Below are 111,479 nucleotides of genomic sequence, written 5' to 3'. Positions count from 1 at the left end.
CGGGCAAAAAATGCGCCGTTTGACACCTGACCCTGCCGGGATTTGTGGCGTAGAAGCGGGGCAGGAAACATCGCGACAAGGGGGCGGCCATGGCGCTCGACAACGGCAAAGGGGTCTGGAAATCGGGACGGGGCAAGGGTCGTGCCCTGCCGAAGGGCCGCCCGCTTCTGGATGATGCCGCAGCCGAAATCGCGACCCTTCTGGGCACCGCACCCCGCCGACGGGATCTCTTGATCGAGCATCTGCACCTGATCCAGGACCAGTACGGGCATATCTCCGCCGCGCATGTCCGTGCGCTGGCCGACGAGATGCGGCTGAGCCAGGTCGAGGTCTACGAGGTCGCGAGCTTCTATGCCCATTTCGACGTGGTTCGCGAAGACGAAGTGCCGCCGCCCGCGCTGACCATCCGGGTCTGCGATTCGCTCTCCTGCGAGCTTGCGGGGGCCGACGCTCTGCGCACGGCCCTCGAAGACGGGCTCGATCCTGCCGAGGTCCGCGTCCTGCGCGCGCCCTGCATGGGGCGCTGCGACACGGCCCCCGTTCTGGAATTGGGCCATAACCACATCGACAACGCCACGCCCGAGAAGGTCCGCGCGGCCATCGCGGCCGGCGAGACCCACGCGCATATCCCCGACTACGAAAACCTCGCCGCCTATCGCGACGCGGGCGGCTACGCCACGCTCGCCCAATTGCGCGAGAGCGGCAATTGGGAAGCGGTGCAGGACAAGGTCCTGTCCTCGGGTCTGCGCGGTCTGGGCGGGGCAGGCTTCCCCTCGGGCAAGAAATGGGGTTTCGTGCGCGGCAATCCCGGGCCCCGCTACCTGGCCGTGAATGGCGATGAGGGCGAGCCCGGCACCTTCAAGGACCGCTATTATCTCGAACGCGTGCCGCATCTCTTCCTCGAGGGTATGCTGATCGCCGCCTGGGCCGTGGAGGCCGAGCGCGTCTATCTCTACATGCGCGACGAATACCCCGCCGTGCTCGAGATTCTGCGCCGCGAGATCGCGGCACTCGAGGATGCCGGGATCGTCGAACCGGGATATATCGATCTGCGGCGGGGTGCCGGCGCCTATATCTGCGGCGAGGAAAGCGCGATGATCGAATCGATTGAGGGCAAGCGCGGCCTGCCCCGCCACCGCCCGCCCTATGTCGCGCAGGTGGGCATCTTTGGGCGACCCACCTTGGTGCATAACGTCGAGACGCTCTACTGGGTCGCTAAGGTCTGCCGCGAAGGGCCGGAGGTGCTGTCGGCGCATGAAAAGAACGGCCGCGCGGGCCTGCGCTCCTATTCGGTCTCGGGCCGGGTGGCGAAACCGGGCGTCTACCTTCTGCCTGCGGGCTCGACGATCACCGATATCATCGACGCAGCGGGGGGCATGGCCGAGGGGCATGTCTTCAAGGCCTATCAGCCGGGCGGTCCGTCCTCGGGGCTGCTGCCTGCATCGATGAACGACATCCCGCTCGACTTCGACACGCTGCAACCGCATGGCTCCTTCATCGGCTCCGCGGCGGTGGTGGTGCTGTCGGATCAGGACAGCGCCCGCGACGCGGCCCTCAACATGCTGCGGTTTTTCGAGGATGAAAGCTGCGGGCAATGCACGCCGTGTCGCGTGGGTTGCGAGAAGGCTGTGAAGCTAATGCAGGCCGAACGCTGGGATCAGGGCCTTCTGGAAGAGCTGAGCCAGGCCATGGTCGATGCCTCGATCTGCGGGCTGGGACAGGCGGCGCCCAACCCCATTCGGCTGGTGATGCAGCACTTCCCGGAGGAGGTGTCTTAAGCGCCGCGGCAAATGAGCTGCGCCAGCGCCGGTCCGGCGGAGTGGCGCAGCGTCGACTGAGTTGCGCGCTTTATCTCGCCACTCCATCGCACCGGTAGAGCCGCGCGCCCACGTCACCAAAGCGCCAGTCCGCCGGACCGGCGCTGGCCCTGCACGGAAGGCGGCGCGGCTTTGCTCCGCGTGAGGATAGTCCGGCATCGCTGCAGCCGCCGAGGTATATCCGCAAGAGATCACGACGGAGGTAGACCAGCTGCGACATCGAGCGGGCTCGTGATGATGCTTTTGCCAGTTGGGTTTTCAGGGTGGCTGTGGGTTTTCACCCACCCTACGAAAGGTCCCGCGGGTGACGGGCTAGAGACCCACCAAAGCCGGATACGCCCTGTAGGGTGGGTGAAAACCCACAGCCAACGTCCGAAATTACCCGTATTTCGACACCGGCGTGCCCGCCAGCGCCGCCATGTTCAAAAGCCCTCGCGCGGTGATGGACGGCGTCACGATATGCGCCCGGTTGCCCATCCCCATCAGGATCGGCCCCACTTCCAGCCCCTGCGCCTTCATCTTCAGGATGTTCCGCACGCCCGAGGCGGCATCCGCATGGGCGAAGACCAGCACGTTCGCCTTGCCCTGCATCCGGTTCGACGGCAGCAGCCGCGTGCGCAGCTCGGGATCGAGGGCCGCCTCCACGCTCATCTCGCCCTCATAGCAGAAATCCCGCGCCTCGGCGTCGAGAAGCCCGAGCGCCGCGCGCATGCGTTCGGCCGCATTGTTCGACTGGTTGCCAAACTGCGATTGTGAACACAGCGCGATGTTGGGCTCGTGCCCGAAGCGGCGCACATGCCGCGCCGCGCTGATCACCGTCTCGGCGATCTGATCGGGGGACGGCGTTGTGTGAACATGCGTGTCGGCGATGAAGAGCGGCCCGTCCTCGAGGATCATCAGCGAGAGTGCTGCCTGGCTATGCAGCCCCCCGGTCTCCAGCACCTGGTTGATGTAGTTCAGATGCCAGCGATATTCGCCGAACGTGCCGCAGATCATGCTGTCGGCCTCTCCGCGATGCACCATGACGGCGGCGATGGCGGTGGTGTTGGTGCGCATGATCGCGCGGGCGAGATCGGGCGTCACACCGCGCCGGGCCATGACCTCGTGATAGGTGGTCCAGTAATCGCGGTAGCGCGGGTCGTTCTCGGGGTTCACGATGTTGAAATCCCGCTCGGGTCGGATCTCGAGGCCCAGCCGTTCGCAACGCGCATTGATGACCTCGGGACGGCCGATCAGGATCGGCTGCTCGGGGGTTTCCTCGAGGATGGCCTGGGCCGCACGCAGGACGCGCTCGTCCTCGCCCTCGGCGAAGACGATCCGGCGCTCCGCCGTGGCCGCCGCCTCGAAGACGGGCCGCATCATCAGCGAGGAACGGAAGACCGAGGCGCGCAGCTTGGCCTTGTAGGCCTCCATGTCCTCGATGGGCCGGGTGGCCACGCCCGATTCCATCGCGGCCTGCGCCACGGCGACGGATACGGTGGCAGACAGGCGCGGATCGAAGGGTTTCGGGATCAGGTAATCGCGCCCGAAGGTCAGGCTTTCGCCCTTGTAGGCCGCGGCTGCTTCGGCGCTCGTCGTGGCACGCGCCATGGCCGCGATCCCCTCCACGCAGGCGATCTTCATCTCGTCATTGATCGTGGTCGCCCCCACATCGAGCGCGCCACGGAAGATGAACGGGAAGCACAGCACGTTGTTCACCTGGTTCGGGAAATCGCTCCGCCCCGTGGCGATGATGGCATCCGGGGCCACTTCGCGGGCGAGATCCGGCATGATCTCGGGATTGGGATTGGCCAGCGCGAAGATGATCGGCTGATCGGCCATCTTCTTCACCATCTCGGGCTTCAGCACGTTGGGGCCCGACAGGCCGAGGAACATGTCCGCGCCCTCGATCACATCGTCCAGCGTCTTGGGTTCGGTGCCTTGCGCATAGGCTGCCTTCTGCGGGCTCATATCCGCCTCGCGGCCCTCATAGACGAGCCCCTCGATATCGCAGAGCCAGACATTCTCGCGCTTCAGCCCCAGCTTGAGCAGCATGTTCAAACAGGCGATGCCCGCCGCCCCGCCGCCCGTCGAAACGATCTTGATATCCTCGATGTTCTTGCCCGCAATGCGCAGCGCGTTGACCGCCGCGGCCCCCACCACGATGGCGGTGCCGTGCTGGTCGTCATGGAAGACGGGGATGTTCATCCGCTCGCGGCAATATTCCTCGACGATGAAGCAATCGGGCGCCTTGATGTCTTCGAGGTTGATCGCACCGAAGGAGGGCTCCAGCGCGCAGACGATCTTGGCCAGCGCCTCTGGGTCGCTTTCGTTCACCTCGATATCGAAGCAGTCGATGCCCGCGAATTTCTTGAACAGAACCGCCTTGCCCTCCATCACGGGCTTGGAGGCCAGCGCACCTATATTGCCGAGGCCCAGCACGGCCGTGCCATTCGTGACCACCGCCACGAGGTTGCCGCGCGCAGTGTAGCGCGATGCCTCTGCCGGGTTCTCCTTGATCTCGAGACAGGCCTCGGCCACGCCGGGGCTGTAGGCGCGCGCCAGATCGCGACCATTGGCGAGGGGCTTCGTCGCGCGAATCTCGAGCTTACCGGGCTTCGGGAATTCGTGATAATCGAGCGCGAGCTGACGCTGCGTCTCCGTGGCCTGATCGGACATGAGCCCCTCCCATCTTTTGCGTTGATCCAGAGCTATCGCGTTTTCACTGCGACAGGAAGCCGCGCAACCGCGCTTGATGTCCGGGGCTGCATGTCCTGCGGACAACCGCCGCCTTCCGGGTTGCGCGCGCCCCAGCCAGAGGACACTCTGTGATCTCCGCGTCGCTTTGCCCCGGCGCGCAGAGACCAAGATCACCACCGCCAGGAGCCCCCATGTCCCTTCGCCAAGCCGCGCTCGATGTTCGCGCCAATGCCTATGCGCCCTATTCCGGTTTCCAGGTCGGCGCGGCGCTGTCGACGCCCTCGGGCGCGGTGCATGCGGGCTGCAATGTCGAGAACGTGGCCTATCCCGAAGGCACCTGCGCCGAGGCGGGCGCGATCGCCGCCATGATCGCGGCGGGCGAGACCGAGATCGCGTCGCTTTACGTCGTGGCCGACAGCCCGGCCCCGGTCCCGCCCTGCGGCGGCTGCCGCCAGAAGATCGCCGAATTCGCACGCCCCGATGTGATGGTGACACTCGCCACCCTTGCAGGCGAGGAGGTCACGCTGAGCGTCGGCGACTTGCTGCCCGGTGCGTTCGGGGCCGGGCATATGGACAAGTCCTGATGCAGCCTGCGCAGCTTCTGAACACCATGCGCGCGGGCAAGCAGCCCGATCCCGCAGCGCTCGCATCCTTCGCCAGAGGCCTCGCCGATGGCTCTGTCTCCGATGCGCAGGCCGGGGCCTTCGCCATGGCGGTCTGTCTCAGCGGGCTTGGGGATGCGGGCCGGACGGCGCTGACACTGGCGATGCGCGACTCGGGCCGCCTTCTGCGCTGGGATCTGCCGGGGCCGGTCCTCGACAAGCATTCCACGGGCGGGGTCGGCGATTGCGTCAGCCTCGTTCTGGCCCCGGCGCTGGCCGCGCTCGGGGTCTATGTTCCCATGATCTCGGGGCGCGGCCTTGGGCATACGGGCGGCACGCTCGACAAGCTCGATGCGATCCCGGGCTTCCGCACTGCCCTCACGGAAGATGCGTTCCGGCGCGTGGTGTCCGAGGCGGGCTGCGCCATCGTCGGCGCCTCCGCCGCCATCGCGCCCGCCGATGCGCGGCTTTACGCGGTCCGCGATGTGACCGGCACGGTCGCCTCGACCGATCTGATCACCGCGTCGATCCTGTCCAAAAAGCTCGCGGCCGGCCTTGAGGGCCTCGTTCTCGACGTGAAGGTGGGCTCCGGCGCGTTCATGAAAACCCAGGAGGATGCCCGCGCGCTGGCCCGGTCGCTGGTGACCACCGCTAATGATGCAGGCTGCCCGACTGTGGCCTGCCTGACGGATATGAACTCTCCCGTGGCCCCCGCGCTCGGCAATGCGGTCGAGGTGGCCGAGGCGATGCTGGTGCTACGCGGTGCGGCCCCTGAGGGCAATCGCCTGGCCGTCCTGACAACGGATCTGGGTGCGGCGCTTCTCGTGCGCGCAGGAATGGCGGACGATCTGAGTGCAGGGCGCGCCAAGATCGCGGGCGTTCTGGCCGATGGCCGTGCGACCGAGGCCATGGGCCGTATGATCTACGCGCAAGGCGGCCCCCTGGGCTTTGTGGAAAATCCGGGGCGCTTCCTGCCCGAAGCCACCGTGATCCGCGAAGTGACCGCGCCTGCCAATGGGCATATCTCCGCCATCGACGGGGAGGCGCTGGGACGCGCCGTGGTCGATCTCGGAGGTGGGCGTCGCGTCGAAAGTGATCCCGTCGATCCCGCCGTGGGCCTATCGGACGTTCTGGGCGTCGGTGCCGCGGTCGCGCGCGGCCAGCCGCTCCTGCGCATTCATGCGGCCCGGATCGAGGATGCGGACCGGGCGGCCAAGGCCTGCCTCGCCGCGATCACCATCACCGAGGACGGCCCCTCTCCCGCGCCCTCCGCTGTCCTGCTGGAGACACTCGGCCTCGACTAAACAGGCACACCTTCGGCGCTTGCCCAAGCGCGCCGCGCGCGATACCCCGCACGGGACGCAATTCGCAAAGCAGGATGTCATGCCGCGTGCCTTTCTTGTCGTGATGGATTCCGTCGGCATCGGCGGCGCGCCCGATGCGGACCGGTTCTTCAATGACGGCACGCCCGATACCGGCGCGAACACGCTTCTGCACATCGCCGAGGCCTGCGCGGCAGGCCACGCCGAGGACGGGCGCTCCGGCCCCCTGCACCTGCCCAATCTCGACCGGCTGGGGCTTGGCCGCGCGGTGACGCTGGCCTCCGGCAAGGCCGCACCCGGACTGGAAGCCGCGCCCGAAGGGTATTGGGGCGCTGCGACCGAGGTCTCCGCGGGCAAGGACACGCCCTCGGGCCATTGGGAACTCGCCGGGCTGCCGGTGCCTTGGGACTGGCACTATTTCCCGGTTCAGACACCCGCCTTCCCCGAGGAGGTCACCCGCGCGATCTGCGACTTGGCAGGCACGGAGGGCATTCTGGGCAATTGCCACGGCTCCGGCACGGTGATGCTGGATCGCTTCGGCGCGGAGCATCTGAAGACCGGCTGGCCTATCTGCTACACCTCCGCCGACAGCGTCTTCCAGATCGCGGCGCACGAGGAAGTCTTCGGCCTCGACCCGCTTCTGGCGCTGTGCGAAGGCATCGCCCCCATACTGCACGAGATGCGGGTGGGCCGCGTGATCGCCCGGCCGTTCCTGGGCGAACCCGGCGCCTTCAAGCGCACCGGCAACCGACGCGATTATGCCATTGCCCCGCCCGAGCCGATCCTGACCAACTGGGCGCAGGAGGCCGGACGCCACGTTCTGGCCATCGGCAAGATCGGTGACATCCTGTCGATGGCAGGCATCGACGCGGTTCGCAAAGGCGATGATGCGACACTGATGGGCCATCTGTCGGACGCCATCGACAGCCAGCCCGATGGCAGCCTGACCTTCGCCAATTTCGTCGAGTTCGACAGCCTTTGGGGCCATCGCCGGGACGTGTCGGGCTATGCCCGCGCGCTCGAATGGTTCGATGCGGAGATCGGGCGCCTGCTGCCGCGCCTGCGTCCGGGCGACCTTCTCTGCCTGACCGCCGATCACGGCAACGATCCGACCTGGACCGGCACGGATCACACCCGCGAACGGGTGCCCGTTCTGATGGCGGGCCTCGGCGCGGGCGAGATGGGCCAGATCGCCTTCACCGATGTCGCCGCGAGCATCGCCGACCACCTCGATATCCCCTCCTCCGGCCCCGGAAAGTCCCGCCTGTGATGCATGACGACGCGCCCCATACCGAAGAAAGCCTCGCGGCCATTGCGGACCTGCCCAAGGTCGAGCTGCATCTGCACCACGAAGGCGCGGCCCCGCCCGCCTTCATCCGTGGCCTCGCGCAGGAAAAGTCGATCAACCTGACCGGCGTCTTCGACGAACGCGGCGGCTATGCGTTTTCGGGGTTCGAGCGGTTTTTGCGCACCTACGAGGCCGCGACCTCCGTCCTGAAAAGCCCCGAGGATTACGCGCGGCTGACCACGGCCCTTCTTGAGGAATGCGCCAGGAACGGCGTTGTCTATGTCGAGAGCTTCCTGTCGCCCGATTTCTGCGGCGGCGGCGATCTCGGCGCATGGCGCGAATATTTGCACGCGATCCGGGATGCCGCCGAACAGGCGGATCGCGACATGGGGATCACCCTGCGCGGCATCGTCACCTGCGTGCGCCATTTCGGCCCCGACAAGGCGAAACGCGCAAGCCTCTGTGCGGCCGAGACGGCGGGCGACTTCATCACCGGCTACGGTATGGGCGGGGACGAGAATGCGGGCGATCTGAAGGACTTCGCATACAGTTTCGACATGGCGCGTGAGGCCGGGCTGCGGCTGACCGTGCATGCAGGTGAATGGCGCGGGCCCTCCGAGGTCAAATCCGCGCTCGACGATCTGCGCGTCGAACGGATCGGCCACGGCGTGCGCGCCATCGAGGATCCGGCGCTCGTCGACCGGCTGGCCGAGGCGGGCATCTGCCTAGAGGTCTGCCCCGGATCGAACGTGGCGCTTGGCGTGCATGACAGCCTCAAGGCGCATCCCATCGCGCGACTTCACCGCGCAGGCGTGCCCGTGACCGTCTCGACCGACGATCCGCCCTTCTTCCACACCACGATGCGCGACGAGTACCGCAACCTCGCGCGGACCTTTCACTGGGATGCGGAGATGTTTCGCGCCCTCAACCGCACCGCGATGGCCCATGCCTTCTGCGATGCCGCCACCGCCAAGATCATCGCAGACCGACTGGAGGCCACATGACCGAGACGCCCGACACGCTCCGTATCGTCAATCACCCGCTGGTGCAGCACAAGCTCACGCTGATGCGCGAGAAGGACACCTCCACCGCCGTGTTCCGCCAGCTTCTCCGCGAAATCTCGCAGCTTCTGGCCTATGAGATCACCTCCGATCTGCCGATGACCACGAAGCGGATCGAAACCCCGATCCAGGAGATGGACGCGCCGGTTCTCGACGGCAAGAAACTCGCGCTGATCTCGATCCTGCGGGCGGGCAACGGGCTTCTCGACGGCGTGCTGGAACTGGTGCCCTCGGCCCGCGTGGGCTTTGTCGGTCTCTACCGCGACGAGGAGACGCTCGAGCCCGTGGAGTATTACTTCAAGGTCCCCGAGGGGCTCGCCGACCGCGTAACAATCGCGGTCGATCCGATGCTCGCCACCGGCAACAGCTCCGCAGCGGCGGTCGACATGCTGAAGAAGGCAGGGGCCACGAATATCCGTTTCCTCTGTCTGCTGGCCGCCCCCGAGGGCGTCGCGCGCATGGCCGAGACGCATCCGGATGTGCCCGTGGTGACCGCCGCTCTGGACGAGCGGCTGAACGAGAAGGGCTACATCGTGCCCGGCTTGGGCGATGCCGGAGACCGCATGTTCGGAACTAAATAAGCCATAACACAGCTTTACAGGGACTAATTGTTGCGGCATCGTGGACCAAACGCCGTGGGGGCTTTGGTATGAAGATAACTCGTTTCGTGGCGCTGCTTTATGTGGCCGCCGCTTTTGGTTTCGCAGGACATGTGCAGGCGCAGCAGCGCTCCACCGACGTGCCGCAGGAATTTCCACCATCGTCCTTCGAAGGGCGGCAATATGTCGACAGCCGCGGCTGCGTCTATATTCGCGCGGGCATCGACGGGGCCACGAACTGGGTGCCCCGCGTGAACCGGGCGCGGCAGCATGTCTGCGGGCAGACCCCGACCTTCGGGGCCAGCAATACGCGCACCGCGGCGCGCATTCCCCAAAGCGCCGAACAGATCACGATCGAGCCCGCGCAAGCGGCCCCCGTGCGCAGCGCACCGCCGCCCCCCGCACCCGCGCCGCAACGGGTCGCCCGTCCGGCCCCCGCACCGGCCCCGGCAGTGGTCAAGCCCGCACCGCGCGTGGTGCGGACGGCCCCTGCCCCGGCACCGCAACGCGTGGTGCGCAAGGCTCCGGCCCCAGCCCCGGTTGTCCGGCAAGCGCCTGCGGCCACGGCCCAGAAGCCCGGCGGCTGCCCCGGCGCCTCCGCCGTCTCGCGGCAATATATCGGCAACAACCAGGGCCTGACCGTGCGCTGCGGCCCGCAGCAATCGAACCACGTCACCGTGATCCGACGCGGCGAGAAGCCGACCGAGGGCAAGAACGTCTATATCCGGCGCGGCTATGACGACAGTAACCTGCGTCTCACGCCCGAGCGGGGCGAACGCTACATGGTGCCCGACCAGGTCTACGCGACCCTTTCGGTGGAGCAGGAAACCGTCATCCCGCAAGGCTATGAGCGCGCCTGGGACGACGACCGCCTGAACCCCTACAGGGCCTTCCAAACGATGAGCGGCTTCTTCGCAACGCAGGAGGTGTGGACCAACACCGTGCCGCGGAGATTGGTGGTCAACGCGCCGCGTCACCGGATCAAGCCTGCAATCGTGACCCTGAAAACCACGAATTGAGGAGGGCGGCAGCCGCGCTCCGGCGCGCTGCCATCCAAGATCACGCACATCGCTGGCGCACGCGCGGCCGTCGCTCAGCGGGTGCAGATGCCCTGCAGGCGCACCCATTCCGCATCGGTCAGGACCAGACGACTGCCCTCTGCCGCGCGGGGGTCGGCCTCGATGAGGTTGAGGGTGGACTCGCCCGTCAGGTCAAGCGCGTAGGCATAGGGCGAGGACCGTAGCTCGGCCGCTTCAAAGGCAGGCAGCAGCACGGCCGGATCGACGGGCGCCCGCGCCGTCGACAGCAGATCCTCCGCATAGGCATCAAGCGCGGCTGGCGGCACTTCCCCGGTCGTCAGCAGCTTCAGCGTCGCAAAGAGCCCGACGCTTTCCAGAAGATCGACCAGCGGGTCCGACCCTTTCGCGCGCACAGCCTCGGCCAGGATGTAGCCTGCGGTCACGTCGGGATCATCGGGATCCTCGACCAGCGTGTGATTGAGCAGAATGCGCCCGCCCGGAAGATGTGCCGTCTGGGCGATGCCGCCCCGCAGGACGACCAGGTCGCCGCCGCGCTCCGGGCCGAGAACCCGGCGACCGAGCGCGCGCAGCGCCTCTTCTGCCTCGGGCGCGGTGCAGGGTTGGCCCGCAACCCGCGTGATCCGGTCGAGCAAGGCCGTGCCAATCTCGTTCCGTTTGACCGGCGGCACCACGTCCGAGGAATAATCAAGCAGCGCGCCCGGCAACCAGATCACGGCTGTGAGCACCGCGAGCCCCGCGATGCCGCCACTGATCCAAAGCCGCAATTTTCCGGGGCGCGGGCGGCTGCGTTCGATGGCGCGCAGCACCTTGTCGATGGCCGCGATCATGTCCGACGCGGTTGCGTCCAGCTCCAGCGTCTCGCCGCGATCCCCGTCCGGATGATAGATCGCCGGCAGATCGCCCTTCGACGTGGCCCGCCGGACAGCTGCCAGCGACCAATGCGCGACAGGTTGATCCTTCATGTCGGTGATCGTGAGGCTCGCATCCCCCATGGAGACGACGACCTCGCGGCGCTGCGCCTCGGCATCGGCGCGCCAGAGGCCCGACGCTTCAAGGCGTTGATATTGCGTAAGCGCTGTCATCTTCTGCCGGGGCTGCTCTGCCTCATGTGGTCGCGGGACGCTATCACGCGGGGCGGAGGCTCGGCAATGTCACCGAGGGCTCAGGCGAGAAGATCCTCGTAGAGCCATTGATGGCGGCGATGTTCGGACTGATCGCGCTTGGTCGTGGTCTGTCCGCGCAGATCGGCGACCTGCTCTGCGCTTTCGGAACTGGGCTTGCGCGTGTCGGCTTGCGGGGACTGGCTGTCCTTGATCATGGCAAACTCCTTTGGCTGACGCCTGTTAGGGGACCGTGATCGCGAAGTAACGCGCCGCCGCGTTCCGACCAGTGCGACATCATCACAAAGGCTTGGCCCGGCGCGCCTGCCCCGGTCGCGGTCTGCACCTTGCGCCTGTGAGTACCGTGCCTATCCTGCGCCGCATGATCATCTCGCCCGGCCGCGGCTATATCTTCGTGCATATTCCCAAGACCGGAGGCACCTCGCTGGCCCTGGCGCTGGAGGCGCGGGCGCATCGCGACGATATCCTCATCGGCGACACACCGAAGGCGAAGGCCCGGCGCGGTCGGCTGAAGTCGCTCGAGCCACGCGGACGGCTCTGGAAGCACTCCACCCTGGCGGATATCGAAGGCGCGCTGCCGCAAGACGTACTGCGCGATCTGCAGGTGGTCACGTTGATCCGCAATCCCTGGGCGCGGATGGTCAGCTACTACCACTGGGCGCGCGCGCAGGATTTCGACCACCCCGCCATCGCATTGGCCAGGCGCACCGATTTTCCGGGGTTTCTCGACGATCCGGCCAATGCCGCTGCCATCGCGCGGTCGCCCTATGCTTCCTATGTGACGTGGTCCGATCGCAGCGAGGCCCGCGCGCTGTTCCTGCGGCTCGAACATCTGCACGAGGACGTGGCCGGTTTCGAGGCGCACTTGGGCTTCAAACTGGACATACCGCATGCGAACCGGTCCGACCGGGCCCCGGATTGGCGCGGCTATTACGATGACCGGACCCGCGCGCGCGTCGCGGCCCTCTGCGCGCAGGATATCGACCGCTTCGATTACCGCTTCGAGGCCGAGTGATTCCAAGGCTGCAAAGCCGTGATTTGCAAAGTCTGCAGAACTTTACTCTCTGACCGCACCATCACCCCGTATTTGCAAAAATTTGCAGGCGCTAACATCGCCAATCTGCAAATTCCGACAGTCGATCCGGCATCGGTCTCGTCTCCGCGCTTGCCAGACCAGCCCGCCGACGCCTAACACAAGTGTCGAGGACAGGAGTGAGGAGGAATGGGCATGTCGTATGCCGAGGTTTACCAGACGTGGAAGGACGATCCCGAAGGCTTCTGGCTGGAACAGGCCCGCGCCATCGATTGGGTCGAGGCCCCGAAACAGGCGCTCTTCGATCGCGGCGACCATATCTACGAATGGTTTGCCGAGGCGCAGGTGAACACCTGCTACAATGCCGTCGATCGGCATGTGGAGGCGGGCCGTGGCGATCAGGCCGCCATCATCTACGACAGCCCCGTCACCAACACCAAGCGCCATATCAGCTACGCCGAGTTGCAGGAGCAGGTCGCGCGCTTCGCAGGCGCGCTGGCCGCCCGTGGCGTCGAAAAGGGCGACCGTGTCATCATCTACATGCCGATGATCCCCGAAACCGCCGTGGCGATGCTCGCCTGCGCGCGTCTGGGCGCGATCCATTCGGTGGTCTTCGGCGGCTTTGCCTCGAACGAGCTCGCCGTGCGGATCGACGACGCCCAGCCCAAGGCGGTGATCGCCGCCTCCTGCGGGATCGAGCCGGGCCGCACCGTGGCCTACAAGCCGCTTCTCGATGGCGCCATCGAGATGGCAAAGCACAAGCCCGATTTCACGGTGGTCTTCCAGCGTCCCGAGCTGGCCGCCGAGCTGACCGAAGGCCGCGATCACGACTGGACCGCCTTCGCCCGCGGGGCCGAGCCCGCCCCCTGCACCCCCGTTTCAGGCGACCACCCGGCCTACATCCTCTACACCTCCGGCACGACCGGCGCGCCCAAGGGCGTGGTCCGGCCCACGGCGGGGCACCTCGTCGCGCTGAACTGGACGATGAAGAACATCTACAACGTGAACCCCGGAGAGGTCTTCTGGGCCGCCTCCGATGTGGGCTGGGTCGTGGGCCATTCCTACATCGTCTACGCCCCGCTCATTGCCGGGAACACCACCGTGCTTTTTGAGGGCAAGCCCGTGGGCACGCCCGACGCCTCCACCTTCTGGCGGGTGATCGCCGAACATGACGTGAAAAGCTTCTTCACCGCCCCCACCGCCTTCCGCGCCGTGAAACGCGAGGATCCCAAGGCGGAGATGATGAAGGGCCACGACATTTCGGGCCTGCGGGCGATCTACCTTGCGGGCGAACGCGCCGATCCCGACACGATCGAATGGGCGCAGGGCGTGACCGGCAAGCCCATCTACGACCATTGGTGGCAGACCGAGACCGGCTGGACCATCGCGGGCATGCCCGCCGGGATCGAGGAGATGCCCGTCAAGATCGGCTCTCCTTCGGTGCCGATGCCGGGCTACGACGTGCAGGTTCTGGACGAAGGCGGCCATCCCGTCGCCCCGGGTGAACTGGGCGCCATCGCGATCAAGCTGCCCCTGCCGCCGGGCACGCTGCCCACGCTCTGGAACGCGCCCGAGCGGTTCCGCAAAAGCTACCTGTCGCATTTCCCCGGCTATTATGAGACCGGCGATGCGGGCCGCGTGGACGAGGACGGCTATCTCTACATCATGGCGCGCACCGATGACGTCATCAATGTCGCGGGGCACCGTCTGTCCACGGGAGCCATGGAAGAGGTGCTTGCGGGCCATCCGGATGTGGCCGAATGCGCGGTGATCGGCGTGGCGGATGATTTCAAGGGCCAGCTGCCCATGGGTTTTGTCTGCCTGACCAAGGGCGTGAACCGCCCCGAGGCCGAGATCGAGGCCGAATGCGTCAAGCGGGTGCGCGACCAGATCGGCCCCGTGGCGGCCTTCAAGCTCTGCCGCGTGGTGGACCGTCTGCCCAAGACCCGCTCGGGCAAGATCCTGCGCCGGACCATGGCCAATATCGCCGATGGCGAGGAGTTCCGCATGCCTGCCACGATCGACGATCCGGCCATCGTGGACGAAATGCGCGAGGCGCTGAAGACGCTGGGGTATCCCAAGGGCTAAGCCGGGCTGGCAAAGTCGGACAGGGTCGGGAGCGGTCAGGCGCCGCTCCCGGCCTCACCCATCCGCACATCCGCCAGAAGATAGTCGTCGATCTCGTCCTCCGGTCCGCCATGCATCACGCTGACGACCCCGGTGCTTTCGACGACAACGGCGCGGACTTGGCTCAGATCGTGCACGTTGGACTGGCGCAGCTTCGCCAGAAGGTCGTCATGGGTCATGTGGGCGCGCTTCATGTTGGCCCAGAGGATCGTGCCGTTCCGCATCACCAAGACCGGGGTGCTGTCCACCAGGCGCCGCACCCAGTCGAAATGCGTGCGCAGCGGGGCCAGCGCCATCTTCCAGACATAGAGGGCCGCGATGGCGCCGATCCCGCTCCAGACATTCGCGTCGGGCGTGCTGACGATCCCCGCGAGCACCGAGCCGATCGCGACCGTCACCGCGAAGTCGAAGGCCGACATCTTGGAGAAGGATCGCAGCCCCAAGACCCGTGTCAGCGCGATGATCGTGACCATGATAGCCACCGTCTTCAGAAGCATATCCAGAAATTCAGCCATGTCCGCGTCCCTCCGCTTTGAGAACGAACCATCGCCCGGGCGCGGCTGTTCCCTCGCCCGGGCAATCGGCTGACCTCAAGGTCTGGATCAGGGGGCAGCCCCCTCCACTTCGAATCCGATCCCGTCGGCCTTCAGACCCGCAAGGCGGATGATCGAGGCCAGCGTCCAGTTCGCATCATCCACGTTGTCCACGCCGTCGCGCAGAAGCGGATCGGATTTCGGCGTCCAGCACGGATCGAGCGTGAACCAGGAGCACGGATCGCCCTTCAGCAATCCGGCAAAAACCGCCGCCACGATGATGGAGCCCACACGCCCCAGCCCGTTGCCGCCATTGGCCTCCGCCTCGCGCAGGATGTAATACCACAGCGCGTCCGGCTCGCCCTCCTTCAGCGTCACGGGTTTCACGCAGAACTTCTTCGCCACATCCGTGCCCGAGGGCAGGCCGAAGGCGATGCCCCGCTTGAGGTTGCGGAAGGCCAGCACGTTCAGCGCATCGCCCGCCGGGCCTTCATGCAGGAAGGCCAGCGCATTCGCGAGCTTGGTGTCGATCTTGCGCGCCAGTTGCGGGAACGGCCCCGTGGAGCTTTGCATCGGCAGGAACCAGTCCCACTGGATCGAGTTTTCCGGCGATATGGGCCGGAAGCCGCGCAGATCGTCCGGGTTCGCCGGGCCGGTATTGTCGAAGATCGCCGCGAAATTGCCGAAGCCGCGCACCGGGTTGTTGGTCTGATAGCCGTTGCGCACCATCGAATGGCCGAAACGGTAGGCGGCAACGGAAAACTCGACCGGCATGAAGGGCTGGTTCTTCCAAGAATAAAGATCGTCGAGCCCACATTTCCAGACCTGCCGTCCGCCGCAGACCTTCTCTCGGGTCAGGGCGCATTTGACGATGTCGTCGATCAGCACGCGCGGCAGGAAATCGAACCAGACGATATGCTGGTAGAGCCAGCGCAACGTGCGGCGCGCACGCTCGAACACGGTGTGCATATCGGCGGCGGGATCTTCGGCCCGGGCCCGGTCCACCAGCGTGTTATGCGCCAGCAGGAACGCCAGTTGCAGCTGGCTGACCATCGCGTTCTCGTCGTTGCGCATGTCGCCGATCAGGGCGCGGTCGTGAAAGCGCGGCAGATCGGGCAATCCCGGCGACCCGGCCACCTCGCCGATGGCCATCTTCGCCTTGTCCGTCGGGTCGTAGAGATAGGGCTGATCGTCCGGCCCCGCCCCGTAGAGGTTGTCGAGATCGAGCCGCGGCGTGCGGAAGTTCAAAAGCCCGTTCGGGTCATTCGCCCGCATCAGCGAGGAGGCTGGATCGAAGGTGATGTCGTGATCGACGAATTGGCCGAAATAGGTGTAGCCCGCCGGGATCTCGGAATTGAACTCGGCCTCAAGATCCGCGATCGCGCCGGGATCGGCGGCAAGATCGCCCGGTTTCTTGCCGGGCCGCTCGACCATCTTGTCATTGGCGATGTCGAAAAGCTCGTCATCGGAAAACGGGCTCTCCCAGGCGGGCAGATCCCCGCAGATGCGCCCAAAGGGGCCTTGGTAGAACTTCGATTTCGGGGCGAGAATATCAAAATGCGTTGAGCCGTGCGCCATGGCAAAGCCTCCCTTGATGAAATGGATCGTTCAAAAAATCTGCAGCCTGAAACAGGGCGGCCACTCGTTCAAAAAAAGCACCGACTGAAGAGAACCGTTTGAAAAAAGAACGGCCCCTCGTTCGAAAAAACATACCGTCGGAAAGCGACGGTCACTGGTTCAAAAGCCTCTCCACCCTACACCAAAACGCGGATTCGCCCTATTCGGGATTTCCTGACCTCGCCTCGCGCATGGGGCCTTGGGCGTGTTCACGCCGACAGATGCGCCGCCGCGTGCCTGCAGTGATCGCTCGTCTCCGCCATGCGCTGCCGGGCTTGCCCGGCCCGCGCGATGATCCGGCACGGATCAGCGGGCCAGAGATGCGCAAGCTGCGCCCCGCAACTTGCTCCACCCGATCAAGCGCACCGGATCACGTCCTTCGGCTCAGACGAATTGCTCGCGGATCAGCCGCTCCTCGAGGCCATGACCCGGATCGAACAGCACCTGATGCGCGATCTCCGGCGCGGAGCGGATATCGACCTGCACCACGTCGCGCACCGATCGGCTGTCGGCCTCGGCCATGACGGGCCGCTTGTCGGGATCGAGCACTTCGATGCTGACATGCGCGGTCTTGGGCAGGAGCGCGCCGCGCCAGCGCCGGGGCCGGAACGCCGCCATCGCCGTCAGCGCCAGCACGTCCGAGCCGATGGGCAGGATCGGCCCGTGCGCGGAGTAGTTATAGGCGGTCGAGCCCGCGGGCGTCGCCACCAGCGCGCCGTCGCAGACGAGCTCGGCCATGCGCAGCTTGCCATCGACAGAGATGCGCAGACGGGCGGCTTGCGGGCCCTCGCGCAGCAGCGACACCTCGTTGATGGCCAGCGCGTCCTGCACGCTGCCATCCTTGCGCGTCGCATGCATCGACAGCGGATTGATCACCGCTTCCTCCGCCGCCTCCAGCCGTTCGGGCAGACCGTGTTCGGAATATTCGTTCATCAGGAACCCGACCGTGCCGCGGTTCATGCCGTAGACCGGCGCGGCCAGATCCTGCGTGCGATGCAGCGTCTGCAGCATGAAGCCATCGCCGCCCAGCGCCACGATGACGTCCGCCTGCGCCTCGGCATGATCGCCGTATCGCCGCGACAAAGCGGCCTTGGCCGATTGCGCGATGGGCGCGTTCGATGCCGCGAAAGCGATCCTGAGCCCCATTCCGCGCCGTCCTGTCCTACCGTTTCTTGATCCGAACCAACCACATGCGGGCCGCGAGCGCCAGCGCGCGACGTCATGACGACGGCATAATGTCTCAAACTGCCGCATCCGGGCTTTGAGTGGCGCGCGTTTGCCTATACATGGGCGGGGAATGCAGGTCTGCAGCCTGTTGCGGCCCTCACGCGAAAGGACATGCCCCATGAACGCGCCCCATCGTGACTCCGGTTTCTTCACCGAAAGCCTCACCTCCCGCGACCCCGAGATTGCCGCCGCCATGAAGGGCGAGCTTGGCCGCCAGCGCGACGAGATCGAACTCATTGCCTCGGAGAACATCGTCTCCCGCGCCGTGATGGAGGCGCAGGGCTCGGTGATGACCAACAAATACGCCGAGGGCTATCCGGGCCGCCGCTACTATGGCGGCTGCGACTGGGTCGACGTGGCCGAAGAACTGGCCATCAAGCGGGCCTGCGAGCTTTTCGGCTGCGGCTTTGCCAACGTGCAGCCCAATTCCGGCTCCCAGGCGAACCAGGGTGTCTTCACGGCCCTTCTGCAGCCCGGCGACACGATCCTCGGCATGAGCCTCGATGCGGGCGGCCACCTCACGCACGGCGCAAAGCCCAACCAGTCGGGCAAGTGGTTCAACGCCGTGCAATACGGCGTGCGCAAGCAGGACAACCAGATCGACTACGATCAGATCGCCGAACTGACCGCCGAGCATAAGCCGAAGATGATCATCGCAGGCGGCTCGGCCATCCCGCGCCAGATCGACTTCGCCAAGATGCGCGAGATCGCCGATACCGTCGGCGCCTACCTTCTGGTGGACATGGCGCACTTTGCCGGGCTCGTGGCGACAGGGCTCTACCCCTCGCCCTTCCCGCATGCCCATGCGGCGACCACGACGACGCACAAGACCCTGCGCGGCCCGCGCGGCGGCATGATCCTCACCGATGACGAGGCGCTGGCGAAGAAGTTCAACTCCGCGATCTTCCCCGGCATCCAGGGCGGCCCCCTGATGCATGTGATCGCCGCCAAGGCCGTGGCGTTTGGCGAGGCGCTGGCGCCCGGCTTCAAGACCTACCAGGAGCAGGTAATCAAGAACGCCCAGGCGCTTTCGGACCAGCTCATCAAGGGCGGGCTCGACACGGTGACCCACGGCACCGACACCCATGTCGTGCTCGTGGACCTGCGCCCCAAGGGCGTGAAGGGCAACGCGACCGAGAAGGCTCTGGGCCGCGCGCATATCACCTGCAACAAGAACGGCGTGCCCTTCGATCCGGAAAAGCCGATGGTGACCTCCGGTATCCGCCTGGGCAGCCCCGCTGGCACGACCCGCGGCTTCGGCGAAGGTGAATTCCGCCAGATCGCCGACTGGATCATCGAGGTGGTGGACGGTCTTGCCGCCAATGGCGAGGAAGGCAATGCCGAGGTCGAGGCCAAGGTCCGCGCCGAAGTGGAAGCGCTTTGCGCGCGCTTCCCGATCTATCCCGACCTTTAAGACCTCCCGCAGGTGACATCAGCAAGGGGCGGCCTTTCCGGGGCCGCCCCTTTTTTCGTGCAAGGCTCATCAAGCGCCAGGCGCCCTTCCGTCCAAGGCACGGCCCGCCCGGGCACCGTCGCGGACCCATAGCTGTCGCACCTCTTTACCAATGCTCACGATCTGCCATCCTGCCGCCAACCACAGGAAGGACAGACCATGGACATCACCCGCGCAGGAACCCGCCCCAGCAAGATCGCCCCGGCCGAGAATTTCACCGGCAATGTCCGCATGGACATCATCGCCGCCCCGGAGGCGCCCGCGCGCCATCGCGGCTACATCGTCACCTTCGAGCCCGGCGCGCGCACAAACTGGCACACGCATCCCTTCGGCCAGTCGCTCTTCGTGATGGAGGGGCTATGCCTCGCGCAATCCGAGGGCGGCAAGGTGCAGGAACTGCGCCCCGGCGACACCGCCTATTTCAAGGCGGGCGAACGGCATTGGCACGGGGCGGCGCCCGATGTGGCGATGACGCATCTGGCGTTGGGCGAGGCGCAGGACGGCAAGACCGCCGATTGGGCGGAGCCTGTCTCGGACGCCGATTACAACGGCCCCCGCGACTGACCTGATCCGCAAGCGTTGATGCACGGCCACCGGACCGCGCGAGGGCCGTGCGGCTGTCTGGTCAGATGAAGCCGCGCCAGCGCAGCACGACCATCAGCAGCACCACGAGACAGATCAGGTTGAAGGAGAGGCTGCCGAGCAGGTCGAGCACCCGACCCTTCCGCCGGTCGGCCACATCCACCGCGCCCAGCCAGTCGCGCAGTCTTTCCGCCGCGCGTTCCGTCTTGCGGGTGTCGATCATGCGCGACAGCTTGGGATGTCCCGCCATGCTCTGCGCGCGGGCCAGGAGCCCCAGATCCCGGCGCTGCGCGCGGGGCAATCTGCGCCCGACCTTGATCGCACGGCGATTCAGACGCCCGGAAGACGCGCCGAACTTCTGTGCAAGCAGCGTCTCGATCTCGGTGAAGTGACGGGCAAGGGTCGGGTCGTTGGCCATGGCAGGCCCATACCCTGCCCCGCTGCCGGAGAAAAGCCACTGGTCCGCGGTGCTGTGCGGCGTTATCCCTGAGCCCATGCTGAACACCATCCGCCACGGCGATCCCGCCCTGCCCCCGCTCGTCATCGTGCACGGCCTTTACGGCCAGGCGAAGAACTGGACCCGCATCGCGCGGGGCCTGTCGGATATCCGCCACGTGGTGGCAGTGGATCAGCGAAATCACGGCGCCTCGCCCTGGGGCGACAGCCACGGCTATGACGACATGGCTGCCGACCTTGCCAAGGTGATCGAGGAGATCGATCGCCCCGTCGATGTGGTGGGTCATTCCATGGGCGGCAAGGCGTCGATGATGCTGGCGCTGACCCGGCCCGAGCTGGTGCAGAGGCTCGTCTCGGCCGATATGGCGCCCGTGGCTTACGATCACGATCATCAATCGGGCTATATCGACGCGATGAAATCGGTGGATCTCGGTGCGGTGGCGAAACGCTCCGACGCGGCGAAACTGCTGGCGGCCTCCGTGGACGATCCGGTGCTGCAGAGCTTTTTCACCCAATCGCTCGACATGAAGGAGAAGCGCTGGCTTCTGAACCTCGACGTGCTCGGCCGGGAAATGCCGAAGATCCTGGGCTGGCCCGACCCCAAGGGGCAGTTCGAGGGGCCGACGCTCTTCCTGTCCGGTGCGAAAAGCGACTACGTCACGCCCGAGATGCGCAAGCCCATCCGGGAGCTGTTTCCCCGCGCGCGCTTCGCCAAGATCGCGGATGCGGGGCATTGGCTTCACGCCGAAAAGCCCGACGCGTTCGAGGCGACCCTGCGCGCCTTCCTGACCGCCGAGGCGTGAGGCGCCCTTAGAGGCCCCGGCAATACCGTTCGGAGCGGTCGACGAGGTTCTCGTAGCGGTCCCAGAAAGCGTCATCGCGCGGCGTCTGCGAGTATTTCACGTCATGGGCTTCCTGCGGGTCCCGGAAGAACCGCGATGCGCGCCGCTGATCGCCACCCGATAGCGTGGCATCGGCCGAGGCCTGCACGCAGCCGCAGAGCGCGCGATTGCGGGCCTTGCGATCGGACGCCATGCAGGCCGAATAGATCGGCCCCGTGGCAAAGCGCGTGACATTCGCCGATGACGATGAATAGGACCCGCCGCCGCATCCGGCGAGGGTCAGGCCGACCACGAGGGCGCAGCCGATGGATTTTGTGCTGCCGATCATGTCTCTGCTCGTTCTGCTGCCGGACTTTCCCGACCTTTTGATTTTGGCCGATCATGCCCGATGCGGGCGCGACTGTCCATTCACCGATCAGTCAGATCTTGCGGGCGTGGGCCGGATCTCGACTCCCACGGGCAGCGCCTCCTCCGCGGGCTCGGCGGTCACGCGTGTGACGCGCGCGAGACGCGGCCCCTGCCGCAGCGCGTCCTGCATCCCGTCGACCGCGTCCTCGGCCCCGCCCAGCACCGCCTCGACCGTGCCGTCGGGGCGGTTGCGGACCCAACCCGCGAGGCCCCGCGCTTCCGCCTCCCCTTGGGTCCAGGCCCGGAACCCCACGCCCTGCACGCGGCCTTCGATCCTGAACCGTCGCGTTTTCCCGGTCATCGCGCCTCTCACCCCGAATATGCCTTGAAAAGATAGCCGCACGCGACACCCTGCGCCACCGCCGCATCTTGACCGGACCCGCCGCGCGCGTCATATCGCGAAGCCATGAGCACACCCCTGTCCCGCATCCGCAATTTCTCCATCGTCGCCCATATCGACCACGGGAAATCCACCCTGGCCGACCGGCTCATTCAGCTTACCGGAACGGTGGCCGAGCGGGACATGAAGGAGCAATTGCTCGACGCGATGGATATCGAGCGCGAGCGCGGCATCACCATCAAGGCCAACACCGTCCGCATCGAATATCCCGCGAAAGACGGCGAGACCTACGTTCTGAACCTGATCGACACGCCCGGCCATGTCGATTTCGGCTACGAGGTCGCCCGCTCGATGCAGGCGGTCGAAGGCTCGCTTCTGGTGGTGGACGCGACGCAGGGCGTCGAGGCGCAGACGCTCGCCAATGTCTACACCGCCATCGAGGCCGACCACGAAATCGTGCCCGTGCTGAACAAGGTCGACCTTCCGGCGGCAGAGCCCGACCGCGTGCGCGAGCAGATCGAGGACGTGATCGGCATCGACGCCTCAGAGGCCTGCCTCATTTCGGCCAAGACGGGCGTCGGCATTCCGGACGTTCTGGAAGCCATCGTGCAGAAGCTGCCGCCGCCCGATGCGGGCGATCCGAACAAGCCGCTGAAGGCGATGCTGGTCGATTCGAAATACGACCAATATCTCGGCGTCATCTGTATCGTGCGGATCATCGACGGCACCCTGAAGAAGGGCGACCGCATCCGCATGATGAAGACGGGCGGCACCTATGACGTGGACGATGTGGGCGTCTACCGCCCAGCCATGACCAACGTGAAAAGCCTCGGTCCCGGCGAGATCGGCTATCTCAACGCCTCGATCAAGCAGGTCCGCGACACCCGCGTGGGCGACACGATCACGCATGAGAAAAAGCCCTGCGAAACGCCGCTGCCGGGCTTCAAACCCTCGGTGCCGGTGGTGTTCTGCGGGCTCTTCCCGGTCGATGCGAACGATTTCGAGGATATGCGCGACGCGATCGAGAAGCTCGCGCTGAACGACGCCTCCTTCACCTACGAGATGGAGACCTCCGCGGCACTCGGCTTCGGCTTCCGTTGCGGCTTCCTCGGGCTGCTGCACCTCGAGGTGATCCGCGACCGGCTCGAGCGGGAATACAATATCGAGCTCATCACGACCGCCCCTTCGGTGATCTATCACCTCTACAAGAAGGACGGCGAGCGGATGGACCTGCACAATCCCGCCGACATGCCCGACATGACCTATGTCGACCATATCGAGGAGCCGCGGATCAAGGCGACCGTCATGGTGCCCGACGAATATCTGGGCGACGTGCTGAAGCTCTGCCAGGAGCGGCGCGGCATCCAGCTCGACCTGACCTACGTGGGCGGGCGCGCGATGACGGTCTATGACCTGCCGCTCAACGAGGTGGTGTTCGACTTCTACGACCGGCTGAAATCGGTGACGAAGGGCTATGCCTCCTTCGATTACGAGATGATCGGCTACCGCGAGGACAACCTCGTGAAGATGTCGATCCTGGTGAATGACGAGCCGGTGGATGCTTTGGCCATGATGGTCCACCGCGACCGCGCCGAGATGCGGGGCCGGGCCATGTGCGAGAAGCTGAAAGAGCTGATCCCGCGCCACATGTTCAAGATCCCGATCCAGGCGGCCATCGGAGGCAAGGTCATCGCGCGCGAGACGCTGTCTGCGATGCGCAAGGACGTGACCGCGAAGTGCTATGGCGGCGACGCGACCCGGAAGAAGAAGCTTCTGGAGAAGCAGAAGGCGGGTAAGAAGAAGATGCGCCAGTTCGGCAAGGTCGAGATCCCGCAGGAAGCGTTTATTTCCGCTTTGAAAATGGACTCTTAAGTCCATTTTCAAAGCGCGTGGGCGACAGCGTGTTTTCAACGAAAACGCGCGTGCCCACCCCGGTTGAATGAAGCGCATGCGGCGCGCTTCCCGGTAGTTATCCAGATATCGAACAGTCGAAAGCGCCTGCCCGGGGGATGGCGCACTGCCGCTCGAACGCAAGCGCTTTATCCACGCAAAACCGGCGCGCAGTTCGAACGCAGGTGCAAGCCTTGACGAAGCGCCAGCCCGTCCGGGGCAGGCAGGCGCTGGAGCGCGGCGGTCGCAAGCGACCTTGATTCCGCGCTCAGGGTGCGTTGTTCGGCTGGCAAGATGCTTGCGCTCCGCATTGCATCAATCTGCGGCTCGCCAATCAGAAATCCGTGCTAAAGGCGCAGGGCCATGTTTCCAAAAGGTGCTATGTTTTTCATGTTCAGATACCTAGGTCTGTCAGCGCTCTCTCTCCTTGTCACCGCCTGCACGACCCAGCCCAACCACCTCGGCAACCCACTCCTCCTGCCAGTCTCAGCGCTCACCACCGGCGCAGAAAATGCGGTCTACGGCGCCCGCCGCGCACGGGTGAAGGACGCGGTGATCGCAGCGGGTCCCGCGCTTTTGACGGATACGGAGGTCCAAGAAGCTCTCTGGCGGGCAGCCCCCGTCCCGACCGCTGATCGCGCCACCGTGCTGCGCGACATCGCGGACCTGCCGGACCCCGGCAGCGCGGAATGGGCCGAGGCGGCCACCGTCGCGATCATGGTGCGGCTCTAGGCGCCGAAGCCCTCACCCGCCGCGATCCGGTCGAGAAGCCCGTCGGCTGCGCGCTCCACCAGATCGAGCGCGCCATCGAAATCGCGCGTGAAATACGGGTCCGGCACGTGCCCCGGATGATCCCCCGCGACCACATCCGTGAAGCCGATCAGGGCCGCCCCTCCCGAGCCGGGGCGCAGAGCGCGCAGGTCGGACAGGTTCTCGTCATCCATGGCGACGATCAGATCGAACCGGTCGAAATCGGCCCGGCTCACCTGCCGGGCGCGCAGATCCGTGAGGTCATAGCCGCGCGAAGCAGCCGCCGCGATCATCGGCGGATAGGGTGGCTTGCCCACATGCCAGTCGCCGGTGCCCGCCGAATCGAGCCGCAGATCCATCCCCCGCGCCGAAGCCTTCGCGCGCACCACCCCTTCCGCCGAGGGCGAGCGGCAGATATTGCCAAGACAGACGAATAGGATGGAAGTGGTCATGGGCGCCTCACGTGCATTGCGCGGCAAGGGTAGCCAGACCCGGCACGGAGGCAAGCATGCGCCCGGAGAAAATCGTGATCCTGACCGGGGCGGGCATTTCCGCCGAAAGCGGGCTCGGGACGTTCCGTGACAAGGACGGCCTCTGGACCAAGCACCGGATCGAGGACGTGGCCACGCCCGAGGCCTTCGCGCGCGATCCCGCCCGCGTGCACGCCTTTTACAACGCCCGTCGCGCGCAGGCGGCCGATGCCGCGCCCAACGCGGCGCATTTTGCACTGACAAGGCTGCAAGCTAAATGCGCAGGCGAGGTGGTGATCGTCACCCAGAATGTCGACGGGCTGCACGAGGCCGCGGGCGCGGACGTGATCCACATGCATGGGGAGCTGTCCCGCGCGCTCTGTGCGGCCTGCGGGCATCGCTGGGACGCCCCGCGCGCGATGGAGGTGGGCGCGTCCTGCCCCGCCTGCAACAGGCCCACAGCACGGCCCGATATCGTCTGGTTCGGCGAGATGCCCCATCACATGGACGCCATCGCAGCACATCTCGGAATGGCGGATCTCTTCGTGGCCATCGGAACTTCCGGCAACGTCTATCCCGCGGCGGGCTTTGTCGAAGAAGCGCGCATGGCGGGGATCCCGACGCTCGAGATCAATCTCGAGGAAACCTCCGCATCGGCGCTCTTCGACGAGACCCTGACCGGACCGGCCAGCACGGCCGTCCCCGCATGGGTGGACGGCCTGCTGTCCGACTGAGCCTGCGATCAGTACGACATCTTCTTGCCGTCATGCGATTTCATGTCGCCATGGCCCTGCATGTTGCCGTGGCCCTGCATCCCGCCGCCATGCGCAGGGCTGCGTTCGCGGTCCACCTCGATCTCGAGCGGCAGTTCCGTTCCATCTGCGAAACCGAGCGTCAGCGGCACGGTCTCGCCCTGAACGAGCTCCATGTTGAGGCCCATGATCATGACGTGATCGCCCCCGCGCTTCAGCAGGTGCGTTTCGCCGGGCGCGATCTCGATCCCGCCTTCGATCTCGCGCATCATCATCATGCCGTTCTCATCCTCGCGATGCTCGTGCAGTTCCACCTTGGCCGCGATATCGGTGCTGGCAGAGACCAGCCGCATGGGGCTGTCGCCTGTATTCTCGAGTTCCATGAAGGCCGCCCCGGTGGGCGCGGTCGGTGCGGCGCTACGGATATAGGCGTCACGCACGATGATTTCGGCATTGGCGGCGCTCGCCATGAGGCCAAGAGCCAGCAGGCTGGCGGAGACAGTTTTGGTAAACATGTTGGGGTCCTTTCCCGATTTTCGATCTGTGGTTTGAGGTCAGATCGAAACCGGTGGCGCCCTTGCCTGCGCGCGCGGCAGCTCCGCCTGCGCGCGGGATGTCATGGCCGTGTCGACATGCAGCTTCGAATAGCGCAGCGCCACCGCCACGACGCCGGTGGCTGCGACGGGCGCTGCGAAAAACGCGGTCGCGGCATCGGGGCAAAGCTGGCTGTGCCGAACCGGATCGCCATTCACATCGAGCGTGATGACTTCCCGCTCCAACCCACCGCAAAGCACGACCTGCCCGGCAATGGCCGGCGCGCCGCGCGCAATGGCAAGCTCAACGCTCACCAGGGCGAGAATGGCGGCCAGCAGGGCCGCGATATGCGCACGATAGGTCACGGTCAGAGGGTTTACCGGTTGTGGCAGGACAGGCAAGGCGGCAAATGCGCCGCGCTCTTCGGAATGCGCCACACCAAAGCACACACCTGCGACGCAGTGTTTGATCCACCGCAAAGCCGCGGCATGATGCATGCGACATCTTGGACCCGTGACCGCGCGAAAGGAATGCTCCGTGACCGACAGCTCCGACCTGGTGGCGACCCCCACGCCGCGCATTGCCCGGCTCTCGCCCGGTGATCTGCTCGGCGTGTTGCGGTGTGGCTGGCACGATTTCCGCCGCGCGCCGCTCTACGGGCTGTTTTTCGCGGGCGTCTACGTGGTGGCGGGCCTCGTCCTCGCGCAGCTGGGCGCGGATCTCTTCACCTGGACACTGACCTTATCCCTGGGGTTTCCGCTGATCGCGCCCTTCCTCGCGGTCGGCCTCTACGAGGTCAGCCGCCGTCTCGAGCAAGGCGAAGCACTCAGCTTCCCGAGCGTTCTGGGCGTGATCTGGAACGAACGCACCCGGCAGATCCCCTGGGCGGGCGCGGTGATCGTGATCTACTTCCTGTTCTGGTCCTTCTTCGCGCATATGCTGTTTGCGCTGATCATGGGCCCTTCGGCGTTGATGGGCCCGCCCGACGATCTGGCCACCTATCTCAACGGCACGGGTCTGACGATGATCCTGGTGGAGCTTGGCTTCGGCGCGGCCTTCGCCTTCCTGCTGTTTTCGCTGACAGCGATCAGCCTGCCCCTGCTTCTGGACCAGGAGGTCGATTTCGTGACCGCGATGCGCCTCAGCGTGGGCGCGGTGCGGGCCAATCCCGGGGTGATGCTGGGCTGGGCGGTGATCATCGCGACGCTCACCTTCCTGGCGCTCATCCCCTACTTCCTGGGGCTCCTCGTGATCCTGCCGATACTCGGCCATGCAAGCTGGCACCTCTACCGGCGCGTGGTGCAGCCCGCCTGATCCCGGAACCCGCCTGCCCCCTGAACCCGCCTGCCCCCGGAACCCGCCTGCCCCCAGAACGCAAAACAGCCCCGGCCAGAGGCACGGGGCTGTCTCGATCAGCTGCGTGGACGCGAATCAGGCCTCGGCCGTCTGCGCCTTCGCGATCTCTTTCTTGACCTTCAGCGCGGCGGCGGACAGCTCGGTGTCCTTGGCCTTCGCGAGGAACTTGTCGAGGCCACCGCGGTGGTCGACCGTGCGCAGCGCCGCCGCCGAGATGCGCAGCTTGATGCCGCGGCCCAGCGTTTCGGACTGAAGCGTCACGTTGTTCAGGTTCGGCAGGTAACGCCGCTTGGTCTTGTTGTTGGCGTGGCTGACATTGTTGCCAACCATCGGGCCCTTACCGGTCAGTTCGCACACGCGCGACATGGGTTCATCCTCGTCAATGTCAGGGCGATGATCCGTTGAGGTCGGGTCCATCGCCAAAATGGGGAAAGGGCGCCGCTTTTGGCCACGCCCGGAATCTCGTCGCGCCTCTCTAGGCAAGTGCCGCCATGGCGTCAAGTCCCGCCCGTGCCCGCCTGCGGCGTTCGCTGCAGATAGGTGGTCAAAAGCTCCTCGGCCGCGGCCGCCGCGGTCAGATCCCCCGCCTCGACCTGCCCCGCGAGCTGCGCCATGGCCCCCTTGACCGGCTCGCGCTTCAGCGTTGAAAGCAGTGCCTCGCGCACCTCCGCTTCGAACCAGTAGCGGGCCTGATGCGCCCGGCGCCCCGCCCAGTGACCCGAATCGCGCCGCCAGGCCGCGAGCGCCTGCATCTCGTCCCAGGCGCGCACCAGCCCCTCTTCGGCAACAGCCGAGACGGTCAGCGCCTTGGGGAAGCCCTCGGGATCCTGCGGCCGCTTGCGCAAGAGCCTGAGCGCGCCCGCGTAATCCGCGCAGGTCCGGGTGGCTGCGGATTTCAGCTCGCCATCGGCCTTGTTGATGAGGATGATATCCGCCATCTCCATGATCCCGCGCTTGACGCCCTGCAGTTCGTCCCCGCCCGCAGGTGCCAGCAGCAGGACGAACAAGTCCGACAATTCCGAAACCACCGTCTCCGATTGCCCGACCCCCACGGTCTCGATCAGGATGACGTCGAAATCCGCCGCCTCGCAGAGCTCGATCGCCTCACGCGTACGCCGCGCGACGCCGCCCAGATGCGACTGGCTGGGCGAGGGCCGGATGAAGGCGCCCGGCGCCCGCGTCAGCCGCTCCATCCGCGTCTTGTCGCCCAGGATCGAGCCGCCCGACCGCGCCGAGGACGGATCGACCGCCAGCACCGCCACCTTCAGCCCGAGATCCGTGAGCATCATCCCGAACGCCTCGATGAACGTGGACTTGCCCACGCCCGGCGTGCCCGACAGGCCGATCCGCATCGCCTCGCGGCCATGATCTGCATCCTTCAGCCCCTGCAGGAGCGCGATCGCGTCGCCGCGATGATCCGCCCGGCCGCTTTCCACGAGCGTGATCGCCCGCGCCAGCGCCCGCCGCTCGCCCTTCAGGATGCCCGCCTGCAATGCCTCGATATCCATGCCGCCTCGCTCGTCCCGGTCTTGCCACGTTCTGACCCGGCCCCGCCCCGCTGTCCACCCGCCGCGTCCCACCTCCGCACGAGGGCGCGCCGCCCCTGTCACGACCGGACCATAAATACCTCCGGAGAGCGCGAGAGGCAGCGCCTCTCGCACGGCGCGGGCACCGCGCCGTTCAGCTCCGCCGCTTGGCCCGGAGCGTCGGGTCGGCCTCGCGCGGATCCTCGGGCCAGGGATGTTTCGGATAACGCCCGCGCATGTCCTTGCGCACATCCGCATAGGAGCTTTCCCAGAAGCCCGGCAGGTCCATCGTGGTCTGCACCGGGCGGCCCGCAGGCGACAGAAGCGTGACCCGCAAGGGCTGGCCTCCGACCTGCGGATGCGTGGTCTGCCCGAACATTTCCTGCAGACGCAGCGATATCTCGGGCGCCTCGCCGGAATAATCGATGGGGATGCGCCGCCCAAGCGGGGTGGTGAACGCGCCCGGCACGGCGCGGTCGAGCGCCTGACGCTGCCCGTAATCGAGCATCGCCTCAAGTGCCGGCAAGGGATCGAACCGCTTCCAATCCTCCGCACTGCTCACGCCGCCAAGAAACGGCAGGAGCCATTCCTCCAGCCCTGCGAGAAGCGCCGCTTCATCCATCGCGGGCAGATCGAGTCCGCCCGCACGGGCCAGTTCCACCCGCGCCACGAAGCGCTGTGCCTTGGCAGGCAGGCGCAGCCCCAGCATGCGCACGCCCTCCAGCATGGCGCGCGCCAAAGCCTCCTCGGGCGCATCGCTCCAGACCCGGTCGTCGAGCGCGATGGCCCCCAGCCTCTCCTGCCGCCGCGCGACGACGCGGCCCTCGCGCTTCGACCAATGGCAGGTCTCGACCCAGGCAATCTCTCCCTCGAACACCGCGCGCAATTCGGCCTCCTCGATCCGGATCGCCTGCCGGATGCGCGCCTCGCGCGGATTGCCGTCAAGATCCGTCGCCACGATCAGCCGCGCACCGGCCAACGGGTCGTCATCGGCCATGAAGGCGCCCTTGCCGCCCGAGAGCGCGAAGCGTGCGGCATCGCCCGTGCGGCGCAGACCCACCCGGTCGGGATAGGCCAGCGCCGCCATCTGCGCGGGGCTCAAGCCCTGATCATCGGGGGCCAGCCGCGCAAGCCGCTTGGCCTCCACGCGCACGCGCTCGATTGTTCCGCGATGCACCTCCCCGCCGCGCCGCACGGCAAAGCCCTTGGGATCGCGCAGCGCCTCGAGCCGCAGCACCAGATCCACCTGCGCGCCGCGCAAGGGGTCGCGCTCCGCGAGAAGCGCCGCAAGGGGCGCCGAGCCCGCCCCCGCCCGCGCCAACATATGCGCAAGCCGCGGATGCAGCGGCATCGCCGCCATCTCGCGTCCATGGGCCGTGACCCGGCCTTCCGTATCAAGCGCGCCCAAATCCCTGAGCAGGGCCTGCGCCTCCGCATAGGCGCCGGGACCCGGCGGCGTCAGGAAGGGCAGATCCTCCACACCCGCGCCCCAGACCGCCAGTTCCAGTGCCAGCCCTGCAAGATCCGCGACCTCGATCTCGGCAGGCGGGAAAGCCGGAAGCGCCCCTTCCTCCCCCTTCGTCCAGAGCCGGAACGCAACCCCCGGCGCGACCCGGCCCGCGCGGCCTGCGCGCTGCGCCGCCTCCGCCTTGGAGACAGGCTCGGTGACAAGGCGCGACATGCCCGAGCCCGGATCGAACCGCGCCCGCCGCGCCCGACCCGCATCCACGACAACGCGCACATCCTCGATGGTCAGCGATGTCTCCGCGATCGCGGTCGCGAGCACGATCTTGCGCCCCGATGCCTCGGGCCGGATCGCCGCGCGCTGTGCGGCAAAGGCCATCGCACCGAAAAGCGGACGGATCACGAAATCGCCCGGCAGCCGCCCCTTCAGGCGCGCCTCCACGCGCCGGATTTCCCCCTCCCCCGGCAGGAAGACCAACATGCCGCCCGTCGTCTCGTCCAGCACGGACAGCACCGTTTCGACCACCGCATCCTCCAGCCGCTGGCCCTTCGGCACGGGGGCGCTGCGCCAGCGCGTCTCGACCGGATAGCTGCGCCCTTCCGAGGTCACCACGGGCGCCTCCATCAGCGCCGCCACCGGCCCCGCATCGAGCGTCGCGGACATCGGCAACAGGATCAGGTCGTCGCGCAGCGCGTCGGCCACTTCGAGGCACAGGGCCAATCCCAGATCGGAATTGAGCGAGCGTTCATGGAATTCGTCGAAAAGCACCGCGCCAACTCCCACGAGTTCCGGGTCCGATTGCAACCGGCGGGTCAGGATCCCCTCGGTCACGACCTCGATCCGCGTCGCGCGCCCCACTTTCGCCTCGCCGCGAATGCGGTAGCCCACCGTCTGCCCGACCGGCTCGCCCAGCGTCTCGGCCATGCGTTCGGCCGCCGCGCGTGCCGCCAACCTGCGCGGCTCGAGCATCAGGATCGTGCCATCCGTCAGCCCCGCCTCCAGCATTGCCAGCGGCACGCGGGTGGTCTTGCCCGCCCCCGGCGGGGCTTGCAACACGGCACGACTGCGCGCGCGGAGGGCCGCGATCAGATCCGGGATCGCCTCTTCGATGGGCAGGCGCGTCACGACCGCCACGCGCGCAGGATTTTATCTAAAATCCTGCCCTTGCTCACGCCCCGAGGCACCACCGCATGATGGCCTTCTGCGCGTGCAACCGGTTTTCCGCCTCGTCCCAGATGACCGAATTCGGCCCATCCATGACCTCCGAGGTCACCTCTTCCTCGCGATGGGCGGGCAGGCAATGCATGAACAGCGCATCGGACTTCGCCCCCGCCATCAGGTCGCGATTGACCTGGTAGGGCCGCAGCATGTTGTGCCGCCGCTCGCGCGCCGATTGCGCATCATGCATCGATACCCAGGTGTCCGTGATCACGAGATCCGCGCCCTCCACCGCCTTGTGAGGATCGCGCTCGATCGTGACGTTGACGCCCTTGTTCCGCGCAAGCCCCACGAATTCCATCTCCGGATCAAGCTGCACAGGCCCGGTGAAGGTGAAGTCGAACCCGAACTGCGCCGCCGCATGCAGCCACGAGGCGCAGACATTGTTGCCGTCGCCCGACCAGACCACTTTCTTGCCTGCGATGGGACCGCGATGCTCCTCGAAGGTCAGGATGTCGGCCATGATCTGGCAGGGATGGGTGCGGTCGGTCAGCCCGTTGATGACGGGCACGCTGGCGAATTCCGCCATCTCGGTCAGCACGCTTTCATCGAAGGTCCGGATCATGATCAGATCGACGAAGCGCGACAGCACGCGCGCCGTGTCGGCGATGGTCTCGCCGTGACCCAGCTGCAGATCGCCGCCAGACAGCACCATGGTCTCGCCGCCCATCTGGCGCACGCCCACGTCGAAGGAGACCCGCGTCCGCGTCGACGGCTTCTCGAAGATCAGCGCAACCATGTGACCCGCAAGCGGCTGCTCCGCATCGGGCGTGGCCTTGGGCGCGCCGTTCCGCGCGGTCTTGATGCTGCGTGCGGCGTCGATCATGCCCCGCAGATCGGCGGGGTCGGTTTTGTGGATGTCGAGGAAATGGTTCATGAACTTGGCTTTTCGCAATGGGCCGGGCGCCGTCGCAGGCGCGGCCGGGACTAACAGGGTCAGGCGGTTTCGGTCTCGAGCGACAGGGCCGCACGATCGAGGCGCTGCACCGCCTCCGCGATCTCGTCTTCGCTGAGCGTGAGCGGCGGCAACAGGCGCACCACGTTGTCGGCAGCAGGCACGGTCAGCACGCCCTCGGCGATCCCGGCACTCACGATATCCGTGTTCGCCGCATGACACTTGAGACCGAGCATGAATCCGGACCCGCGCACGCCCTCGAAGACGTCGGGATGCGCGGCCACCAGCCCCTCGAGCCGCTGCCGCAAAAGCGCCGCGCGACGGTTCACATCGTCGAGGAAGGCCGGATCGGCCACGATCTCCATGACTTTCAGCCCCACGGCACAGGCCAGCGGGTTGCCGCCATAGGTCGAGCCATGCGTGCCCGCGACCATGCCCGACGCGGCCGCCTCAGAGGCCAGCACCGCGCCCAGCGGGAAGCCCCCGCCGATGCCCTTTGCGACCATCATGATATCCGGGGCGATCCCCGCCCATTCATGGGCGAAAAGCTTGCCAGACCGGCCCATCCCGCATTGCACCTCGTCGAAGATAAGAAGCGCGCCCGTCTCATCGCAAAGCTCGCGCAGACCCTTCAGGCAGTGATCCGGCACGGGGCGAATACCGCCCTCGCCCTGGACGGGCTCCAGCAGCACGGCGGCGGTTCTGTCCGTGACGGCGGCGCGCAACGCGTCGTGATCGCCGAATTCGAGATGCGTGAAGCCCGGCAGGAGCGGCCCGAACCCCTTGGTCATCTTCTCGGATCCGGCTGCGGCGATCCCCGCCGAAGAACGCCCGTGGAAGCTGCCCGAGAAGGCCACGATCTCGGTCCGCTCCGGCGCGCCCTTATCGTACCAATACTTCCGCGCCATCTTCACCGCGAGCTCGCAGCTTTCCGTCCCGGAATTGGTGAAGAAAACCGTATCGGCAAACGTATGCGCCACCAGCGCATCCGCCAGCGCCTGCTGTTGCGGGATCCGGTAGAGGTTGGAGACATGCCAGAGGCTGTGCGCCTGCTCGCTCAACGCCTCAACGAGCGCCGGATGCGCGTGGCCCAGCGCATTCACTGCGATGCCCGCACCCAGATCGAGAAAGCGTCGACCATCCGCCTCGATGAGCCAGCTGCCCTCGCCTTTGACGAAGGAGAGGGGCGCACGGTTATAGGTCGGAAGGACGGACGGGATCATGATCGTCTCCTTGAGAACGGAAGGCCAAGAGGTGCCAAGGGCACCGAGCCAAGTCAAGTTTTCGGGATGTATGACGGAAAGATATACGGAATTTGCGCTACATTGCTGCAGCGCGGATCGAGGCTCAGGCGCCTCGTCGGATATCGTGCATGGTCGTCATGCGGTTGCTCTACCGACCGGCGCGCTGCCTGGCAAGAGGCGCGTGATGCGCACTGAGCCCGCCGACTCTTCATCGAACCACCTGCGACTATTCCAGGAAATCAGGCATATCAGGCATCGATCTTTCAGCCCGCGAACGCAGCGCCCGTGGCCAATTGCGGGTCCGCGCACGTCGATAAATGAAGACATGTCAGGCGACCATAAATTCGCTAATCGACGGACTTCGCTCAAAGACCTGTTAAAAAACAACAAAATAAGAATATAGCCGAAAGGCTTACGCTCCGATCTCAATACGCCTTTGCGAAACACGCCCCGCTCCAATAACAGGTCGGGACAGGCCAAAAGAAAGCAGGCAATGCTCGACCAATCCGAAGCTGTTCTTCAGCGCGAAGAGATCCGTTCCTCCAAAGAGTGGGCGCGTGTCCTCGCAAAATATCGCGAACCCGACGCCGCGCGCAGCTGGTTCGAGCTGGCCGTGACCCTTGGGCCCTTCGTGATCCTGTGGGCGCTTGCCTGGTGGGCGATGTCGATCAGCTACTGGCTGACGCTGGCGCTGTCCCTGGCGAACGCGGGCTTTCTGCTGCGTCTCTTCGCGATCCAGCACGATTGCGGCCACGGTGCATTCTTTCACAGCCGAACCGTCAGTGACTGGACCGGACGGGTTCTGGGCGTCCTGACCTTGACGCCCTACGACGTCTGGCGGCGTTGCCATTCCATCCATCACAGTGCGGCTGGCAACCTGGGACGGCGCGGTATCGGCGACATTCACACCATGACCGTCGCGGAATATCGCGACGAGACGCCGCTCAATCGGTTGTTGTATCGGCTCTATCGCAACCCGATCACCCTGTTCTGCCTCGGCCCCGGCTATCTGTTCTTCATCCAGAACCGGATCCCCTGGGGATTGATGGGCAGCGCCACCTTCTGGTTCAGCGCGATGTGCACGAACGTTGCGATCTTCCTGTGGGTCGGGCTGATCCTGTATTTCGGCGGCCTTGTGCCGGTGTTGCTGATCTTCCTGCCGTCGACCCTGCTGGCCGCCACGGCCGGGGTCTGGCTGTTCTACGTCCAGCACCAGTTCGAGACCACGCATTGGAACGAAGACGAGGATTGGCAGCTGCACGATGCCGCGCTTGAGGGCAGCTCGCACTACGTCCTGCCGCCGGTTCTGCAATGGATCAGCGCGAATATCGGCGTGCACCACGTGCATCACCTTTACAGCCGCATTCCGTTCTATCGGCTGCCGGAAGTTCTGCGCGACCACAAGGAACTGAACGACAGCAATCGCATGACGATCCGCGAAAGCCTGCACAGCGTGCGGCTGCATCTCTGGGACGAGGATGCCCGACGTCTTGTCCCTTTTGATCAGGCGAAACTCGGCTAAGGGCTTTCTGCTCTCCTTTACCGAAGACCTCTCCGCGCACTTCTGCGGGGACGTCATCCATCGCGGCGTGGGTCGGAAAGCCTGCTCAACCGCGAAAGTGTCCTCCAAAGTTCCCCCTTCCCTTCCCCTCGCCCATGGGTATAGTCCGGCTCCATGACACCGACCGGCCATATCCCTTTCGTGACGCTGCCCGCTTCGGGCCTGCGTCCGCTTGGCCTGCTCCTTCTGCTTACCCGCCTCTGAGCGTGCCTTGACCGGCGCGACCGCTCAGAGGAGACAGGGACCCGCGCCGATCAAGCCCCAAGCAGACACAATCCGAGAGACAGACCATGACCACGACCGATAAAGACCGCGTGTGGATCTTCGACACCACGCTCCGCGACGGTGAGCAATCCCCCGGCGCGACCATGACTCATGCCGAGAAGCTCGAGATCGCGGAGCTCCTCGACGATATGGGCGTCGACATCATCGAGGCGGGCTTCCCCATCGCCTCCGAGGGCGATTTCCGCGCCGTCTCCGAGATCGCGGAGCGCTCGAAGAACGCGGTGATCTGCGGCCTCGCCCGCGCGCAGCTGCCGGATATCGACCGCTGCTGGGAAGCCGTCCGCCACGCAAACCGCCCGCGCATCCATACCTTCATCGGCACCTCGCCCCTGCACCGCGCCATCCCGAACCTCACCCAGGACGAGATGGCCGAGCGCATCCACGAGACGGTGACCCACGCCCGCAATCTCTGCGACAACGTGCAATGGTCGCCGATGGATGCGACGCGGACCGAATGGGATTACCTCGCCCGCGTCGTCGAGATCGCGATCAAGGCAGGGGCCACGACGATCAACATCCCCGATACGGTGGGCTATACCGCGCCCGTGGAAAGCGCGGACCTGATCCGGCGGCTGATCGCGGAAGTGCCTGGCGCGGAGGATGTGATCTTCGCCACCCATTGTCACAACGATCTCGGCATGGCGACGGCCAACGCGCTGGCCGCGGTCGAGGGTGGCGCACGGCAGATCGAATGCACGATCAACGGGCTTGGCGAGCGGGCGGGCAATACCGCGCTCGAAGAGGTCGTGATGGCGCTCAAGACCCGCTCCGACATCATGCCCTACGAGACCGGCGTCGATAGCCGCAAGATCATGCATATCTCGCGCCGCGTCGCGACGGTGTCCGGCTTCCCGGTGCAGTTCAACAAGGCCATCGTCGGCAAGAACGCCTTCGCGCATGAGAGCGGCATCCACCAGGACGGCATGCTCAAGAACGCCGAGACCTTCGAGATCATGCGCCCCGAGGATGTGGGCCTTGCCGCCACCAACCTCGTGATGGGCAAGCATTCGGGGCGTGCCGCGCTCCGCGACAAGCTGCGGCAGCTGGGCGTGGAGCTCGGGGACAACCAGCTCAAGGACGTCTTCGTGCGCTTCAAGGACCTCGCCGACCGCAAGAAGGAGGTCTATGACGAGGATATCCTCGCGCTCGTCACCGCGACGGCGTCGGATGGCCAGCAGGACCGGCTCACCATCGTGAACCTCTCGGTGCAATGCGGCACGGGCGGCCCTGCCACGGCGGAGCTGGAGATGGAGATCGACGGCCGCGACGTCTCCGCCACCTGTCAGGGCGACGGGCCGGTCGATGCGACCTTCAAGGCCGTGCGCCAGCTTCACCCCAACACCGCGCGGCTGCAGCTTTACCAGGTGAACGCCGTGACGGAAGGCACCGACGCGCAAGCGACCGTGTCGGTGCGTCTCGAAGAGGACGGCATGATCGCCACGGGCCAGTCGGCGGATACCGATACGGTGGTGGCGTCCGCCAAGGCCTATGTGAATGCCCTTAACCGGCTTCTGGTCCGCCGCGACAAGGCCGGGCCCGGATCGGACGCGAAAGAGATCAGCTACAAGGATGTGAGCTGACGGGTCGGGGGGCGCATGTCGCCCCCCGTTCTTTGCGGGTGCTTGCGGGCTGAACGGTGCGGCACCGAAAGCTCCGTCCCTTCGCGACGAAGACGTGCAGCGGGGTCGACACTGACGGCGCGGATGAAAACGTCCGCGATGCTCGGGCTGATGACCGACCGCACGCGCACGGAATTGGGCGGAGCGTATGACAGAACCAACACGGCCAGATGCGCTGCCTTGGCAGAACCTACTGAGAAAATGCGTTTTCTTCGAGTTCGCGAGCCGGTACGGTCAGGCCGCTCAGAAGAATGAACCACGTTTCGAACGGCGGAGCGCCTAGGCTTTAGTTAATGATTATCCGGTCGGTGGATTTGCAGATGCCGAAACATCTCCATTCAACCACCGAGGCGTAATTGGTCAAACAAGGGGTAGGCCCGATATGGCGATTGTATTGGATCGAGAATGGGGCGGGCGCTTTTACGATACCTACACTCTGGAATGTGCGACCGAGGCAAATATCGAGGCGACTACCCGGCTGCGGGACCAGCAAAAGGCGTGGAAGCGAGAAGACCGGAAACGCGTGATGGCCCAAGGGAAACACCCCTTTTGGCACTCAGCTATCGAGCGGCCCATACCCGAACATCTGATGGTCAAACAGCTGAAGCTGACAAAGGGCGATGACCTGCCGGATTACATCCACCATTCCCCCGCCGGGCATTTGGTAAGTGATCGACTGAAGGCACTGATCGAAGAGGAGGAGCCTGCGGGACAAGGGTTTCAATTCTTTGCCGTCGAGATAAAAACCAAAAGCGGCGAACCCTACGGAACGCCCTATTGGCATTGGGATGTGTTTCGCCGAATTGATGCGATCGACCCCAGTTCAGAGGCACTGGAAAGCGTGTCCGGGCCAGTGGATGGAAATCACCGATGGAGTTTCAAGTCAGCGCCCAAGCCGTGGACCAAGGAGCATCTTATCCTGTCGAAGCCAAAGATCGAAGGCATGGCTGCGTGGGTCGATTTTCGCTTTGATCGTGGCTATCCATTCCTGTCCGACAGCCTTCATGAGAAAATGATTGCGGCTCAAATCACTGGCTTCAGCGCTCAATCGGTTTGGAGCGAACGCTAGGTCTACGCGGTGATTGCGCAAAACACCGAAGGTCCGTTTCATGCGCTCCCGTTTTGCCGAAGCGGCCAAGGGCGCAATCGAAGCCGCTTGACGCGCGCCATCTGCAGGTCCGTTTGCGCGATCAATCCGTGCCGCGCCATGTCCGCCACGGGCTGAATGCCGCGCGTTTCCAATAAAGACCGACAACCACAAACCACACCCGCCCCACACCCACAGGGATGCGGGTGCAGGTGCGGCGCACAATGCCCGCCTCGGCTGCGTTACTGGGTATGCGCGAGCGCCTTTTGGACATTAGGCCGCTCTTTCATCGCCTCGTAATGCGCGGTGCAATTGCGGAATTCCGACAGGTCGAAATCCTCCCGCAGGGCGCGGTCATAGACCCAGAAGAAATAGGCGTCGCACGCGGTGTTGTGGTCAAAGAACCAGGTGCGGCCATCGAGCTCCTGCTCGACCAGGGCCATTTGCTCGAAGAACATCGCTTTCGCCTTGGCCTTGATGTCTTCATGCGCGCTCTCGATCTCGCAGAATTTGGCGGTCCGGAAATGGCGGGTGATATGCGGGTGCATCCCGGAGGAGAACCAGTTCATATGTGAAATGGCGCGGGCCCGCTCGAAGGTATCCTTGGGCAACAGATTGGCGTCGGGATAGGTGCTCGCGATCCAGGTGAGAATGGCCGCATTCTCGCTCAAGCCCTTTCCATCGACGACCAGATACGGAACCTTTTGCTTGGGATTGAGCGCTTTGTAGCGATCTGACGTTTGCTCTTTTTTCGCCAGACTGATCAGCTCAACGTCGAAATCGGCCCCGGCCTCCAAGAGAGAAACATAGGTGGCAATGGAGCATGCGCCCGGCGCGTGATAGAGCGTGATCGTCATTGGCTTTCCTTTTGAAGGCTCAAAACTTGCGTGCGTGGCACCCATGGGCCACGAGGTCGAACCCTAACAGATATACCTGCCGGTCCAAGCTGCGTTGTCCTGCCGAACGCCATCGCCACGGCGCGTCACGGCCCGACACGCCAACCCGCGGGCAAGGTCGCCTCGCGGGGGGCGTGTCAGGCATGGGCGGGGCGCAGGTCTTATTGCCCGAGCGCGATCCCTTCGCGGCGCGGATCGGCACCGCCCAAGAGCCCGTCCGGCCCGACGGAGATCGCGTGGATGCCCGAGGTCAGGTCGCGGATATTGACTTCAAAGCCCATCGCCTCCAGCGCGGGCTGCAGATCGGCCATCTCCGTGCCCGCCTCCAGATCGAAGGTGCCGAAGCGGTTCACGCCGTGCGGCATGGCCGCCGCCGCCTGTACGTCCATCCCCCAGTCGAGATGCGCCAGCACGGTCTGTGCCACGTAGCCGATGATCCGGCTGCCACCGGGCGAGCCCACCACGAGGATCGGTGCACCGTCACGACGCACGATGGTGGGCGCCATGGACGAGCGCGGGCGCTTGCCCGGCTCCACCCGGTTGGCGATGGGCACGCCATCCGCATGAGAGCGGAAGGAGAAATCCGTCAGCTCGTTGTTCAGGAGGAAACCGTTGGTCATCAGCCGCGAGCCGAAGCCGTTCTCGATCGTGGTGGTCATCGACAGCGCATTGCCCTGCGCGTCGACGATGGAGATATGCGAGGTCGAGGGAAACTCGAGGCTTTCGTCATCGGCCCAAAGCTGCGCGTGGTCCCATTCGGGATTGCCCGGAGCGACTTCAGGCAGCGCGTCATCGCCTGCCAGAAGCGCCGCACGCTCGGACAGGTAATCCGGCGCGACAAGGCCCGCGGTCGGCATGGGCACGAAATCGCTGTCGGCCATGTAGCGGCCCCGGTCGGCGAAGGCCAAGCGCGAGGCATCGCCAATCTGGCGCCAGGTTTCGGCCTCCATGGGCTCGCCCGGCTCCAGCGTGTCGAGCATGCCGAGGATCTGCCCCACGGTCAGCGCACCCGACGAGGGCGGGCCCATCCCGCAGACCTCCGCGCCGCGGAAGGGCGCGCAGACGGCGGGGCGTTCCTTCACGCGATAGAGCGCGAGATCGAGCGTCTCCATCACGCCGGCATTGCCCTCAACCGCCTTGACGGTCGCGACGATGTCCTCAGCGATGGCGCCGGTATAGAAGGCGTCCGGGCCTTCCTCGGCCAGACGTCGCAGAACGGCGGCGTAATCGGGGTTCATCAGCGTGTCGCCCGCCGCGATGGCCGTGCCGCCGGGCAGGAAATAGGCCGCCGTCGCCTCGAAGCGCGAGAGCCGCTCGGCATCACCCTCCACGAGTTGCGCGAGGCGCGGCGAGACCGGGAAGCCGCCTTCGGCCAGTTCGATCCCGCGCTCGAACAGCCCGGCCCATTCGGCCTGTCCCCAGCGGTCATGCGCTGCCTTCAGCAGCGCGGGCGTGCCCGGCACCCCGACCGAGCGACCGCCGACCACAGCGTCGAAGAAGTCCAGAGGCTCGCCTGTCTCGTCCTGAAAGAGCCGGGGCGTCGCGGCCAGCGGCGCGGTCTCGCGGCCATCGAGCGTGGTGATCTCGCCCGAAGCGCCATCATGCCAGACAAGGAACGCACCGCCGCCCAGACCAGAGCTTTGAGGCTCAACGAGGCCCAGCACGACCTGTGCGGCGACCATGGCGTCGGCAGCGCTGCCCCCTGCGGCCAGCACGTCCGCGCCTGCCGCAACCGCATGCGGGTTCGCGGCGGCAATCATCCAGTCCTGTGCTGCGACAGGATCACCGGCGGCCTTGGCGTCGAGCGCCGCGGCAACCTCCGGGGAGATGCCCGCGAAATCCGCAGGATCGGATGCGGTGGCCGCTTCGGTCGTGATCGCGTCGGCGGCCTGCTGGGCAAGCCCCATGGCGGGCAGGCACAGCGCAAGAAGACAAACGGATGAGCGCAGCATGACAAAGTCCTTTTTGAGAAGGGGATAAGGCGAGCCTAACACGTTCCCGGCCCCTGCAAAGCGTTGTGAAACCTTTCGCATGCGAAAGGGATTAACGGAAATTAGGACACGTTTTCATTGCCTTGCAGGATCGCGCGCTGTGTTCAGGCAGTGCGCGCTGGCCGCCATCGGTCATTTTCCGCCCATGCCGAAGAACGACGGATTTGCCGCCATCAGGGCATGCTCCGCCGCAGGATCCACAGGGTCAGCGCCACGATGACGATGGGCAGGATCAAGGTCTCGAGCAGCAGAAGTCCGATCACCGTCAGGGAGGCCCGGAAAAGATCGTCGGCCCGTTCGAGGAAGTAGGTCACGTTCTCGCGGTAGAACGTCATGGTCTCGACCATCTCGCCGAAGCCTTCGGTCGCCGAGGAAAAGAACGACCGGTCCGCATCGGGGGCCAAAGCCTCGCCGCGCGCCTCGGAGATGCCGCGGGCCCGGTCTGCGATTTCCGTCAGTTCGGCCTCGGCTGCGGCCATGCGGGTGGCCGTCAGACGCTCGGCCAGGGTCGAGCCGGACCAGAAGAGAAGCGGCAGAACGAAGGCCAGTGCCGCCCCGGCGATCACCGCGCGGTCCAAGACCCGGCGCGTCCCGCCCAGCCTGTCGGGGCAGAGCAACCACGGCAGCAATGCTGCAAGCAGAAGTCCCGCGCCCAGAACCGAGAGCGGGCCGAAGGTGGCCGACAGCGTGGCCGCCGCGACGGAGACCGCGAAGACGCTGGCCGCGACCCGTTCGACGGTGTCGTCTACCGGCTCCAGCACCTTGAGGGGCTGCGCATTGGCCGACACGCCGAGAGCCCCGCCCAGTTCGATCTCCTGCGCGACCGACAGCGTGGCGTTGATGGCGCGCAGGGAGACATAGACCGCGCCCGCCGTCAGGGCCGCGCGTGTCGTTGCGCGTTCGGCCCCCGTGGCCGCGGGATTGGTGGTCAGGAGCGTGAAAAGAGCCGCGAGGGCGAGGCAGATCGCCAGAATGGACCGCCCTGCCCGGCTCACAGCATCGCCGGGACGACCTGATCGGGCGGACGATGGCCATCCGCGAAGGTCTTGACGTTGATGATGACCTTCTCACCCATTTCGTCGCGGCCCTCGCGCGTGGCCGAGCCCATATGCGGCAACAGCACCACGTTGGGCAGATCGCGCAGTTCGGGGTTCACGTCGGTGCCGTGCTCGTAGACATCGAGGCCTGCACCGGCCAACTCACCGGCGCGCAGCATCCGCGCCAGCGCGTTCTCGTCCACGACCTCGCCGCGCGAGGTATTCACGATGACTGCGTCGGGCTTCATCAGCTTCAGGCGCCGCGCATTCATCAGATGGAATGTCGAGGGCGTGTGCGGGCAGTTGATCGACAGGATGTCCATGCGCGCGGCCATCTGGTCGAGGCTGTCCCAATAGGTCGCATCGAGCGCGGCCTCGGTCTCGGGACGCAGGCGGCGGCGGTTGTGGTAATGCACCTGCATGCCGAAGGCCTGCGCGCGCTTCGCGACAGCCTGACCGATCCGGCCCATGCCGAGGATGCCAAGGCGGCGACCGCCCAGCCTGCCGCCAAGGAACGCGGTCGGCGCCCAGCCCTGCCAAGACCCCGATTGCATCGTGGCCAGTCCTTCGGGCATCCGCCGGGTCACGGCGAGCATCAGGGCCAGCGTCATGTCGGCAGTGTCATCGGTCGTCACGCCGGGCGTGTTCGACACCAGGATCCCGCGCGACCGGGCGGTATCGACATCGATATGGTCAACGCCCGCGCCATAATTCGCGATGAGCTTCAGGTTCGGCCCCGCCTGCCCGATCAGCCCCGCATCGAGCCGGTCCGTCACCGTGGGCACGATCACATCCGCCTCCTGCATGGCGGCGGTTAGATCCGCGCGGCTCATCGGTGTGTCGTCGTCGCGCAGGCGCACGTCGAACAATTCCGAAAGCCGGGTTTCCACGGCCTCCGGCAAACGTCGCGTGACGACAACACTCAGACGTTTTGACGGCATGCAGGGCCTCCCGGTTCTTTCCAAAAGCGGTGTTCCGCGGCAGAGTGTCTTAACTCCGGACGGGGCACAAGAACCTCGCCGAAAAAACGCAGGCACGTATCATGTTGAGACCATTGAAGGCATTCGCTCTGGCGCTGGTGCTTGGCATCGCGCCTCTGGCCGCCGCAGCGGCATCCGACAGCCGGGGCCCGGTGACCAATTTGCCCCTGCCCCGTTTCGTGTCGATGAAGGCCGCCGAAGGAAATGTGCGCCGCGGCCCGTCGCTGTCGCACCGGATCGACTGGGTCTATGTGCGCCGGGACATGCCGCTGGAGGTCACCGCCGAATACGGCCATTGGCGCCGCGTGCGCGACCGGGACGGCGCGGGCGGCTGGCTGCATTACGCGCTTTTGTCGGGATCGCGCACCGTGATCGTCGAGAAGGAAAAGCTGGTCGTGCGCGCCCGACCCACGGCCGACGCGCCGGGCGTCGCGGAGTTCGGCCTCGGCGTGATTGCCCATCTCGGCAAATGCCTGCCCGATTGGTGCGAGGTCGAAGCGGGCGGCCATTCCGGATGGGCACCCAAGACAGCGCTTTGGGGTGTCGGCCCGAAAGAGCTGCGGGACTGAGCGCAGCCTTCCGCTTAATCAAAATCCGATCAAGCGACGGCGCGCTGCCCGGAGACCGGGCAGCGACGATCAGGCGGCGTCGTGCAAGAGGATCGCGGCCTCGGAGGCGGTCAGATTGCGCCGGGCCGTGACGCCGTAGCTCATCGGGTTCGTCTCCACATACGGGATCAGTTGGCCCAGACGCGCGCGGTCCTCGGGGTCGAGCGTGTTCAATTGCGTCTCGCCGGGATGGAAGCTCTCGGACTCGACGCCATTTGCGAACAGCACCTCGTGGCGCGGCAGCATGAGGTGGATATAGGTCACTTCCTTGACCTGCGTGTCGGCCATGATCGAGGAGCCGTTCACGAGATCGCATGCGGCGACCAGCACTTCCTCGCTGTTGAAAAGCGCACGCGAGGCAGCGCCCCGAAAGAGGATGCGGTGCTGCGGCGAGACGAGGAGTTCCTCATCCGGGCGTTCCACCCCGAACGCGCCAGCACCGATCCGGATGGGCCGCAGGGATGGCATCGCGAAGAGCCGCGCGCCGGTCATGCGGCGGCTGCCGATCCAGCAGATCTCCTGCAGGCCGTTATCCTTGGTCTGGACAAGGTCCCCTTCGCGCAGATCCTCGACCCGGACGGAGCCATCGGCGACGCGGATCCGCGTGCCCTTGGTGAAACAGATGACGCCGGAGCCCAGATGCGATTGCGGGTCCGATGCGCTGAGATCGACCGAATGATGCACGACCCAGAGATCGGCATCCCGGGGCGGGACATCATCGACGAACATCAGAAGCGGCGGGCTGTCCGAGCCCACGCCAATGACCGTCACGGTGAAGGATTTCATGCCGTCGGTGACCACGAAAGACTGGTCCGTCAGGGGGTGATCCACCTCGACATCCGAGGGATCCTTGACCCCGATCAACGCTGCCCCGACGAGCTTGCGCACCATGCGCGCCGCCCGCTTGCGAATAAATACGTCGTCATCCGCCCGATCCAGCATCAGCAAGGAATTGGGACCATCCACCCGAACCGCCTCACCGTGCCAGGACCATGCCGCCCCAATGGTCAGCGACGCCAGCGGCGCTGCCTCAAGCCCATCGATACCCGTTTGCGACCAGGAGATGACGAACGTGCCACGATAGCCCGTTCCCATGCCCGTCTGCCTGCCTCTTATTTTTATTACGTTAAGAACTACCAGAAAGCTCTTGATCGAAATAGAAAAAATGCAGGTTGCAACGGAACGGGGCGCGCCTTGCCCCTAGGTCAGTTGTGGTTTTGCAACATTTCCCGGGGCGTATCGAGGCTGATACAATCAGAAATTGTACTTGATCCGCGCCGCCCCAAGGAACTGCCCCTCGGGCTGGCCTTCGAATTCCTCGCTCAGATAGGTCACGCCATATTGCACGCCCCAGGCCTCGCCCTGCCAGTTCACACCGGCGCGCAGGCGGGTGCGGTTCTGCTTCAGGTCGGGGCCGCGATCGTCGGGCAGGTAGACGCTGCTGACCACCTGCGCCATGTCCGCGCCCAGATAGAGGCTGGTGCCCACCGGGTCTTTCGAGACGATCTGGTAGCGCGTGCCGGTGACCGGATCGCGCGCCAGCAATTCGCCGACACCGAATTGGCCGAAGGTCACATCGACGCCGACGCGGGCCAGCGTCTCGACGCCCCAGCGCAATTCGGTGAAGGGGCGCACATTGCCGTTGTCGCCGAAGGACAGCTGGCGCCCGGCTTCCGCGACGAGCGTGGGGTGAAATCCGTCCTCGATCTGCTCATCGGTCACGTCGTCCGACGGGCGCACGATGTTCAGAAGGTCATGCAGCGCGTTCTGGAAATCATCGAGCCGCGTTTGCGGGCCGGTCATCACGAGGTCGCCGCCAAGCGCGATCTCGGTGCCTGCCCGGTTGAAATGGGTGTGCAGGCCCAGTGAGAGGCTGCCTGCATAGAGCCGGTCCTCGGGGTCGAAATTGCTCAGATTGGCAGGAGAGATGATCTGCCCGTTGAAGCGCAACTCCAACAGATCGCCCGGCCGCGCGGGCGCCTGTCCGTCCCAGCCATAACCCCAGACCCGGCTCGAGACGACATTGCCCGTCTGCCAGCGGTCTTTCAGTTCTCCGGCGGAATCGTTCACGATCAGACGGCCATAGCCGATCTGCGTGCGGTCCTGGGCCTGGGCCACGTCGGGCGAAAGGGTTGCCAAGACGGACAATGCAATAGCCGCAATGGCGCCAAGCGCCCCGCGGGTCGGGGATAATGATGTCATCGAACCTGCTCGCTCGAGTTATAGTTGTTTTTTCAAGTATTAGGCGAGCAGGCCGCCTGCGCCAAGCCGCGATTTTCGGATCATGGCCGCCATTGCGCGGCGGCCACAACCGGAGCGGTTGTCACGATCCCGGGCCGTCGCTGGAGCCCAGCGTCGCCCAGATCCGATCCTCGGGCGGGGGCGGCGGCGTTTCGCAGCGTTGGCGGTGGATGTTCACCTTGGAGATGAAATGCGCCGAGATGGGGGCCGTCACGAACAGGAAGGCCACGATCAGCACCTCGTGCACGGAATTCTCGCCCGTGGTGAAGGAATGCAGGATCGAGGCCGTGATCAGCGAGCCGACCCCCAGCGTGCCGGCCTTCGTGGGCGCGTGCAGCCGCTTCATCGGGTCGTCGAGTTTCAGAAGCCCGTAGGAGCCCACGAGCGTGAAGAGCGCGCCGATGAGGAGCGTCACGGCGGTCAGGATATCAAGTACAAGGCTCATTCGATGATGTCCCCCCGCAGGATGAAGCGCGCATAGGCCACCGTCGAGACGAAGCCCAGCATGGCGAAGATCAGCGCCGCTTCGAAATAGACTTCGGAGCCCTGCGCGATGCCCAGAAGCACGATGAGGCCGATGGCGTTGATGACCATCGTGTCGAGCGCGAGGATGCGGTCGCCGGTGCCCGGGCCGATCACCAGCCGCACCATCGCCATGACCTGGCTGACCGAGACCGACAGGATGGCGATCAGCAGCGCCCATTCGAAAAGACCGGATGGCAGGATCATTCGAAAATCTCCTTCAGACGGCGTTCGTAGCGCTCCTTGATCTCGTCGCGCACGGCATCGAGGTCGTCGGCATCAAGTGCGTGGACGAGCAGGCTATGCCCCTCGTCGGAGAGATCCGCGGAGACCGTGCCGGGCGTCAGGGTGATCGTGCCCGCGAGCATGGTGATCGCTTCGGGCGTGCGCAGATCGAGCGGAATGGTCACCCAGGTGGATTTCATGTCGGCATTGCGCTTGCTGACGACGATCCAGGCCACTTCGATATTGGCGACGATGATGTCCCAGATCACCAGCCCGATATAGGACAGCATCTTCCCGGCCCGGAACGCGGTCGGCACGTTGGGCCAGTAGGGATAGGTGAAAAACGGGATCAGGATCCCGAGGATCAGACCCAGCACGAGGCTGTTGAGGGTGAAGCTGTTCGCGATGATCAGCCAGACGATCACCAGCAGGATCGTCAGAAGCGGATGCGGGAAGATGCGCCGCAGAAGGCCGGGCTTTTCGGTCGTGTCGGATGTCGCCATGATCAGTGTCCCTCCCCTTCATCGGATGCGGCCTCATCGGACGCACCGTACCCGTCCTCGGAGCTGCCGTAATCGTCCTTCTTGTAACCCAGCGCATTGCCGCCTTCCTTGATCTCCTTGCCTTCGGTGCCAAGCACGACGGAGATGTAGGGCCCGGGATTGAAAAGCTGCGCCGAGGTCGCGCGGAAATGCGCGGTCATGGGCCCCGCGAAGGCCGTATGCGCGATGATCAGCGCGACGAGCCCGCCAATCGCCACCAGCGGCAGGGTCGGAAGCGGCGTGGTCGCCGGGCGCGGCTTGCTGTCGACATTGTCCATCTCGGTGCGCGGATCGTCCATCTCGGACGCGATCTGGCGCGACTTCCAGAAGACGATGGTGCCCGCACGCGCAAAGCCCACGACCGCAATCAGCGACGAGCCCAGAATGATCGCCCAGGCCCAGGCCACGAGCGGGCTGTCATAGGTCGCATCGAGGATCAGCAGCTTGCCGAGGAACCCCGACAGAGGCGGCAGACCGGTCATCGCGATGGCGGAGACGAAGAACAGCCCCGCAAGGAGCGCATTGCCCGGCAGCGGCATCGACGCGTAGAGCCGCAAGCCCGCTCCGCCGCGATGCGACAGGACCAGGTCGACGATCAGGAACAGGGCGGCCGTGGCGAAGGTCGAATGCACGATGTAGTAGAGCCCCGCGCTGATCCCGGCCTCGGTGAAGACCGAGATGGCGATGGTCACCATGCCCATGGAGCCAATCACCGCGAAGGCCACCAGCCGGTCCATCCGCCAGGCGCCAAGAACGCCCACCATGCCGATCATCAGGCCGATCATGCCGACGGGAAGCAACCACCAGCCATGCAGGCCCGCCGTGAGTTCGAGATCGGGCGGGAAGATCAGCGTATAGGTGCGCAGGATCGAATAGGCCCCGACCTTGGTCATGATCGCAAAGAGTGCCGCCACCGGCCCCGGCGCCTCCGAATAGGAGGAGGGCAGCCAGAAATGCACCGGCGCGATGGCGGCCTTGATCGCGAAGACGAGGATCAGCAGCACCGCGGCGACACGAATGCCCGCGTTATCCTCGGCGGGGATCATAGCCACGCGCTCGGCCAGGTCGGCCATGTTGAGCGTTCCGGTCTGGGCATAGAGCGCGCCCAGCGCGAAGAGGAAGAGCGTGGAGCCCAGGAGGTTGTAGAGCACGTATTGCGTGCCCGCCTTCAATCGCTTCGCCCCGCCGCCATGGATCATGAGGCCGTAGGAGGCGATCAGCAGCACCTCGAAGAAGACGAAGAGGTTGAAGAGGTCGCCCGTCAGGAACGCGCCGTTGATGCCCATCAGCTGGAACTGGAAGAGCGCGTGGAAATGCCGCCCGCGTTTGTCCCAGTTGGTGCCGATGGCATAGAGCAGAACGGCGATGGCGAGGATGCCGGTCAGCACCAGCATCGTCGTGGCCAGCCGGTCCGCCACCAGAACGATGCCGAAGGGTGCCGCCCAATCGCCCAACTGGTAGAGCGTCAGCGTCCCGTCAGAGGCCTGCACGAAAAGCCCGATCGACACGGCAAGGCTTGCCAACGTGCCGGCGATGGACGCCACGCGCTGGATCTCGCGGTGATAGCGGGCCGCAAGGATGACGAAGGCAGCCAGCATTGCCGGAATGATGATGGGCAGAACGATCCAATGGGTCATTTCCGCACCTCCTCGCTCGCGGAGCCCGGGCCGGTCGAGGGCACCGAGTCGGGCAACGTGTCGTTCACACGGTCATTATCCCCGCTGAGATAGGCGCCGAGCGCAATCATCACGACCACGGCGGTCATGCCGAAGGAGATCACGATGGCCGTCAGGACAAGCGCCTGCGGCAGCGGATCGGCGTAGTTCTCCATGCCGTCGCGCAGGATCGGGGCGGCCCCGATCGTGAGACGCCCGCTGGCAAAGAGGAACACGTTGACCGCATAGGTCAGAAGCGCGGTGCCCAGGATGACCGGAAAGGTCCTGAGCCGCATCACGAGGAACAGCCCCGCCGCGGTCAGGATGCCGATGGCACTGGCAACAAGCATTTCCATCTCAGGCACCTCCCTCTGTTTCGGGGGTGCGGGACGGGTCGATATCCATGGGATACTCCGAATCCGGCATGTCGGCCCGCCGCGCGAGCCGGGAGAAACTTTCGAGCGACAGCATGACCGCGCCCACCACGGCCAGGAAGACGCCCACATCGAAGAAGAGCGCCGAGGCGACCTCGAACGCCTCGAGGCCCGGCAGCTTCACATATCCGAAGCTCGAGGTCAGGAACTCGGTGCCGGTGAACCAGGCGCCGATGCCCGTGAGCCCCGCCACCAGAACGCCCGACCCGATGATCCCGTGATAGGGGAAGCGCTGGCGGTCCGACGCCCAGGCAAAGCCCGAGGCCATGTATTGCATAACCACCGCCACCGCGACGACGAGGCCCGCGATGAAGCCGCCGCCCGGCTCGTTGTGGCCACGCAGGAAGATGTAGACCCCGACCATCAGCGCCACGGGCATCATCACCCGTGTCAGGATGACCATCATCAGCGGGTGCCGGTCGCCCGACAGGGGTTTGTCGGGTTCGCGGTTGAGAAGCCGCGCACGCACCGGTCCCGAAAGCAGCGTCTCGGTCAGCGCGTAGATCACGAGGGCCGCAATGCCGAGAACGATGATCTCGCCGAACGTATCGAAGCCCCGGAAATCCACGAGGATCACATTGACGACGTTGGTACCGCCCCCGCCGAGATAGGAATTCTCGAGGTGATAGCCCGAGATCGGCGGCGCGATGGCGCTGCCCGACAGCAGATGATAGCTCAAAAGGCCCGCGCCCGCACCGCCCAGAACGGCGACCGTGCCGTCGAAGAAGCGCTGCATGCCCGTGCTTTCCTTCGGCGTGAAATCCGGCAGGAAGTTGAGCGCGAGAAGCAGCAGGATGATGGACACGACCTCGACCGAGATCTGCGTCATCGCGAGGTCCGGCGCCGAGAAGAAGGCAAAGCCGATCGACACCATCGTGCCGATGATCCCCATCAGGATCAGTGCGAGCAGACGGTGATGGTGGAACACCACCAGCGCCCCCGTGGCCGCGACCAGCATCACCCAGCCGGCACTCGGCGCAAAGCCCGGCCATTCGCCCATGGTCATGGGCGCGGAGGTAGCACCCGTCATCCAGGCATGGCCTGCCGCCGCCACGATGGTCAGCGCGAGGATCGCCGCATAGCGCGTGAACGCGCCATCATGGAAGGCGCCAGTCACGCCCCGCGCAAGGCTGAGCGCGCCTGCGATGATCGCCTCGAAAATGGTCTTGGCCTCGGGCCGGGGCGTCACGTCCCAGGCCTTCTGAAGACCGCCATGGAGCGCCAGCAGAATGAGGCCGCCCACGACGGCCACGCCCGACATCATCAGCGGCACGTTGACGCCGTGCCAGATGGCAAGGTGATAGCTGGGCACTTCCGCCACGCCCCCAAGAACGGCAGCGGTCACGAACTTCACGAACGGCTCCACCACGAAGGGCAGCACGCCGATGAAGATCACGAGCGCGGTCAGGAAGGCAGGCGGCAGCCACATGCCGGGATTGGGATCATGCGGATGCGCGGGGTAATCGTCGCGCTCCTTGCCGAGGAAGGCGTGCCCGATGAACCGGAAGGAATAGGCCGCCGAGAAGAGCGCGCCGAAGGTGGCAAGCGCGGGCACCAGCCAATAGGGGCCGTAAAGCTCGGTCGAGAGGGCCTCCTTGAGCATCATCTCCTTCGAGATGAAGCCGTTCATCAGCGGAATGCCCGCCATGGACAGCGCCGCGATGATCGCGATGGTCGCGGTCACGGGCATCAGGTGCCGCAGGCCGCCCAGACGGCGAATGTCGCGGGTATGCGTCTCGTGATCGACAATGCCCGCCGACATGAAGAGTGCCGCCTTGAAGGTCGCGTGGTTCAGGATGTGGAACACCGCAGTCAGCACGCCGAAGGCCGTGCCGGTGCCCAGAAGCATGGTGATCAGGCCCAGATGCGACACGGTGGAGAAGGCCAGCAGCGCCTTCAGGTCATGCTTGAACAGCGCGATCACCGCGCCGAGGCACATGGTGATGAGGCCCGCAGAGGTGACGATGTAGAACCATTCGGGCGTGCCCGAGAGCGCAGGCCAGAGCCGCGCCATCAGGAAGATCCCGGCCTTCACCATGGTGGCGGAGTGCAGGTAGGCCGAAACGGGCGTGGGGGCTGCCATGGCGTGCGGCAGCCAGAAATGGAACGGAAACTGCGCCGATTTGGTGAAGCAGCCCAAGAGGATCAGGATCAGTGCCGGCGTGTAAAGCGGGCTCGCCTGAATCGCGTCACGCGCCTGCAGGATGTCGGAGATGCGGTAGCTGCCCGCGATATCGCCGAGGATCAGCGCGCCACCGATCATGGCAAGTCCGCCCATGCCGGTCACGGTCAGCGCCATGCGTGCGCCCTGGCGGCCTTCGGGCAGGTGCTTCCAATAGCCGATCAGCAGGAAGGACGAGAGCGAGGTCAGCTCCCAGAAAATGAGCAGAAGCAGGATGTTGTCGGAGAGGACAATCCCCACCATCGCGCCCTGGAAGAGCAGCAGGTAGGTGAAGAACTCGCCCATGTGGTCATCGCGGGAGAGGTAATAGCGCCCGTAGATGATGATCAGGGAGCCGATCCCGAGGATCAGCAGCGCGAAGAAGAACCCCAGCGGATCGAGCCACAATTCGACGTTGAGCCCCAGGGCGGGCAGCCATTCGACGCTGGCATAAAGGGTCTCGCCCCGCCAGATCTCGGGCAGGCGCGACAGCAATCCGACAAGGGCTGTCAGCGTGACCGCCAATGTGACGCTGGCGCAGGCCTTGCGACCCGCCCCGTACATAAGTCCCGGCAAAAGCGCGCCCAGAAATGGCAGCGCAACGATGAGAAAGAGCGACACGTAATCCCCCCACTGGTCCCTGAACGGCAGTGCCCGTACTTGTGCGGTGTTTTTCACCGAGCCTCAACCCGAAGCCGCGGGTCAGACCGGTCACCGGTAGTCGGATCGCCTTGATTGCGTAACAAATGGTGTGCCGCGCCGAAAAAGGAAGTATGGTATTGTTCGGTTCGCGACGAACGGACATTTTCCCGGTCAGGGGGCGCGGCGCGGGACGCCGTTCCTGCCTGTTGCGCGCATGTGAACCCGCGTCTTCTCTAAAGGGCGCATCTCCGGGCAAATGTTTGTAGCTTTCGCCTTGCCCTTGCGGGTATGGCACGCCACCTGCCCGCGTAACGGGCGCGCGTTTTGCCGCGCCGTGAAACATGAGGATGGACGGATGAAGACGACACTTTCCGCATTTGCACTGACCCTGACCGCGCTGCCGGCCTTTGCCGCGATCGAAGGTCCGCTCGTCTCGGCCGAGGCGCTGAACACCGAATTGTCGGATCCCACGCTGCAGGTTCTCGACATTCGCGGCCCGGAAGAGGACGGCTATGCCGGCGGCCATATCGAGGGTGCAGTGAACGCGCCCTACGGGCTGTTTCGCGGCCCGTCGGACAATCCAGGCCAATTGGTGCCCGAAGACAAGCTGACCGAGACGTTCCGCAGCCTCGGCCTTGAGACCGATCAGCCGGTCGTCGTGACCTATCAGGGCGCGAGCGTGACCGATTTCGGCGCCGCGGCACGGGTCTACTGGACGCTGAAATCTTCGGGCTTCGAGGAGATCGCGATCTTGAACGGCGGCCTCAACGCCTGGACCGAGGCAGGCTACGCCCTGTCAAAAGAGGCGGTCACGCCGGAGCCCTCCGACATCACCGTGAGATGGGACAACACCTGGACCGCAAGCGTCGAGAACGTGCAGGCCGCGATCTCCGGCGAGAGCGATACGCTGCTTCTCGATGCGCGCCCCGAAAGCTTCTGGAACGGCGAGCAATCGCACCCCGAGGCCGCGCGCCCCGGCACCCTGCCCCAGTCGGAATACTTCGTGCATGACAGCTGGTTCGGCGATGGCCCGACGATCATCGACGCCTCGGCCGCGCAATCGCTGGCCACGGAGAACAATCTCGACGGCGCGGAGAACCTGATCTCCTTCTGCAATACCGGCCATTGGGCGGCGACCAACTGGTTCGCGCTGTCGGAGCTTGCCGAGATCGACAATGTGAAGCTCTTCCCCGAGAGCATGGTGGGCTGGTCGAATGCGGGCTACGAGATGGCCAACGTGCCCGGCCCGCTGCGCAGCCTCTGGATCCAGATCAAGAACGTCTTCTGATCCATGACCAGTGTGAGTGATACCGGCACCGGGGCGGCAACCGCTCCGGCGTCTTCGTTTTTGACGCGCGTGCTTCTGATTGTGGGGGCATTCGCGCTGTCGCTGCTGGTCGCCGCCTATGCGGGCGGTCGCTACGGGCTTCTGCTGCTGATCGGACTTGGCTTCGGAATCGTGCTCGAAGGCTTCCGCTTCGGCTTCGCGGGGCCCTGGCGCATGTTGATCACCAAGCGTGATCCGCGCGGGACGCTGGCGCAGCTTCTGTCCATCGCCCTTGTGGCGCTGGTGGCTTTCCCGGTGCTGCAAGGTGCGGGCGGCACGATGATCGGCGCCCATGCGCCCATTGGCTTCGCGATGATCGGGGGCGCCTTCGTCTTCGGCGCGGCCATGCAGGTCGTGATGGGCTGCGGGTCGGGCACTCTGGTGAATGCGGGCTCCGGCAACCCGGTGAGCCTTGTCGCCCTGCCCTTCTTCGCCCTGGGCAGTTTCGCGGGCGCCTATCACCTGATTTGGTGGACCAATCTCGGCACACTGCCCGTCGTCGTTTTTGAGGGCACATCGGGCCTTCTGATCACGCTTGGCCTGCTGGCCGCGGTGGCGATCGGGCTTCTGGTGCAGGCCGCCCCCGGCACCCGCGCCATTCCGCGCAGGCTCTGGATCGCGGCGGGTCTGCTGGCGGTGCTGGCGATCCTGAACCTGTTGGTGGCGGGCCAGCCCTGGGGTGTGGTCTATGGCCTCGGCCTTTGGGCCGCGAAAGGTGCTTCGGTGCTGGGCGCGGATCTTTCGGCATCGGCATTCTGGAGCACGCCGGGCAATGTCGAGCGCATCAGCGAGAGCCTGCTGACCGATGTGACCTCGCTGACCAATCTCGGCATCATCGGCGGCGCCTTCCTGGTCGCGGTCTGGCGGTCGGGGCTGGGACAGGGCCTGCCGGACCTGCCCGCACGCGCCTGGGTCGCGACCATCATCGCGGGCTTCCTTCTGGGCTATTCGTCGCGGCTGGCCTTCGGCTGCAACGTGGGCGCGTTCTTCTCCGGAATCTCGACCGGCAGCCTGCACGGCTGGGCCTGGTTCGTCGCGGCCTTCGGCGGGGCCTTCGTGGGCGTCTGGCTGCGGCCGCGCCTCGGACTGGAGGGCCGCAAATGAGAACGCGCAAGCTGACCGCCGGGCTGACGATGGCGCTGCTGTTCGGGCTGGTGCTGTTCGATCAGGCGCAGAGCGGCGGGCTCAACCGGTTCGACGCGCCCCCGCTGATCGCCTGGGGCAGCGGACAGGCGGCGGGCGGCGCGCATTGTGCGGCCCTGCCCCAATAAAGCAAACGGCGCGGGCGGTGGGATGTCCCATCGCCCGCAACGCGAAGGCGCACCGATCGCGCGGCCTCACGCGATCGCGTCGAGTTCTTCGCCGAAGGTCTCCAAAAGCTTGTGCTTGAGGATCTTGCCCGTCGCCGCTGCGGGCAACGCATCCACGATGAGGATATGCGAGGGCCGCTTGTAGCCCGAAAGACGCGCCGCGACGAACGCCCCGAGTTCTGACGCATCCACGGTCCCCGGCGCGGTGATCTGGCAGAAGGCCAGCACCTCTTCGTTGCCACCTGCGACCTTGCGCCCGATGACAGCCGATTGCACCACCGCCGGGTGATCGTTGAGCGCGGCCTCGACCTCGGGCGGATAGACGTTGAAGCCGCCACGGATGATCAGCTCCTTGGAGCGCCCGACGATATGCAGCCGCCCCTCATCGTCCAGCTGCCCCAGATCGCCGGTGCGCATGAACCCGTCTTCGGTCAGCGCCGCCGCCGTGGCCTCGGGGTTCTTGTAATACCCCTTCATGATATGCGGGCCCGCAGTCAGCACCTCGCCCACGCCCGGCTCGTTGCCGACGGTCTCGTCAAGCTTGACGGTCACGCCCGGAAGCGGCGGGCCGACGGAGGTATCGGGATCGCCGATGGCGTTACGCGTGCCCGACACGCCCGCTGTCGTCTCCGTCATGCCGTAACCGTTCTGCAAAGGCAGGCCGTAGAAGGCCTCCGCCTTGCGCTTCCAGGCGGGATCGAGCGGCGCTGCCCCCGAAGAGACATAGCGCAACCGGTCGGAACCCAGCGTCTGGTGCCCGTGCTCGGCGGCATAGGCCATCAGGACCGCATGCATCTGCGGCACGGCGGGCACCACGGTCGCGCCGCGCTTGAGGGCCTGATAGAGCGCCTCGGCAGAAAAGCGCGTGGCCAGTTCCACCTGGCAGCCGGTCATGGCCGAGGCCATCAGCATGGAGGCCAGGCCGAAGACATGGGTCAGCGGCAGCGCGCCATAGACGTGATCGTCGGGTGTGAGGTTGCGCAGATCGCGGCTCGCCGCGGCGGCGAACAGCAGGTTGCCATGGGTCAGCATGACGCCCTTGGGGGCGCCGGTCGTGCCGGTCGTGTAAAGGATGACGGCGACCTGATCGGTGCCCTCCTCGACCGGTTCGGGCGCCCCGGCCGTCAGCGGCGCCACATGGATGGCGCCGAAGCCCGTCTCCTCCGCTGCCGCGCCCGCAGCTTGCGCATGCAAGGCGGCTTCCTTCGAGACCGCACTCGTGTAGACCGCGACGCGCGGTTCGGCATGGGCGGCGATGCGGTCGATCTCGGCCGCGGACATGCGCGCATTCACGGGCAGCGCCCAGGCGTCGAGCCGCGAGCAGGCCATGACCAGCGCGGCCACGGCAAAGCAGTTCTCGGCCACGATCAGAACGCGGTCGCCTGCGGTCACGCCGCGTGCGACCAGCAGATCGGCGGCGGCGTCGATGGCCGCGTCGTATCCTTTCCAATCATGCGAGGTTCCGTCCGCGTCGATCATCGCGGGGGCATCGGGTCGTGCGGCGGCGTGCGCCGCGACCATTTGGTGTATCCGGGTGTAGTCGGTCATGTCTCTGCGCCTCCTCCCTTTGGTTGCGCATGGGGATGTCAGGGCCTGAGCCGGGCGAGCGCGGCAAGCGCTTCGGCCTCGAGGCTGGCCACGATGTCGGTGAAGGGCTCGGACCGGTCGAGAAGACCCAGCGACTGCCCGGCGGACAGCATGCCGCGCGACACGTCGCCCGTCTCGTAGGCCTGCCGTCCAATCTTGCCCGACACGTAAGGCATCAACGCGTCGATGCCGATCTCGGGGTTTGTACGCTCCATTTCGGCGACGATCTCGGTCGTCTCGTTCTTGAGCGTGCGGATCGTGTTGCGGACGCTGCCCATGGTGAGCGCCGTGTCGCGTTCACTGGCAGCAACGAGCGCCTGCTTGTAGCCGTCATGGGCCTGCAATTCGGTTGCGGCCAGAAAGCGCGTGCCGATCACGACGCCCGCCGCCCCGCCCGCGAGCGCCGCAACGATCTGGCTGCCCGCGCCGATGCCCCCGCCGATCAGGAACGGGATCTCGAGGCGGCGTTCGGCAAGCGCGATGTTCACGAGGCTGCCCACGAGGTCCATGCCCGGATGGCCGCCGCATTCCGCGCCCACGATGGCGACCATGTCGACGCCCACGCTTTGCGCCTTCACGGCATAGCGCACCGAGGGCACCTTGTGGATGATCGTGACGCCTGCCTCCTTCAAGAGAGGCACGTAGGGTTCGGGGTTGCGGCCCGAGGTCTCAACCACCTCGATACCCTCGTCGATGATCAGCCGGAACAGGCCCTCAGTCTTCTCGCCGGGCACGAGTTTCGGCAGCATCGAGACATTGACGCCGAAGGGGCGGCCTGCGGCCATGTCGCGGCAGCGGGCGATCTCGGCGCGGAGCGCGCCATCATCGGGGAAGCTCGCCGCGGTGATGAAGGGCAGAACCCCGGCCTTGGCGGCCGCCGCGCAATATTCCGCATCGGCGAGCCACATGAGCCCGCCTGCGAGAACTGGCAAGCGCAGGTCGAATTGCCGCGTGAGCGGCGTCGCCAGGGCCCGGTCGGCAGGTTTCATGCACCACCTCTGAGCTTCGCGAAATCGGGGCGGCGCTTTTCGAGAAAAGCGTTGATGCCTTCAGCGGCTTCGGGGGCCGCGACGGCCGCGGCCATGGCGTCGCGTTCCGCATCGAGCTGCGCCGCGAGATCCTGATGCGCGGAGTTTATCAGCCGCTTGATCCGGCCTTGCGCCTCGGACGGCCCGGCGGCGATCCGATCCGCGAGATCCATCGCCGCGGCCAGCGCCTCGCCCGTGCCGGTCAACCCGTTGATCGCGCCCAGCTCCGCGAGGCGATCCGCCGTCACCGGTGTGCCCAGAAGCAGCATCTCGGAGACAAGGGCGCGCGGCAGCCGCTCCGAGAGCGTGGCTGAGAGGCCTGCATCGGGGGCCAGGCCCGCCTTCACATAAGCTGCGGTGATCTTGGACCCGGCGGCGGCGAGGCTGAAATCGCAGGCAAAGGCCAGCGACGCGCCCGCGCCCGCGGCCCCGCCTTCGATGGCCGCGATCCACGGCACGGATGACAGACGGATGCTGCGCACCAGATCGTGCAGCTCCTCGATCCGCGCTTTGCGCGCGTCCTCGGGAAGATCGCGCCTCGTGGCCAGCAGGCTGAGATCGCCCCCGGCGCAGAAAAACCCGCCCTTGCCCCAGATCGTCACGGAGGTAATCCGCGGCTCTTCCGCGAGATGCGCGGCTTCGCGCAGCGCGGCATAAAGGTCGGGCGACAGCGCGTTGCGCTTGGCACCATTGTCGTTGACGACGACGAGCCGGTCGCCGCGATCGTCGATATAGGCCAGGCTCATGCGTCCCCTCCTTCCGCCAGTTTTTCGCGGGGCACGCGCTTGAAGACGCCATGCGCGGTGGCGATCAACGCGCCGTCCTCGCTGCGCAGCTCCCCGTCGATGAAGAGAAGCGAGCGGCCGCCGCCCACGACGCGACCCGTCGCGGTGAGGCGTTGCCCGACGATGCCCGCCGCCACGAAATTCGTGGAAAGCGACACCGTCAGGAAGGGCGAGCGCCCAGTCTTGTCGACCGTCAGGCTGGCCGTGGCGCCCATCGCATTGTCGAGAAGGACGCCCGCGATCCCGCCATGCAGCACGCCGTGGCGATTGGAATGCGCCTCGCCCACATCGAGCATGCAGCGCGCGCGGCCATCGTCCCGGGAGACATCCAGAACATAACCCAGGGTGCGCTGCGCACCGGTTTCACCGCGGATGAGCGTCATGGCTCAGGCCGCGCTCAGGCGGATGAAGCGTTCGAGGTGGAAATCGGTATCCCCGAAGCGGTGATCGACCATGGTCAGGCGCTTGGCGAGGTGACCCAGCGCGTATTCCTGCGTCATGCCAATGCCGCCATGCATCTGGATCGATTCCTCCGCGACGAGCCGTCCGGCGCGACCGATCAGGTTCTTCGTGGCACTGACATGCCGCTCGCGCTCGGCGCGCGGGCTGTCCAAGTGACCTGCGAGGTTGATGACCGCAGAGCGGGCCTGCTCGATCTCGATCAGCACATCGGCCATGCGGTGCTGCAGCGCCTGAAACTTGCCGATGGGCTTGCCGAACTGCTTGCGCTGCTGGAGGTAGCCGACGGTCAGTTCGCGGATCGTCTCCATCAGGCCCAGCGCCTCGGCGGAGATCGCGGCGGTGGCGCGCGCGGCGGCCTTCTCGATCTCGGGGAAGGCCTTGCCCGCCTCGCCGATCAGCGCGTCCGCCGGAACGGTGACGCCATCGAGCGTGACCTCGCCCGCGCGACCGCCGCCATTCATAGGGTAATCGCGGATCGAAAGGCCCTCGGCATCGGCGGGCACGAGGAAGAGCGAAATGCCGTCCTCATCCGCCGCGTCGCCCGCGGTGCGGGCGCTGACGACGAAAGCGTCTGCAATGGCGGCGTGGCCCACCACGGTCTTGGTGCCGGACAGCGTCCAGCCCTCGGCGGTTTGCTCGGCCTTGGTCTCGACATGGTTGAGGTCATAGCGCGCACGCGGCTCGCCATGGGCGAAGGACAGCACCTTGCCCGCGATGATCTCTTCGATCATTTCCTTCTGCGCATCGGAGCCCAGCGCGGCAATCAGGCCGCCCGCCAGCACGCCGGTTTCGAGAAGCGGCTCGAACACGCCCGCGCGGCCCATTTCCTCGAAGACCACGGAGAGGTCGAAGCCCGCGCCGCCGAAGCCGCCATCGTCTTCGGAGAAAAGCGCGCCGATGACGCCCATCTCGGTCAGGCCCTCCCAGACGGCTTCGGAATGGCCGGTTTGGCTGTCGGTCGCGGCGTTGAGCGCCTCGGGGGTGACGTTCTCGCGCAGGTAGCGGCGCAGGCCGTCCTGCAGCATCTGGCGTTCTTCGGTGAGGTCGAAATTCATGTCTCTAACCTTTGTATTCGAGTGCGGGGCGGTCTTGGCGGGTCGCGCCTGCCCGGGCGGGCGCGCGGCCAAAAGGTGCCGCTTGGTAAATGGTCGGGTTGCGTCTCGACGGCATCACGCGCACCCGCGTTGAACGCGCCTGCCACTGGGGCAGGCAGGCGCGGCCCGGCGGGACCGCCGGGCGGGGCGCTGGGGTTATGCCGGTCGCGAAGATCACAGCTCCAGGATCGCCTTGGAGATGATCTGCCGCTGCACCTCGTTCGAGCCGCCGTAGATCGAGAGCTTGCGGTTGTTGAAGTAGCTTTGCGTCGCGGGCAGCGCGTAATCGGGGCCCACGGGCGAGACGTTCGCGCCCTCGTCGAGCGCCTCGGAGACGAACGGCATCGCGTAGGGCCCCACGGCCTGACGGGTCAGCGCGTTGATCTCCTGCCGGATCACCGTGCCCTTGATCTTCAGCATGGAGCTTTCGGCCCCCGGCGCATTGCCCGCAGCAGCCGCCGCGATGGTGCGCAGGTTGGTGGTGGCCATCGCCATGAGGTCGATCTCGACCTGCGCCATCTTGGCGGCGAAGAACGGGTTCTCGATCAGCGGCTTGCCGCCCGACTGTTCCAGCCCCGCGATGCGCTTGAGGTTCGACAGCGCCGAGGTGGCAAAGCCCACGCCGGCGATGTTCGTGCGTTCATGGGTCAGGAGATACTTGGCATAGGTCCAGCCCTTGTTCTCCTCGCCCACGAGGTTCTCGGCGGGGACTTTCACGTCCTCGAACCAGACCTCGTTCACCTCGGCCTCGCCGTCGATCAGCACGATGGGCCGCACGGTGACGCCGGGCGTGTCCATGTCGATCAGCAGGAACGAGATGCCCTCCTGCGGCTTGCCGTCCTTGGACGTGCGCACGAGGCAGAAGATCATGTTCGCGTATTGGCCGAGCGTGGTCCAGGTCTTCTGGCCGTTGACGATGTAATGATCGCCCTCGCGCACGGCGGTGGTCTTCACCGAGGCAAGGTCCGACCCCGCGCCCGGCTCGGAATAGCCCTGGCACCACCAATCATCCCCATTGAGGATGCGCGGCAGGTAATGCGCCTGCTGCTCCTTGGAGCCGAACTTCATCAGCACGGGCCCCAGCATGTTCAGCCCGAAGGGCACGATGCGGGGGGCTGCCGCGCGGGTGGTCTCTTCCTCGAAGATATGCCGCTCAACGGCATCCCAGCCGGTGCCGCCATGCTCCTTCGGCCATGTGACACCGAGCCAGCCCTTCTCGTTCAGGATGGCGTGCCATTCCTCGTAATCTTCCTTGGTCAGGCGCTTGCCGCCCGCGACCTTGTCCGACAGGCGCTTGGGCAGTTTCTCGGCGAGAAAGCTGCGCACCTCATCGCGGAAGGCTTTCTGATCGTCGGTATAGGTGAGATCCATTGTCGTCTCTCCTTGGTCTGGAATTGGGATGCGGGGGGCGCGTGTCGCCCGTCACGCTGATATGGCTCAGAAAATCTCGAAGAGGCCTGCGGCACCCTGTCCGCCGCCCACGCACATGGTCACGACGCCGAGCTTCGCGCCGCGGCGCTTGCCCTCGAACATCAGGTGGCCCGTCATGCGCGCGCCGGTCATGCCGAAGGGGTGGCCCACGGAGATCGAACCGCCCGAGACGTTCATCTTGTCGTTGTCGATGCCAAGCTTGTCGCGGCAATAGAGCGCCTGCGAGGCGAAAGCCTCATTGAGCTCCCACAGGTCGATATCGTCGACGGTCAGCCCTGCACGCTCCAGCAGGCGCGGCACGGCGAAGACCGGACCGATGCCCATCTCGTCGGGCTCGCAGCCCGCGACGGCGAAGCCACGGAACCGGCCCAGGGGCTCGAGGCCTGCGCGCTCGGCCTCCTTGGCGTCCATCATGACAAGCGCCGCGGCCCCGTCCGAGAGCTGCGAGGCATTGCCCGCGGTGATGAACTTGTTTTCGCCCTCGCGCACGGGCTTCAGACCTTGCAGCGCTTCCAGCGTCGTGGACGGACGGTTGCATTCGTCCTGCGCGATGGTGACCTCGTGATGGGTGACCTCGCCCGTCTCCTTGTCCTTCTTGGCCATGGTTACGGTCATCGGCGCGATCTCCTGATCGAACCGGCCCTCTTTCTGGGCCTCTGCCGTGCGCATCTGGGACTGATAGCCCAGTTCGTCCTGCGCCTCGCGGGAGATGCCGTAGCGCGCGGCGACGTTGTCGGCGGTGTCGATCATGGGCAGGTAGAGGTCGGGCTTATGCTCCATGATCCACTTGTTGGGTGCCTCATCCGGGGGCGGCTGCACGCCCGAGATCGACTCGACGCCGCCCACAAGAACGGCCTTCGCGCCCTCGGCGGCGATCATGTGTCCGCCCATGGCGATGGCCTGCAGGCCGGAGGCGCAGAAGCGGTTCACGGTGGTGCCCGCGATGGACACAGGCAGCCCCGCGCGGATCACGGCCTGCCGCGCGATGTTGCGCCCGGTGACGCCCTGCGGATAGCCGCAGCCCCAGATCGAATCCTCGATCAGCGCGGGGTCGATGCCTGCGCGCGCCACGGCGTTTTCGGCGGCGTGCCCGGACAGGTCCGCGCCATGGGTGATGTTGAAGCTGCCGCGGGCGGCTTTGCCGATGGGCGTGCGTGCGACGGAGACGATGACGGGATCGTTCATGGTTTTCCTCCCTCAGCCCTTGTCGTTCAGGCTGGCAAAAGTGGCGTTGTCTTGGACGAGGCGCTTGAGAAGCGCGGAGGGCTGCCAGAAGAAATCGTCTTCCTTGGCGTAATCCTCGATATCGGACAGGAGCCCTTTGAGCCCCACATGGTCGGCCCAGTGCATCGGCCCGCCGCGATAGCGCGGGAAGCCGTAGCCGTAGAGGAAGGTCACATCCACATCGAGCGGACGATGCGCGACGCCTTCCTCGACCACATCCGCGGCCTCGTTGACGAGGGCGGCCATGTAGCGGCGCTGGATCTCCTCATCGGTGAAGTCGCGCGGGGTGATGCCCGCGTCCTGCCGCGCCTTGGCGACGAGGTCTTCCACCTCGGGGTCTTCCTTGCCGCCGCGCGTGCCCTCTTCGTAGATGTAATAGCCGCGGCCCGTCTTCTGGCCGAGACGGTTCAGATGATAGAGCTCATCGGCCCAGGTCGGCACGATGTCGCGCGGATCGCGGGTGGCCGCTTTGCGCTGCCGGGTCATGTAGCCGATGTCGAGGCCAGCGAGGTCGCCCATCTCGTAGGGGCCCATGGGCCAGCCGAAGGCCTTGATCGCGCGGTCGATCTGATAGGGGCTCGCGCCCTGCAGCACCATCCGGTCCGCCGCCGCGCGGTATTTCGCGAGGATGCGGTTGCCGATGAAGCCGTCGCAGACGCCCGCGCGCACCGCCGTTTTGCCCAGCGTTTTCGCAAGCGCGAAGGCCGTGGCGGTGACATCATTCGCGGTCTTGTCGGCGACGACGACCTCCAGAAGCTTCATCACATGCGCGGGCGAGAAGAAGTGCAGGCCGATCACGTCCGCGGGGCGCGACGTGCTGGCCGCGATCTCGTTCACGTCGAGATAGGAGGTGTTCGTGGCGAGGATCGCACCGGGTTTCATCACGCGGTCCAACTCGGCGAAGACGGTTTTCTTGACGTCCATGTCCTCGAACACGGCCTCGATGGCGAGGTCGGTCTCCGACAGCGCGTCATACTCCAGCGCGGTGCGGAACGTGTCGGACAGGATCGCCTCCTTCTGCGCCGCACTCAGCTTGCCGCGCTTTACGGCCCCGTCGAGGTTCTTGGCGATGGTCGCGCGGGCCTTGTCTGCCGCGGCGTCATCACGTTCGATCAGCGTCACGTCGAGGCCCCGGGTCAGGGCCGCCGTGGCGATGCCCGCGCCCATCGTGCCGCCGCCGATCACGCCGATCCTGGCGACGGGGCGCGAATCGACACCCGCAATCTCGGGGATCTTCGCGGTCTTGCGCTCGTTGAAGAAGGCGTGGATCAGCCCTGCCCGCTGCGGCGTGTCCATCATTTCGGAGAAGATGCGGCGCTCTTCCTCGAGGCCGGGCATGAACTCGAGGCGGGTCGATGCCTCGACCGCATCGATGGAGGCAAGGCGCGCCACCTCGCCGCGGTTCTTCTTCGACCAGAGCGCGCGGGCCTCCGCGAGCGCCGCTTCGTCATGATCCGGGCACGGCATCTGGCCCACAGGGCGCGGAGCCGCGCCCGCGGCGACAAGCTCCTTCGCGTAATCGAGACCCGCCGTGCGGGGATCGCCCTCCGCCAGACGGTCGGCAAGACCCATCTCGACCGCGCGCTCGGCAGAGACGGTGCCGCCCGCCGGGATGATCTCGAGCGCGGCCTTCACGCCGATCACGCGCGGCGTGCGCTGGGTGCCGCCCGCACCGGGGATGATGCCGAGATTAACCTCCGGCAGGCCCAGCTTCGCGCCCTTGAGGGCGACGCGGTAATGACAGCCCAAAGCCACTTCGAGCCCGCCGCCCAGAGCCGCGCCCTGGATGGCGCAGATCACGGGTTTCGTTGCTGCCTCGATATGGTTGCAGACCTCGGGCAGCCACGGATCCTTCGGCGGCTTGCCGAACTCGGAGATATCCGCACCGCCGAGGAAGATCTTGCCCGCGCCGAGGATCACCGCGGCCTTGGCCGCATCCTCCCCGTTGAAGCGGTCGATGGCGTCCCAAAGGCCCTTGCGGACCGCATGGCCCAGCGCGTTGACCGGCGGGTTGGCGACGGTGATGACGGCGATGTCGCCGTCCAGTTCGTAGGTTACCATGTCGGTCATGCCGCACCTCTCTCAGTGATTGGTGAATTCATTTCGTCAGCCACGCATCGTCATGGCGGAACCCTGCCCCATGATCCGCTCAAGCTCCTGCACGGCGGCGTTGAGCCGGGGGCCGACCTCGGTCCGCATGCGCTCGACACTCAGATCGGCGGGCAGAGCGCCGCAGGTGAAGACCACCGGTTCGGACAGGTCGCGCGAATGGAAGGGGCGCGCGACGGCGTGGATGCTGGGGGTGTAGTATTCGTCGGGATCAGTGATCGAGAAGCCCTGCCCGATGAGCTGGCCCCAGGCCTCGCGGCGCACCTCGGCCGCGCGTTCCGGTGTCAGACCTTGTGCGCCCGCGACGTTGGCGACGGTCTTCTCGAAGACCTCTTCGGTCATCGCCGCCAGGAGCGCGTGCCCCGAGGAGGTGCCGTTGAAGGGCAACCGGTGCCCGGTCTCCAGCCAGAGCGAGGAAACGCCCGTGGGCCGCCAGGTCCGCAGGATCAGAAGCTTGGTGTCGTCGCGCACCAGAAGAAGCGACAGCGTGCCGGTCTCGTCGGCGAGCCGCTGCATGATCGGGCTGGCCAGTTCCACGAAGGAAATGGACGAGGCCGCGATATTGCCCAGCGCCAGCAGCGCGGGGCCCGGGCGGTAGCGGTCATGGCGGCGCGCATGGTTGAGGTAGCCCAGCGATTGCAGCGTGAAGGTCAACCGCGACACGGTGGATTTCGGCAGGCCCGTCCGCTCCGATATCTCCGCATTGCCCAGACCATCGTCCGAGGGCCGGAAGGCGCGCAGCACCGCCAGCCCGCGCGCCAGCGTGGTGGCGAAGCGGCGGTCGTTCTCGTCCTTGGGCAGGATGCGGATATCGGTGTCTTGGGTCATGCGCAGGCCCTCTACATCGACATCGGGATCAAGAGGGACAGGATCGGGAACGCCATGATCAGCGCCAGCACGATCACGTCCACCGACAGGAAGCGCAGGATGCCCGAGAAGATCCGGTCGATCGGGACTTCCTTGCCCACAACGCCCGAGATCACGAAGACATTGAGGCCCACGGGCGGCGTGATGAGGCCGATCTCAAGAAGCTTGATGACGACGACGCCGAACCAGATCAGATCCCAGCCGTAGCTTTCCACCAGCGGCACCATCAGCGGCAGCGTCAGCACCATGATTCCAATGGGATCGAGGAACATGCCGAGCACGAGGTAGATGATCGCAATGGCGATGAGCAGGACGAGCACCGACAGGTTCGCATCGGTGACGAAGCCCACGATCTCGCCCGCCACACCGGTCAGCGCGATGAAGGCCACGAAGATCTTGGCGCCCGCGGCGATGATGAAGATCGACGTGGTCTGCACGACCGTCTCGCGCAGGCTTTCCCAGAGGCCCGCGAAGGTCAGCTTGCGCTGTGCAAAACCGATGACGATGGCGGCGGACACGCAGACCGCCGCGGCCTCGGTCGCGGTGAAGATGCCGCCATAGATTCCGCCCACGATGATGACGAAAAGGGCGACGGCGGGCCAAGCCTCGATGGCGGCCTGCGCGCGCTCGCGCCCGGTGATCGTGCCGGTAAAGGCCGGGGCGGATGCGGGATCGCGCATCACCCAGATCCAGATCACCAACAGAAAGCCCAGGAGCGACAGGATGCCGGGGATGATGCCCGCAAGGAACAGCGAGGAGATCGAGGTCTCGGTGAAGATGCCGTAGATGATGAACAGCACCGAGGGCGGGATGAGCGAGCCGAGCGTGCCGCCCGCGGCGACAGACGCGGTGGCCAAGCGCTTGTCATAGCCCATGCGCAGCATTTCGGGGCTGCAGATTCGGCCCATCGTGGAGGCGCAGGCGATGGAGGAGCCGGTGATTGCCGAAAAGCCGCCGCAGCCCACGACCGAGGCCATCGCGACCCCGCCGGGGATCGAGGCGAGCCAGACGCGGGCGGCGTGGTAGATCTTCGTCGTGATCTCGGCGCGGTAGGCGATGTGGCCAAGGGCCACGAACAGCGGGATCATCGACAGATCGTAGCTGTGCACGAGGTCGAAGGAGTTCGAAAAGACGAGGCTCGAGGTCGGGGTGAAGGCCCGCTCGGGCACGAAGGTCCCGGTGCGGAAGGCAAAGATCACGAAGGTGCCGATGGAGGCCACGCCTGCCAGCGCGAAGGCGATGGGCACGCGCAGGCCCAGAAGCACGATCACTGCGGCGAAGGCGACAAGTCCGACGATGGTTCCGTCCATGACTTACACCTCCTCTTTCTGTGCGGGGCCGTAGCCCGTATCGGGCAGCGGCTGTCCTGCGCGCATTGCGGTGATGTCGCGCCAGACCATGATCGCCAGCCGGAGCCAGCAGAAGGAAATCCCCAGAAGGAAGATCACGCGGCCCGGCCATTTCGGCAGGTTCAGATCGCCAAAGAAATAGCCGCCCGAGGACAGGGTATGCGTCACCTCGCGCCAGCCCGCCCAGAGAAGCGGCGCGAGCGCCAGCAAGCCGAAGATCGACCCGAAGACGATCAGGCTGTCGCGCGCCCGGGGCGGCATGCGGTTGGAGACGAACTCCACGACGATATGGGCGCGGTTCGCGGTGGTGGCGGCAAGCGGCAGGATGACCGCGGCAACCATCAATTCGCGGACCATGACGATGGCGTCGGGAACGTTCGAATTGAAACCGGCGCGCAGGATCACGGTCAGGGTAATCAGAAAGCCGAGGCCCAGCACGGCGGCAATAGCCAGATCGACGAGCAATTGCTCGATACGGCGCAGCATGGCGACACCTTCAGGGAAGTATGGGGGAGTGTGTGAACGAGAGGGGGGGCGCGCCCGGACCTGTCTCGGCCCGGGCGCGACGCGCAGCGCGGGGTTTAGCCCTGCTCGCGCTCCCAGGGGTAGCCCATCTCGTCGCGCTCTGCGGCGTATTTGGCCAGAAGGCCCTTGTACTCTTCGAGGATGGCCGCGCCATCGAGGCCCATCTCGGACATCTGCGCCGTCCATTCGTCGACATACTTGGCGCCTTCGGAGACGAGCTTGGCGCGCTCCTCGGCGGGCAGCTCGATGATCTCGACACCAGCCTCCTGCATGGTCGCGATGGCAGCCTCGTTATCGGCGGTGATGAGGCGGCCCAGCTCATCGGACATCTTCTTGCCGGCCTCGAGCAGCACCTGCTGCGTCTCTGCGGGCAGACCGTCGAAGATCTGCTTGTTGGCGAAGACGCCCAGCGCGCCGGTCTGGCCCCAGTTCAGAAGGGTGTAGCTGTCGATGACTTCCTGCTGCTTCAGCGCCGCGGTGGCGTAGCTGTAGGTCTGCGAGCAGTCGATGAGCCCGGTATCGAGCCCCTGATAGGCGTCATAGATCGACATTGGCACCATGTTCGCACCGAAATCGCCGAACGTGTCGCCGTAGGCGCCGACGCCGCGGATCTTCAGGCCTTCGATATCCTCGACCGAGCGGATCGCGGTGCCCTTGCAGCCGATATGCACGGCCGACGTGGTGAAAGTGCCGAGATAGACGAGGTTCTGATCTGCCAGGTTGGCCTGGATCGCCTCGTTCGAGCGCATGATCTCGTCGGTGGCCTTCATGCCGACCCAGGCATCCGCGTTCTCGAGCGGCATGTCGGCGACACGGTAGGCGGCCATCTCCTTGGGGAAGTAGACGGCGATGATCGTGCCCATATCGGCCACACCGTCGGAAATGCCCGAGAGCGCAGCGCCCGCCTTGAAGAGCGCGCCGCCCCACTGGATGTTCAGCGACACGTCGCCGCCCGACATCTCTTCGACCTGCTGCGCGAAGAAGTTCAGCGATTCGCCGCGTGCGCCGCGGTTCGGACCCGCCTCGCCGACAAACAATTGCTGCGCCTCGGCTGTGGTTGCCCCGAGCGAGATCGCACCGGTGGCGGCAACGCCCCCGACGATCATGGCACTGGTCACTGCGGCTTTCATCAAGTGCATAACTTCTCCTCCCAAGTTTCACTATGCAGAATTGAATTCCACGATATGCGTAAAAACCAAACGGCCTTCGGTCAATCCCCTTTCGCGCGCAACGGGCCAAGACCCTGTTCACAGGCGATAGATTGCCGAAGAGGCCGGGCGCTCAACCTGCCTCCAGGGAAAGAATGCGGCGAATCGCAAAGCGGTAGCCATCGGTGCCCGCCCCCGCGATCACCGCATCGGCCCGAGCCGAGACGTAGGAGTGATGCCGGAAGGCCTCGCGCTTGTGGATGTTGGAGATATGCACCTCCATCACCGGCCCCTCATAGGCGTTCAGCGCATCGAGGATGGCGACAGAGGTATGCGAATACGCGCCGGGATTGATGACGATGCCCGCCGCTTCCTGCCGCGCCTCGTGGATCCACTCGACGATCTGACCTTCATGGTTGGATTGCAGCGCGCGCAGACCGAACCCGCCCTCCCGCGCGATCTCGGCGCAGTCGCGGGCGACATCCTCCAGCGTCTCGTGGCCGTAGATTTCGGGCTGACGCTGCCCCAGGAGGTTCAGGTTCGGCCCGTTCAGCAGGAAGAGTGTCTTGGTCATGGGGACGGCTCCGACGCGCAATGCTTCGCGGCCTTTGTGGGGCGCGAGACCGGTTGCGGGCAAGAGCCGTGACGCGCCCAGCCCCGTGCTGTGGCGCAAAAGCCCGCGGGATCAGTCCAGTGCGGAGCGCCAAGACCGGCCCGTCAGGCGTGCGATCGGACCGGAGCGGGAGGCTCCGAAACAGCAGCTGAGAACGTAGCGAAGCGGATCGAGTTGCATCATCCGACTATCCCCCGAGGATTGTGTCATGGATCATGGCGCCCCGGTAGCGCGCCTGCATGACAGAGCGGTGACGGTCGCGTGAAAGTCCCATGAAGGCCCGCAATGGCGCCGGGGCCGACCCGCCGGGGCATATCCTCTCGACGGAACCGCGCGCGCGTGGCAGAAGCGCGCCAACGCTTGCTGCAAAGGAAATGCCCGGATGTCCTTCGACCGTTCCGTCAAGATCGCCCCTTCGATCCTCTCCGCCGATTTCGCCGATTTCGGCCGCGAAATCCGCGCCATCGAAGATCGGGGCGCCGATTGGGTCCATGTCGACGTGATGGACGGCCATTTCGTGCCCAACCTCACCTTCGGCCCGCCCGCGGTGAAGGCATTCCGCAAACACGTGAAAACGGTCATGGACGTGCATCTGATGATCGCGCCGGTCGATCCCTATATCGAGGCCTATGCCGAGGCGGGCGCGGATATCCTGACCGCCCATGTGGAGGCGGGCCCGCATATTCATCGCACCCTGCAGGCCATTCGCGGCGCGGGCATGAAGGCGGGCGTTGCGCTCAATCCCGGCACGCCCGCCTCGGCGGTCGAACATGTGCTGGACCTTGCCGATCTGGTCTGCGTGATGACGGTGAACCCGGGCTTCGGCGGGCAGAGCTTCATCGACATGACCGCCAAGATCGCCGAGTTGCACGCCATGATCGGCGACCGGCCCGTGCACATTGAGATCGATGGCGGCGTCGATCCCAAGACCGCGCCAAAGGTGGTGTCAGCGGGCGCTGACGTGCTCGTCGCGGGGTCGGCCGTGTTCAAGGGCGGCTCGGTCGACACGCCCGAAATCTATGGCCAGAACATCCGCGCCATCCGCGACGCGACGAGCGGCGTCTGGGTGTGATGGGCGCGCGGATCGTCTTCGATCTCGATGGCACGCTGGTTCATTCGGCCCCTGACATCCAGGCCGTGGCCAATTCCGTTCTGGCGGAGGAAGGCGCGACCGCGCTGAGCCTGTCCGAGACGATCGGCTGCATCGGCAGCGGTGCCGCCGTCTTCGTCGAGCGGATGCGCACCTTGCGCGGGATTGCGGATACCGAACAGGCGCGGCTGCTTGAGACATTCATCTCACGCTATGAAAGCGGCGTGACGCTCAGCACGTTGTTTCCGGGCATGCTGGCCGCGCTCGACGCTCTGGCCGGGGCGGGCCATCGGCTTGGTCTGTGCACCAACAAGCCCATCGCCCCGACCCATGCGCTTTTGCGGCACTTCGCCTTGCAGGACCGGTTCGAGAGCGTGTTGGGCGGTGACAGCCTGCCCGTGCGCAAACCCGACCCGGCGCCGCTTCGCGCGGTGCTGGACGCCCTCGGGGAAGGTCCCGCGCTGTATGTGGGCGACAGCGAAGTCGATGCGGAGACGGCGGAGCGCGCGGGCGTGCCGTTCCTGTTCTTCACCGAGGGCTATTGCCACCTGCCGCAGGACGAGATCACGGCTGCGGCGCGGTTTTCGGAATTCGCGGAATTGCCGGGGTTGGTTGCGCGGGTTTTGGCCGCGAGGTGAACGGCGTACTCAGTCGCGGAATCAAGGCCAGAGGCCGCCGCGACCAGCGCCTGCCCGGCCCGGCGGGCTGGCGCTTTGTCGACGCAAGAGCGCGGTACATTCGACGCAATGACGTGATGAAATAAAGCGCGCACCACATTCGGTGCAGCGCCATCCCCCGGCCAGGCGCTGGTCGCGGCTAAACCTCTCGTCGCGCCCGGAGGACATCATCCCTCCATCTCGACCCCGATCGCCGTGGCCTCGCCCCCGCCGATGCAGATCGAAGCGACCCCCCGCCGCGCCCCCTGCGCGCGCATCGCGCCCAGAAGCGTCACGAGGATCCGCGCGCCGGATGCGCCGATGGGATGGCCCAACGCCACGGCACCGCCATGCACGTTCAGCTTTTCGCGCGGGATCCGCAGCTCCTTGGCCGAGGCCATGGCGACGACCGCGAAGGCCTCGTTGATCTCGAAGAGGTCGACATCGTCGACACCCCAGCCCAACGCCTCGAACAGGCGCTGCTTGGCGTAGATCGGTGCGGTGGTGAACCAGCCCGGCGCGCCCGCATAGGCCGAATGCCCCATGATGCGCGCAATGGGCGTCAGCCCCAGCCGTTCCGCCTCGGAGGCGCGCGCAAGGACCAGCGCCGCCGCCCCGTCATTGATGGAGGACGACGAGGCCGCAGTGATCGTGCCGTCCTTCTTGAAGGCAGGCCGCAGGTTCGGGATCTTCTCGGGGTCGATGTTCTGCGGGCCTTCGTCCCGCGTCACCTCAACCGCGCCCTTGCGCGTCTTCACCTCGACCGGCGTGACCTCCCAGTCGAAGGCGCCGCTTTCGGCGGCGCGCTTGGCGCGGGTCACGCTTTCGATCGCATAGGCATCCTGATCGTCGCGGGTGAATTGGAAGGCCTCAGCACAATCCTCCCCGAACGTCCCCATGGAGCGGCGCGTGCCGTCGGGGGCGATGTCGTAGGCATCCTCCAACCCGTCGAGCATCATGTGATCGAGCACGCGGGCATGGCCGATCCGCGCCCCTGCCCGGCCCTGCGGCAAAAGGTACGGCGCGCCGGTCATGCTTTCCATGCCTCCCGCCACGGCCACGCCGATCGTGCCTGCCGCGATGGCGTCATGGGCCTGCATCACCGCCTTCATGCCCGAGCCGCAGACCTTGGAGACGGTCGTGCAGGGCACCGAGACCGGCAGCCCCGCCCCCAGCGACGCCTGCCGCGCAGGCGCCTGCCCGAGCCCCGCAGGCAGCACATTGCCCATCAGGACCTCGTCCACATCCTCGCCCGAGAGCCCGGCCTGCGCCAGCGCCCCACGGATCGCGGCAGCACCCAGCTCCGTCGCGGGCACACCGGTGAACGCGCCCTGGAACGCACCGAGCGGGCTGCGCGTCGCAGCACAGATCATGACGGGATCCGAGGTGATATCCTTGGGCATCGAAGGGCTCCTTTCCGGCGAGACGCTGCGCGGCGACACGATCTGCGGCCGCGCCTTCGGGCCTCAGAGTGACCAATTCCGCCGCGTTCCGCAATTCTTCCGACGCCTCGCCCGCGCAAACCGTCAAAGCCGTCCGGCCCATCCGTGAAAATACCGTTAATGTTCGCCGTGCGGCCAATTCACGCGATGCCCTGCGCGGGATTCGTGGCAATCTGACGCCGGGTAAAGTGTAAACAGGTGTGCGACATGAAAACGGTTTCCGCAGAGACCACGTACTGGAGCGAAGTGTCCGGGGATTACGCCCCTTTCGATGGCTATTCGCACTGGGAGCGGGCGACCGCGACATTCGATCCGCGCGCGGTGCTGCTTTTCGCGGAACTCCGCCCCTGCGGCACGGTCACCACGCTGGAAGCCGCTATCGAGTCGATCTGCAACGAGCCCAGGGCAAAACTCCAGGTTTCGGAACGCGACGCGCTGGCCACGGAGCTGGAACGGCTGAGAGGCCGCTCGAGCGGTGCGTCGTATGGCGCCGACGACGACCTCTCCCCGTCGTCGGACGCCTTTCCGTGGCGCGTCGCGGTGGCCTTCTTCTGGCTGGGCGAAATCGGCGAGGTTCCCGCCTATTGCCACCTTCTTCATGTGGGACCGCGCGTCGAGAGCCTGAGCGAGACCGATCCCCGCGCCCATGCCCCGATCCCGCAGGCCCAGGGCCGCGCGACACAAGGCGGGCCGATCATGGGCTGCATCGACGACGGCATCGGCTATCTCAACACGCGGTTCCGGGCCACGCCTACCGAAACCCGGATCGAGAAGCTGTGGCTGCAGACCGAGCCGCGCGCGGCAGCCCATGATCTGATCGAGCCCCTGCCGGAAATGCGGATCGGCCAGGTGCTGACCAAGGCCGATATCGACGCGGAACTGGCCTCCGGCATCTCGGAGGCGTCACTTTACCGGGCGCGCAATGACGGGCTCCTGCCTGCGGATCTTCGCCGGTCGACCAACCATCACGCGAGCCACGGCACCCATGTGCTGGACCTCGCGGCGGGCGCCGATTTCGAAGATCCGGCCGATGCCCTGACGCGCTTGCCGATCCTCGCGGTGCAATTGCCCCCTGCCGCCATCGCGGAGACCTCGGGCCGCAAGACCGAAGGCTATGTGGCCGTCGCCCTGCGCTGGATCGCGACGGAGGCGCTGCGTCTGTCGGAATGCGACGGGCGGCCCGTGATCGTGAACCTGAGCCTCGGCGCGCTTGCCGGGCCCGGCGATCACACCGCGTTCCTTGCGCAGTGGATCGCGTTCGAGATCGCGCGGTACGAGCGGCTTTCGGGCGGGCGCCTGCAAGTCATCGCGGCCTATGGCAATGCACGGCTCGACCAGCTCGTGGCGCGGACAGAGGTGTCCCGCGCGGCGCCCATGCGGCTCGATTGGCGGGTCCAGCCCGATGACCGCACGGCGAGCTTTCTGGAATTGCGCGCGGCACCCGAGGCCCAGGGGATGCGCGTGCGCCTGACCCCGCCCGATGCGCGCTGGCCCGCGCTGACGCTCGACTGGCTGGAGCCGGGGGAAGGCCGCCTCCTGATGCGCGGCGATCATATTCTGGGCGCGGTCTACGGCACCGAAATCGCCGATCTGAGCGAGCCTGATCCGGCCACGCTGCCCTGCCCCAGCATGCTGATCGCGCTGGCACAGACGCACCGGATGGACAATGCCCCTTCTGTTCCGGCGGGCGCCTGGCGGGTCGAGGTGGAGACCACGCAAGATGCCGCCGCGCTGGTCACGGCAGAGGTTCAGCGCGACGACACGCCTTTCGGGTTCCGACCGCGCGGACGGCAATCCTATCTCGATGCGCCGGGCTGGCTCTTCGATCCGGAACTGGGCGCACTCGGCGCGCCCGCGCCCGGCAACCCCGTCACCCGGCAAGGCACGGCGGTGGCCTTCGCGGGGGCCACGACGGCGCATCTGTGGTTCGTGGCCGCGGCCCGATCCCAGACCGGCGCGCCGGATCGCGGGCAATCCGAACGGTTCTCCGCCGAAGGGATCATCGACATGCTGGCGCGCGCAGGGGAATCCCCCGGACCGACACTGGCCGCACGCGGCGCGGATGGACCGATGACGCAAGGCGCGCGCGCAGCGGGCGTTCTGACAGGGTCGGTGGCGCGGTTCGCGGGCACCAGCGTGGCCGCTCCGCGCGTGGCCCGGGCGCTGGCGCAGCTCTGGCTGGCCTCAGGCGCGCCCGGCGATCCCGAGGCGGATCTGGCCGCGATCCTTGCGGCCACCCCGCCCCTGCCCGGCCCGGATACCCGGACCGGACGCGGCGTGATGCTGGATTATCCCCATTCCTTGAGGGCCTGAGTTCCGATCGCCCCCATCAGGCGCGCGCGGCGGCCCGTCACGGTCGCCGCGTCGAGATCCGCAGGCAGCAGCGCCCGCAACCAGTCCCGCCAGGCCTCAAGCGTGAAGCCGCCATTCCAGGACGTTGGCGCATCCGTGAAGGGCGCGGTCGGCGCGAAATCATGGGCAAACCCGTCGCCCAGCGCGGGCCGGGCGAGACTGATCCCGAGCATGAAGCCAAGAAGGCCCCCATAGGCGCTGTCGATGGGGAAATGCACCCCTGCCACCGTGCGATTGTCCGCGATCCGGGCGGCCAGCGCGAAGGGCATCAGCACGTTTTCCTCCGCCGCACCCGACGGCGCATCAGCGGTAAGGATATCGATCAGCCCGCGCACCGCGTTCTGCGCCGGATCGCGGCCCTTGAGCCACATGAGCGACAGAAGCGTGGCGAAGGCGAAGGCCTCGGTCGCATGTCCGCTCGGGCAGGAGCCATGTCCGGGCGTCTGGATCATCGGCTGAACCTTCGGAGAATACGCGCTGGGACGCGGCACTGCGGCCGCGAATTTCACCGCCTGCTCGGGCTGGATCACCACGTCGTAACACCGCGCGAGCAGCTCCAGCGTCCAGCGCCGCGCGTAATTGTCGAGATGGATCTGCGAGCCGAAGAAGCTCAGCATGTCGCCGGTCTGCAGCACAATCTCGCCCAGCCGGTCGGCGCGCAGATCCATCGCGGCGCGCAGATGCGGCAATTGATGCGTGCCCAGATCCGCCGCCGACGGCGTGGGCAGGGTCAGCGTCACGGTCCGGCCCGCGACGCGGGGCGCTTCCGTCGTGCCGTTGACGGTGAAAAAGCCGCTCATCTCCTGTGCCACGGCAGCGGCGCGGGCATCGGGTTGCAGCGCCTGCAAACGGTCGATGACGGCGGTGGAGGGCGGCGTCGGTGTCTCGCCCGTGCCATCCCAATAGCCCAACAACCCCTCGGCGGTCACGCCAAGCGCGTTGCTGGCCAATGGTCCACCTCCGCCGCCGGAATGAATGCCGTGGATCCCGTGAATTCCGTGGATCCCATGAATGCCGTGGATGCCATGGATCCCGTGAATCCCATGGATGCCATGAATGCCGAGTGTGGACATACCGATTACTCACCTTTCCAATTTCCCGGCCCCACCTTGCCCGCAAGTGCCGATTTCCCGAAGCTCGAAGGTCGCGGCAGAACGGTTTTGACGAAGATTTCACGCCGAAACCGCGCTATTTGCGGCTATGCACAAAGCTGCTAGCTTGGCGCGGTCGCAAACAAGGGGGCTTGTGTGCACGTTCAGCTGATCGGCGGATTTCGTGTCACGGGCGCGGATGGGGAGGATTGCACGCCCTCGTCTGCGCGCGCTCGGGCGCTCTTGGCGATCCTGACCCGCACCGACGGACATCTCCGCGCCCGGCGCTGGATCGAACGCACGCTCTGGTCCGATCGCAGCCCGCAACAGGCCTCGGCCAGCCTGCGCACGGTTCTGACGGAGATCCGCAAGGCGCTCGGCCCCGAGGCCGCGCAGTTCCACACGGACCGCGATGCCGTGCGCCTGGATCATGTCACCTGCGACGTGGAGACCGCGCCCGATGCGGCACTCGAGGCGTTGCGCACGGGCCGGGATCTTCTGGAGAACGTGCAGATCGGCGATCCGGCCTTCACCCGGTGGCGCGACGATGCGCTGGCGCGCATCCTCGAAGAGCTGGGCACGCTCGACCGGTCCGTCCTGCCGGACGCCGCCGATCCCGCAGAGCAGCCGCGGCGCGCGCTGAACCTCAGGATCAAGTCCTTCGGCGAGGAGGAGAACGGCAAGGGCGCCTTCGTGGGCGCGCTTCTGGGCGACACGATGGCCAATCTGATCGCGGATTTCGGCTGTTTCAGCATCTATACAGGCTCGGATGGTCCGTCCGACCCGTCGGACCTCGTGCTGGGTGTCAACACGCTGACCGTGGGCGATGACGTCCAGGTCCTGGCCGGGTTGACAGCCCGCAAGACCGGAGAGCTGATCTGGTCCGACAAAGTCCGGATCGACATGCGCAAGCCAGACCTTCTGGAGCAGGGCGATATCCCCCGCATGGTCTTCCACTCCGCCGAGCGGGTGCTGACCCAGGACCTGTCGGGCGAGACAGATGCCAGTGTTGCCCTGAAGGTGGATGCGCGGGTCAATGCGGCCATCGCCGCGATGTTCACCTATGACAGCGCGAAACTGCGCCACGCGGAGACCTTGCTGGCCGAGGCTGCAGCGCTCTTGCCGCTGCCCCGGATCGCGGCCTGGCGCAGCCTGCTGCGGCAGATCATGATCGTGGAGCGGGTCGATCCCGGAAATTCCGCCCTGTTCGAGGAGGCCACCGAGTTTGCGCATCTGGCCCTCGTGGGCAATGACGGCAACGCGCTTGTCAGCTCGCTCGTGGCGCAATTGCTGGCCATGCTGGAGAATGACACCGGCGTCAGCGCGGCCCTCGCCGAAGATGCGGTGCGCGCGAGCCCCTACAATGCGTTCAGCCATTCGGCCAAGGCGACCGTGGCCCTCAGGGCAGGCGCATCGGAAGCGGCCCTTGCCTCCAGCCAATATGCCGCGAACCTCGCCAGCCGGTCCTCATCGGCGCATTGGTTCGACACGCTGGCGGGGCTGTCCGCGATCACGGCGGGAGATATCCCGAAAGCGCTGAGCCATCTGGAACGCGCCCATGCTCGTGCGCCTGTCTTCCGCGCGCCGATGCGGCACCTGATGTGCCTTTACGCCGCCGAGGGCCAACGCGAGCGGGCCATGTCCATGGCCGAGAAGCTGCGCGCCGTGGAGCCCGATTTCGATATCCTGCGCGTTCTCGACGACGAGAATTACCCGGTGCTGACCCTGCGGCGCACGAACCTGCTGCCGCCGAGACAGATGGCGCGCGACCTTTCCTGAGGCGGCTTTGCGCCCCCAAAAGACGCGCGGATTTTCCTATATATTTCAACGCCTAAGCGGCGGCGCGGATCACCCTCAATCTCGGGATGGGCAGGCCCTGCGACATGCCGTCCCTATCGGTCCGATAAGCGTTGAGACGCCGGCCCGCAGCCATTATTTAGATTTCAGAAATTACTGAAATGCAAAAAGACATGGCCAATATCGAACACGAATTCATCCTGCATTTCGGCGAGATGGGCTCCCGCTGGGGGATCAACCGGACCGTCGGGCAGATCTATGCGCTGCTGTTCATCAGCGAGGAGCCGCTTTGTGCCGACGGCATCTGCGAGCGGCTCGGCTTTTCGCGCTCGAACGTGTCGATGGGCCTCAAGGAATTGCAGAACTGGCGGCTTGTCATCCGCAAGCATGTGGATGGCGACCGTCGCGAGTTTTTCACCACACCGTCCGATCTGATGGCGATCGTCCGCACGCTGGTCGAGGAGCGCAAGAAGCGCGAGATCGACCCGACGCTGACCAAGCTCCGCGAGCTGGAGATGGAAAGCAGCATTGCAGGGCAGGATGGCAGCTATTCCACCACCCGCATCGCCGAGCTGCGCGAGCTCATCGAGAACATGACCGCGCTTTATGACGATCTCGCCCGGATCGAGACTGAACGGCTGGCCACCCTTCTCAAGGCCGGCTCCACGCTTTCCAAGCTGGTTACTGCCACAGGCCGGGTCATCCCGCTGAGCAGCGCCCGGAAAGCGACCGCAACCGAGGATAAATGACATGATGGACACTCTCCTGCTGTCGCGGATTCAGTTCGCGGCCAACATTTCGTTTCACATCCTGTTTCCGACGATCACCATCGCTCTGGGCTGGATGCTGCTGTTCTTCAAACTGCGCTTCAACCGCACCGGGGAAGAGCGCTGGATGGACGCCTACCGCTTCTGGGTGAAGGTGTTCGCGCTGTCGTTTGCCATGGGTGTCGTGTCGGGCATCACCATGTCCTTCCAGTTCGGCACCAATTGGCCGGGCTTCATGGAAAGCGTGGGCAACATCGCAGGCCCGCTTCTGGCCTACGAGGTGCTGACCGCCTTCTTCCTGGAGGCCGTGTTCCTCGGCATCATGCTCTTCGGGTTCCGTCGCGTGCCGGGCTGGGCCCATACGGCGGCGACCTTCCTCGTGGCGTTCGGCACCACGATGTCGGCCTTCTGGATCATCGTGCTGAACAGCTGGATGCACACGCCGCAGGGCTTCGAGATGCGGGACGGCGTGGCCTATGCCACCGACTGGGCCGCGATCATCTTCAACCCGTCGATGCCGTACCGCCTCGTGCACATGCTGCTTGCCTCGGGACTGACCGTGGCCTTCCTGATCGCCGGTATCTCGGCCTTCCGCTGGATCCTTGGTGACCGGGGTGCGGAGGTGCGCACGACGCTGCGCACGGGCCTCATCACCGCCGCCGCCCTGATCCCGCTGCAGATCCTTGCGGGCGACATGCACGGCCTCAACACGCTGGAGCATCAGCCTGCCAAGGTGGCGGCCATGGAAGGCAACTGGGAAACCGGACCGAACGTGCCGCTGGTGCTGTTCGCGGTCCCGAACGAGGAGACCCGTTCAAACGATTTCGAGATCGGCATCCCGAACGGTGCGAGCCTGATCCTGAAGCACAGCCCCGATGGCGTCGTGCCGGGCCTCAATGACTTCGTCACCGACGACGGCGAGGTTCTGCACCCCCGCGTGGCGCCCGTGTTCTACGGCTTCCGCGTGATGGTCGGCACCGGTTTCGCAATGCTGGCCCTGAGCTGGGGCACACTTGCCCTGATGGCGCGGCGCAAGCCCGGCGCGACCGGCAGCTGGCTGCAGACGCGCCGCGGGATCGATGCGCTGCCGCGCCCGGTCTTCTGGATCGCGATGGTCATGACCTTCTCGGGCTGGGTCGCGACGCTCGCGGGCTGGTACGTGACCGAGATCGGCCGCCAACCCTGGCTCGTCTCGGGTGTGCTGCCCACCGAAGCCGCCGTGGCGGAGGTGCCCTCGGGCATGGTGCTGAGCACGCTGCTGGCCTACCTCGCCGTCTACGCGGCGCTGACCCTGGCCTATATCGGGGCGCTCGTGCACCTCGCCCGGAAAGCCGCAGGCAAGACGAAGGCCGAGACCTACGCGCCTGCCGCCCACAACCTGCAACCGGCCGAATAAGGAGGTCCCGCCATGATGACGCTCTTTGGAGATCCTGAAGTCTGGCTTCCTGCGACCTTCGCGGCGCTGATGGGCCTGTCGATCCTGATCTATGTCGTGTTGGACGGGTTCGACCTCGGGGTGGGGCTTCTCTCCCCGCTTGCCACCGAAGAGGAGCGCGACCGCATGGTCGCCTCCATCGGCCCGTTTTGGGATGCCAACGAGACCTGGCTCGTGCTGGCCATCGGCCTTCTGCTGGTGGCCTTCCCGACCGCACACGGCCAGATCCTGTCCACCCTCTACCTGCCCGTCGCGGTCATGCTGATCGGCCTGATCCTGCGCGGTGTCGCGTTCGAATTCCGGGTGAAGGCACCGGTCACGCAGAAGCGCAACTGGGACTGGGCCTTCTTCGCGGGCTCGGCCATGGCTTCGCTGTCGCAGGGCTACATGCTGGGGGCTTACGTCCTGGGCCTCGCTCCCGGACCGCTGACTTGGGCCTTCGCCACGCTGACCGCGATCTTCCTGACCGTCGCCTATTCCTTCATCGGGGCGACCTGGCTGATCTACAAGGCCGAAGGCCGTTTGCAGCAGAAAGCCGTGGATTGGGCCAAGGGCGGCATCTGGGGCATCCTTGGCGGGCTGGGGGCCGTGTCGATCGCATCGCCGCTGGCCTCCCCGCGGGTGTTCGAGAAGTGGTTCAGCTTCCCCGAGGTTGTGCTGCTGGCCCCGATGCCCCTGGGCTTTGCGCTGATCGCAACGCTGCTGGTGCTGGCGCTGCGCCATCTGCCCACCAAGGATGACAGCTGGGCGTGGTTCCCGTTCAGCGCGACGATTGCGCTGTTCTGTCTGGCCTTCGTGGGGTTGGCCTACTCGTTCTACCCCTACGTGGTGCCCGATCAGCTGACGATCTACGAGGCGGCCGCCGCACCGGAAAGCCTTGCCATCATCCTTGCAGGCACGGTCTTCGTGCTGCCGGTGATCCTGGGCTACACCGCGATTGCCTATACGGTCTTCCGGGGCAAGGCGACGGCGCTCAGCTACGATTGATGCCGTCTCAGGCTAGGGAAAGCCCGCCGCTCCGCTGGGGTGGCGGGTTTTTCGTGTCCGGATGCGAGTGGCGCGTGCAGTCCTCTCCCCGTCCCTGGACATTTTCGCCCCATCACGGCACGGTTGCCCACGAGATGAGCGATCATGCGGGCCACGTCGCGGAAATGCCCCGCCGCCCGCGTCTTTGAGTTGCTGCCGTCACATTCGGGTATTAGGGCGGGCCGAAATGCCCACCCGACCGGAGCTCGCGGAATGATCAAATTGCTCTCCAGCGTCTGGGCGCTGTTGTTCGGCGTGTTCCTGATCATGATCGGGAACGGGCTTCAGGCCAGCCTCATGGGTGTGCGCGGCGAGATCGAGGGCTTCTCGACGCTGGAGCTGTCGCTCATCACCTCGGGATATTTCCTGGGCTTTCTTGCAGGCTCGAAGCTGACGCCGGACCTGATCCGCAGGGTCAGCCATGTGCGGGTCTTCGCGGCACTGGGCTCGCTCATCTCCGCGGGTCTGATCGCCTTTCCGCTGGTCACCGATCCCTGGGCCTGGATGGCGATCCGCGTCTTGCTCGGCTTTTCGCTTTCCGGCGTCTACGTCACCTCGGAAAGCTGGCTGAACAACGCGGCCTCGAACGAGACGCGCGGCACGCTGCTTTCGGCCTATATGATCGCGCAGACCCTGGGCATGATCGCAGCGCAGGGCTTTCTGTCGGTGGGCGATGCGGCGGGCTTTTCGCTGTTCGTGCTGGCCTCGATCCTGGTCTCGGTGTCCTTCACGCCGATCCTGCTGTCAGCGGTGCCGTTGCCTGCCGTGGAAAAGGCAAAGCGGATGAGCCTGCGCGAACTCTATTACGTCTCGCCGCTCGGCACGATCGGGACCTTCATTCTGGGCGGCGTGTTCTCCGCGCAGATGGGCATGGCATCGGTCTATGGCGCGAAGTCCGGGCTGAGCCTGCAGGAAATCTCGATCTTCATCGCGGCCCTCTTCACGGGCTCCTTCGTCTTTCAGGTCCCGGTCGGGTGGCTGTCCGATCTGATGGACCGGCGCATCCTGATCGCGACGTTGTCCGCCTTGGGCGCCGTGGCCTGTACACTCGGCTATGTGATGGAGAGCTCCTTTGCCGCGGTGGTGATCGCGGGCGTGATCATGGGCGGCACGGCGAGCCCGCTCTATTCGCTCTTCATCGCCTATACCAACGACTATCTGGAGCTTGACGACATGCCCGCCGCCGCGAGCGGGATGGTCTTTCTCTACGGTCTTGGGGCGGTCTTCGGCCCGCTGATCACCGGTCAGGCGATGGAGGTCACATCGCCAAGCGCGTTCTGGGTCGTGCTGTCGGTGCTGTTCGGGGGCATTGCGGTCTTCACGCTGTGGCGCATGACGCAGCGCGTGGCCCCCGAAAGCGACGACTCGGCTTACGTCAACGTGTTGCCGAACTCGTCCTCCGTGGCGGTGGGGGCGGCCTATGAATGGTATCATGCCGAAGCGTCCGAGGAGGACGATCCGGACGCGGAGACGCAGGCTTCCTGACGCGCTGCGGACGCGACAGTCAAAGCAGGGCTCGGAGGCTGCCTGCATTGACCGTGACCACTCGGGCGGCGTCTATTCCGCGGTTGCCCCGAGCGCCTGAAGGCTGGACGTCATCGCGGCCACGAAATCTGCGCCGCCTGCGGGACGCGCGGCGAGAGGCGGGAACACGACATTCGTCGCGCCAAGCTCCGACGCCTGTTGAAGCGCCTCTTCGGGCGGGTCGGTTTCCCAGATCAGGATCGCATTCTCGCTGCCCGCGAGGAGCGCCGCGAGATCCTCCCACTCGGCCGCACTCGGCATCTCCCCAGCGGCCCATTCGAGCGATGCAATCTCGAGACCGTAAGCCTTCGCGAAATACTGGTAGCGCGGATGGGTGGCGATGATGGTCCGCCCTTCGAGCGCTGCGCCAACCTCTGCGGCCTGCGCATCCAGCGCCTCGAGATCCGCCGTCAGCTCCGAAAGACGCGCATCGAGCCCCTCCCCCGCCCCGGGCACCCGACGCGCCATGGCCGCCGACAGCGCCTCGGCCTGAGAGGCGGCAAGCTCGAAGTCGAGCCAGATATAGGTGGCGGTGCCGGTATGCGAATGCTCCCCGTCATCGCCGTGACTGTGGGTCACGGTTTCGGTCTTGATGTAGGCGTCGGAGAACTCCGCCGAGGTATCGACAAGGCGGGAGCGCGGCAGCGAGGCCTTGGTCGTCCATTGCGCAAAGCCCGCGCCATTGAGCGCGATCAGATCGGCCCCCTGAATGGCCGCGATATCGGCGATGCCGGGGCGCCAGAAGGCCGGATCGGTGCCGTCCGGCACGGGGAACAGCACCTCGACCCCCTCCCCGCCGAGCCGCTCCGCGAAATAGGCGAGCGGGTAGTTCACCACCGCGATCCGAGGCGTGTCCTGCGCGGCAGCGGGGACTGCGAGCAAACCGAGTGCGAGGGCAAGTCGGTGCATCCTCATTCCGCCGCTCCCTTGGCAATGTCATCGGGCGAGAGGATCCAGTAATCCTCGTGCCCCTCGCTCGCCTCGACCTCGATGGTGAGGCCTGTGGCGTAAGACGGATCAAGCGGGAACATCATCGTGCCCGTCTCACCGAGGTCCAGCGTCTGGATCTGCTCCCCGGCGGCATCATAGACACGAACCTCGCCCGCGACCGGAAGACGCCCCGTGGAGAACTTGGCCTCCACGACCACTTGACCATCCTCGACAAAGGCGAAGACGTTCAACCGGTGCGCCGCGGCCGGAGAGGCCGCGACAGCAATGGCGAGCGCAAGGCCCGAAAGAAAGCCTGCCCGTGTCATTGGCCCCATTCTTCGAAATGGACCCAGATCACCGCGCCCAGCTCATGGTCCTTGTCCTCGCCTTCGAACTGCATCGGCTCCTCGGCGGTGTTCAGCGCCGCAAACCCCCACCACCCGGCGGCGGGCGTGGCGTAGGTGAAGACGCCGTTCGCATCGGCCTTGATCGTCTGGGTGATCATCAGATCGGACGGCACCGTGGCGTCGCCGCCCTGGTTGTAAAACTCGACCTCGACCTCGGCATTGGGCACCGCCTCGCCGTCCAGCATCACCATGCCCTGAAACACGTTCCCGGCCCAAAGACCGAAGGGCTTCGACAAGGGCACGATCTCGGTCTTGAGGCCCAGCGTGGTATCCCAGCCCTCATCGTCGCCATAAGCGCTGACATAGGTCTTGGTATAATGCGTGATGAAGGCGTCCTCGGCGGGCTCCCAATAGGGTTGCGGCACCATCGCGAAGACGTAGGTGCCCGGACGGTCGAGCGCATAATCCAGCGTGAAGCCCGGCTCTTCCATGATCTGCGCCTCGGAGAGTTCTCCCAGAAGGTCGGTCTCTTCGCCCTCATGGGTCACGGTGAAGCTTTCGGGCGTCTCCAGCACCATGCCGTCCAGTTCGAACGGGTGCGAGAAGGACAGATCGAGCGTGACCGACCGGCCGTCTTCCTGACTGATCATCGGATCGTTTGGGATGATCATGCCGTAATGCGCGGCAGCCGCTCCGGCGGTCAGGGTCAAAGCGCCAAGCGCGCCGGTCATCGATCTGAAAAACATCAAGAACTCCAAGTTGATTCAGGTACCAAGCGATAGAAGCCAGCCGGTGAGCGCCTCGCTTCTCGATTGAATTAGCACGACAATCATGGCGGCAAGACAGATTGCCGCAACCAGCAATATCGTGATCTCCGCAATGGCCATGCGGGCGATGACGCCCCGCCCTGCCCCGAGGCGAAACGCGGTTGCCAGCTCCGGCGCGCGCATCCGCCAGGACAGGAACAGCGACAGCGCAATGGCCGCGAGTGCCGCGATCCCGATGATGGCCGCCACGGCGTCGAGCAGCGATTTGATGCGGAAGATCCGATCGACGAGATCGCCGATCACCTCCGCTGGCACGACGGCCTGAAGGGGCAGGCTCGCGTCGAGATAGCGACCGCGCAGGATCGTGCCGGAGCGCGCGTCATAGGGCACGGCGATGACGGCAGAAATCGGATAGGTTTCCGGTGCTCCGTGGAAATGGAAGCTGTCGATATTGTCTTCGGTGATCCGGTTGAACTCCACGAGTGCCGCATTGGCGGCCACATTGCCCGCATCGGCGTCGGCCTGTGTGATGACATCCTCATGCCCGTGCCCGATCCCGGCAATGACCCAGGCGGTTTTCACATCGACGAAGACCGCGTCATCGTCGGGACTGCCGGTCGCCTCAAGGATGCCCACGACATCCATCTGCAACGGATAGACCCCGTCGAGATCGAAGAGGTTCTCCGGCGAGGAGACGATCGTGTCGCCCGCGCCGAGACCGAGCCTGCCTGCCACAGCCGCGCCGAGCACCGCCTCGCCCAGCACGGCGAAATTGCGCCCCTCCGCGACGGTCAGATCGCGGAAGTCGAAATAATCAAGGCTGGTGCCCACGATCCGCGCGCCATTCGACTGGAACGCGGTGTGAAGCGGGATCGGCAGGGCGAGATCGGAGGCCCAGACCTCCTCGGTGGCCTGCATGGTCACCGGCTCCGCCCGGTCGTCCGAAAAATACAGCGCGTTCATCGCCAGATCGAGCTGGCTGCCACGATTGCCGATCAGCATGGGCGTCGCCTCGGCCCGGTCGGTCAACGCGTCCTGGCTACGCGCGAGGATCGTCTGCGTGACCAGCGGCACGGCGAGGATCAGCGCCGCGACGATGACGAGCACAAGGCTACGCGCCCAGTGAAACCGCAGGTAGCGGGTGGCGAGGAACAGCGCATTCATGCGGCGACCGCCCGGAAATCCGCGAAATCCACCACCCGGTCGAAGCGCGGCAGAAGCTCGTGATCGTGGGTGACGGCCAGCAAGGTGGCGCCCGCGGCGTCCGCCCGCGCGAAGAGAAGATCGAGGATCAGCGACTTGGTCGCGGGATCGAGATTGCCGGTCGCCTCATCGGCGAGGATCAGGGCCGGTTCGGTGATCAGCGCCCGACAGATCGCGACCCGTTGCTGTTCGCCCTGGCTGAGGGCCGCGGGACGCCGGTCGATCTTGTCGCCGATCCCGCAGGCCTCGGCCAGCGTCGCGGCCCGGGCGCGCGCCTCCGCGTCAAGCCTGAGGCCCGCGCCGATGCGGTAGGGGTAAAGGATGTTCTCCCGCGCGGTCAGGTAGTCGAGCAGCGCGAAGTTCTGGAAGACGAAGCCGATGCGGCTCGCGCGGAAGGCGCGGCGCTGACCGTCGCCCATCGCGCCGATCTCCTGCCCGTCGACCGTAACGCGCCCCGCATCGGGCACGGCGATGCCCGAAAGCAGGTTCAACAGCGTCGTCTTGCCCGTCCCGCTTGGCCCCACCACGGCGAGCTTCTCGCCCTTGGCCACGGCAAGGCGCGGGATCGTGACCGTGAACCCATCGCCCGGATAGGAAAATTGGAGGCTGTCCACGTCAATCATTGGGTAACCGGATCGTCCTCATGGTCGTCCGTGGACCACGGCCCCTCCGATTTGAGCTGGGTGGTGCCAACATCTGTGCGGTCCACATCGCTCAGGGTAAAGCCGGTCAGACGCCACGCATCCTCCACCGGTTCGAGCGTCAGGTCCGCGGAATAGGCATTGCCGCGCACATGCAGGTGTTCCGCATGCCCCACCGTTCCCAGAACGCGCCACTTCGCGGACATCACGACAGCGCCGTTTTCGGGACGCGAGCTGAGGCCCAGAAGCTCCATCTCGTGGATTTCCTGATCGGGCTCGAGGCCGGTCGTGGCCAGGGCGCCGATGCGTTCGAGGTAAAGCGCCTCCAGCGCCTCGCCCGCCGCCACCTGCGCGAGACCGTCATAGATCGCGCCTTCCTCGGTCGCGCCGAAGGCATCGTAGACGCGGCCCAATACGGCCGGCACGACTTTGTAGCTTTCGGCAGAGACGCCCGCGGCATCCACCTCCGTCTCAAGGCCCGGCGCGCTGAAGCTGGCATTGTCTTCCCGGCACCCTGCCAGTGCGAGCGCCGCGAGGAGCGCGATGGTCCAGACGGATCGCGGGTTGGCGCGCAGCGGGATCGCGGGGGGGTGAACACGAGTCATATCCGCGAACATAGTGAATTCCGACGGCGCGCCAATGGGGTGTTGCACATGTGACTTCCGGAACAGGGCCGTCGCGCCTTGGAAAGCGACGCGCGCGGGGCGATTCTATTGGCCGCCCTGCGTTTGGGGCCGATCATCGCCCAAGGTCAGCGCGATGGCCGACAGGAACGCCCGCACCGCAATGGGCGTCAGATCGTCGGGAAAATCATAGGCCGGATCATGGAGCGGGGCGTGATCCTCACCCGCCCCGGTGAACATCATCGCAACCGGGCCCAGCGCCGCGAACTGGCCGAAATCCTCCGACGGACGCCAGGGCTGGCCGTGCTCGGAATGCGCAATTCCGCAGGCGTCGAGCGCCCCGCGCAGAAGATCCACCGCGGCAGGATCATTCACCGTCGATGCGAAGACATCGTGATCGGAGAGATCGACCTCCAGCCCGTGACGATCCGCGATCTGCCGCGCGATGGCCTCGGCCCTCGATCGCAGCTCCGTCATCCTCGCGTCTTCGAGCGTTCTGAGCGTCACCCAGATATCCGCCGCGCCCGGTGAGATGCCGAACGCCGGCGCGCCCATGGCACAATGCGTGATCGTCGCCATCGCGAAGCCCGCATCGTCAATCGGAACGCGGGCATTCAGTTGGTCGAGCGCATCCAGAAGGTCCGACAGCGCGGCCCGCGGGGAAAGGCCCGTTTCCGGCTGGGAGGCATGTGCAGGACGGCCCCGGAGCGCGATCTTCAAACCGCAGGAGGCGCAGGCGACGGGACCGGCGCGCAGAGCCACCTTGCCTAGGAGAAGACCCGGCAGGTTGTGCTGGGCGAAGATCGCGGCAGGACGCAGATCGGCCAGACGCGGGTCCTGGACCATGGCCGCAGCCCCCTGCCCCGTCTCCTCGGCGGGTTGGAACAGAAGGCCCACCCGGCCGCGCGCCGGGGGGCGTTGCGCGAGCGCCTTCGCGACGCCGATCAGCGCCGTCATGTGCCCGTCATGGCCGCAAAGATGCGCCCAGCCCTCCCGTTCGGAGGCGTAATTCAGCCCGGTCTGTTCTAGGATCGGCAGGGCATCGAGCTCCGCCCGCAAAAGGACGAGCGGGCCGTCCTCCGCGCCCTCGAAGAAGCCGGTCACACCATGCCCGCCGATGCCCGTCTCGATACCGGTCGCGCCCAGCGCCGCGAGGGTTGATGCGATCAGCGCTGCTGTCTGGCGTTCGGCACCGGAGATCTCGGGGCTGCGGTGCAAGCGGCGGCGAAACGCCGGGAGTTCGGACAGGTCAGACGGGGACAGGGCGTAAGGCATGTCCCGATCCATACGACCGAAGGACAGGCGCGCACAATGACCACCGCGATTCCGGAGTGCCGCCGTTCAACTGCGCGCTCTGAGCCAGAGCGCGCGCACGAGAAACACAGCCGCGCCCAGATCCGCAATCAGGATCGACCACAGGATCCATGTTGGGATGGGCGATTGGTTCACCAGCTCCAGCACCGTTCCGCCCATGCCGCCCAGCATGCAGACCAGTGCGAGCCAAGCCACCCAGACAAGGCCCATGCGCAGGCCGAAATAGAACGCGCTATAAAGCACCGCCGGAAACAGCAGGAACAACCCGAGGGACGAAAAGCCGGTCAAGGCGCTGCCGATGACATGCAAAAGCGCGCTTGCCAGAAGGAAATGCCCCGCCGTGATCATCGGGACAGCCTGCCATCCGACAGGCGCGTGGCGGGCTTGACCGCCGTGGCGTTTCGCGTGTGGGGCACCTGATGACCTCCTGCATTCTTGGCGCGATACCCGGTTTGATGGGCGGGCCCTGCAAACGCTGGCGCGGCGTTTCGCGGACCAACCCCAAAAAAGTATCGCCTCACGGCAGAGATAGGCCAAATAGCACTTCATGACAGGCGCGCGACTGACTTTCCTGACCACGTTCATCGCCCTCGCGGTGGCCGTGCTGTCCGTCATCAAACTCGAAAGCGTCCGAGCCTCGGTCGAGACCGAAGACGTCATGTTTGGCCAGACGCCTGCGACGATCTACCAGCCGGACAACGCGAGCGATCTTCTGGTCGTCATGTCCCATGGCTTTGCCGGGTCGCGGCAGATGATGGAGGCCCTGTCGCTGAGCCTTGCGCGCGCGGGTCACAGTGTCGTCGCCTTCGATTACCTGGGCCATGGGCGCCACGCGACGCCGCTGTCGCCCGAGGTGGAGACCGTGACGGGCACAACCGAGGACCTCGTCCGGCAAACGCTCGAGGTGATCGAAGCGGCCAAGGCACGGTCGGGTTTGCGCCGCGTCGCGCTGGTCGGGCATTCCATGGCGACCGATGTGATCGTGCGGGCGGCAGAGCGCGCGCCGGCGGTCGAGGATGTCGTTGCCATCTCGATGTATTCCGACGCGGTCACCGCCGCGCATCCCGAGCGGCTCTTGATCGTCTCGGGCGCCTTCGAAGGCCGGTTGCGCGATGTGGCGCTGGAGGCGGTCGCTCAGATCGGCCCCGCGGAGGAAGGCGTCACTGTGCAGGAGGGCGATATGGAACGCCGCGCCGTCGTCGCCCCACGGGTCGGCCATGTGGGCGTTCTGTGGTCCCCGCACACGCTGGCAGAGGTGACGTCGTGGCTGGGCGGGCGCATGTCGCTTGCCACGACAGGGCCATGGATCGGAGCGCTTTTGCTCGCGCTTGTCGTGATGTTCCGGCCGCTGACATTTCTGATCAAAGCAGGCGATGCCCCGGCCCGTCCGGGTCTGCGCCGCGCGGCTGCGGCTGCGATCCTGTCCGCGATACCGGCGGGCGGATTGGCCGCCACTGGGCTGCCGCTTGCGGGATTGGCGGGGTTCGGGGCGCTTGGCCTCGCGTTCGGAGTGTGGGGAGTGCTGGTTCTCGCCATTCTGCGCCCGACCTTCCGCCCCGGATGGCCGGATGGTGCAGGCGCCCTGCTGCTTCTCTTTTGGGGCCTTGCGGTCTTCGCCTTCGCGCTGGATCGCTACGGCGCGGCCTTCGTGCCGACGGGACCACGACTGACGCTGACGCTATTCCTGTTACCCGCGATGGTGGTGTTCGGATTGGCGGATCGCAGCCTCGTGCAAGGCCGGGGCCTTCTGGCGCGGGTCGCGCTGCGGCTCCCGTTTCTGCTGGCCCTGGTTCTCGCCATGATGGTGAACCCCGCGCAGCTTGGCCTCGCCTTCACGGTGCTGCCGGTCCTGGTGCTGTTCTGGGCGGTTTACGGGACCATGGCGCGGTGGGTTGCCCGGCGCAGCGGGCCTTTGGCCGCGGGGTTGGGGTCCGGTGCGATCCTTGCCTGGGCGATTGCTGCCTCGACACCGCTGTTTCACGGGTGAGCCGGGCACCGCACCGAGCGCGCGCTACCAGTGACGGGTTCCCGCCGCCCCCTTGATGCGTCCTTCCAGGTTGGACGTGACCCAACCGCCATAGAAGTCGCCGGGCTGCGGAATCACACGCTCCTCCTCCACGAAACAGGCATCCACCGCACCTGCATAGAACGACACGTAGCCCGCGAGCGCGCGGAACGCGGCTGTCGGCGCAGGATAGGTCCAGGCCGCGCGGCGCGCCGTCACACCCCCCGCCGTCACGTCGAAATAGGACGCCTGCCCCTTCCATTCGCAATGCGTCGTACCGCGTGCGGGCGTCAGCACTGCCGTGATGTCTTCGGGCGGGAAGTAATAGGTCGGCGCGTGATGCGTCTCCAGCACCCGGAAGGCGCGGGTTGTCTCGGCGATGGTCTGACCGGCCAGCACGACCCGCAACCTGTTGGGCGTGGGCTCGAGCGCGGGCGGACGCGGGTAATTCTGCACATTTTCCGGGGCGAGCACGGACATGATCGGATGGCCTTTCCTGGTCATGGGCTTGGCGGGTGACGCCGCATCTTCGCGTGTCAGGACGCCTCGGCACCTTGCGGTTTCGGCGCATTGCCGAAGATCCGCAGGTCCGTGATCCGCAGCTTCTGACCGTAGCCCAGCAACAGCAGCAGCAGCGCCACGCCGATGATCGGCATATGTCCGATGAATTCGACTAGCGCGGCCTCGTTATTGCCCTGCAGGATGAAGACGATGTTGGATATCGCCATCATGATGGACAGCGCCAGCACGGCCAGCCGCACCGTCGTCCCAAGAATCAGGACGATCCCGATCACGGCTTCAACCATGCCTGCGGACAGCACGAAGATGCGATCATCGAAGAAGGGCACCCCGAGTGCTGCCATGAAGTTCCATTGGTATTCCGACACGAAGACCTGCCCCAAGGCCGACGGGGCCAGCTTCTCGCCGACGGCCAGGGCCACGAGCGAGACGCCCGTCCAGATCCGCAGCGTATCGACGGAATAGGGCTTAAAGAGATTGCGGCGATCTTCGTCCTCGAAGGCATTGAAAAGCAGGAAGAACGCGATGCCGATGACGATGGCATATTCCAGCGCGGGCAGTAGCCCGAATTTCCACGCCACACCGGCATGGAGCGCCAGCATCATCAGCGCGGCGTACTTGATCCAGCGGTTTGCGATCAGCATCAGACCGATGACCGCCTGCAAGACCACGAGCGCCAGCCCGAAGCCGGCCTCCGCCACCTTGTGCGGCGCGATCAGGGCGCCCTCATAGGCGGTCAAGAGGAAGCTCATGCCGGTGAAGACGCGCAGGATCTCCATGAAATCGTGCCGCAGTTTCGACTGGACGATGCGCGGCGTGGGCAGCTTGCCGTCGATCCAGATGGAAAACGCCACCATCACCGCTGCCAGCACAGTCCAGAACAGGAAGATCGGGTTGGTCACGGCGATATTCGGGAGCGGCTCCGCATCGCCCTCCACGAACCAGTTCACATGGGCGGAGGCACCGGTGCCCAGCACGATGAGGCAGGTGGCCATCCCGTATGCGAAGACCTTGTAGAGCGCGGTCACGTTGGAACTCCCGAGTTGCGTGTCGATGCTTCACCTAGGGTCGCAATCGCCGGGCGCGCGTGGCTTTCCGCCGCAGTTTTCAAGAAATCCTGAAATGCGGGACATGGGCGGGAGTGACGGCGCGTGGGCGGGATGGGCGCGGGGGCGATCCCTCGTTGCCACCTTGGTGACATGCGGCGCGAAACGCCGTTTCAGTGCGAAGTCTGCGCGCACCCGGCGTCATGAAACCTTCGCAAACCTGCCCTTGCCTGATGTTATTTTATAAAATATCGTTCTTGGTAAGTGATGGAGGTCCCCTTGCGAAAGCGCGCAGCGACCCGGCAGGACGATGTGTTGAAGGTATTGCGGACCTGCGACACTCCGATGACAGCCTATCAGATTCTGTCGCGCCTGCAGGCGGATGAGCCGGATATCGCTCCGCCCACGGTCTATCGCACCCTGTCTGCCCTGACCGATCAGGGTCGCGCGCACCGGCTCGAATCAATCAAGGCTTTCGTGCCCTGCAGATGCAGCCATCAGGACAGCGTCCCGGTCCTTGCGATTTGCGACGATTGCGGCGCGGTGGATGAACATGACGGGAGCGCCATCCTTCCCGAACTCACGAACCTCACGGACAGAAACGACTTTCGAGCAGCTCGGCATATCGTCGAAATTCGCGGGCAATGCGGACGATGCGCTGCCTGACATTTTTCACCCGCCCTCAATGGACATGCATTCACATGAAACACGCCTTTTCCCTGATCGCCCTTCTTGCGGCCGCCCCGGCCGTCGCACAGGACGCACGCCAGCTTGACGCCCACGAACATGGCGTGGGCGAGCTGAACATCGCCATCGAAGGCACGACCGTCGCGATGGAACTGCACGCGCCGGGCGCGGATATCGTCGGCTTCGAATATGCCGCTGAAAGCGAGACGGATCGCGCGGCGGTCGATGCGGCGGTGGCCACACTGGCCCGCCCGCTCGATCTGTTCGTCCTGCCTGCCGCCGCGGAATGCTCGGTGACGCAGGCCAGCGCCGCGCTTGAAAGCGACGAGGCGCATGAGGACCATGACCACGGGGACGAGCACGCATCGGGCGACGATCACAAGCATGACGCGCACGAAGAAGAGGATCATGCGCATGAGGGCGAGCACGAGCATGAGGACCACGCCCATGGCGACGATCATGCGGAGCACGAGGATCATGCCCATGAAGACGATCATGCCGAGCACGAAGACCACGCGGACGGCGCCCGTCACAGCGAGTTCCACGCCGAATACACGCTCGACTGCGCCAATCCCGAGGCGCTGAGCGAAATCACCTTCGCCTATTTCGACACGTTCGAGAATGCGCGCGAACTGGAGGTGCAGATCCTGACGGCCTCCGGCGCGCAGGCTTTCGAGGTTGAACGCGACGCGCCCGCGCTGGATCTGCGCAACCTGTTCTGAGGTGGCGGGTCCGGTCCTCGATATCGCGGATGTCGGCTTCAGATGGCCGGGGCGCGCGGGCTTTGCCCTGTCCGTCCCGGCCTTTGCCGTGGCGGAGGGGGAAACCGTCCTGCTGCTGGGCGAAAGCGGGTCGGGCAAATCAACGCTGCTGTCGCTGATCTGCGGCACGATCTTGCCTGACCGCGGCAGCATCCGCGTAGCAGACACGGACATAACCGGGCTGTCCGGCAGCCGGCGCGACAGGTTTCGGGCCGAGCAGATCGGCGTGATTTTCCAGCAATTCAACCTGCTGGCTTTCGGCACGGTTGCGGACAACATCCTGCTGCCGCTCAGGTTCGCGCCGGAGCGGCGCAAGCGCGCGGGCGATGCGCGCGAGACGGCGGCCGCGCTGTGCACCGCGCTCGGTTTGCCGGGCGACACGTTCACGGCGAAAGCCAATGCGCTCAGCGTCGGCCAGCAACAGCGCGTCGCCGTCGCGCGAGCCCTGATCGGGCAACCGCCCCTGATCATCGCAGACGAGCCGACCTCGGCGCTCGATGCGAACAGCCAGGCGGCGTTTCTGGACCTGCTCTTCGAGCAGACGAAGGCGCGCAAGACCTCCCTGCTGATGGTCAGCCACGACCCCCGGCTTGGCGATCGCTTCGACCGCGTGGTGCGGATGGAAGACATCGCCCGAATGGAGCGGGCGGCAGCATGATCCTGCGCCTTTCCCTTGCCTCGCTTGGGGCGCGCGCGCTGACCGTGGGCATGACGATCCTCGCCATCGCACTTTCGGTCGCGCTGTTTCTGGGCGTCGAAAAGGTGCGGACCGGCGCGAAGGACAGTTTCGCCGACACGATCTCGGGCACGGACCTGATCGTCGGGGCGCGGTCGGGGTCGGTGCAGCTTCTGCTCTATTCCGTGTTCCGCATCGGCAATGCCACCAACAATGTCACGTGGGAAAGCTACCAGGACATTGCCGCGCGCCCTGAAGTGGACTGGATCGTGCCGATCTCGCTGGGCGACAGTCACCGGCAGTTTCGGGTGATGGGCACGACGCAGGCCTTCTTCGAGCATTACAAGTATCGCCAGGGGCGGTCCCTGGAGACGGCGCAGGGCACGATCATGGCGGATCTCTTCGACGCGGTGATCGGCGCGGATGTCGCGACCACGCTGGGCTACGAGGTCGGGGAGCCGATTGTCGTCGCACATGGCCTCGCCTCCTTCACGGAGCACAAGGACCAGCCCTTCCGCATCTCGGGCATCCTCGAAAAGACCGGCACACCGGTGGACCGCACGGTCATCGTCGGCATGGAGGCGATCGAGGCCATCCATGTGGATTGGCAAAGCGGCGCGCGGGTGCCCGGACAATCGACCCCGGTCGACGTGATCCGTGGCATGGACCTGACCCCGCAGGCGGTCACGGCGGCCCTTGTCGGCGTCGAAAGCCCGCTTCAGACCTTTGCCCTGCAACGCGCGATCAACGAGTATCCCGAAGAGCCGCTGCTCGCGATCCTGCCCGGCGTCGCCCTGCAGGAGCTGTGGGGCATCGTCGGCATCGCCGAGACGGCGCTGCTGGCGGTCTCGGCAATGGTCGTCGTCACCGCGCTGATCGGAATGATGGCCACGATCTTCTCAAGCCTGAACGAGCGCCGTCGCGAGATGGCCATCTTCCGCGCGATGGGGGCGCGACCGATCACGATCCTCGGGCTTCTGGTTCTGGAGGCGGCGCTGATGGCCGCGATCGGGGCCGTGCTCGGCCTCGGGCTGCTTTATGTCGGGCTGACCATCGCGCAGCCGATCCTGGATCGCGCCTTCGGGCTGTGGTTGCCCATAGATACCCCCTCCCTGCGTGAGCTCTGGGTCGTTCTCGCCGTGATAGCGGCTGGCGCGATTGTGAGCGCCGTACCCGCGATCCGCGCCTATCGCCTGTCGCTGGCCGATGGTATGAACGTGAAATTATGAGCAGACCTGTTCCGCCCCCCGGATTGCGCCGCCGCCACCTCCTTCTGGGGGCCGGAGCCGCGACCTTGTTCCCGCACGGTGCTGCGGCGAAAAGCCCGGAACGCGTCACCTGGGACATGCTGATCCCGCCGGGTGTGCCCTATGCCGAGATCATCGGCGAGGGGGAGCTCGACGAGATCAACGACACCTGGAACCCGATCTATGACAGCAACGCCACGCGACTGAACGAGGCGCTGTCCGGCGCCTATATCCGGATGCCCGGCTATATCGTTCCGCTGGAGATGACATCAAAGGGCACCTCGGCCTTCATCCTGGTGCCCTATGTCGGGGCCTGCATCCACACCCCGCCGCCGCCGCCGAACCAGTTGGTCTACACGACCATCGACCCGCCTTACCAGTTCGACGACCCGTGGAATGCCGTCTGGGTGACGGGCACCATGTCGACGCGGTTGCAATCGACGGAAATCGCCGAAACCGGGTATGCGCTGGCCGCCGAGAAGATCGAGCTTTTCACGTGGTAAAGTCGCCCATGCAGCGACGTGCGGTGCTGGCCGGTCTGGCCGCGTCGCTACTGATGCCGAAGCTGGCGCTGGCCAAGGACGTGCTCGAGCTGGAATGGGCCGATCTTCTGCCCGAGGGCGAGACCGCAATGCCCCCGATGATACAGGGGCTTATCGACCATAGTCAGGCGCCGCTGTCCTCCCAGCAACCGGCCTCCAGCGGGGTCAGGACGGATTGGACCGGAAAGACCGTGCGCCTGCCCGGTTTCATCGTCCCCATCGACTACGACGGCACCGGCGTCACCGCCTTCATCCTCGTGCCTTACGTGGGTGCCTGCGTGCATGTCCCGCCGCCGCCCGCGAACCAGCTTGTCTTCGTGACGACGAAACGACCCTACGAGAGCGACGGGATGTTCGAAGCGGTCGAAGTGACGGGCAGGTTCAGCGTGTCGACCACCTCGACCCAGCTTGCGCAGATCGGCTACGCGATGGCGGCCGACAGGATCAGACCTCATCGCGCGTGAATAGCCCGCAAAGAAAAGCCCGGCACCGCGAAGATGCCGGGCCATGGGCGCGATGACGCGTCCTGCCTTTGGGGATCAGGCTCCGATCAGGCGGCGTCTTTGCGCGGCTTTTCCCAGGCGAAGGCCTTCATCGGCTCATCGACGGGCGTCTGGGCAAGGTGGTTGGTGTAGTTCGACATGACCTTCTGCGACACGCCGAGGATGACCTCGAGCACCTGACGCTTGGTGAAGCCCGCGTCGAGGAAGGCCGCGACGGCGGCATCGTCGACATTGCCGCGATCCCGAACGACCGACAGCGTGAAGGTCCGCAGGGCTTCGAGGCGCTCGTTGGGCAGCGGGGTCTCGTTGCGCAACGCGTCCGTGATCGCGTCGTCGACCTTCATCATCTTGGCGATGCCGGTATGTGCGGGCACGCAGTAACGGCAGCTATGTTCGACATTGATCGCCTGCCAGACGACGGTGAGCTCGTCCTTGTCGAAGCTCGTCTCCTCCGCAAAGAGCTTGTGGAGCTTCTGATACCCTTCCAGCAGCGCGGGGGCTTCGGCCATTACGGCGTGCAGGCCCGGCAGGCGGCCGAAGGCCTTCTGAGAGTTTTCCAGCAGAGGGCGGCTTTCCTCGGGGGCGGTGTCCATCGTGTGCTTCGTGAAATCGGTCATGGCTTTGCATCTCCTTATTTGAGTGATCGCTCAAGTACGATTGCAGAGGTAACTTTACTTGAGCGACCATTCAAGTTATTTCTTGAGTGTTCACTCAAATGAGATCGGAGCAGGGCATGGGACGCTCGGCGACATACGACAAGGACAAGGTGCTCAAGGCGGCGATGGATCTGTTCTGGGCGCGCGGCTACCACACGACCTCGCTCAAGGATCTTGAGCGTGTGCTGGATATGCGACCGGGGTCGATCTACGCGGCCTTCGGATCGAAGGAGGCGTTGTTCCGCGCCGCGCTGGACCGCTACTCGACCGCGGGCCTAACAGCGCTTGAGGAAGCGCTCGCGCAGTCCGGATCGCCGATTGCGGGACTTGCAGCCCATGTGCGTATGTTTGGCGGGATCGCCCGCGACGCACTCCCCTCACGCGCCTGCATGCTGGTCAAAACCCTGCTCGAGACGCCGGATGACGAGCCAGAACTGCGCCGGTCGGTCGAAGACATGATGCGGCAGACCGAAAGGGCCTTTGCCGCGGCATTCCGCAGCGCACGAGATGCGGGCGAGATCGCGCCCGACGCCGATCCCGACCAGCTGGCCGCCCGGCTGCAGGCGGCGATCTTCGGTCTGCGCGCCTATGCGCAGCGCACGGATGCGGACGACCGCGTCGCACGGATCGCCGAGGAAATCGCGAAAGACGTGGAAGCGCTCCGCATCTGAGGCTTTGCGATGCAGGGCGCAGAGCGGCGTCTTGGCAATCACCGCCGCGAGGCGCGCGACCCGCCGCTCAAGTCGCGGGCGCGCCCGTCGTTTCCCGGACGGTGAGCGTCGCAGAGACCTCGGTGATGCTGGCAGGTGCGTCCGGGTCGCGGATGCGGTCCAGAAGCACGCTCGCCAGCTTCATGCCGAGACGCTTCGGGCAGACGGCCATGGTCGTGAGCGGCGGGATCGCGAGCGCAGCGTCGTCGATATCGTCGAACCCCACGACCGAGACATCGTGTCCCGGTGTCCGGCCCGCCTTCATCAGCGCGATGCAGGCGCCGAGCGCGACCATGTCGCCGTTGCAGACCACGGCAGTCACGTCCGGATGCGCGGCGCACAAGGCCTGCATCGCCTCCATGCCCTCGCGCCGCCCGTCCTGACAGGGCCAGACGAGAGGCGCCCCCAGACCGAACTGCGCCATGGTGCGTTTGAAGCCCTCGATCCGGCGTTCGCGCACGAAGGACATATCCGTGCCGCCGAGATAGGCGATGCGGGAATGGCCAAGATCCGCAAGATGGCGCGTGGCCTCGGACGTCGCCTCGGCGTTGCGGATGCCGACATAGTCGAAGCGGTCCGAGGCCGGGCGCAGGAAGGCCACGGTCGGGATACCATGCGCCGCCAAAAGGTCAGAGGTTTCGGGCGGTGTGTTGAAGGCAGGCACCCACATCAGCCCACCGCGCCCATGCTTGATGAACACCTCGATATGCCGGAATTGCCGCTCCGGATCATCCTGGCCATCGAGGAGCGAGACGAGATATCCCTCGTTTTCGAGAAGATCGACGGCGCCGCTGACCACCTCCGCATTGAACGGGTTGGCGAAATTGTTCAGCACGAAGCCGATCTCCCGGCGCTCGCCCGAGCGCATCGACGCCGCGCGCGAGTCGGGCACATAGTGCAGCTTCTTCGCCGCACGCATGACCCGCGCACGGGTCTCCTCGGAGATGCGTCCGGTGCCGCGCATGACCTGGCTGACGGTCGGGATCGAGACCCCGGCCTCCTTTGCCACGGTGCCCAGGGTCGGTTTCGTTTTCATCGCGCACATCCGGTATATCGTTATCTCCAGTACACCCCGTATTTCTTGGGTATTTCAAGGAAAAACGGGCTCTGCCGAGCAGAACCACCGATGAGGCGCGCAAAGAAGCCAAACAACTGCCTTGACGCAAGGTATAACGATATATCAAGCTAGGGCGTCACTCGGGTGAGTCGCTGGGCTCCCGGACGGGTGAGAGGAGGTCGCGGCTGCTTACCGATGCGGCGCGGATATCGTTTCTCGGGCGCCGGAACGCGCCGATCAAACATCTCTGGGAGGAGACCATGAACTTGAAGTCAAAACTCGCTTTCGCAGCATCCGGCATCGCCCTTCTGTGCAGCGTCTCGGCCGCCCAGGCCGAGGTCCTGTTCTGGTCGACACAGGCACGCCCCGCGGAAGAGGCGCAGGCCATGCGCCAGCAGGTGCTGAGCGGCTTCGGCCCCGGCGTCGACTACCAGCCGAACGAGGAAGGCCCCTGGCTCACCCGCCTTCAGGCCGAAGGTCAGGCCGGTTCCGGCTCCATCGGCGTCCTTGGCGCGCTGCACGGCAACTTCTCGGCCATCGATCCCGAAACGCTCGTCGACCTTGACGGCTTTGACGCCGCGATCTCGAGCGAGACCTTCGCGTCGCTCGCGAAGCTCGGCACGGACACGATGCAGTACATGCCGTGGATGCAGGCCAGCTACATCATGGCGGCCAACAAGGAGGCGCTCGAATACCTGCCGGATGGCGCCGATATCGATGCGCTGACCTATGACCAGCTGATCGCATGGGCAGCCAACGTGCATGAGGCCGAAGGTAGCCCGAAATTCGGCTTCCCGGCCGGACCGAAGGGTCTGAAGCACCGCTTCTTCCAGGGTTACCTCTACCCCTCCTACACCAATGGCGTGGTGCGCACCTTCGCCTCGGCAGAGGCCGTGACGGCGTGGGAAAAGTTCCGCGAGCTTTGGGAGCACACCAACCCGGCCTCGACCAACTTCGCCTTCATGCAGGAGCAACTCCTGTCGGGCGACGCCTGGATCGTCTTCGATCACACCTCGCGCCTCGCGCAGGCCTTCAACGAGCGGCCCGATGATTTCGTGGCTTTCCCGGCCCCTGCCGGGCCCGCCGGTCGCGGTTTCATGCCGGTGCTTGCAGGCGTGGCGATCCCCGAGACCGCACCTGACAAGGACGAGGCCCGCGCGTTGGTCGAATACATGCTGACGCCCGAGGCGCAGATCGCCACGCTGCGCGCGACCTCCTTCTTCCCGGTCATCGATGTGGATCTGCCCGACGATCTGCCCCCCGCCGTGAAGGCCGCCGGCGACGCGGTCGCCAAGATGTCGAGCGCGGAAGACGCCAATCCCGGGCTCCTGCCCTCGGGCCTCGGCGAGAAGAGCGGCGATTTCAGCCGCGTCTACAACGACACCTTCGAGCGCATCATCCTCGCCGGTCAGCCGATCGAGCAGGTGCTCGAGGACCAGAAGGCCACGCTTCAGCGGATCATGGACGAAACCGGCGCGCCCTGCTGGGCACCGGACGCTCCCTCCGAAGGCGCCTGCCCGGTCGAGTGATCGCGCGGACCTGACGGTCGATCTCCGGGCGGCCCCGCCGCCCGGACCCATCCCCCCATCCCCGATTTGCCCGAGGCGCCCTGGCGCGCCCGGAAAGGAGCGATCCCATGGACGCCCGACTGCTCCCCTATTTGCTGATCCTGCCGGTGACGCTGTTTCTCGGTGTCTTTTTCCTCTACCCGTTTTTCCTGGTCGCCCAGCAGGCCTTCACGACCGGTGCAGGCTTCACGCTCGATAATTTCCGCGACGTCGTGAGTTACTGGAAATTCCCGATCTCGCTCAAGAACACGTTCCTCCTCGCGCTCTGCGTCGTGCCGATCCAGCTGGCGCTGTCCCTGCTGATGGCCACGATGGTGAGCCGGATGGAAAAGGGCCGCGATCTGGTGCTTTATGTCTGGACGATCCCGCTGGGGATTTCGGACCTCGCGGCCGGCATCATCTGGCTCGCGATCTTCGAGCAGTCGGGCTTTCTGAACTCGATGATGACAGGTCTGGGCCTCGCCGATCAGCCGGTCAATTTCCTGTCCTACCAGAACCCGCTGATGGTCTTCGTGGCGATCATGCTGGCCGAGATCTGGCGCGCGACCGCGATCATGCTGGTCATCATCGTGGCCGGGATCGGGCTCATTCCCAAGGAATACTATGAGGCCGCCGAGGTCTTCGGAGCTTCGCCCTGGCAGCGCTTCCTGAGGGTCACGCTGCCGCTTCTGCGCCCGTCGCTGCAAACGGCCCTGATCCTGCGTGTCGTGCTGGCCTTCGAGGTCTTCGCGGTTGTCGCCGCCCTTGGCGGGACGCTCTTCCCGGTGCTGATGGGCGAGATCTACGCCTACCAGTTCGATCTGCAGAATGGCGGTGCCGCGGCAGCTCTCGCGCTCATCGTGCTCGCGATCTCGCTGGCCTTCACCCTGATCATCCTGCGCGCCCTGCGTGTCCCGAAAGGAGCCACGATATGACCGATGCCACGATAGATGTCCCCGCCGCGGCGGGCACGCGGAAGGCCGGCAACACGCTTTACATCGCCTCCGTTGCTCTCCTGATCGCCTGGGTTCTGGTGCCGCTCTACTTCCTCCTGGTCAACACGTTGTCCTCGCCGGAGACGGTCAACAGCTTCCCCAAGCCCTTCCTGCCCGAGTTCGACCTTGGATCCCTGCAATTCTTCGCCGGGTTCCAAGGGATGCTCAGCGCGCTCAAGAATTCGGTGCTGGTGGCGGTGCTGACGATGATCCTGTCGATCGCCATCGGCGCCCCGGCGGGCTACGCGCTGTCGCGCTTCGATTTTCGCGGCAAGGAAGTGTTCCGGCTGCTGATCCTGCTGACCCGCGCGTTTCCGCTGCCGCTTCTGGCGCTGCCGCTTGCGGTTCTGTTCATCCGCACCGGGCTCGACGACACGGCATTCGGGCTGGCGCTCGTGCACACGACGCTCGCCATTCCCTTCGCGGTGCTCATCACCTTCTCGCTCTTCTCCGGCATCCCGGTCGAGCTCGAGGAGGCGGCCTGGACGCTGGGCTGCACGCGCTTCACCGCCTTCACCAAGGTCGTGCTGCCGCTCATCCTGCCGGGCATCACGGCCTCCGCGATCTTTGCCTTCGTGATCTCCTGGAACGAGGTCTTCGCAGCCGCGGTTTTGACCATCGAGAACCGGACCCTGCCCGCCTTCCTGCTGCAAACGCTCGCGGAATCGCCCATGCATCTCAAATTCGCGGGCGGCTTCATCCTCGTCGTGCCGGCGCTGATCTTCATCTTCGCCGTGCGCAAATACCTCTTCGCAATGTGGGGCATCGCGAACCGCTGAGATGCGGACGCGTCGCTCAAGGGAGTGAGATCAATGGCTGAGATCCAGATCAAGAACGTCGCCAAGCGCTTCGGGGCCTACCAGGCGCTGCACGACATCAACCTGACCATTTCGGATCGCGAGTTCATGGTGCTTCTGGGCGCTTCGGGCTGCGGCAAGACCACGCTTCTGCGCATCGTCGCGGGGCTGGAGACGGCAACCACGGGCGAGGTCTGGATCGGCGGGCGTCGCGTCGATCACCTGCCGCCCAAGGATCGCGGCATCGCCATGGTCTTTCAGAACTATGCCGTCTTCCCGCACCTGACCGTGTTCGAGAATATCGGCTTCGGGCTTCGGATGCAGAAGCTGCCCGATGCCGAGGTCAAGAAGCGGGTGGAGCGGTGCGCGTCGCTCATGCATATCGAGCAACTGCTCAAGCGCTATTCGGGTGAGTTGTCGGGCGGTCAGCGTCAGCGCGTTGCCGTCGCCCGCGCACTGGCGATGGAGCCCGACGTGATCCTGATGGACGAGCCGCTGTCGAACCTTGATGCGCTTTTGCGCCTCGAGATGCGAGCCGAGCTGAAGGGCGTTCTGGCTGAAAGCAAGACCACCGCGATCTACGTCACCCACGACCAGGTCGAGGCGATGAGCCTCGCGGACCGGATCAGCGTCATGCACCAAGGCAAGATCATCCAGGCCGCAACACCGATCGAGGTCTACCGCAACCCCGCCGCCGAATTCGTCGCGGGCTTCATCGGCAACCCGCCGATGAACTTCCTGCGCGCGGAAAACGCAGGCTCCGGCAAGTGGCGTGTGGGCGGCGAGACGGTGGATGGCCCCGCGGCCGCCAACGGCCCGCTGCAATATGCCATCCGACCGGAAGACATGCATCTCGCGGACCGGGGCCTGCCTGCGACCGTGAAGCTCGTCGAACCCCTGGGCGCGCATCTGCTCGTCACCTGCGACGTGGGCGGCACCTCGATCCGCGCCGTTCTTGACAGCGACCTGACCCTGAAGCCCGGCGACGCGATCCATCTCGCGCCGATGCCCGAGCGGGTCCGCTGGTTCGATCCCGAAACAACGAAAGCCGTCGCCTGAGGAAATTCCATGTCCGATACACGTATCGAAAAGGCCTTCGCGATCCTGCGCGAAAACGATCGCGGCACCTACACGGTGCCCACAAAGGGCCTCTATCCCTTCCAATGGAACTGGGATTCATGCCTGACGGCGCTTGGCTTCGGTCATTTCGACGAAGCCCGCGCATGGACCGAGATCGACACCCTGTTCGCGCATCAATGGGAGGACGGGATGGTGCCGCATATCGTCTTTCACAAGGAAGACGATGGCTATTTCCCAGGCCCATCGGTCTGGCAGACGGGCCGAGAGGTGCCGACATCGGGGATCACGCAGCCTGCGGTGGCGGGTTTTGCGCTCAACCGGCTGTTCGAGCGCGCCTGCGACACGGACCTCGCCCGGGACCGCGCCTGCGCCCTCCTGCCGAAGGTCGCGGCGTGGCACGAATGGTTCTATCGCTGTCGCGACCCGCAAGGCACAGGGCTCGTCGCGATCATCCATCCGTGGGAATCGGGACGGGACAATTCGGTCGATTGGGACGCGGCACTGGGCCGGGTGCCGACCGAGGGCGTCGCCCCCTTCACCCGGCGCGACACGCAGCACGCCAACCCCGAACACCGACCAACCCAGGCGCAATACGAGGCCTACATCGCGCTCGTTCAGCATTTCCGCGATCTCGATTGGGACAATTCGGTGTTGCACGACGCCTCCCCGTTTCGGGTGGTCGATCCCGGCTTCAACGCGATCCTGATCCGCTCCTGCAGCGATCTGGCCCGCTTGGCCGAAGCCTTGGGAGAGACCCGGATCGCAGAGCGGTCCCGGACGCTCGCGGAAAGGGGCATTGCCGCGCTCGAGACGCTCTGGAGCGACACCCATGGCCAGTATCTCTGTTTCGACCGCGCGGTGGGGAAGCGGGTCGAAAGCCCTTCGGTCGGCGGGCTCCTCCCTGTCTTTGCCGCCGTACCGAAGGCGCGGGCCACGGCCATCGCGCGCCGGATCGACGATATCGGCACGAAGGCACGCTTCATGGTGCCGAGCCATGACCCGGCATCCCCGGACTATGATGGCAAACGCTACTGGCGCGGGCCGCTCTGGCTCATCGTCAACTACATGATCGCGGACGGGTTGAAGGCCGCCGGTGAAGCCTCGGTCGTCGACCGGATCGTGACCGACAGCCTCAATCTCATCGAACAATCCGGATTTGCCGAGTATTACGACCCGAAATCCGGCGAGCCTTGTGGCGGTGGCCGATTTACCTGGACGGCGGCGATGGTTATCGAGTTCCTGACCGGCGCGAAGGAGGATGCATGAAACGCTCGGAGATCAACGAGATCCTGCGCGCAGCGGATGACATGATCCGCCGCCACGGCTTCACCCTGCCGCCCTTCGCCTATTGGTCGCCCGGCACGTTCCGCGACCAGGCCGCAACGGCGCGGCACGTGATCGAGGCGCGGTGCGGCTGGGACATCACCGATTACGGTGCGGGACGCTTCGACGAGATGGGGTTGTTTCTCTTCACGCTCCGCAATGGCAGGCTCGCGGATCTGACCGCCGGGCGCGGCATGTGCTACGCCGAGAAGCTCTTGATCTCGCGCCAGGATCAGCTTTCGCCGATGCACACCCATGTCATCAAGGCCGAGGATATCATCAATCGCGGCGGCGCCACGCTCATCATCGAGCTTTACGGGTCGGACGAAAACGGTGGCTTTGCGGGTGATCGCGGCGGCCAGGTGATGTGCGACGGCATCCTGCGCGACTACGGCCCCGGCGAGAAGCTGCACCTCGCGCCCGGCGAAAGCGTCACGCTCATGCCCGGCGATTGGCATGCCTTCTGGGGCGAAGGCGGCGACGTGCTGGTGGGCGAGGTCTCGACCGTCAACGACGATGAGACCGACAACATCTTCCGCGAACCCATCGGCCGCTTCGCGACCATCGAAGAGGACACGGACCCCGTGCACCTTCTGGTCAGCGATTACGCGACCTGGCTCGCCTGAACCATGTCCGACAGGCCCTTCGACCCGCGCGATCTTTTGACCCGGCTGTTCCGGCGCGCTGTCGCCGTCGCGGACCCGATGCAGGTGGTCCCGACGCATCTGCCCGACCGGCCCGCCGGACGCTTCGTCGTGATCGGCGCGGGCAAGGCCAGCGCGCGCATGGCCGAGGCCGTCGAGGATGCGCTTGGCCCCTGCGAGGGGCTCGTGATCACGCGTTACGGCTATGGCCGCCCCACGCGCGGGATCGAGATCGTCGAGGCCGCCCATCCGGTGCCGGATCAGGCGGGCGTTGCGGCCACGGCGCGCATGCTCGACCTTCTGTCCGGTCTCGGGGCGGATGACACGGTGCTCGCGCTGATCTCGGGCGGTGGCTCTGCGCTGCTATGTGCGCCTGCGCACGGCCTGTCGCTCGAGGACAAGCGCGCGGTCAACGCGGCCCTTCTGGCCTCCGGCGCGCCCATCGGCGCGATGAACGTGGTTCGCAAGCATCTGAGCCGTGTTAAGGGCGGGCAGCTGGCCGCTGCATGTCATCCCGCGCAGCTGGTCTCGCTCCTGATCTCGGACGTGCCGGGGGACGATCCGGCCGAGATCGCCTCCGGCCCCACCGTCGGAGAACGCTCCACGCCGCAGGACGCCCTTGAGATACTCGCGCGTTACGCGGTCGATGTGCCGGACGCCGCGGGCCGGGTACTGAACGCAGGCTCAGGCGTTGTGGCGCCGGAGGATTCCAGGCTCGCACGTGCGGAGACCCAGATCGTTGCGGCCCCCTCGCAATCGCTGGACGCCGCCGCCGAGGACGCAAAATCCCACGGGATCGATGTGCGCATCCTCGGTGACGCGATCGAGGGAGAGGCGCGCGTGGTGGCGGCAGAGCAGGCGCAGATGGCCTTGGCGCTGCGCGAGGAGGCCCGCGACCGAGGAATGCCCATTCTGCTGCTATCGGGTGGCGAATGCACGGTGACCCGCCGGGGCAACGGTGTCGGCGGACCGAATGCCGAGTTCACGCTGGCCGCCGCGCTCGCGCTCAATGGCGCGCGGGGCATCCATGTGCTGGCATGCGATACGGACGGCGTTGACGGCGCGGCGGAGGTCGCAGGCGCCTATGCCGGTCCCGAGACCCTGAACGCTGCGCGGGCGCGCGGGCTCGATCCGCAAGCGGCGCTCGACGACAACGATGCCCACGGGTTTTTCGGGGCCATCGACGGGCAGATCGTGACGGGACCGACCCTGACCAATGTCAACGATTTCCGCGCGATCCTCGTGATGCCGCCCGAGTTGGACGGTCAGCCCTAACGGGATGGGCTGACCGACGCGCTACCGGGGACATGCGGCGCAGATCGGTCCCACAGGTAGGAGCTCCCCGGCCCGGATACGCGACAGAGCGCATGCCCCATCGCGTCCCGGCCCGAAATGTCAGAGGCAGGCTGCCAGCGCGCTTGCAAGATTGCGCAGCATTTGCGGGTAAAGGTCCGGCCCCGGCTCAAGATCGGAGCCGAGAGGGTCGAGAACTGCGGTGTTCGCCTCTGTCCCGTCCATGACCGTCGCGACGATGCCGGGATCGTATTGCGGCTCCGACAGAACGCACTGGATACCCTCATCGGCGACGCGGCCCTGGATCTCGGCGATCCGCGACGGGCTGGGATCAGCAGCGTCCGACAGCGAAATCGCGCCCGAGGCGGAGATATCGAAGGCGGTCTCGAAATACTGGTAGGCGTCGTGAAAGACGACGAACGCACCGCCGCGCACCGGATCGAGGGTCGCGTTCACCTCGGCCGACAGGGTCGCGAGCTCTTCCTTGGCGGCAGCCGCGTTGCCGAAGTAGGTTCCGGCATTGTCCGGATCGGCAGAGGACAGTTCGGACGCGATCACATCCAGCCAGACCGACGCATTGTCTGGCGAAAGCCAGGCATGCGGGTCATGCGCGCCATGGGCATGGTCGTGGTCGTGGCCACCTTCCTCGGCATGCTCCTCATGCCCGTGGTCGTGATCTTCGCCCTCGGCATGCTCTTCATGCTCGTGGTCATGATCTTCGCCCTCGGCATGCTCCTCATGCTCGTGCTCGTGATCCTCGCCCTCGGCGTGTTCCTCGTGCCCGTGCTCGCCCTCCTCATGCGCATGCGCCTCGAAGAGTGCATTCTCACGAAATTCCAGCAGCGTGACGCCATCGGCCTCGAGAAGCGCCGTGACATCCGCGCCGTCGGCCAGTGTCGTCACCGCATCGGACATCCAGGGCGTGAGGTCCTCACCGACCCAGAAGACGATATCGGCCTCCTGCAGCGCCCTCGCCTCCGAAGGACGCAGATTGTATTCATGCGGCGAGGCACCGGGGGGCACGATGAGGTCCGGCTCACCTGCGCCCTGCATCACGCGGGCCACCAGGGAATGCACGGGTGCGATATCGACGGTGACCCGCGGCACGTCGGCCATCGCGGTGCCCGCCATCAGCGTTGCCGTCAGCGACAGCGTAAAGAGGTTTCTGGACATCTGCGCCCCCTTGTGACTATATAACATTAACTGCCCATTACGTGAAATGAGATAACATGACAAGTGCCGCACCCGCAGATCCCGGTCGGCCGGATCAGGAGCCCGTCGGGTTCGACGACCACGATCACCACCATTGCGTCGAATCGGGCATCGCCGCCGCCGAGGCCCATTGCCGGGAAGAAGGTCTGCGCTTCACGCCCGTGCGTCGCGCCGCGCTCGAGATCCTGCTGGGCGAACATCGGGCCCTCGGCGCCTACGAATTGCTCGACAAGCTTCACGCGGCCGGTTTCGGCTCACAGCCGCCGGTGGCCTATCGGGCGCTCGATTTCCTCGTGGCGCATGGTTTCGTGCACAAGATCGAGCGGCTCAATGCCTTCATCGCCTGTGCCCATCCCGGCGCCACTCACTCGCCGGCCTTCCTGATCTGCCGCCTGTGCGATGCCGTGGCCGAGGCGCAATCAGTCCCCCTTCGCGGCAGCTTGGGCGAGGCCGCGGAGGCGACCGGTTTCCACATCGAACGCACGGTCGTCGAGGCGCTTGGCGTCTGCCCGACCTGCGCGACAGAAAGCCCCGGAACTGCACCCGCATGAGCCTGATCAATGTCGAGCGGATGAGCGTCAGCTACCGCGCCAATACCGTCGTGCGCGATGTCTCCCTGCAGGTGGAGCGCGGCGAGATCGTCACCATCGTCGGCCCCAACGGGTCCGGCAAGACGACCCTGCTGCGCGCGATCGTGGGTGCAGTGGCCCCCAGTTCGGGGCGGATCACGCGGGCGCCGGGCGTCGTGTTCGGCTACCTGCCGCAACGCCTGCATATCGACCCGACCCTCCCGATCACAGTGGAGCGGTTCCTGCGCCTTCCGGGCGGCGCCGGGCGGGCGGAGATTGCCGCGGCCCTCGCACGTTCCGGCGTGAGCGCGCTCGCCCGTCGGCAGATGTCGGAGCTTTCGGGCGGGCAGCTTCAGCGCGTGCTTCTGGCCCGCGCGCTGGTCGCGAAACCCGACATCCTGCTTCTCGATGAGCCCACGGCCGGGCTCGACCAGCCGGGTTCGGCGGCCTTTTACGCACTGATCGACGCGGTCCGACGCGAAACCGGGTGTGCGGTTCTGATGATCAGCCACGAATTGCATGTGGTCATGGCGGCCTCGGATCGGGTGGTCTGCCTGAACGGCCATGTCTGCTGCCAAGGCACGCCCGAGCATGTGTCCTCCGCACCGGAATACCGGGCGCTTTTCGGGACCGGCACGCATGGGGCGCTTGCGCTTTACCGGCACGAGCATGACCACAGCCATGACCATTCCCATGGCAAGGCACACGCCCATGACAGCACGGAGGCGGCCGAGTGATACTGGACGATTTCATGACCCGCGCCACGCTTGCGGGCATCGGTGTCGCGGTTGCGGCAGCCCCTCTCGGCAGCTTCGTCGTCTGGCGGCGCATGGCCTATTTCGGCGATGCCACCGCCCATGCCGCGATCCTCGGCGTGGCGCTGTCCCTTGCGCTGCAGATGTCGATCTTTCTGGGCGCCGTGGCTGTCGCACTCGTCATGGCGCTGACCGTCTCGGCCCTGAGCGGGCGGGGCTACGCGATGGACACGCTGCTGGGCGTTCTTGCGCATTCCGCACTCGCCTTCGGGCTTGTGGCGGTGTCCTTCCTGTCGGGTATCCGGATCGACCTGATGGCCTATCTTTTCGGTGATATCCTGGCCGTCTCCCGTGGGGATCTGGCCGTCATCTGGGCCGGAGCGGGACTTGTGGCGGGCCTCATAGCATGGCGCTGGTCCGCGCTCCTGACCGCGACGCTGAACGAGGAACTGGCCTATGCCAGCGGCATCGACCCCAAGCGCGAACAGTTGGTGCTGACCTTGTCGCTGGCCGTCACGGTCGCGGTTGCGATCAAGGTCGTAGGTGCCCTCCTGATCGCCGCGATGCTGATCATCCCGGCCGCAGCAGCGCGCCCGTTGTCCCGCACACCCGAGGCCATGGCGCTGATCGCGGCCGGCATCGGCGCGGCCTCTGCGGGGATTGGTCTGCAGGCGGCCTACATCCTCGATACGCCTGCAGGGCCTTCGATCGTCTGCGTCGCGGCCCTGTGTTTTGCCGTGACAACCGCGCTGCGCGCGCTGCGGGGCGGAATGGCGTCTTTGCGTCGATGAGAGCTGCGCCGTCTGCCTTGGGAGTTCCCTGCTCGGCCCGTCAGGGAGGGTTGGCGTTGAAGTGGATGGATGGCGTGGCGGCGGTATGTCGGTCGAATCTGCGCAGCTTTCCCACGCGGACTGCCGATGCTTGGCCCTCGGATCCAGGTGGAACGAGTGCGCCATAGGCCGTTGGTGCTCGCTCAAGGCCCGGCGTGTCACCGCTCGATACGGTCGAGCGGATGCGTCCACAGCGCCGCAGAACCGTAAACTGTCAGAAAGTGGCTGGGGTGGTAGGATTCGAACCTACGGTACACGGTACCAAAAACCGCTGCCTTACCGCTTGGCTACACCCCAACTGCGCGGCTATCTACGGCTTCCCCGCAGGGGGATCAAGACCCGAAGACCAAAAATCATGTCGCTGATCCGCTTTGCATTGCGACAGGCTCCGTGGCGGGGCGCGCGAGGGTCGCGCAACCGCGGCCCGCATGCTTGGACGCGTAGAGCGCCTGGTCCGCCCGGTCTGTCAATGCGTTCAGATCCGCGCCCGGGCCGCCAGGCCAGATCGCGATCCCGGCGCTTGCCGACACGATCGCGCGGGGCGCTTGCGGGATGTTCAGGCCTGCGATCTGTGCGATCAGGCGGGCGCAGAGGCCCTCCAACTGGCGCGCATCGCTCAGATCGGGAAAGATCAGCAGGAATTCGTCGCCCCCGATGCGCGCGGCAATATCGCCGGGCCGGATGGTTCCGATGAGCGCGCGGGCCACGCCACGCAGGACGGCATCCCCTGCCGCATGTCCATGGCTGTCATTCACCTCCTTGAAGTGATCGAGATCGAGATGGATGAGCCCGAACGGCGCCTCATCCTCGACCAGCGCATCGAGCGTGAGCTCCGCCGCGCGACGGTTTGCGAGCCCGGTGAGCCTGTCGGTCGCGGCCTCCGCTTCTGCCGCGAGGCGCGCGGATTGCAGCTTGCTGTTGAGAAGACGCGACGCGTTCATTGCCACGCCCTGCGCCTCGATCAGGAACAGGATCTCCATGGTCAGGTCCGTCGGCGCCATGTCGGACCCGGTAATGCCGTGGCGCTGCACGGCGGGCGCGACCCCGATGCCGAAGCCGAGGTTCAGCACCGCGCCGCCATCCTGCGTGACCACCGCATGGCCGACCAGAAGGGTGTCGGGCGCGGTCGCGGCGTATAGATGCAGCTTCCGCCCGGCGCGGGCCCGCAGATCCGCAAGCGTTGCCACTCCAGCGGGACGATCCACGCGAAGGATGTCGAACAGGTGCCGACCCTGAATGTCGCCAAGCACCTTCCGAAGTGCAGGCCCGCCATGAAGAATACGGCCCGCGGGATCGACACGCAGATGCATCGGGCACAAGGCGTCAAGCACGTCCGTGGAGACGTCTGCGGTCATGCCCGTCCCTCCGCCACAAGATCGAAGCTGCGGCCCGGCGCGAAAGCTTCGGCGACCAATGCAATATCGAAAA

Annotated in this window: 109 protein-coding genes and 1 tRNA gene (1 of these 110 running past the window's edge); 50 read left to right on the top strand and 60 right to left on the bottom strand. The window is 65.8% G+C overall.

The features are described 5' to 3' along the window. The first annotated feature begins 89 nt into the window (after positions 1 to 89). Complete coding sequence (locus FIV09_RS03040) at positions 90 to 1,778, top strand: NAD(P)H-dependent oxidoreductase subunit E (protein ID WP_152448607.1); 1,689 nt, start codon at positions 90 to 92, stop codon at positions 1,776 to 1,778. A gap of 417 nt (positions 1,779 to 2,195) precedes the next feature. On the opposite strand, the gene FIV09_RS03035 is transcribed toward FIV09_RS03040, so the two are convergent. Then, the gene (locus FIV09_RS03035; protein WP_152448606.1) at positions 2,196 to 4,475 is read right to left on the bottom strand and encodes an NADP-dependent malic enzyme; all 2,280 of its coding nucleotides are present in this window, start codon (positions 4,473 to 4,475) and stop codon (positions 2,196 to 2,198) included. Positions 4,476 to 4,687: 212 nt separating this feature from the next. On the opposite strand from FIV09_RS03035, the gene FIV09_RS03030 reads away from it, so the two are divergent. From FIV09_RS03030 to FIV09_RS20305, 6 genes are all read left to right on the top strand, one after another. Further along, positions 4,688 to 5,080, top strand: coding sequence for a cytidine deaminase (locus tag FIV09_RS03030; RefSeq protein ID WP_152448605.1), 393 nt, complete (start codon positions 4,688 to 4,690; stop codon positions 5,078 to 5,080). Beyond that, a complete protein-coding gene (locus FIV09_RS03025; RefSeq protein ID WP_152448604.1) occupies positions 5,080 to 6,402 on the top strand; it encodes a thymidine phosphorylase in 1,323 nt (440 codons plus the stop codon). Before FIV09_RS03030 ends, FIV09_RS03025 begins: the two co-directional genes overlap by 1 nt. Before the next feature lie 79 nt (positions 6,403 to 6,481). Continuing rightward, complete coding sequence (locus tag FIV09_RS03020; protein WP_152448603.1) at positions 6,482 to 7,690, top strand: phosphopentomutase; 1,209 nt, start codon at positions 6,482 to 6,484, stop codon at positions 7,688 to 7,690. After that, positions 7,690 to 8,712, top strand: coding sequence for an adenosine deaminase (locus FIV09_RS03015; protein WP_152448602.1), 1,023 nt, complete (start codon positions 7,690 to 7,692; stop codon positions 8,710 to 8,712). Before FIV09_RS03020 ends, FIV09_RS03015 begins: the two co-directional genes overlap by 1 nt. Beyond that, entirely contained in the window at positions 8,709 to 9,350 is a 642-nt protein-coding gene (upp, locus tag FIV09_RS03010) for a uracil phosphoribosyltransferase (RefSeq protein WP_152448601.1), read from the top strand. The genes FIV09_RS03015 and upp overlap by 4 nt, the downstream gene beginning before the upstream one ends. Before the next feature lie 68 nt (positions 9,351 to 9,418). Then, the gene (locus tag FIV09_RS20305) at positions 9,419 to 10,387 is read left to right on the top strand and encodes a hypothetical protein (RefSeq protein WP_172975613.1); all 969 of its coding nucleotides are present in this window, start codon (positions 9,419 to 9,421) and stop codon (positions 10,385 to 10,387) included. Between the two features lie 74 nt (positions 10,388 to 10,461). Here the strand turns inward: FIV09_RS20305 and FIV09_RS02995 are convergent, their stop codons facing one another. Then, positions 10,462 to 11,490, bottom strand: coding sequence for a hypothetical protein (locus FIV09_RS02995; protein WP_152448598.1), 1,029 nt, complete (start codon positions 11,488 to 11,490; stop codon positions 10,462 to 10,464). 80 nt (positions 11,491 to 11,570) lie between these two features. Continuing rightward, the gene (locus tag FIV09_RS20300) at positions 11,571 to 11,726 is read right to left on the bottom strand and encodes a hypothetical protein (protein ID WP_172975612.1); all 156 of its coding nucleotides are present in this window, start codon (positions 11,724 to 11,726) and stop codon (positions 11,571 to 11,573) included. 137 nt (positions 11,727 to 11,863) lie between these two features. Between FIV09_RS20300 and FIV09_RS02990 the strand changes: the two genes are divergently transcribed. Both FIV09_RS02990 and FIV09_RS02985 read left to right on the top strand, forming a co-directional pair. Further along, the gene (locus tag FIV09_RS02990) at positions 11,864 to 12,544 is read left to right on the top strand and encodes a sulfotransferase domain-containing protein (RefSeq protein ID WP_371417746.1); all 681 of its coding nucleotides are present in this window, start codon (positions 11,864 to 11,866) and stop codon (positions 12,542 to 12,544) included. Between the two features lie 213 nt (positions 12,545 to 12,757). Then, on the top strand, positions 12,758 to 14,650 hold the full coding sequence (locus tag FIV09_RS02985) for a propionyl-CoA synthetase (protein ID WP_152448597.1): 1,893 nt from the start codon (positions 12,758 to 12,760) through the stop codon (positions 14,648 to 14,650). Between the two features lie 35 nt (positions 14,651 to 14,685). On the opposite strand, the gene FIV09_RS02980 is transcribed toward FIV09_RS02985, so the two are convergent. The 3 genes from FIV09_RS02980 to FIV09_RS02970 all read right to left on the bottom strand — a co-directional run bounded on the left by FIV09_RS02980 (position 14,686) and on the right by FIV09_RS02970 (position 17,985). Further along, on the bottom strand, positions 14,686 to 15,204 hold the full coding sequence (locus tag FIV09_RS02980; RefSeq protein ID WP_152448596.1) for a DUF421 domain-containing protein: 519 nt from the start codon (positions 15,202 to 15,204) through the stop codon (positions 14,686 to 14,688). Between the two features lie 87 nt (positions 15,205 to 15,291). Continuing rightward, positions 15,292 to 16,800 (bottom strand): heme peroxidase family protein, encoded by a 1,509-nt coding sequence (locus FIV09_RS02975; protein WP_152448595.1) that lies wholly within the window; start codon positions 16,798 to 16,800, stop codon positions 15,292 to 15,294. A gap of 423 nt (positions 16,801 to 17,223) precedes the next feature. Continuing rightward, complete coding sequence (locus tag FIV09_RS02970; RefSeq protein ID WP_152448594.1) at positions 17,224 to 17,985, bottom strand: NAD kinase; 762 nt, start codon at positions 17,983 to 17,985, stop codon at positions 17,224 to 17,226. Positions 17,986 to 18,184: 199 nt separating this feature from the next. Between FIV09_RS02970 and glyA the strand changes: the two genes are divergently transcribed. After that, positions 18,185 to 19,480, top strand: a complete 1,296-nt coding sequence (gene glyA, locus FIV09_RS02965) for a serine hydroxymethyltransferase (protein WP_152448593.1) — start codon at positions 18,185 to 18,187, stop codon at positions 19,478 to 19,480. 198 nt (positions 19,481 to 19,678) lie between these two features. After that, a complete protein-coding gene (locus FIV09_RS02960) occupies positions 19,679 to 20,083 on the top strand; it encodes a cupin domain-containing protein (RefSeq protein WP_152448592.1) in 405 nt (134 codons plus the stop codon). A 61-nt stretch (positions 20,084 to 20,144) separates the two neighbouring features. Here FIV09_RS02960 and FIV09_RS02955 read toward each other — a convergent pair whose 3' ends face one another. After that, on the bottom strand, positions 20,145 to 20,519 hold the full coding sequence (locus FIV09_RS02955; protein ID WP_152448591.1) for a hypothetical protein: 375 nt from the start codon (positions 20,517 to 20,519) through the stop codon (positions 20,145 to 20,147). 76 nt (positions 20,520 to 20,595) lie between these two features. Here FIV09_RS02955 and FIV09_RS02950 point away from each other — a divergent pair, with 76 nt between their 5' ends. Continuing rightward, positions 20,596 to 21,360 (top strand): alpha/beta fold hydrolase, encoded by a 765-nt coding sequence (locus FIV09_RS02950; protein ID WP_152448590.1) that lies wholly within the window; start codon positions 20,596 to 20,598, stop codon positions 21,358 to 21,360. Between the two features lie 7 nt (positions 21,361 to 21,367). On the opposite strand, the gene FIV09_RS02945 is transcribed toward FIV09_RS02950, so the two are convergent. Further along, on the bottom strand, positions 21,368 to 21,727 hold the full coding sequence (locus FIV09_RS02945; RefSeq protein ID WP_152448589.1) for a hypothetical protein: 360 nt from the start codon (positions 21,725 to 21,727) through the stop codon (positions 21,368 to 21,370). 87 nt (positions 21,728 to 21,814) lie between these two features. Further along, positions 21,815 to 22,108, bottom strand: coding sequence for an acylphosphatase (locus FIV09_RS02940; protein WP_152448588.1), 294 nt, complete (start codon positions 22,106 to 22,108; stop codon positions 21,815 to 21,817). 105 nt (positions 22,109 to 22,213) lie between these two features. Between FIV09_RS02940 and lepA the strand changes: the two genes are divergently transcribed. Continuing rightward, on the top strand, positions 22,214 to 24,019 hold the full coding sequence (gene lepA, locus FIV09_RS02935; protein ID WP_152448587.1) for a translation elongation factor 4: 1,806 nt from the start codon (positions 22,214 to 22,216) through the stop codon (positions 24,017 to 24,019). 408 nt (positions 24,020 to 24,427) lie between these two features. Continuing rightward, the gene (locus FIV09_RS02930) at positions 24,428 to 24,769 is read left to right on the top strand and encodes a hypothetical protein (RefSeq protein ID WP_152448586.1); all 342 of its coding nucleotides are present in this window, start codon (positions 24,428 to 24,430) and stop codon (positions 24,767 to 24,769) included. Here FIV09_RS02930 and FIV09_RS02925 read toward each other — a convergent pair. Further along, positions 24,766 to 25,239 carry a low molecular weight protein-tyrosine-phosphatase gene (locus FIV09_RS02925; protein WP_152448585.1) on the bottom strand — a complete coding sequence of 158 codons (474 nt, stop codon included), beginning with the start codon at positions 25,237 to 25,239 and terminating at the stop codon, positions 24,766 to 24,768. The two genes, FIV09_RS02930 and FIV09_RS02925, sit on opposite strands and share 4 nt — an antisense overlap. A gap of 56 nt (positions 25,240 to 25,295) precedes the next feature. Between FIV09_RS02925 and FIV09_RS02920 the strand changes: the two genes are divergently transcribed. Beyond that, positions 25,296 to 25,991: an NAD-dependent deacylase gene (locus FIV09_RS02920; protein WP_152448584.1), complete on the top strand. Its 696-nt coding sequence runs from the start codon at positions 25,296 to 25,298 to the stop codon at positions 25,989 to 25,991. Between the two features lie 8 nt (positions 25,992 to 25,999). Here the strand turns inward: FIV09_RS02920 and FIV09_RS02915 are convergent, their stop codons facing one another. Together FIV09_RS02915 and FIV09_RS02910 are read right to left on the bottom strand one after the other, a co-directional pair. Next, positions 26,000 to 26,524, bottom strand: coding sequence for a copper chaperone PCu(A)C (locus tag FIV09_RS02915; RefSeq protein ID WP_152448583.1), 525 nt, complete (start codon positions 26,522 to 26,524; stop codon positions 26,000 to 26,002). A 39-nt stretch (positions 26,525 to 26,563) separates the two neighbouring features. Beyond that, positions 26,564 to 27,040 (bottom strand): hypothetical protein, encoded by a 477-nt coding sequence (locus tag FIV09_RS02910; protein ID WP_152455166.1) that lies wholly within the window; start codon positions 27,038 to 27,040, stop codon positions 26,564 to 26,566. A 40-nt stretch (positions 27,041 to 27,080) separates the two neighbouring features. Between FIV09_RS02910 and FIV09_RS02905 the strand changes: the two genes are divergently transcribed. Continuing rightward, positions 27,081 to 27,857 (top strand): DUF2189 domain-containing protein, encoded by a 777-nt coding sequence (locus FIV09_RS02905; RefSeq protein ID WP_254702297.1) that lies wholly within the window; start codon positions 27,081 to 27,083, stop codon positions 27,855 to 27,857. A gap of 117 nt (positions 27,858 to 27,974) precedes the next feature. Here the strand turns inward: FIV09_RS02905 and rpmB are convergent, their stop codons facing one another. The 5 genes from rpmB to FIV09_RS02880 all read right to left on the bottom strand — a co-directional run bounded on the left by rpmB (position 27,975) and on the right by FIV09_RS02880 (position 34,226). Then, the gene (gene rpmB, locus FIV09_RS02900) at positions 27,975 to 28,265 is read right to left on the bottom strand and encodes a 50S ribosomal protein L28 (protein ID WP_152448580.1); all 291 of its coding nucleotides are present in this window, start codon (positions 28,263 to 28,265) and stop codon (positions 27,975 to 27,977) included. Positions 28,266 to 28,396: 131 nt separating this feature from the next. Continuing rightward, complete coding sequence (gene meaB / locus FIV09_RS02895; protein WP_152448579.1) at positions 28,397 to 29,407, bottom strand: methylmalonyl Co-A mutase-associated GTPase MeaB; 1,011 nt, start codon at positions 29,405 to 29,407, stop codon at positions 28,397 to 28,399. Positions 29,408 to 29,579: 172 nt separating this feature from the next. Next, positions 29,580 to 32,015: an ATP-dependent helicase HrpB gene (gene hrpB / locus FIV09_RS02890; RefSeq protein ID WP_152452313.1), complete on the bottom strand. Its 2,436-nt coding sequence runs from the start codon at positions 32,013 to 32,015 to the stop codon at positions 29,580 to 29,582. 43 nt (positions 32,016 to 32,058) lie between these two features. Then, positions 32,059 to 32,985: an ornithine carbamoyltransferase gene (gene argF, locus FIV09_RS02885; protein ID WP_152448578.1), complete on the bottom strand. Its 927-nt coding sequence runs from the start codon at positions 32,983 to 32,985 to the stop codon at positions 32,059 to 32,061. Positions 32,986 to 33,044: 59 nt separating this feature from the next. After that, positions 33,045 to 34,226 carry an aspartate aminotransferase family protein gene (locus FIV09_RS02880; RefSeq protein WP_152448577.1) on the bottom strand — a complete coding sequence of 394 codons (1,182 nt, stop codon included), beginning with the start codon at positions 34,224 to 34,226 and terminating at the stop codon, positions 33,045 to 33,047. Between the two features lie 514 nt (positions 34,227 to 34,740). Between FIV09_RS02880 and FIV09_RS02875 the strand changes: the two genes are divergently transcribed. The 3 genes from FIV09_RS02875 (at position 34,741) to FIV09_RS02865 (ending at position 38,781) form a co-directional block, all read left to right on the top strand. After that, positions 34,741 to 35,769, top strand: a complete 1,029-nt coding sequence (locus FIV09_RS02875; RefSeq protein ID WP_152448576.1) for a fatty acid desaturase — start codon at positions 34,741 to 34,743, stop codon at positions 35,767 to 35,769. Positions 35,770 to 36,098: 329 nt separating this feature from the next. After that, on the top strand, positions 36,099 to 37,673 hold the full coding sequence (locus FIV09_RS02870) for a 2-isopropylmalate synthase (RefSeq protein WP_152448575.1): 1,575 nt from the start codon (positions 36,099 to 36,101) through the stop codon (positions 37,671 to 37,673). A gap of 421 nt (positions 37,674 to 38,094) precedes the next feature. Next, positions 38,095 to 38,781, top strand: a complete 687-nt coding sequence (locus FIV09_RS02865) for an imm11 family protein (protein WP_152448574.1) — start codon at positions 38,095 to 38,097, stop codon at positions 38,779 to 38,781. Positions 38,782 to 39,041: 260 nt separating this feature from the next. On the opposite strand, the gene FIV09_RS02860 is transcribed toward FIV09_RS02865, so the two are convergent. The 4 genes from FIV09_RS02860 to FIV09_RS02845 all read right to left on the bottom strand — a co-directional run bounded on the left by FIV09_RS02860 (position 39,042) and on the right by FIV09_RS02845 (position 43,664). Then, a complete protein-coding gene (locus tag FIV09_RS02860) occupies positions 39,042 to 39,656 on the bottom strand; it encodes a glutathione S-transferase family protein (protein WP_172975611.1) in 615 nt (204 codons plus the stop codon). A gap of 200 nt (positions 39,657 to 39,856) precedes the next feature. Continuing rightward, positions 39,857 to 41,647, bottom strand: a complete 1,791-nt coding sequence (gene ggt, locus FIV09_RS02855) for a gamma-glutamyltransferase (RefSeq protein ID WP_152448572.1) — start codon at positions 41,645 to 41,647, stop codon at positions 39,857 to 39,859. Positions 41,648 to 41,859: 212 nt separating this feature from the next. Further along, on the bottom strand, positions 41,860 to 42,681 hold the full coding sequence (locus FIV09_RS02850) for a hypothetical protein (protein WP_152448571.1): 822 nt from the start codon (positions 42,679 to 42,681) through the stop codon (positions 41,860 to 41,862). Continuing rightward, on the bottom strand, positions 42,678 to 43,664 hold the full coding sequence (locus tag FIV09_RS02845) for a D-glycerate dehydrogenase (RefSeq protein ID WP_152448570.1): 987 nt from the start codon (positions 43,662 to 43,664) through the stop codon (positions 42,678 to 42,680). Before FIV09_RS02845 ends, FIV09_RS02850 begins: the two co-directional genes overlap by 4 nt. Positions 43,665 to 43,765: 101 nt before the next feature. Here FIV09_RS02845 and FIV09_RS02840 point away from each other — a divergent pair, with 101 nt between their 5' ends. Next, positions 43,766 to 44,272, top strand: coding sequence for an SH3 domain-containing protein (locus FIV09_RS02840; RefSeq protein ID WP_152448569.1), 507 nt, complete (start codon positions 43,766 to 43,768; stop codon positions 44,270 to 44,272). Between the two features lie 69 nt (positions 44,273 to 44,341). On the opposite strand, the gene FIV09_RS02835 is transcribed toward FIV09_RS02840, so the two are convergent. The 8 genes from FIV09_RS02835 to FIV09_RS02800 all read right to left on the bottom strand — a co-directional run bounded on the left by FIV09_RS02835 (position 44,342) and on the right by FIV09_RS02800 (position 52,712). Further along, positions 44,342 to 45,406, bottom strand: coding sequence for a Hint domain-containing protein (locus FIV09_RS02835; RefSeq protein ID WP_152448568.1), 1,065 nt, complete (start codon positions 45,404 to 45,406; stop codon positions 44,342 to 44,344). A 159-nt stretch (positions 45,407 to 45,565) separates the two neighbouring features. Next, positions 45,566 to 46,513 (bottom strand): lipid A-modifier LpxR family protein, encoded by a 948-nt coding sequence (locus FIV09_RS02830; RefSeq protein ID WP_152448567.1) that lies wholly within the window; start codon positions 46,511 to 46,513, stop codon positions 45,566 to 45,568. A 121-nt stretch (positions 46,514 to 46,634) separates the two neighbouring features. Beyond that, a complete protein-coding gene (locus tag FIV09_RS02825; protein WP_152448566.1) occupies positions 46,635 to 46,997 on the bottom strand; it encodes a Na+/H+ antiporter subunit G in 363 nt (120 codons plus the stop codon). Continuing rightward, on the bottom strand, positions 46,994 to 47,281 hold the full coding sequence (locus FIV09_RS02820; protein ID WP_152448565.1) for a K+/H+ antiporter subunit F: 288 nt from the start codon (positions 47,279 to 47,281) through the stop codon (positions 46,994 to 46,996). Before FIV09_RS02820 ends, FIV09_RS02825 begins: the two co-directional genes overlap by 4 nt. After that, positions 47,278 to 47,802 (bottom strand): Na+/H+ antiporter subunit E, encoded by a 525-nt coding sequence (locus FIV09_RS02815; RefSeq protein ID WP_152448564.1) that lies wholly within the window; start codon positions 47,800 to 47,802, stop codon positions 47,278 to 47,280. The genes FIV09_RS02820 and FIV09_RS02815 overlap by 4 nt, the downstream gene beginning before the upstream one ends. Before the next feature lie 2 nt (positions 47,803 to 47,804). Beyond that, positions 47,805 to 49,478: a monovalent cation/H+ antiporter subunit D gene (locus FIV09_RS02810; RefSeq protein ID WP_152448563.1), complete on the bottom strand. Its 1,674-nt coding sequence runs from the start codon at positions 49,476 to 49,478 to the stop codon at positions 47,805 to 47,807. Further along, complete coding sequence (locus FIV09_RS02805) at positions 49,475 to 49,852, bottom strand: Na+/H+ antiporter subunit C (RefSeq protein ID WP_152448562.1); 378 nt, start codon at positions 49,850 to 49,852, stop codon at positions 49,475 to 49,477. The genes FIV09_RS02810 and FIV09_RS02805 overlap by 4 nt, the downstream gene beginning before the upstream one ends. A gap of 1 nt (position 49,853) precedes the next feature. Next, positions 49,854 to 52,712 (bottom strand): monovalent cation/H+ antiporter subunit A, encoded by a 2,859-nt coding sequence (locus FIV09_RS02800; RefSeq protein WP_152448561.1) that lies wholly within the window; start codon positions 52,710 to 52,712, stop codon positions 49,854 to 49,856. Between the two features lie 376 nt (positions 52,713 to 53,088). Between FIV09_RS02800 and FIV09_RS02795 the strand changes: the two genes are divergently transcribed. Genes FIV09_RS02795 through FIV09_RS20295 form a run of 3 tightly spaced genes read left to right on the top strand, consistent with a single transcriptional unit; the run spans position 53,089 to position 55,331 of the window. Next, the gene (locus FIV09_RS02795) at positions 53,089 to 54,021 is read left to right on the top strand and encodes a sulfurtransferase (protein ID WP_152448560.1); all 933 of its coding nucleotides are present in this window, start codon (positions 53,089 to 53,091) and stop codon (positions 54,019 to 54,021) included. Positions 54,022 to 54,033: 12 nt separating this feature from the next. After that, a complete protein-coding gene (locus FIV09_RS02790; protein ID WP_371417765.1) occupies positions 54,034 to 55,164 on the top strand; it encodes a YeeE/YedE family protein in 1,131 nt (376 codons plus the stop codon). Next, the gene (locus FIV09_RS20295; protein WP_172975587.1) at positions 55,161 to 55,331 is read left to right on the top strand and encodes a hypothetical protein; all 171 of its coding nucleotides are present in this window, start codon (positions 55,161 to 55,163) and stop codon (positions 55,329 to 55,331) included. The genes FIV09_RS02790 and FIV09_RS20295 overlap by 4 nt, the downstream gene beginning before the upstream one ends. A gap of 66 nt (positions 55,332 to 55,397) precedes the next feature. Here FIV09_RS20295 and FIV09_RS02785 read toward each other — a convergent pair whose 3' ends face one another. The 13 genes from FIV09_RS02785 to aroQ form a co-directional block, all read right to left on the bottom strand. Beyond that, the gene (locus FIV09_RS02785; protein WP_152448558.1) at positions 55,398 to 56,918 is read right to left on the bottom strand and encodes a class I adenylate-forming enzyme family protein; all 1,521 of its coding nucleotides are present in this window, start codon (positions 56,916 to 56,918) and stop codon (positions 55,398 to 55,400) included. A gap of 38 nt (positions 56,919 to 56,956) precedes the next feature. Continuing rightward, on the bottom strand, positions 56,957 to 57,946 hold the full coding sequence (locus FIV09_RS02780) for a nitronate monooxygenase family protein (RefSeq protein WP_152448557.1): 990 nt from the start codon (positions 57,944 to 57,946) through the stop codon (positions 56,957 to 56,959). Beyond that, entirely contained in the window at positions 57,943 to 58,731 is a 789-nt protein-coding gene (locus tag FIV09_RS02775) for an oxepin-CoA hydrolase, alternative type (protein ID WP_152448556.1), read from the bottom strand. Before FIV09_RS02775 ends, FIV09_RS02780 begins: the two co-directional genes overlap by 4 nt. Next, complete coding sequence (locus FIV09_RS02770) at positions 58,728 to 59,153, bottom strand: PaaI family thioesterase (protein WP_152448555.1); 426 nt, start codon at positions 59,151 to 59,153, stop codon at positions 58,728 to 58,730. Before FIV09_RS02770 ends, FIV09_RS02775 begins: the two co-directional genes overlap by 4 nt. Positions 59,154 to 59,156: 3 nt before the next feature. Next, positions 59,157 to 60,287, bottom strand: a complete 1,131-nt coding sequence (locus tag FIV09_RS02765; RefSeq protein ID WP_152448554.1) for an acyl-CoA dehydrogenase family protein — start codon at positions 60,285 to 60,287, stop codon at positions 59,157 to 59,159. Positions 60,288 to 60,500: 213 nt separating this feature from the next. After that, positions 60,501 to 61,697, bottom strand: coding sequence for an acyl-CoA dehydrogenase family protein (locus FIV09_RS02760; RefSeq protein ID WP_152448553.1), 1,197 nt, complete (start codon positions 61,695 to 61,697; stop codon positions 60,501 to 60,503). 66 nt (positions 61,698 to 61,763) lie between these two features. Beyond that, positions 61,764 to 62,942 carry an acetyl-CoA C-acyltransferase gene (locus FIV09_RS02755; RefSeq protein WP_152448552.1) on the bottom strand — a complete coding sequence of 393 codons (1,179 nt, stop codon included), beginning with the start codon at positions 62,940 to 62,942 and terminating at the stop codon, positions 61,764 to 61,766. A 12-nt stretch (positions 62,943 to 62,954) separates the two neighbouring features. Beyond that, on the bottom strand, positions 62,955 to 65,051 hold the full coding sequence (locus FIV09_RS02750) for a 3-hydroxyacyl-CoA dehydrogenase NAD-binding domain-containing protein (protein ID WP_152448551.1): 2,097 nt from the start codon (positions 65,049 to 65,051) through the stop codon (positions 62,955 to 62,957). A 36-nt stretch (positions 65,052 to 65,087) separates the two neighbouring features. Beyond that, entirely contained in the window at positions 65,088 to 65,918 is an 831-nt protein-coding gene (locus tag FIV09_RS02745; protein ID WP_152448550.1) for an IclR family transcriptional regulator, read from the bottom strand. Between the two features lie 11 nt (positions 65,919 to 65,929). After that, on the bottom strand, positions 65,930 to 67,267 hold the full coding sequence (locus FIV09_RS02740; protein WP_152448549.1) for a TRAP transporter large permease: 1,338 nt from the start codon (positions 67,265 to 67,267) through the stop codon (positions 65,930 to 65,932). A 3-nt stretch (positions 67,268 to 67,270) separates the two neighbouring features. After that, entirely contained in the window at positions 67,271 to 67,792 is a 522-nt protein-coding gene (locus tag FIV09_RS02735) for a TRAP transporter small permease (RefSeq protein WP_152448548.1), read from the bottom strand. A 95-nt stretch (positions 67,793 to 67,887) separates the two neighbouring features. Next, positions 67,888 to 68,970, bottom strand: a complete 1,083-nt coding sequence (locus FIV09_RS02730; protein ID WP_254702296.1) for a C4-dicarboxylate TRAP transporter substrate-binding protein — start codon at positions 68,968 to 68,970, stop codon at positions 67,888 to 67,890. Positions 68,971 to 69,112: 142 nt separating this feature from the next. Further along, entirely contained in the window at positions 69,113 to 69,553 is a 441-nt protein-coding gene (gene aroQ / locus FIV09_RS02725; RefSeq protein ID WP_152448547.1) for a type II 3-dehydroquinate dehydratase, read from the bottom strand. A gap of 421 nt (positions 69,554 to 69,974) precedes the next feature. Between aroQ and rpe the strand changes: the two genes are divergently transcribed. Beyond that, on the top strand, positions 69,975 to 70,664 hold the full coding sequence (gene rpe, locus FIV09_RS02720; RefSeq protein WP_152448546.1) for a ribulose-phosphate 3-epimerase: 690 nt from the start codon (positions 69,975 to 69,977) through the stop codon (positions 70,662 to 70,664). Next, entirely contained in the window at positions 70,664 to 71,320 is a 657-nt protein-coding gene (gph, locus tag FIV09_RS02715) for a phosphoglycolate phosphatase (RefSeq protein ID WP_152448545.1), read from the top strand. Before rpe ends, gph begins: the two co-directional genes overlap by 1 nt. Positions 71,321 to 71,526: 206 nt before the next feature. Here the strand turns inward: gph and FIV09_RS02710 are convergent, their stop codons facing one another. Beyond that, positions 71,527 to 72,741, bottom strand: coding sequence for an acetyl-CoA C-acyltransferase (locus FIV09_RS02710; protein WP_152448544.1), 1,215 nt, complete (start codon positions 72,739 to 72,741; stop codon positions 71,527 to 71,529). Positions 72,742 to 72,809: 68 nt separating this feature from the next. On the opposite strand from FIV09_RS02710, the gene FIV09_RS20290 reads away from it, so the two are divergent. Together FIV09_RS20290 and FIV09_RS02705 are read left to right on the top strand one after the other, a co-directional pair. Continuing rightward, complete coding sequence (locus tag FIV09_RS20290; protein ID WP_172975610.1) at positions 72,810 to 72,974, top strand: hypothetical protein; 165 nt, start codon at positions 72,810 to 72,812, stop codon at positions 72,972 to 72,974. Positions 72,975 to 72,987: 13 nt separating this feature from the next. Next, entirely contained in the window at positions 72,988 to 75,093 is a 2,106-nt protein-coding gene (locus FIV09_RS02705; protein WP_152448543.1) for a hypothetical protein, read from the top strand. On the opposite strand, the gene FIV09_RS02700 is transcribed toward FIV09_RS02705, so the two are convergent. Next, positions 75,069 to 76,205 (bottom strand): phosphatase PAP2 family protein, encoded by a 1,137-nt coding sequence (locus FIV09_RS02700; RefSeq protein WP_216646446.1) that lies wholly within the window; start codon positions 76,203 to 76,205, stop codon positions 75,069 to 75,071. The two genes, FIV09_RS02705 and FIV09_RS02700, sit on opposite strands and share 25 nt — an antisense overlap. A gap of 174 nt (positions 76,206 to 76,379) precedes the next feature. Between FIV09_RS02700 and FIV09_RS02690 the strand changes: the two genes are divergently transcribed. From FIV09_RS02690 to FIV09_RS02670, 5 genes are all read left to right on the top strand, one after another. Continuing rightward, positions 76,380 to 78,002 carry a hypothetical protein gene (locus tag FIV09_RS02690; protein WP_172975609.1) on the top strand — a complete coding sequence of 541 codons (1,623 nt, stop codon included), beginning with the start codon at positions 76,380 to 76,382 and terminating at the stop codon, positions 78,000 to 78,002. A 191-nt stretch (positions 78,003 to 78,193) separates the two neighbouring features. After that, complete coding sequence (locus FIV09_RS02685) at positions 78,194 to 78,769, top strand: GbsR/MarR family transcriptional regulator (RefSeq protein WP_172975608.1); 576 nt, start codon at positions 78,194 to 78,196, stop codon at positions 78,767 to 78,769. A gap of 1 nt (position 78,770) precedes the next feature. After that, positions 78,771 to 80,183, top strand: coding sequence for a cytochrome ubiquinol oxidase subunit I (locus FIV09_RS02680; RefSeq protein WP_254702450.1), 1,413 nt, complete (start codon positions 78,771 to 78,773; stop codon positions 80,181 to 80,183). A gap of 12 nt (positions 80,184 to 80,195) precedes the next feature. Continuing rightward, entirely contained in the window at positions 80,196 to 81,209 is a 1,014-nt protein-coding gene (locus FIV09_RS02675; RefSeq protein ID WP_371417745.1) for a cytochrome d ubiquinol oxidase subunit II, read from the top strand. Positions 81,210 to 81,461: 252 nt separating this feature from the next. Further along, positions 81,462 to 82,733, top strand: coding sequence for an MFS transporter (locus tag FIV09_RS02670; protein ID WP_152448538.1), 1,272 nt, complete (start codon positions 81,462 to 81,464; stop codon positions 82,731 to 82,733). 72 nt (positions 82,734 to 82,805) lie between these two features. On the opposite strand, the gene FIV09_RS02665 is transcribed toward FIV09_RS02670, so the two are convergent. From FIV09_RS02665 to FIV09_RS02630, 8 genes are all read right to left on the bottom strand, one after another. Next, positions 82,806 to 83,687 carry a metal ABC transporter substrate-binding protein gene (locus FIV09_RS02665; RefSeq protein ID WP_152448537.1) on the bottom strand — a complete coding sequence of 294 codons (882 nt, stop codon included), beginning with the start codon at positions 83,685 to 83,687 and terminating at the stop codon, positions 82,806 to 82,808. Then, positions 83,684 to 84,028, bottom strand: coding sequence for a hypothetical protein (locus FIV09_RS02660; protein WP_152448536.1), 345 nt, complete (start codon positions 84,026 to 84,028; stop codon positions 83,684 to 83,686). The genes FIV09_RS02665 and FIV09_RS02660 overlap by 4 nt, the downstream gene beginning before the upstream one ends. Continuing rightward, positions 84,025 to 84,795, bottom strand: a complete 771-nt coding sequence (locus FIV09_RS02655) for a DUF4198 domain-containing protein (protein ID WP_172975607.1) — start codon at positions 84,793 to 84,795, stop codon at positions 84,025 to 84,027. Before FIV09_RS02655 ends, FIV09_RS02660 begins: the two co-directional genes overlap by 4 nt. Positions 84,796 to 84,813: 18 nt before the next feature. After that, on the bottom strand, positions 84,814 to 85,980 hold the full coding sequence (locus tag FIV09_RS02650; protein ID WP_152448535.1) for an ABC transporter permease: 1,167 nt from the start codon (positions 85,978 to 85,980) through the stop codon (positions 84,814 to 84,816). Continuing rightward, positions 85,977 to 86,642 (bottom strand): ABC transporter ATP-binding protein, encoded by a 666-nt coding sequence (locus FIV09_RS02645; RefSeq protein ID WP_152448534.1) that lies wholly within the window; start codon positions 86,640 to 86,642, stop codon positions 85,977 to 85,979. The genes FIV09_RS02650 and FIV09_RS02645 overlap by 4 nt, the downstream gene beginning before the upstream one ends. After that, positions 86,639 to 87,277, bottom strand: coding sequence for a hypothetical protein (locus tag FIV09_RS02640; RefSeq protein ID WP_152455158.1), 639 nt, complete (start codon positions 87,275 to 87,277; stop codon positions 86,639 to 86,641). The genes FIV09_RS02645 and FIV09_RS02640 overlap by 4 nt, the downstream gene beginning before the upstream one ends. Positions 87,278 to 87,370: 93 nt before the next feature. Further along, complete coding sequence (locus FIV09_RS02635; RefSeq protein WP_152448532.1) at positions 87,371 to 88,558, bottom strand: amidohydrolase; 1,188 nt, start codon at positions 88,556 to 88,558, stop codon at positions 87,371 to 87,373. 66 nt (positions 88,559 to 88,624) lie between these two features. Next, a complete protein-coding gene (locus tag FIV09_RS02630) occupies positions 88,625 to 88,945 on the bottom strand; it encodes a hypothetical protein (protein WP_152448531.1) in 321 nt (106 codons plus the stop codon). Positions 88,946 to 89,144: 199 nt separating this feature from the next. On the opposite strand from FIV09_RS02630, the gene FIV09_RS02625 reads away from it, so the two are divergent. Continuing rightward, positions 89,145 to 90,584, top strand: coding sequence for an alpha/beta fold hydrolase (locus tag FIV09_RS02625; protein ID WP_152448530.1), 1,440 nt, complete (start codon positions 89,145 to 89,147; stop codon positions 90,582 to 90,584). A gap of 24 nt (positions 90,585 to 90,608) precedes the next feature. Here FIV09_RS02625 and FIV09_RS02620 read toward each other — a convergent pair whose 3' ends face one another. After that, entirely contained in the window at positions 90,609 to 91,082 is a 474-nt protein-coding gene (locus FIV09_RS02620; protein WP_152448529.1) for a DUF427 domain-containing protein, read from the bottom strand. A gap of 56 nt (positions 91,083 to 91,138) precedes the next feature. Continuing rightward, complete coding sequence (locus FIV09_RS02615; protein ID WP_152448528.1) at positions 91,139 to 92,149, bottom strand: hypothetical protein; 1,011 nt, start codon at positions 92,147 to 92,149, stop codon at positions 91,139 to 91,141. A 297-nt stretch (positions 92,150 to 92,446) separates the two neighbouring features. Here FIV09_RS02615 and FIV09_RS02610 point away from each other — a divergent pair, with 297 nt between their 5' ends. From FIV09_RS02610 to FIV09_RS02585, 6 genes are read left to right on the top strand one after another with little or no spacing between them, the layout of a single operon-like run. Further along, positions 92,447 to 92,833 carry a Fur family transcriptional regulator gene (locus FIV09_RS02610; RefSeq protein WP_152448527.1) on the top strand — a complete coding sequence of 129 codons (387 nt, stop codon included), beginning with the start codon at positions 92,447 to 92,449 and terminating at the stop codon, positions 92,831 to 92,833. Between the two features lie 35 nt (positions 92,834 to 92,868). After that, positions 92,869 to 93,576 (top strand): DUF2796 domain-containing protein, encoded by a 708-nt coding sequence (locus FIV09_RS02605; RefSeq protein WP_152448526.1) that lies wholly within the window; start codon positions 92,869 to 92,871, stop codon positions 93,574 to 93,576. Between the two features lies 1 nt (position 93,577). Then, positions 93,578 to 94,273 (top strand): ABC transporter ATP-binding protein, encoded by a 696-nt coding sequence (locus FIV09_RS02600; protein ID WP_152452303.1) that lies wholly within the window; start codon positions 93,578 to 93,580, stop codon positions 94,271 to 94,273. After that, positions 94,270 to 95,520, top strand: coding sequence for an ABC transporter permease (locus FIV09_RS02595; protein ID WP_152448525.1), 1,251 nt, complete (start codon positions 94,270 to 94,272; stop codon positions 95,518 to 95,520). The genes FIV09_RS02600 and FIV09_RS02595 overlap by 4 nt, the downstream gene beginning before the upstream one ends. Then, positions 95,517 to 96,041: a DUF3299 domain-containing protein gene (locus FIV09_RS02590; protein WP_152448524.1), complete on the top strand. Its 525-nt coding sequence runs from the start codon at positions 95,517 to 95,519 to the stop codon at positions 96,039 to 96,041. Before FIV09_RS02595 ends, FIV09_RS02590 begins: the two co-directional genes overlap by 4 nt. Positions 96,042 to 96,049: 8 nt before the next feature. Beyond that, positions 96,050 to 96,544, top strand: a complete 495-nt coding sequence (locus FIV09_RS02585) for a DUF3299 domain-containing protein (protein WP_152448523.1) — start codon at positions 96,050 to 96,052, stop codon at positions 96,542 to 96,544. 86 nt (positions 96,545 to 96,630) lie between these two features. On the opposite strand, the gene FIV09_RS02580 is transcribed toward FIV09_RS02585, so the two are convergent. After that, on the bottom strand, positions 96,631 to 97,200 hold the full coding sequence (locus FIV09_RS02580) for a carboxymuconolactone decarboxylase family protein (RefSeq protein ID WP_152448522.1): 570 nt from the start codon (positions 97,198 to 97,200) through the stop codon (positions 96,631 to 96,633). Positions 97,201 to 97,316: 116 nt separating this feature from the next. Between FIV09_RS02580 and FIV09_RS02575 the strand changes: the two genes are divergently transcribed. Beyond that, positions 97,317 to 97,910, top strand: a complete 594-nt coding sequence (locus FIV09_RS02575) for a TetR/AcrR family transcriptional regulator (protein ID WP_152448521.1) — start codon at positions 97,317 to 97,319, stop codon at positions 97,908 to 97,910. 67 nt (positions 97,911 to 97,977) lie between these two features. Here FIV09_RS02575 and FIV09_RS02570 read toward each other — a convergent pair whose 3' ends face one another. Continuing rightward, the gene (locus FIV09_RS02570) at positions 97,978 to 98,985 is read right to left on the bottom strand and encodes a LacI family DNA-binding transcriptional regulator (RefSeq protein WP_152448520.1); all 1,008 of its coding nucleotides are present in this window, start codon (positions 98,983 to 98,985) and stop codon (positions 97,978 to 97,980) included. A gap of 281 nt (positions 98,986 to 99,266) precedes the next feature. Between FIV09_RS02570 and FIV09_RS02565 the strand changes: the two genes are divergently transcribed. From FIV09_RS02565 to FIV09_RS02535, 7 genes are all read left to right on the top strand, one after another. Further along, positions 99,267 to 100,535: an ABC transporter substrate-binding protein gene (locus FIV09_RS02565; RefSeq protein ID WP_152448519.1), complete on the top strand. Its 1,269-nt coding sequence runs from the start codon at positions 99,267 to 99,269 to the stop codon at positions 100,533 to 100,535. A 107-nt stretch (positions 100,536 to 100,642) separates the two neighbouring features. Beyond that, on the top strand, positions 100,643 to 101,488 hold the full coding sequence (locus FIV09_RS02560; RefSeq protein ID WP_152448518.1) for a carbohydrate ABC transporter permease: 846 nt from the start codon (positions 100,643 to 100,645) through the stop codon (positions 101,486 to 101,488). Beyond that, positions 101,485 to 102,327 (top strand): carbohydrate ABC transporter permease, encoded by an 843-nt coding sequence (locus tag FIV09_RS02555; RefSeq protein WP_152448517.1) that lies wholly within the window; start codon positions 101,485 to 101,487, stop codon positions 102,325 to 102,327. Before FIV09_RS02560 ends, FIV09_RS02555 begins: the two co-directional genes overlap by 4 nt. Before the next feature lie 33 nt (positions 102,328 to 102,360). After that, positions 102,361 to 103,404, top strand: coding sequence for an ABC transporter ATP-binding protein (locus FIV09_RS02550; RefSeq protein ID WP_152448516.1), 1,044 nt, complete (start codon positions 102,361 to 102,363; stop codon positions 103,402 to 103,404). A gap of 9 nt (positions 103,405 to 103,413) precedes the next feature. After that, positions 103,414 to 104,691, top strand: a complete 1,278-nt coding sequence (locus tag FIV09_RS02545; protein WP_152448515.1) for an amylo-alpha-1,6-glucosidase — start codon at positions 103,414 to 103,416, stop codon at positions 104,689 to 104,691. After that, positions 104,688 to 105,374 (top strand): D-lyxose/D-mannose family sugar isomerase, encoded by a 687-nt coding sequence (locus FIV09_RS02540; protein ID WP_152448514.1) that lies wholly within the window; start codon positions 104,688 to 104,690, stop codon positions 105,372 to 105,374. The genes FIV09_RS02545 and FIV09_RS02540 overlap by 4 nt, the downstream gene beginning before the upstream one ends. A gap of 3 nt (positions 105,375 to 105,377) precedes the next feature. Then, the gene (locus tag FIV09_RS02535; RefSeq protein WP_152448513.1) at positions 105,378 to 106,667 is read left to right on the top strand and encodes a glycerate kinase; all 1,290 of its coding nucleotides are present in this window, start codon (positions 105,378 to 105,380) and stop codon (positions 106,665 to 106,667) included. A gap of 120 nt (positions 106,668 to 106,787) precedes the next feature. On the opposite strand, the gene FIV09_RS02530 is transcribed toward FIV09_RS02535, so the two are convergent. After that, the gene (locus FIV09_RS02530) at positions 106,788 to 107,858 is read right to left on the bottom strand and encodes a zinc ABC transporter substrate-binding protein (protein WP_152448512.1); all 1,071 of its coding nucleotides are present in this window, start codon (positions 107,856 to 107,858) and stop codon (positions 106,788 to 106,790) included. Positions 107,859 to 107,914: 56 nt separating this feature from the next. Here FIV09_RS02530 and FIV09_RS02525 point away from each other — a divergent pair, with 56 nt between their 5' ends. Genes FIV09_RS02525 through FIV09_RS02515 form a run of 3 tightly spaced genes read left to right on the top strand, consistent with a single transcriptional unit; the run spans position 107,915 to position 110,012 of the window. Next, entirely contained in the window at positions 107,915 to 108,448 is a 534-nt protein-coding gene (locus FIV09_RS02525) for a Fur family transcriptional regulator (RefSeq protein ID WP_152448511.1), read from the top strand. Then, on the top strand, positions 108,445 to 109,203 hold the full coding sequence (locus FIV09_RS02520; protein ID WP_152448510.1) for a metal ABC transporter ATP-binding protein: 759 nt from the start codon (positions 108,445 to 108,447) through the stop codon (positions 109,201 to 109,203). Before FIV09_RS02525 ends, FIV09_RS02520 begins: the two co-directional genes overlap by 4 nt. After that, positions 109,203 to 110,012, top strand: a complete 810-nt coding sequence (locus FIV09_RS02515) for a metal ABC transporter permease (RefSeq protein WP_152452301.1) — start codon at positions 109,203 to 109,205, stop codon at positions 110,010 to 110,012. Before FIV09_RS02520 ends, FIV09_RS02515 begins: the two co-directional genes overlap by 1 nt. A 261-nt stretch (positions 110,013 to 110,273) precedes the next feature. Here FIV09_RS02515 and FIV09_RS02510 read toward each other — a convergent pair. The 3 genes from FIV09_RS02510 to FIV09_RS02500 form a co-directional block, all read right to left on the bottom strand. Further along, a tRNA-Gln gene (locus FIV09_RS02510) sits at positions 110,274 to 110,348 on the bottom strand. Between the two features lie 56 nt (positions 110,349 to 110,404). After that, positions 110,405 to 111,406: a GGDEF domain-containing protein gene (locus FIV09_RS02505; protein WP_152448509.1), complete on the bottom strand. Its 1,002-nt coding sequence runs from the start codon at positions 111,404 to 111,406 to the stop codon at positions 110,405 to 110,407. Continuing rightward, positions 111,403 to 111,479 carry the end of a heme NO-binding domain-containing protein gene (locus FIV09_RS02500; RefSeq protein WP_152448508.1) on the bottom strand. It continues 514 nt past the right edge of the window, so 77 of the gene's 591 nt are visible here — the last part of the coding sequence; its start codon lies off the right edge, out of view; its stop codon occupies positions 111,403 to 111,405. The genes FIV09_RS02505 and FIV09_RS02500 overlap by 4 nt, the downstream gene beginning before the upstream one ends.

The organism is Roseivivax sp. THAF197b (assembly GCF_009363255.1).
Lineage (GTDB): Bacteria > Pseudomonadota > Alphaproteobacteria > Rhodobacterales > Rhodobacteraceae > Roseivivax.
This window is presented reverse-complemented; position numbering and strand designations above follow the sequence as displayed.

Excerpts from the sequence above, each read along its gene's own strand:
- FIV09_RS02605 (WP_152448526.1), top strand. The coding sequence starts at position 92,869 with ATGAAACACGCCTTTTCCCTGATCGCCCTTCTTGCGGCCGCCCCGGCC.
- FIV09_RS02570 (WP_152448520.1), bottom strand. The coding sequence starts at position 98,985 with ATGAAAACGAAACCGACCCTGGGCACCGTGGCAAAGGAGGCCGGGGTC.
- FIV09_RS02815 (WP_152448564.1), bottom strand. The coding sequence starts at position 47,802 with ATGGCGACATCCGACACGACCGAAAAGCCCGGCCTTCTGCGGCGCATC.
- FIV09_RS02525 (WP_152448511.1), top strand. The coding sequence starts at position 107,915 with ATGACAAGTGCCGCACCCGCAGATCCCGGTCGGCCGGATCAGGAGCCC.
- rpe (WP_152448546.1), top strand. The coding sequence starts at position 69,975 with ATGTCCTTCGACCGTTCCGTCAAGATCGCCCCTTCGATCCTCTCCGCC.
- FIV09_RS02750 (WP_152448551.1), bottom strand. The coding sequence starts at position 65,051 with ATGACCGACATGGTAACCTACGAACTGGACGGCGACATCGCCGTCATC.
- FIV09_RS02825 (WP_152448566.1), bottom strand. The coding sequence starts at position 46,997 with ATGAGCCTTGTACTTGATATCCTGACCGCCGTGACGCTCCTCATCGGC.
- FIV09_RS02630 (WP_152448531.1), bottom strand. The coding sequence starts at position 88,945 with ATGATCACGGCGGGGCATTTCCTTCTGGCAAGCGCGCTTTTGCATGTC.
- FIV09_RS02740 (WP_152448549.1), bottom strand. The coding sequence starts at position 67,267 with ATGGACGGAACCATCGTCGGACTTGTCGCCTTCGCCGCAGTGATCGTG.
- FIV09_RS02910 (WP_152455166.1), bottom strand. The coding sequence starts at position 27,040 with ATGCATCATGCCGCGGCTTTGCGGTGGATCAAACACTGCGTCGCAGGT.
- FIV09_RS02955 (WP_152448591.1), bottom strand. The coding sequence starts at position 20,519 with ATGGCCAACGACCCGACCCTTGCCCGTCACTTCACCGAGATCGAGACG.
- FIV09_RS02775 (WP_152448556.1), bottom strand. The coding sequence starts at position 58,731 with ATGAGCCTGGCCTATATCGACGATCGCGGCGACCGGCTCGTCGTCGTC.
- lepA (WP_152448587.1), top strand. The coding sequence starts at position 22,214 with ATGAGCACACCCCTGTCCCGCATCCGCAATTTCTCCATCGTCGCCCAT.
- FIV09_RS02765 (WP_152448554.1), bottom strand. The coding sequence starts at position 60,287 with ATGAATTTCGACCTCACCGAAGAACGCCAGATGCTGCAGGACGGCCTG.
- FIV09_RS02950 (WP_152448590.1), top strand. The coding sequence starts at position 20,596 with ATGCTGAACACCATCCGCCACGGCGATCCCGCCCTGCCCCCGCTCGTC.
- FIV09_RS02945 (WP_152448589.1), bottom strand. The coding sequence starts at position 21,727 with ATGATCGGCAGCACAAAATCCATCGGCTGCGCCCTCGTGGTCGGCCTG.
- FIV09_RS20295 (WP_172975587.1), top strand. The coding sequence starts at position 55,161 with ATGAGAACGCGCAAGCTGACCGCCGGGCTGACGATGGCGCTGCTGTTC.
- FIV09_RS02915 (WP_152448583.1), bottom strand. The coding sequence starts at position 26,524 with ATGTTTACCAAAACTGTCTCCGCCAGCCTGCTGGCTCTTGGCCTCATG.
- aroQ (WP_152448547.1), bottom strand. The coding sequence starts at position 69,553 with ATGACCAAGACACTCTTCCTGCTGAACGGGCCGAACCTGAACCTCCTG.
- FIV09_RS02580 (WP_152448522.1), bottom strand. The coding sequence starts at position 97,200 with ATGACCGATTTCACGAAGCACACGATGGACACCGCCCCCGAGGAAAGC.
- FIV09_RS02545 (WP_152448515.1), top strand. The coding sequence starts at position 103,414 with ATGTCCGATACACGTATCGAAAAGGCCTTCGCGATCCTGCGCGAAAAC.
- FIV09_RS03030 (WP_152448605.1), top strand. The coding sequence starts at position 4,688 with ATGTCCCTTCGCCAAGCCGCGCTCGATGTTCGCGCCAATGCCTATGCG.
- FIV09_RS02930 (WP_152448586.1), top strand. The coding sequence starts at position 24,428 with ATGTTCAGATACCTAGGTCTGTCAGCGCTCTCTCTCCTTGTCACCGCC.
- FIV09_RS02625 (WP_152448530.1), top strand. The coding sequence starts at position 89,145 with ATGACAGGCGCGCGACTGACTTTCCTGACCACGTTCATCGCCCTCGCG.
- FIV09_RS02760 (WP_152448553.1), bottom strand. The coding sequence starts at position 61,697 with ATGGATCTCACCTATACCGACGATCAGAAAGCCTTCCGCGATGAGGTG.
- FIV09_RS02560 (WP_152448518.1), top strand. The coding sequence starts at position 100,643 with ATGGACGCCCGACTGCTCCCCTATTTGCTGATCCTGCCGGTGACGCTG.
- FIV09_RS02685 (WP_172975608.1), top strand. The coding sequence starts at position 78,194 with ATGGCCAATATCGAACACGAATTCATCCTGCATTTCGGCGAGATGGGC.
- FIV09_RS20305 (WP_172975613.1), top strand. The coding sequence starts at position 9,419 with ATGAAGATAACTCGTTTCGTGGCGCTGCTTTATGTGGCCGCCGCTTTT.
- FIV09_RS02705 (WP_152448543.1), top strand. The coding sequence starts at position 72,988 with ATGAAAACGGTTTCCGCAGAGACCACGTACTGGAGCGAAGTGTCCGGG.
- FIV09_RS02505 (WP_152448509.1), bottom strand. The coding sequence starts at position 111,406 with ATGACCGCAGACGTCTCCACGGACGTGCTTGACGCCTTGTGCCCGATG.
- FIV09_RS02535 (WP_152448513.1), top strand. The coding sequence starts at position 105,378 with ATGTCCGACAGGCCCTTCGACCCGCGCGATCTTTTGACCCGGCTGTTC.
- gph (WP_152448545.1), top strand. The coding sequence starts at position 70,664 with ATGGGCGCGCGGATCGTCTTCGATCTCGATGGCACGCTGGTTCATTCG.
- FIV09_RS02670 (WP_152448538.1), top strand. The coding sequence starts at position 81,462 with ATGATCAAATTGCTCTCCAGCGTCTGGGCGCTGTTGTTCGGCGTGTTC.
- glyA (WP_152448593.1), top strand. The coding sequence starts at position 18,185 with ATGAACGCGCCCCATCGTGACTCCGGTTTCTTCACCGAAAGCCTCACC.
- FIV09_RS02860 (WP_172975611.1), bottom strand. The coding sequence starts at position 39,656 with ATGACGATCACGCTCTATCACGCGCCGGGCGCATGCTCCATTGCCACC.
- FIV09_RS02780 (WP_152448557.1), bottom strand. The coding sequence starts at position 57,946 with ATGAAACCTGCCGACCGGGCCCTGGCGACGCCGCTCACGCGGCAATTC.
- FIV09_RS03015 (WP_152448602.1), top strand. The coding sequence starts at position 7,690 with ATGCATGACGACGCGCCCCATACCGAAGAAAGCCTCGCGGCCATTGCG.
- FIV09_RS03035 (WP_152448606.1), bottom strand. The coding sequence starts at position 4,475 with ATGTCCGATCAGGCCACGGAGACGCAGCGTCAGCTCGCGCTCGATTAT.
- FIV09_RS02540 (WP_152448514.1), top strand. The coding sequence starts at position 104,688 with ATGAAACGCTCGGAGATCAACGAGATCCTGCGCGCAGCGGATGACATG.
- meaB (WP_152448579.1), bottom strand. The coding sequence starts at position 29,407 with ATGGATATCGAGGCATTGCAGGCGGGCATCCTGAAGGGCGAGCGGCGG.
- FIV09_RS02785 (WP_152448558.1), bottom strand. The coding sequence starts at position 56,918 with ATGACCGACTACACCCGGATACACCAAATGGTCGCGGCGCACGCCGCC.
- FIV09_RS02585 (WP_152448523.1), top strand. The coding sequence starts at position 96,050 with ATGCAGCGACGTGCGGTGCTGGCCGGTCTGGCCGCGTCGCTACTGATG.
- rpmB (WP_152448580.1), bottom strand. The coding sequence starts at position 28,265 with ATGTCGCGCGTGTGCGAACTGACCGGTAAGGGCCCGATGGTTGGCAAC.
- FIV09_RS02530 (WP_152448512.1), bottom strand. The coding sequence starts at position 107,858 with ATGTCCAGAAACCTCTTTACGCTGTCGCTGACGGCAACGCTGATGGCG.
- FIV09_RS02565 (WP_152448519.1), top strand. The coding sequence starts at position 99,267 with ATGAACTTGAAGTCAAAACTCGCTTTCGCAGCATCCGGCATCGCCCTT.
- FIV09_RS02655 (WP_172975607.1), bottom strand. The coding sequence starts at position 84,795 with ATGTTTTTCAGATCGATGACCGGCGCGCTTGGCGCTTTGACCCTGACC.
- FIV09_RS02755 (WP_152448552.1), bottom strand. The coding sequence starts at position 62,942 with ATGAACGATCCCGTCATCGTCTCCGTCGCACGCACGCCCATCGGCAAA.
- FIV09_RS03025 (WP_152448604.1), top strand. The coding sequence starts at position 5,080 with ATGCAGCCTGCGCAGCTTCTGAACACCATGCGCGCGGGCAAGCAGCCC.
- FIV09_RS02995 (WP_152448598.1), bottom strand. The coding sequence starts at position 11,490 with ATGACAGCGCTTACGCAATATCAACGCCTTGAAGCGTCGGGCCTCTGG.
- FIV09_RS02640 (WP_152455158.1), bottom strand. The coding sequence starts at position 87,277 with ATGTTCGCGGATATGACTCGTGTTCACCCCCCCGCGATCCCGCTGCGC.
- FIV09_RS02700 (WP_216646446.1), bottom strand. The coding sequence starts at position 76,205 with ATGTCCACACTCGGCATTCATGGCATCCATGGGATTCACGGGATCCAT.
- upp (WP_152448601.1), top strand. The coding sequence starts at position 8,709 with ATGACCGAGACGCCCGACACGCTCCGTATCGTCAATCACCCGCTGGTG.
- FIV09_RS02865 (WP_152448574.1), top strand. The coding sequence starts at position 38,095 with ATGGCGATTGTATTGGATCGAGAATGGGGCGGGCGCTTTTACGATACC.
- FIV09_RS02590 (WP_152448524.1), top strand. The coding sequence starts at position 95,517 with ATGAGCAGACCTGTTCCGCCCCCCGGATTGCGCCGCCGCCACCTCCTT.
- FIV09_RS02980 (WP_152448596.1), bottom strand. The coding sequence starts at position 15,204 with ATGGCTGAATTTCTGGATATGCTTCTGAAGACGGTGGCTATCATGGTC.
- FIV09_RS02770 (WP_152448555.1), bottom strand. The coding sequence starts at position 59,153 with ATGACGCTCATCCGCGGTGAAACCGGTGCGCAGCGCACCCTGGGTTAT.
- FIV09_RS02635 (WP_152448532.1), bottom strand. The coding sequence starts at position 88,558 with ATGCCTTACGCCCTGTCCCCGTCTGACCTGTCCGAACTCCCGGCGTTT.
- FIV09_RS02830 (WP_152448567.1), bottom strand. The coding sequence starts at position 46,513 with ATGACATCATTATCCCCGACCCGCGGGGCGCTTGGCGCCATTGCGGCT.
- FIV09_RS02880 (WP_152448577.1), bottom strand. The coding sequence starts at position 34,226 with ATGATCCCGTCCGTCCTTCCGACCTATAACCGTGCGCCCCTCTCCTTC.
- FIV09_RS02925 (WP_152448585.1), bottom strand. The coding sequence starts at position 25,239 with ATGACCACTTCCATCCTATTCGTCTGTCTTGGCAATATCTGCCGCTCG.
- FIV09_RS02665 (WP_152448537.1), bottom strand. The coding sequence starts at position 83,687 with ATGAGGATGCACCGACTTGCCCTCGCACTCGGTTTGCTCGCAGTCCCC.
- FIV09_RS02795 (WP_152448560.1), top strand. The coding sequence starts at position 53,089 with ATGAAGACGACACTTTCCGCATTTGCACTGACCCTGACCGCGCTGCCG.
- FIV09_RS02810 (WP_152448563.1), bottom strand. The coding sequence starts at position 49,478 with ATGACCCATTGGATCGTTCTGCCCATCATCATTCCGGCAATGCTGGCT.
- FIV09_RS02805 (WP_152448562.1), bottom strand. The coding sequence starts at position 49,852 with ATGGAAATGCTTGTTGCCAGTGCCATCGGCATCCTGACCGCGGCGGGG.
- FIV09_RS02555 (WP_152448517.1), top strand. The coding sequence starts at position 101,485 with ATGACCGATGCCACGATAGATGTCCCCGCCGCGGCGGGCACGCGGAAG.
- FIV09_RS02845 (WP_152448570.1), bottom strand. The coding sequence starts at position 43,664 with ATGCCGTCAAAACGTCTGAGTGTTGTCGTCACGCGACGTTTGCCGGAG.
- FIV09_RS02680 (WP_254702450.1), top strand. The coding sequence starts at position 78,771 with ATGATGGACACTCTCCTGCTGTCGCGGATTCAGTTCGCGGCCAACATT.
- FIV09_RS02835 (WP_152448568.1), bottom strand. The coding sequence starts at position 45,406 with ATGGGAACGGGCTATCGTGGCACGTTCGTCATCTCCTGGTCGCAAACG.
- FIV09_RS02735 (WP_152448548.1), bottom strand. The coding sequence starts at position 67,792 with ATGCTGCGCCGTATCGAGCAATTGCTCGTCGATCTGGCTATTGCCGCC.
- FIV09_RS02940 (WP_152448588.1), bottom strand. The coding sequence starts at position 22,108 with ATGACCGGGAAAACGCGACGGTTCAGGATCGAAGGCCGCGTGCAGGGC.
- FIV09_RS02620 (WP_152448529.1), bottom strand. The coding sequence starts at position 91,082 with ATGTCCGTGCTCGCCCCGGAAAATGTGCAGAATTACCCGCGTCCGCCC.
- FIV09_RS02660 (WP_152448536.1), bottom strand. The coding sequence starts at position 84,028 with ATGACACGGGCAGGCTTTCTTTCGGGCCTTGCGCTCGCCATTGCTGTC.
- FIV09_RS02975 (WP_152448595.1), bottom strand. The coding sequence starts at position 16,800 with ATGGCGCACGGCTCAACGCATTTTGATATTCTCGCCCCGAAATCGAAG.
- FIV09_RS02820 (WP_152448565.1), bottom strand. The coding sequence starts at position 47,281 with ATGATCCTGCCATCCGGTCTTTTCGAATGGGCGCTGCTGATCGCCATC.
- FIV09_RS02870 (WP_152448575.1), top strand. The coding sequence starts at position 36,099 with ATGACCACGACCGATAAAGACCGCGTGTGGATCTTCGACACCACGCTC.
- FIV09_RS02840 (WP_152448569.1), top strand. The coding sequence starts at position 43,766 with ATGTTGAGACCATTGAAGGCATTCGCTCTGGCGCTGGTGCTTGGCATC.
- FIV09_RS02970 (WP_152448594.1), bottom strand. The coding sequence starts at position 17,985 with ATGGGGCTCAGGATCGCTTTCGCGGCATCGAACGCGCCCATCGCGCAA.
- FIV09_RS02575 (WP_152448521.1), top strand. The coding sequence starts at position 97,317 with ATGGGACGCTCGGCGACATACGACAAGGACAAGGTGCTCAAGGCGGCG.
- FIV09_RS02710 (WP_152448544.1), bottom strand. The coding sequence starts at position 72,741 with ATGCCCAAGGATATCACCTCGGATCCCGTCATGATCTGTGCTGCGACG.
- FIV09_RS02960 (WP_152448592.1), top strand. The coding sequence starts at position 19,679 with ATGGACATCACCCGCGCAGGAACCCGCCCCAGCAAGATCGCCCCGGCC.
- FIV09_RS02645 (WP_152448534.1), bottom strand. The coding sequence starts at position 86,642 with ATGATTGACGTGGACAGCCTCCAATTTTCCTATCCGGGCGATGGGTTC.
- ggt (WP_152448572.1), bottom strand. The coding sequence starts at position 41,647 with ATGCTGCGCTCATCCGTTTGTCTTCTTGCGCTGTGCCTGCCCGCCATG.
- FIV09_RS02745 (WP_152448550.1), bottom strand. The coding sequence starts at position 65,918 with ATGACCCAAGACACCGATATCCGCATCCTGCCCAAGGACGAGAACGAC.
- FIV09_RS02920 (WP_152448584.1), top strand. The coding sequence starts at position 25,296 with ATGCGCCCGGAGAAAATCGTGATCCTGACCGGGGCGGGCATTTCCGCC.
- FIV09_RS02985 (WP_152448597.1), top strand. The coding sequence starts at position 12,758 with ATGTCGTATGCCGAGGTTTACCAGACGTGGAAGGACGATCCCGAAGGC.
- FIV09_RS02595 (WP_152448525.1), top strand. The coding sequence starts at position 94,270 with ATGATCCTGCGCCTTTCCCTTGCCTCGCTTGGGGCGCGCGCGCTGACC.
- FIV09_RS02730 (WP_254702296.1), bottom strand. The coding sequence starts at position 68,970 with ATGCACTTGATGAAAGCCGCAGTGACCAGTGCCATGATCGTCGGGGGC.
- FIV09_RS02650 (WP_152448535.1), bottom strand. The coding sequence starts at position 85,980 with ATGAATGCGCTGTTCCTCGCCACCCGCTACCTGCGGTTTCACTGGGCG.
- argF (WP_152448578.1), bottom strand. The coding sequence starts at position 32,985 with ATGAACCATTTCCTCGACATCCACAAAACCGACCCCGCCGATCTGCGG.
- FIV09_RS03020 (WP_152448603.1), top strand. The coding sequence starts at position 6,482 with ATGCCGCGTGCCTTTCTTGTCGTGATGGATTCCGTCGGCATCGGCGGC.
- FIV09_RS02675 (WP_371417745.1), top strand. The coding sequence starts at position 80,196 with ATGATGACGCTCTTTGGAGATCCTGAAGTCTGGCTTCCTGCGACCTTC.
- FIV09_RS20300 (WP_172975612.1), bottom strand. The coding sequence starts at position 11,726 with ATGATCAAGGACAGCCAGTCCCCGCAAGCCGACACGCGCAAGCCCAGT.
- FIV09_RS02520 (WP_152448510.1), top strand. The coding sequence starts at position 108,445 with ATGAGCCTGATCAATGTCGAGCGGATGAGCGTCAGCTACCGCGCCAAT.
- FIV09_RS02875 (WP_152448576.1), top strand. The coding sequence starts at position 34,741 with ATGCTCGACCAATCCGAAGCTGTTCTTCAGCGCGAAGAGATCCGTTCC.
- FIV09_RS03040 (WP_152448607.1), top strand. The coding sequence starts at position 90 with ATGGCGCTCGACAACGGCAAAGGGGTCTGGAAATCGGGACGGGGCAAG.
- FIV09_RS02550 (WP_152448516.1), top strand. The coding sequence starts at position 102,361 with ATGGCTGAGATCCAGATCAAGAACGTCGCCAAGCGCTTCGGGGCCTAC.